Below are 112,966 nucleotides of genomic sequence, written 5' to 3' on the forward strand. Positions count from 1 at the left end.
GTGATCCGGGCGTCCAGGTCGACGGTCTCCTCGGTGACGTCCTGAGTGTTGATTTCCCGGCTCTGCTGCCGACCCAGCTTGGCGATCTCCTCGACCACCTCGGTGAACTTCGCCGCCGGTACGCGTAGCTCCAGTTCCGCCACCGCGTCGTCGTCGTCGGCACTGCGCCGCTCGTCGCCACCGACGAAGCCGCCGACCCGGGTGGCCACGGTGGTCGCCTCGCGGGCGGCCGAGTCCACATCGTCCACTTGCACCCGCATCGTTCCGGTGTAGATGATCGCCCGCTGGTCGACCCGCAGATCCGGCGCTCCGGCGCCGGCCCCCTCCGGCGCGCCCGCGGCGGCGTCCCGGCCCGCCTCGCCGCCGTTGGCGGCTGGCGCCTCGGCCGCCGTGCCCGCGCTGTCCTGCGCCCCGCTGTCGCCGGCACCGCACCCCGTCAGCGCCAGCGCCGCCGCGAGTGTCGTCGCCGCCAGCAGCGCACTGCGGCGTCGTCCCACCTGTCCGTCCATCCCCGCTCCCATCGTCGTCAACCGGTGTGGCGATAGCTCGGACGCGACGCGCACGCCGGCTGGTTCCGGCAGACTGCGCTGAGGACGTCACGATTCGATAATCGAGGAGTCACGATGCGGCTCACCAAGTACGCCCACTCCTGCCTTCGGGTGGAACACGACGGGGGAGTGCTGGTCGTCGACCCCGGGGTGTTCAGTGACGCCGCGTCGGCGCTGGACGGTGCTGACGCGGTGCTGATCACCCACAAGCACCCCGACCACCTCGACCTGGCGGCGATGCGGCGGCAGCTCGACCGGCGGTCGATCCCGATCCACGGGCCCGCCTCGCTCGCCGAGACTTTGGGCGACACGGCCGAGGTGTTGCACCCGGTCACGCCCGGTGAGTCGTTCACCGCCGCCGGTGTCGCCGTCCGGGCGTACGGGGGGCGACACGCAGTGATCCACCCCGACATCCCCGTGATCGACAATCTCGGTTACCTGATCAACGACGTGGTCTACCACCCGGGCGACTCGCTGGTGGTGCCCGACGAGACACCTGTCGACACGCTCTTCGCGCCGATCCACGCCCCTTGGTCGAAGTTCTCCGAGGTGCTCGACTTCATCCGCGCTGTCGCGCCCCGGCGGGCGTACGCCCTACACGACGCGTTGCTCAACGACAACGGGCTGGGCGTGCTGAACGGGCAGTACACAGCGCTGTCCGGCACCGAATACCAGCGGCTGGAGCCCGGTAGCCGGGTGGACGTCTGACCCGATGCCCGGCCTCTCCGCTGAGCTGGTGCAGCAGCTCTACCGCACCCCACCGGACCGGTTCGTGGCCGCCCGGGACGCCGCCGTGGCCGAGGCCCGCCAGGCCGGCGACCCGACCACCGCCCGGCAGCTGGCCCGGCTGCGTCGCCCGACGGTGGCCGCCTGGTTGGTGAACCTGCTCGCCATCCGACGCCCGGAGCTGGTCGCCGATCTGGTGCAGCTCGCCGACGCCCTGCGGGTAGCCCAGCGGGAGCTGCGCGGGCCCCGACTGCGGGAGCTGTCCGCGCAGCGCCGGGCGGTGGTCGGCGCCCTGGTCGCCGAGGTGCGCAAGCTCGCCGCGGCCGAGCCGGACGCGCCACCGGCGAGCCGGCTGCCACTGGCCGAGGTGGAGGCGACGCTGAACGCGGCGTTCTCCGACGCCGAGGTCGCCGAGCAGGTGCGGGCCGGCCGGTTGCTGCGGGCGGCCAGCTACGCCGGCTTCGGTGAGGTGCCCCGGCCGCAACTGCGGCTGGTCACCGGCGAGGACGAGGAGCACGAGGAGGAACGCCCGGCCCGCCGACCCGGCCCCCAACGGGGCCGTGCGGAGGCGGCACCCCGCACGGACCGGGCGTCCGAACGTGCCGAGCAGGCCGAACGGGCCGCACAGCGGGCGGCCCGAGCCGAGCGGGCCCGGCAGCGCCGCGCCCTGGACCGGGAGTTGGCAAAGGCCCAGACCGACCAGGAGCGGGCCGAGGCCGAGCTGGCCGAGGCGACCGGGCAGGAGCGCGACGGTGCGGCCGCACTCGATCGCCTTGAGGCCGAGCTGGCCGAGCTGGAGCGGCGGCGCGCGGTCGCCGAGCAGGACCTCAGCCGGGCCAAGCTCGCCCGGCGTGCCGCCGAGCGGGCGGTCACCGTGGCCCGGCGACGCGCGGGTGAGGTCGAGGCGGCGGTCGAGGCACTGGCGGCCGAAGAGGGGAATGCGGACGCGGGCGGTGGCGCGGCAGACTGACCATCGATGGACGACGACGAGTGTGCGGGCCGTACACGGCGAGTGGCCCCGGGTCGGGGCGTGGTCGTGGTCGCCGGGTCCGGTTGCCCGAGCGGGGCACCGCGGTGACTCCGGAGCAGGTCGCGGCCGCCAGTAAGCCCGTCGTGCTCGACCTGGGCGACGCCTTCAGCCGGGACCCGACCACGTTGCGCCGGGCCCGACTGCTCGGCATCTCCGGCTGGGCCTTCTACATCAGCGGCCGGGCCGGCGCGCTCGGCGACGTGCGGGCCGAGACGGCCGCCGCCGCCCTCGGGTTCATCGCCCCGGACGCGGTCGCCGACGGCTGGGACGCCGCCGCCCGGGTTGTTCGGCCGTTCGAGGTGGCCGCCGCGAGCCTCGCCGAATGCTGCCGGTGGGGGGCCCAGCAACTCGGCCCCCTGCCCGGCACCGAGCGCCTGTCGGCGCTCGTCGAGCGGGCCGTGGTGGCCGCGGAGACCAGTGCGATGCCGCTCTTCGCCGCGTGGCGGGCCATGCCGCTTCCGGATCTCTCTCCCGGGGCCCGCAGCGCCGCCGGGCTGCGGCTGCTCCGGGAACACTTCACCGGCGCCTACCTGCTGGCGGTACGCGCCGCCGGGATGACCCCGCTGGAGGCCGTGCTCGCCGGGCCGGAGGGCGAGGCCGGGGCGGTGGCCTGTGGCTGGCCGCCGCCGTACCCGCCGATCGGGCCGCTGGTGCGCCGCCGACTCTGGGCGGAGGCGGTGACCAACCGGCTGGCCGCGCCGGCGTTCACGGCCCTCGGCCCCGCCGACGGCGCGGAGTTGGTGGAGTTGCTGCACCGCACACGGGTCGACCTCGGCTGAGCCTCCCGCCGGCCGGAAAATGGGCGGCGCCGCAGCGGATCGGCTGCCAGGATGTCCTGCCGTGACCCTTCCCGCTGGTTGGACGACGCGCCGGCCCACCCTCGACGACGTGCCGGCGATCCTCGCGGTGGTGCACGCCGCCGACACCTTCACCATCGGCCATCCCGACTTCGACGCCGAGGATGTCGCCGCGTCACTGACCGCCCCCCACTTCGACCCGACCCGGGACTCCTGGCTGGCGGTCGACCCGGAGGGCGACGTGGTCGGCTGGGCGACGGTGGACAACCCCACCGGCGTCGGCCGGGAGTTCGTGGAGATCTACGTCGACCCGGTACGCGCCGCGACCGTTCGGGCGTCGCTGCTGACTCGACAACTGGACCGGGTCGCCGAGCGCGCCGCCGAGCGGGGGCTGCCATCGCTCACCGTCCGTTGCGCGGTCTTCGCGCCGGAACGCGACTGGGAACGAACCCTGCGCGAAGTCGGGTTCACCCTGGTCAAGAGGTACGTCCGGATGAGCGGGCCGCTGGACGACCTGCCCGACGAGCCGGCCGGTCCATCGGCAGTGACGGTGCGGCCGGTCCGCCCCGACGACGAGGCCGACCTGCGGGAGTTCCACCGGATCACCGATACCGCCTTCGCCGACACCGCCGATCACGAGCCGCTGTCGTACGAGCGGTGGCGGGCCCGGATCGGGGACCTGGCCGCCTGGGACGAGTGGTTCGTCGCCGAGGTGGACGGGGTGCCGGTCGGCGCGTTGCGGTCCTCGGACCAGGCGGTCGACCAGCAGTCGGGCTGGGTGAAGAGTTTGTCGGTGCTGTCCGCGTACCGTCGCAGGGGTGTGGGTGCGGCGCTGCTGCGCCGCGCCTTCGCCCGCTACGCCGAGAAGGGGCGGCGGTCCGCCGGTCTCGGCGTGGACCTCACCAACCCGACCGCCCCGCTGTCGCTGTACGAGTCGGTGGGCCTGCGGGAAACCCTGTGGGCCGACATGTACGAGCTTTCCGTCTCGGCCGCCGGTGTGTGATTGGCGACCCCGGCCCGGCCCGCCCGGCGTTCCGGTCGACAGCGGTAGCACACTGGAGGGGTGCGATACGCGCTGCTACGGCGAGGCGGTGCCGGTGGGGCGGGCCCGCAGCTCGGCGACGTAGTCGTCCGGGGCGCCCGCCTTCTCGGCGGCGTTCGCGATCTCCGACAGATACCAAGAGGTCGGCAGGCCACCCTCGTACCCGTTGAAGACGTAGATCCACGCGGTCACGTCGCCCTCGAGGGTGGAGACCCGCACGTGCAGCTTGCGGTACGTGCCGGCGGTCACCCCCTCGATCTCGTCGAGCTGCCCCGCGTCGTACGGGTGGATGTCGTAGAGCGCCACGAAGACCCGGTCACCGGGAGACTCGACCAGGGTGCTCACCGCACCCTCCCAGCCGATCACGTCCGCCCCGGCGAAGGTCAGCCGCCAGCCCTCCAGCCAGCCGGTGCCCACCATCGGCGAATGCGGACAATAGGCGCGCATCCGGGCGGGGTCGAGATTTGAGCCGTAGGCGGCGTGATGACGCACGGCGATGACGATAGCCCGGCCGACGGGTGGGGGAGAATACGACAGTGCGTGTCGAATGCGCTCGGGAGAAGAAAGTCACTGTGAGCATGGACGAAGGGCGAACGCTGTGAGCCGGATCGTGATCATCGGTGGGGGGCCGGCCGGGTACGAGGCGGCTCTGGTCGCCGCCCAGCTGGACGCCGATGTCACAGTGGTGGAGGCCGATGGCGCGGGCGGCGCCTGCGTGCTCTCCGACTGCGTACCGTCGAAGACCTTCATCGCCAGCTCGCAGGTGGTCACCGGCTACCGCGACACCGAGGAGTTCGGGGTGCACTCGGACGGCCTGGAGGCGGTCACCGTCGACGCCCGGGCGGTGCACGGGCGGGTCAAGCGGCTGGCCCTGGCGCAGTCTGCGGACATCCACGCCAAGCTGCTGAAGGCGGGGGTCACCTTCGTGGCCGGCACCGCCCGGCTCGGCGAGGACTCCCTCGGGCACACCCACCGGGTCGTCGTCACTCCCTCCGACGGTGGCGAGGAGTACTCGATCGACGCGTCCACCGTGCTGGTGGCCACCGGCTCGACGCCCCGCCAGCTGCCCACCGCCGTACCGGACGGTGAGCGCATCCTGACCTGGCGACAGGTGTACGACCTGCCGGAGCTGCCCGAGCACCTGATCGTTGTCGGGTCCGGCGTCACCGGCGCGGAGTTCGCCAGCGCGTACCTGGCGATGGGGGTCGAGGTGACCCTGGTCTCCAGCCGGGACCGGGTGATGCCGCACGAGGACGCCGACGCCGCCTCCGCCATCGAGCGGGTGTTCCGCAACCGGGGCATGGAGATCCTCAACAACTCCCGGGCCGACGCGGTCCGGCGTACCGCCGACGGCGTCGAGGTGGAGCTCTCCGACGGTCGTAAGGTGACCGGCTCGCATGCGCTGATCACCGTCGGTTCGATCCCCAACACGGCCAACCTGGGCCTGACCGAGTACGGGGTGGAGCTGGGCCGAGGCGGCTACCTGACAGTCGACCGGGCTTCCCGGACCAACGTGCCCGGCATCTACGCCGCCGGCGACTGCACGGGCGTGCTGCTGCTGGCCAGCGTCGCCGCCATGCAGGGCCGGATCGCCATGTGGCACGCGCTCGGCGAGGCGGTCCGCCCGCTGCGGCTGCGTACCGTCGCGGCGAACGTCTTCACCGACCCGGAGCTGGCCACCGTGGGTGTCTCGCAGGACGAGGTGGACGCGGGCAAGGTGCCGGCCCGGCAGGTGATGCTGCCGCTGTCCGGCAACGCGCGGGCCAAGATGGACGACCTCTCCGACGGTTTCGTGAAGCTGTTCTGCCGTCCCGCGAGCGGTCAGGTGATCGGCGGTGTCGTGGTCGCTCCAAAGGCCAGTGAGCTGATCCTGCCCATCACCATGGCGGTGGAGAACAACCTCACCGTCAACGAGCTGGCCCAGACCATCACCATCTACCCGTCGCTGTCCGGCTCCATCACCGAGGCTGCCCGCCAGCTCATGCTGCACGAGCTGGAGTGACCGGTCTTCTCGTCGATCAAGGAGTTGTGGTGGCCGGTTCAGGCCGCAATGCCGCTTTGGTGAGGCGCCACAACTCCTTGATCGACCGCTCGGCGGGTCTGGAGCACCGCGACCGTGGTCAGAACCCCGACCTCGGTGAGGATCAGGAGGCGTTCGGCCAGGCCGATGAGCATCCGGTCGCCGGGGTAGGCGGACCAGATCATCGCCGCCGCCAGGGCCAGGCTCAGCAGGACCAGGGTGCGTAGCGTCCGGGCGGCGGGCGTCAGGTCAGGTCGGCGGGCGAGCAGCCAACCGGCCGCCGGCAACGCCAGGAAGGCGATCACCGACGCGTACCGGTGCAGGTAGGCGGCGGTGGTCATGGCGGTGCCCGGCTCGTTCGTCGGCACCACGGCGGCCAGCAGCAGCCCACCCACCCATGCGCCGAGCAGTAGCTCGGCCGTTCGTCCGGAGCGCGGCCGGGGTGGGCCGGCGCGGCGCAGTCCGTAGAGCAACGCCACTGTGGCGAGCGCGAGCACCACCATGGCGATGTCGATGACGCCGCCCCGGTCGGAGACCGCGAAGTCGCTGATGGTCAACGCCCACGGGTTGAGGTCGTCGTTGACTTCGAGGTGGCCGATAACGGTGAGCAGCGCCGCCAGGGCGATCCCGCCCAGGGCCAGCAGGCCGGTACTCCGGGTAACAGGCATGCCTCAGCCTGTCGCCGCGGGCACCCCAGCCGAATCCGGGACAGCCACCGAAATCAACCCCCGGGACCACCCCTAGAGGCCTTCCGGCAACCCCGAGATCGTGCGTTCTCGGTCGTTCGAATGTGCGGCATGCCCCAATTGCCGGGACAGTAAGTGCAAGCTCGCGAAGGCCGGGGGCGACACTCAGTCGATGGGGACGTCGACCGCGGCGGCGGCGGTGGCGGCGGTGGCGGTGGCGGCGGCGCGGGCGTGGCGGGCGCTGACCACTGTCATCGCCCATCCGGCCGCGGCGAATCCGGCCGCCGCGGCGGTGGCGATGATGGCCAGCCGCCAGGCCGACTCGGTCAGTGCGGTGCCGCCCAGGTGCCCGACCAGCGCGCCGTAGGTGGCCCAGCCCAGCGCGGCGACGGCCTCGTAGAGCACGAACAGGCGGTACGGGTAGCGGCTACGCCCGGCCGAGAAGCAGGCCGCCATCCGGCCGCCGGGCACGAACCGGCAGAGCAGGATGACCAGCGGCCCGGGTTGTCGCAGCCCCTGGGTGACCCGGCTGGCCACCCGGCGGGCGCGGCTCAGCTCGGCGTGCCGGGGTGGCCGCCGGTCCGGTGCGCTGCGCCCCAGCAGGTAGCAGGCCAGGTCGCCGGCGAATACGCCGAGCGCGCCGACGGCGATGGTGACCGGCAGGCTGAGCCCGCCGTAGACGGTGAGCGCACCACTGGTGATCATGACGATCTGGGTGGGGATCACCGGCACGAAGGCGTCCGCGATCAGCAGCGCGAGCAGCACCAGGTACGCCCACGTCGGCGACGCGACGTCAGTCAGAAGTTCGGGCACGCCTGCCACCTCGCCGGATGCGGCCGATTGGGTGTCTTGAGCCTGACGTCGTGTCCGGCGTCACGGTGGACGGCCCCGGCCCGTCGTGACCGTCGACACGACTGGGCCACCCAGCTACAACGAGGCCGATCGCTGCCGGGTGACGGGTTCGGAGGCCGTTCCACCCGTCCGAGGCGGGCGGCAGAACGGCGCTCGTCGGCGTACCGTTGTCGGCGCGGCCATGCCCGTCGGGTCCCCCGTTCCTGACGATTCGGCCGCCAGGGCCGCCGGCGGGTCCCGCGCCGGCGGCCCACCTATCCGCCGCAAATCCGGGTGCATTCCCGAACGTCGCGCGGCTACGGTCGCCGTATGCGCAGCGCGGTAGTGATGACCACGACGCCGGGTGTCCCCGGCGAGCCGCTCTGACGTAACCGTCGTCGACCAGGCCCCGGGGCGATCCGCCCCCGAGGGCAGCGCGCCGTTCGGAGCTCAGGTCGCCTCCGGGTCGTACCCGATCCAGGAGCCCGACATGATCGACCACCGTAGGCTCGGCCGCGAGCTGGACCTCTTCGTCTCCGACCCGCTGGCCGGCGCCGGCCTGCCGATCTGGCTGCCGGCCGGCGCCACCGCCCGGCACGCCGTCGAGGAGTACGTCCGGGAGTTGGAGCGCCGCTCCGGCCACCAGCACGTCTACTCGCCGCCGCTGGGCAAGCGGGAACTCTTCGAACTCTCCGGCCATCTCGGCTACTTCGCCGACGACATGTTTCCGCCGATGCGGCTGAGCGCCGACGACGAGTTCGTGCTCCGGCCGGCGCTCTGCCCGCACCACGCGTTGGTCTTCCGGGCGCGGGGCCGTTCCTACCGGGAGCTGCCGTTGCGGATAGCGGAGCTGGGCGGGATGTACCGCTCGGAGCGCTCCGGCGTGCTCGGCGGGCTGTCCCGGGTACGCGCCATCTCGCTCAACGACGCGCACACCTTCTGCGCCCCCGAGCAGGTCGGCGCGGAGGTCGTCGAGATCCTCGGGCTGATCCGTGCCGCTCACGCCGCGCTCGGTGTCCGGCCGGCCGGGTTCCGGCTGTCGCTGCGCGGACCGGGCGAGAAGTACGTCGGCGACGACGCCCAGTGGGCCCGCGCCGAGGAGTTGCTCCGGGAGGCGCTGGCCGGGGTGGAGTACGTCGAGGCACCGGGGGAGGCCGCCTTCTACGGCCCGAAGATCGACATTCAGATCGTCGACGCCGCCGGCCGGGAGTCGACCATTTCCACCATCCAGCTGGACTTCGACAAGCCGGAACGGTTCGACCTGTCGTACACCGACTCGGACGGCAGCCGGCGTCGGCCCGTCATGGTGCACCGCAGCCTGGTGGGCAGCATGGAGCGGCTGTTCGCGTACCTCATCGAGGTGCACGAGGGCGCGTTCCCGGCCTGGTACGCGCCGGTCCAGTTGGTGTTGCTGCCGGTCGACGACGGCCAGGCCGACGCGGCGGCCGACCTGGCCCGACGGGCGGGCGACACCGGCCTGCGGGTCGAGGTCGACGCCTCCGGCTCGCTGGGCGCCCGGGTCCGGGACGCGGCCCGCCGCCGCGTCCCGTACCTCGGGGTGCTGGGTGCCCGGGAGGTGGCCGACGGGCACCTGGCGCTGCGCCTGCGCGGCGGCCGTGCCCTGGCCCCGATGCCCGCCGACGCCGCGCTCGCCCTGATCGACGGGCAGGTCGCCGCCCGCGCGACCGACCTGCTGCCGCCGGACTGACACGCCCACCGATCGTCTCGCGCGCACGGCCGCCCGACCTCAGACCGACGCCGGTTGGGCGGCCGGTTCCTCGTCGACCACCGCGCCGGTGAACTGTGAGCGGTAGAGCCGGTGGTACGCGCCCTGGGCGGCGAGCAACTGCTCGTGGGTGCCCTGCTCGACGATCCGACCGTTCTCCATCATCAGGATCAGGTCGGCGTCGCGGATGGTGGAGAGCCGGTGCGCGATCACGAAGCTGGTCCGGTCCGAGCGTAGCGCGGCCATCGCCCGTTGCAGCAACACCTCGGTGCGGGTGTCCACCGAGCTGGTGGCCTCGTCGAGGATCAGCAGTGACGGCTCGGCGAGGAACGCCCGCGCGATGGTGATGAGCTGCTTCTCGCCGGCGCTGACGTTGCTGCCCTCCTCGTCGATGACGGTGTCGTAGCCGTCGGGCAGGCTGCGCACGAACCGGTCCACGAAGGTGGCCCGGGCGGCGGTGAGGATCTCCTCCTCGGTCGCGTCCGGCCGCCCGTAGGCGATGTTGTCCCGGATGGTGCCGCCGAACAGCCAGGTGTCCTGGAGCACCATCCCGATCCGGCCCCGCAGGTCGTCGCGGCGCATCGTCGTGATGTCCACCCCGTCGAGGGTGATCCGGCCGGCGTCCAGCTCGTAGAACCGCATCACCAGGTTGACCAGCGTGGTCTTGCCGGCGCCGGTCGGGCCGACGATGGCCACCGTGTGCCCCGGTTCGGCCACCAGCGACAGGTCGTCGATCAGCGGCTTGTCCGGCTCGTAGCGGAACGAGACGTGCTCGAACTCGACCCGACCGTGCGGGTCGGTCACCCTGGCCGGCTCGACCGGGTCGGGGGTCTGCTCGTCCGCGTCGAGCACCGCGAAGACCCGCTCGGCCGACGCCACCCCGGACTGGAGCAGGTTGGCCATCGAGGCGAGTTGGGTGAGCGGCTGGGTGAACTGGCGGGAGTACTGGATGAACGCCTGCACGTCGCCGAGGCTCATCGTGCCGGAGGCGACCCGCAGCCCGCCGACCACGGCGATCGCTACGTAGCTCAGGTTTCCGATGAACATCATCGACGGCATGATGATCCCGGAGATGAACTGTGCCCCGAAGCTGGCCCGGAACAGCTCCTCGTTCTTCGCGTGGAACGCGGCCTCGACCTCACGCTGCCGGCCGAAGACCTTCACCAGCTCATGACCGGTGTACGCCTCCTCGATCTGGCCGTTCAGCTCGCCGGTGTGCGTCCACTGGGCGATGAACTGCTTCTGCGAGCGCTTGGCGATGCGCTGGGTGACCAGCACCGATAACGGCACCGCGACCAGCGCCACCAGGGCCAGCACCGGCGAGATCCAGAACATCACTGCCAGCACGCCGACGACGGTCAGCAGCGAGGTGAGCAGCTGGCTGAGGGTCTGCTGGAGGCTGGTGGAGATGTTGTCGATGTCGTTGGTGACCCGGCTGAGCAACTCACCGCGCGGTTGCCGGTCGAAGTAGGGCAGCGGCAGCCGGTTGAGCTTCTCCTCCACCTCGGCGCGCAGCCGCAGCACGGTGCGCTGGACCACCCCGTTGAGCAGCCAACCCTGCCACCAGGACAGCAGGCTCGCCGCCAGGTAGAGCCCGAGCGCCAGCAGCAGCACCCGACGTAGGGCGCTGAAGTCGATGCCCACCCCGGGCACCACATCCATGCGGGCCAGCATGTCGGCGAAGCTGTCGTTGCCGCTGGCCCGGGCCGCCGCGACGGCCTGCTCGGCGGTGGTGCCGGCGGGCAGTTGCCGACCGATCACCCCGGTGAAGATCAGGTCGGTGGCGTGGCCGAGGATCTTCGGCCCGGCCACGCTGAACCCGACGCTCACCAGGGCCAATGTGATGATCGCGGCCAGGTGCAGTCGGTGCGAGCGCAGCCGGCCGAGCAACCGTCGGGCCGACGGCCCGAAGTTCATCGACTTCTCGGCGGGCATCCCGGCGCTCATCCATCCCGGGCCACCGCGCTGACCGCCGGGCGGCAGCCGCTTCGGCGTCGCCGCGCCACCGCCGGTCTGCTGCGCGGTCTCATCCGGCGTCCGTCCGTCGCCGGCCGGCTTCTGACTGGGTACGGCCGCGGTGCGCGGCTCGTCACGCTCGCTCATGCCGCCACCTCCGTGGTCTGCTGCGAGGCCACGATCTCGGCGTACGTCGGGCAGGTTTCCAACAACTCCGCATGTCGTCCCACTCCGACGACGCCTCCGTTTTCCAGGACGATGATCTGATCGGCGTCGATGATCGTGGAGACCCGCTGGGCCACGATGACCACCGCCGCCTGCGCGGTGACCGGCCGCAGTGCCGCTCGCAGCCGCGCGTCGGTGCCCAGGTCGAGCGCGGAGAACGAGTCGTCGAAGAGGTAGATCTCCGGTTGCCGGACCAGAGCCCGGGCGATGGCCAGGCGTTGCCGCTGCCCACCGGAGACGGTGGTGCCGCCCTGCGCGACCGGGGCGTCCAGCCCGCCGGGCATCTGGGCCACGAAGTCCCGGGCCTGGGCGATCTCCAGCGCCGTCCACAGTTCCTCGTCGGTGGCGTCCGGGTTGCCGTAGCGCAGGTTGCTGGCGACCGTCCCGGTGAACAGGTACGGCCGCTGCGGCACCAGGCCGATGCGTCGCCACAGCTCGTCCGGCGCCAACTCCCGCACGTCCACCCCGTCGACCAGCACCGCGCCGGCGGTGACGTCGACCAGGCGGGGGATCAGCGACAGCAGCGTCGTCTTGCCCGCGCCGGTGCTGCCGATGATCGCCGTGGTGGTGCCCGGGGTCGCCCGGAAGGAGATGTCGCGCAGCACCGGCTCCACAGCGCCCGGGTACTGGAAGCGCACCCCGCGCAGCTCCAGCTCGGCTCGGGTGGGCAGCTCGGTGACCGGCGCGGCGGCCGGGACCACCGAGGAGTCGGTGTCCAGCACCTCGACGATCCGCTCGGCGCAGACTGCAGCCCTCGGCACCATCATCAGCATGAAGGTGGCCATCATGACCGCCATCAGGATCTGCATCAGGTACTGAAGGAACGCGGTGAGCGCGCCGATCTGGATCGCGCCGGCGTCCACCCGCTGCGCGCCGAACCAGAGCACCGCCACGCTGGAGACGTTCAGCACCAGCATGACCACCGGAAAGATCAACGCCAGCAACCGACCGGTACGCAGAGCGGTGGCGGTCAGGTCGGCGTTGGCGACGCCGAAGCGGTCCGTCTCGTACGGCTCGCGGACGAACGCGCGGACCACCCGGATGCCGGTGATCTGCTCCCGCAGCACCCGGTTGACGGTGTCGATGCGGGTCTGCATCAGCCGGAAGCCCGGCACCATCCGACGGATGATCGCGCCGAGGGCGATGGCCAGCACCGGCACGCTGACCAGCATCAGCCAGGAGAGCCCGACGTCCTCACGCAGCGCCATGAACACGCCGCCGACGCTCATGATCGGTGCGGCGACGAGCATCGTGCAGCTCATCAGCACGAGCATCTGCACCTGCTGCACGTCGTTGGTGTTGCGGGTGATCAGCGACGGCGCCCCGAACCGGGCCACCTCGCGGGCGGAGAAGCGGTTGACGTGCCCGAACAGTTCGGCGCGTACGTCGCGGCCGAAGCCCATCGCGACCCGGGCGCCCAGGTAGACGGCGGCGATCGAGCAGACGATCTGGATCAGGCTGACCAGCAGCATCCAGCCGCCGGTGCGCACGATGTAGTCGGTGTCGCCCCGGGCCACGCCCTGGTCGATGATGTCCGCGTTGAGGCTGGGCAGGTAGAGCGAGGCCATGGTGCCCACGAACTGGAGCAGCACGACCGCCAGCAACGGTCTCTGATAGGTGCGCAGTTGGCCGCGCAGGAGTCGGATCAGCACGCCGGGTCCTTCGTTTCGGTAGGGCGTCCGGTCATCCGCGGGTCGTCTCCGCTGCCGATGACCTCAAGCAGGAACTCCCGGATCACCTGGGCCTTCGCCGGGTCGGCGTCGACCGAGGTGAGGGGCCGTCCGGAGTGCATGAGCGCGCCGAGCGCGGCCACCCGTTCCCGCCCGGCGGGGGTGATGGCGAGTCGGATGCTGCGTCGGTCGTTGTCGTCGCGCTGCCGCTCGACCAGACCGTCGCGCTCGAGCGTGTCGACGATGCCGGTCAGCGTCGCCGGGCGGACGAACCCCTTCTCGGCGACCGCCCGGTGCGGCAACTCGCCGTGTCGGGCGAGCGTCATCAGGGTGATCATGCCGGCCTGGGTGAGGCCGTGCTCCTCGGCGAGGTAGCGGTTCCACCGCTGCCCGACCAGGTGCCCGGCCACCACCAGCAGCCGGCCGAGCGGCACGTCCTGGAGGGTCACGAGTTCCACGACAGGTAGGTTAGCTCCCTGATAGTCAGGGGCCAAACGAAATTGCCGCAGCGGTGGCCACGAACACGATCTGCAGGGCGGTGCGCTGCGCCAGCGGGGTGACCGGGCGACCGGCGAGGGTCAGATCGCGCCGACACGCGTCGATCATGGAGTTGTGGTGGGCAATTCGCCCATCGCTGCCCCTTTTGTGAGGCACCACAACTCCATGATCGACGCGGTGGAGGGCGCCTTACCAGCTGGTGGGGAGGGGCATTCCTTCGGTGAAGCCGGCGGCGCTCTGCACGCCGACGATGGCCCGCTCGTGGAACTGGGTCAGGTCCCGCGCACCGGCGTAGGTGAAGGCGCTGCGCACCCCGGCGATGATCTCGTCGATCAGGTCCTCGACACCGGGGCGGGCGGGGTCCAGGTGCATCCGGGCCGAGGAGATGCCCTCCTCGAACACCGCCTTGCGGGCCCGGTCGTACGGGCTGTCGTCGGCGGTTCGGGCGCTGACCGCCCGAGCCGAGGCCATTCCGAAGCTCTCCTTGTACCGCCGGCCGTCCGCGTCGGTGTAGAGGTCACCGGGGGACTCGTAGGTGCCGGCGAACCAGGAGCCGATCATCACGTTCGAGGCGCCGGCGGCGAGTGCGAGCGCCACGTCCCGGGGGTGCCGCACCCCGCCGTCGGCCCACACGTGCCGGCCCAGTTGGCGGGCGGCGGCCGCGCAGTCGAGCACGGCGGAGAACTGCGGTCGACCCACGCCGGTCATCATCCGGGTGGTGCACATCGCGCCGGGGCCGACGCCGACCTTGATGATGTCCGCTCCCGCCTCCACCAGGTCGCGTACGCCCTCGGCGGTGACCACGTTGCCGGCCGCAACCGGCACCCCCGGGTCGAGCTTCCGGACCGCCTGAAGTGCGGAGATCATCCGTGCCTGGTGGCCGTGCGCGGTGTCCACGACCAACGTGTCCACCCCCGCCTCCAGCAGCGCCGCGGCCTTGCCGGTCACGTCCCCGTTGATCCCGACGGCCGCCGCGATCCGCAGCCGGCCCCGGTCATCCACGGCCGGCGTGTAGAGGGTGGCGCGCAACGCGCCCTGTCGGGTCAGCACCCCGACCAGCCGACCCTCGGCGTCCACCACCGGGGCGAGTCGGCGGCGGCCCGCCGAGAGCAGGTCGAAGCCGGTACGCGGATCCGCGTCCGCCGGGACTGTGTGCAGCTCGGTGGACATCACGTGCCGCAACTGCGCGAAGCGGTCCACGCCCGTGGTGTCCGCCTCGGTGACCACACCCATCGGCCGGCCGGCGTCGTCGACCACGATCACCGCGCCGTGCGAGCGCTTGGGCAGCAGGTGGATGGCATCGCCCACGGTCTCGGTCGGGCCCAGCGTGATGGGCGTGTCGTAGACCAGGTGGCGCTGCTTGACCCAGGCGACGACATTCGCCACCACCTCGATCGGAATGTCCTGCGGAATCACCGTGATGGCACCCCGGCGGGCGACCGTCTCCGCCATCCGCCGTCCGGCGACAGCGGTCATGTTCGATACCACCAACGGAATGGTGGTGCCGGTGCCGTCGCCGGTGGAGAGGTCGACGTCGAGCCGGGAGGCCAGGTCGGAGCGGGCCGGGGCCATGAAGACGTCGGTATAGGTCAGGTCGTGCGCGGGAGCCGCGCCGTGAAGGAAACGCACCCGGCAATCATTCCCGCTCACGGCCAGTTCCACCGCCGGTGGTCGCGGAAAACACTCGCATCGTCGTTGGGCCTGGTCTCGGCAGCGGCGTCGGTGCTCGCCGTGGGAGCCGGTCAGCCCAGCAGGAGTGCCACGGCGAGCCCGGCCATCACGACGGCGATGACCGCGTCCAGCACCCGCCAGGCCATGGCGCGGGCGAGCAGCGGCGCGAGACGCTGTGCGCCGACGCCGAGCGCGGTGAACCAGACCACACTGGCCAGGACGGCGCCCGCGCCGAAGACCCACCGGTGCGGGTGTTGTTGGGCCACGCTGCCGAGGAGCAGGACGGTGTCCAGGTAGACGTGCGGGTTCAGGTAGGTGAAGGCGGCGCAGGCGAGCAGGGTCGTCCCCAACGTGGCCGGCGGACGCTCAGTGGGTAGCAGGGCGCCGGGACGTAGGGCGCGGCGGGCGGCGAGCCCCGCATAGCAGAGCAGGAAGGCCGCGCCGCCCCACCGGATCGCCATCAGTAGGCCCGGTCGGCCGGTCACCAACGAACCGACCCCGGCCACCCCCGCCATGATCAGCAGCGCGTCCGAGGCGGCGCAGGTCAGCACCACGGCTACGACGTGCTCGCGTCGCAGACCCTGACGCAGGACGAAGGCGTTCTGGGCGCCGATGGCGACGATGAGCGCGATGGAGATCGAGAAGCCGGCGACGGCGGAGGTGAGCACGGAGTCGACGCTAGGGCCGCCGACGGCCACCAGTCCAACTAAAGATTCTGACGCAACTTAAGCTCAGCTAATGAATGGTCTCGACTCGGCGCAGCTACGGACCCTCGCGGCGGTGGTGGCGGAGGGCAGCTTCGACGCGGCGGCCCGGCTGCTGCACGTCACGCCGTCGGCGGTGAGCCAACGCATCAAGGCGCTGGAGGAGACCGTCGGCCAGGTGCTGGTCCGCCGCGCCCGTCCGTGCGCGGCAACCGACGCCGGCCGCCCGCTGCTGCGCCTGGCCGGCCAGCTCGCGCTGCTCGAACGGGAGGCGCTGGCCGACGCCCGCGGCCCGCTGGCCGGCGGTGGCCGGATCCGGGTCGCCGTGGTGGTCAACGCGGACTCGCTGGCCACCTGGTTTCCCGCCGCGCTGGCCCGGTTGCCGCAGCGGGCCGGGCTCTCGTTCGACCTGCGGCAGGACGACCAGGACCACACCGCCGAGCTGCTTCGCGACGGTTCGGTGACGGCGGCGGTCACCGCCCAGCGGGAGGCCGTGCAGGGCTGCCGGGTGCTGCGGCTCGGGTCGATGCGCTACCGCGCGTTGGCCACAGCGGAATTCGCGGCGTCCCACTTCGCCGGCGGATTCACCGCCGCCGCGCTGGCGAGCGCCCCGCTGGTGGTCTTCGACCGGAAGGACCGGGTGCAACACCGGTTCATCCGGGCGGTGGCCGGTCGACCGCTCGACCCGCCGGTGCACTACATACCGTCGGTGCCGGCGATCAGCGAGGCGATCCGGCTCGGGTTGGGCTGGAGCATGGTGCCGGAACAGATCGCCCAGGCCGACCTGACCGCCGATCGCTGTGTCGACCTCGCGCCGGGCCGACACCTCGACGTCCCGCTGTACTGGCAGCACTGGCGGCTGGAGTCGGACGTGCTGAACGCCCTGACCGCCGCCGTCCGCGCGGTCGCCGCCGAAACCCTGCGCTGACCGCCCGCCGGGCGGCTCAGGCGATGGTGCAGATGGGGGCGCCGGCGGTGATCACGGCGCCGACCTCGGCGCTGAGACCGCTGACCGTACCCGCCTTGTGTGCGTGCAGCGGCTGCTCCATCTTCATCGCCTCCAGCACCACGACCAGGTCGCCCTCGGCCACTGTGTCGCCGTCCGCCACCGCGATCTTGACGATGGTGCCCTGCATCGGCGAGGTGAGAGCGTCGCCGCCGACCGGAGCGCCGGCCTTGGCACCGCCACCGCGCCGGCTCGCCTTGCGGGAGGCGGGTGCCGCGGTGGTCGTACTCCCGCCGAAGCCGGCGGGGAGGCTGACCTCGAGGCGCTTGCCGCCCACCTCGACCACGACGGTGTCGCGTTCGGCCGGCGCCTCGGCGGCGCCGGCGGCGGCGGTGAACGGCGGCACTGTGTTGTGGAACTCGGTCTCGATCCACCGCGTGTGCACTGTGAACGGCTCGGCGGTGAACGCCTCGTCCCGCACGACGAGCCGGTGGAACGGCAGCGCGGTGGCCATCCCGTCGAGGACCATCTCGTCCAGCGCGCGGCGGGCGCGCTCCAGCGCCTCGGTCCGCGTCTCACCCGTGATGATCACCTTGGCGAGCAGCGAGTCGAAGTTGCCGCCGATCACGTCGCCGGCCGAGATGCCGGTGTCGACCCGCACACCCGGCCCGCTGGGCAGGCGCAGCGCTGTGACAGTGCCGGGGGCGGGCAGGAAGTTGCGGCCCGGGTCCTCGCCGTTGATCCGGAACTCGATCGCGTGCCCGCGCGGCGTCGGGTCCTCGGTGATCCGCAGCTTCTCGCCGTCGGCGATCCGGAACTGCTCGCGGACCAGGTCGATGCCGGCGGTCTCCTCGGTGACCGGGTGCTCGACCTGGAGTCGGGTGTTGACCTCCAGGAAGGAGATGGTGCCGTCGACGCCGACCAGGTATTCCACGGTGCCGGCGCCGTGGTAGCCGGCTTCGCGGCAGATCGCCTTGGCGCTCTCGTGGATCTGCGCGCGCTGGGCATCGGTGAGGAACGGCGCGGGCGCCTCCTCGACGAGCTTCTGGTGACGTCGCTGCAACGAGCAGTCCCGGGTGCCCACCACGATGACGTTGCCGTGCTGGTCGGCGAGGACCTGCGCCTCGACGTGCCGGGGCTGGTCGAGGTACCGCTCGACGAAGCACTCGCCCCGACCGAACGCCGCGACCGCCTCCCGGGTGGCCGACTCGAACAGCTGGGGGATCTCCTCCATCGTGCGGGCGACCTTGAGGCCCCGCCCACCGCCACCGAAGGCGGCCTTGATGGCGACCGGCAGGCCGTGGTCGACGGCGAAGGCCATCACCTCGTCCGGGCTGGCCACCGGGTCCGGGGTGCCGGGGACCAGCGGTGCGCCGGCCCGCTGGGCGATGTGCCGGGCGGTGACCTTGTCGCCCAGGTCGCGGATCGCCTGCGGGGTGGGGCCGATCCAGGTCAGCCCGGCGTCGATGACGGCCTGGGCGAAGTCGGCGTTCTCACTGAGGAAGCCATAACCAGGGTGTACGGCGTCGGCGCCGGCGCGAGCGGCGACGTCGAGCAGCTTGTCGATGCGCAGGTAGGTCTCGGTAGCGCTGTCCCCGCCGAGGGCGTACGCCTCGTCCGCGAGGGTGGCGTGCAGGGCGTCGCGGTCGGAGTCCGCGTACACGGCGACGCTGCCCAGGCCAGCGTCGCGGCACGCGCGGATCACCCGGACGGCGATCTCGCCGCGGTTGGCGATGAGTACCTTGCGCACCTTCGTGGCTCCTCCCGGGCAGGTTACTGACGGGGAGTGTATCGGCCGCCCACTGCGGCCCTAACGATCGCTCAGTGTGGGATGCCGCACTGCACCCGCCACGGCTTAGTCAAACTTGGCTATTACGCTTATCGGGTGTCTTCGACTCGGATGATGATTCTCGGTCTGGTGCGGTGGATGCAGCCCGTGCACGGCTACGACGTGCGCCGCGAGCTGCTGAGCTGGAGCGCCGACAAGTGGGCGAACGTGCAGCCCGGATCGATCTATCACGCCCTGCGCAAGCTCACCGAGGAAGGGCTGCTTCGCGCCGTCGCGACCGAGCAGGTCGGCGCCCGTCCGGCGCGCACCACGTACGAGGTGACCGTCAAGGGGGAGGACGAGTTCGAGACGTTGCTGCGCAACCTGTGGTGGAACATCAGCGAGCCCGCCGACCCGTTCGCGGCGGCCTTCTCCTTCCTGCCGGCGATGCCCCGGGACGAGGCGGCCGCCGCCCTGCGCAACCGGGCCAACCTGCTGCGTGCCGGCGTCGAGTCGATGCGCGCCTCGCTCGATTCGGACTGGGTGCGCAACCGAAAGCCGGCGCACGTGGGCTGGATGCTCGAGCTGTGGTCGGCACGGGCTGAGGCGGAGATGAGCTGGTGCGAGCGCATCGCCGAGCGGATCGATTCCGGAGTGTCGTACCTGCCTGCTGAGCTGGATGAAGCGCAGGGTTGGTCGGGGTGGAGGGACGGCGCGGAGTCGCCCGGCACCAACGCGGAATAATCAACGTTGACTAAAAAAGCTATATCGCGTTAGCCTGCTGGCGGCACAGCGGGGGAGTGCGCCGTCCGGCGTCGTCCCACTCGACGGCCGGCCTGACCGGCCCGAACGACCAGGAGCAGAAATGATCGAGACCAGGGGGCTGCGGAAGTCGTTCCGCTCCCGCGCGGGTCGAGAGACGAAGACGGTGGACGCCGTGCGGGGCGTCGACCTTGACGTTGCCAAGGGCGAGATCTTCGGCTTTCTTGGCCCGAACGGCGCCGGCAAGACCACCACGCTGCGGATGCTCGCCACGCTGATCGAGCCGGACGGCGGCGAGGCCACCATCGCGGGCGCCGACCTGCGCAAGGACCCGGCCGAGGTGCGCCGCCGCATCGGGTACGTCCCGCAGGGCGGCAGCACCTGGGACGAGTCCACCGCCCGCGAGGAACTGGTGCTGCACGCCCGGATGTACGGCATCAGCAAGGCCGACGCGCAACGGCGCGCCGCCCGCGCCCTGGACGCCTTCCAGCTCACCGAGTACGCCGACCGCAAGTGCAAGACCTACTCCGGCGGCCAGCGTCGCCGGGTGGAGATCGCCCTCGGCATCATCCACGAGCCGAAAATCGTCTTCCTGGACGAGCCGACCACCGGCCTCGACCCGCAGAGCCGCGCCCACATGTGGGACGAGATCCGGCGGCTCCGCGCCGACGGGATGACCGTCTTCATCACCACGCACTACCTGGACGAGGCCGACGCGCTCTGCGACCGGATCGCGATCATGGACAACGGCGAGGTGGTGGCCGAGGGCACGCCAACCGAGCTCAAGCGGGAGATCTCCGGCGACGTGGTGCTGGTCGGCCTCGACCTGGCCGCCACCCCGCAGGCCGCCCAGACGCTCGACGGCGAGCCGTACGTCAACAAGCTGGAGACGGTCGACGAGGGCGGCCTGCGCCTCTACGTCGACGAGGGCGCCACCGCCATCCCGCAGGTGCTGCGCCGACTCGACCACGCCGGGCTGGAGCTGCGCTCGATCGAGCTGCACCGACCCAGCCTGGACGACGTCTTCCTCACCAAGACCGGCCGCTCGCTGCGCGAGTCCTGACCACCGGAGACGACTCTCATGAAATTCGCCCGTGACACGTGGCTGATCTTTCAGCGCCAGATCCAACTCCTGCTACGCAACCCGGTCTGGGTCTTCGTCGGCGTGTTCCAGCCGGTCATGTACCTGCTGCTCTTCGCCCCGCTGCTCAAGCCCGCACTGAACGCGCCCACCCAGGCGGCCGCCTACAAGATCTTCGTACCGGGTCTGCTGGTGCTGCTGGCCATCTTCGGTGGCCTGTTCCAGGGCTTCGGCCTGATCGCCGAGCTGCGAGCCGGCGTCATCGAACGCTCCCGGGTCACCCCGATCAGCCGGCTCGCCCTGCTGCTCGGGCGCTCGCTGCGCGACGTGGTCTCGCTTCTGGTGCAGGCAGTCATCATCACGCTCTTGGCGCTCATCTTCGACCTGCGCGTGTTCATCGGGGACCTGCTGCTGGCGTACCTGATGCTCGCCCTGATCGCCCTCATGACCTCGGCCGTCTCCTACGGAGTCGCCCTCAAGGTCAAGAGCGAGGACGCGCTGGCCCCGCTGATGAACACAGTGGCGCAGCCGGTGCTGCTGCTCTCCGGCATCCTGCTGCCGCTGACCTTCGCACCCGGCTGGTTGCAGGGCATCGCCAACTGGAACCCGTTCTCCTGGGCCGTCGACGGCACCCGGGCACTGTTCGCCGGTGACCTGGGCAGCGACAAGGTCTGGCAGGGCCTCAGCATCACCGCGGTCCTCGCCGCGCTGGGCGTCTACTGGGCCGCCCGCCAGTTCGCCCGCAGCGTCCGCTGACGCCGGCTTTAGCTGTTCCTTCATGGTGGGGTGTCCCCTGGTGGGGACACCCCACCATCAGTGTTCGGCGGTTGTCGACGGTCAGCGGTTGTCCACGGTCAGCGGACCCGGGCGAGGGTCAGGCCGTCCGCGATCGGCAGCATCACCGGGTCCACCCGTACGTCCGCGAGAACCTCGTCGTTGAACGCGGCGATTGCCCGGTCATTGGCGTCCTGCGGGGCGATGACCCGCCCACCACGCAAGACGTTGTCGACGGCGATCACCCCACCCGGACGCATCCGGGGCACCAGCTCCGCCCAGTAGATCGGGTAGCCGGTCTTGTCCGCGTCGATGAACGCGAAGTCCAGGTGCCGCTCGTGGGGCAACTCCCGTAGCCCGTCCGCGGCCGGGCCGATGCGCAGGTCGATCGAATCCTGGACTCCGGCCCGCGCCCAGTAGCGCCGGGCGATACCGGTGAACTCTTCCGAGATGTCGAAGCAGGTCAGTCGCCCACCCTCGGGCAACCCGCGGGCGATCGCCAGCGACGAGAGCCCGGTGAACGTGCCGACCTCGACGGCCTGCCGCACGCCGAGCAACCGGGTGAGGAACGTCAGGAACGCGGCCTGCTCCGGAGCCACCTGCATGGTGGCGTGCTCCGGCAGCACCGACCGGGTCTCCTCGGCGAGGTCACGGATGATCTCGTCCGGCGGGGAGCCGTGTGCGACCAGATAGGCGTGCAGCTCGTTGGTGAGCGGGATCGACTTGGTGGTCATGACCGGACGTTACCGAGCGGCTCGACAGTTTGGCCGCCCGGCGCGACAGTCGTCCACAGGTCGGTGATCCGCAGATCCAGCTCGGCGAGGAGCCGGCGCAGCAGCGGCATCGACAGTCCGACCACAGTCCCCGGGTCACCCTCGATCCGTTCCACGAACGGCCCACCCAGCCCGTCGATCGTGAACGCGCCGGCCACCGCAAGCGGCTCACCGGTGGCAACGTAAGCGGCGATCTCGTCGTCACTGATGTCAGCGAAGTGGACCGTGGTGGACGCGACCGCCTCCGCGCGCCGCCCTGCGGCAACGTCGACCAGGCAGTGCCCGCTGTGCAGGACGCCGCTGTGCCCCCGCATACGCAGCCACCGCCGGGTCGCGTCGGCCGCATCCGCCGGCTTGCCGAGAATTTCCCCGTCGAAGGCGAGCACCGAGTCACAGCCGATCACCAACGTCCGCTGATCGGCGGTCGGGTTGAGCCGGGTCAACACCGCCTGCGCCTTCAGGCGAGCCAACTCCAAACACAACTCCTCGGCCCGCTCGGTCACCACCAGGGACTCGTCCACCCCGCTGACCAGCACCTCCGGCTCGATACCAGCAGCCTGGAGCAACTTACGACGGGCAGGGCTCGCCGAAGCGAGCACGAGGCGGAGCGGCAAAGTCTCAGACACCACCCCGACGTTACCGCCCATCCCCCCACCAAGACCGACACCCCGCCCAGCACCCACCACCCGGCCGCCGGGTGTCCGGTGGCCCGGTGGTCGGCGGCTCGGTTCTCGGGCGGCCGGGCGGTCCGGGCGGCCTTGATCCACTCGACTTTCAGAAAAACGCGCTATCCCGTCGCCCCGGACACCGCGATTTCCTGAAAGTCGAGTGGATCACCGCTTAGTTGATCGTTCAGCGACTGATTCTGGGTGGTGGATCATCGCCGCGCCGGCGTCGCCGCGCTATCGCGGCCCAGCCAACCCCGGCAGCCACGAGCACCCCGAGAGTGGCCAGCCCACGCGCGGTCGCGCTATCGCTCTCGTCACCCGGCTGAGCGCCAGCCGTCGTGGTCGGGCCAGCACCGGCCGGAGCGCTCACCGATTCAAACCCGAGCGGCGGTACGTCTGCCGTCAGCGCCGCCACAAGATCGATCACTCCATAGCCGTACTCGTCGTCACGCCCAGGAGGGCCCTTGTCGACGGCGGTAGCCGTGAGTCGGTGCGCTACCTCTCGGGCCGGCAGGTATGGGTACTTGGACCTGATCAACGCAGCCGCGCCCGCAACGATCGCCGTCGCGCTCGATGTGCCAGTTCCCTTCGAGTATTTCCCGCCGTAGCTGGTGCTATAGATGTCAACCGCAGGAGCGACCACATCGATGTTCGGGCCGGTGACCGAGATGGCAGCATGTTGTCCAGCGCGATCGACACCCCCGACCGCGATGACACCCTCTTCGCTGGCCGGATACGCAGTTGGGCTGTGGGGTGAATTACCCACTGATGCCACAACTATGATGTTTGCTGCGAGGGCGCTTTTGATTGCCCGGACTAGGCGCGGTGTCGATGCGCCCCCGCTTGAGATGCTAATGATTTGAGCGCCGTTGGCTATCGCAAATTCGACGGCTGCAGCGAGGTCATCGGCTTCGCCGAAATTGTCCGCGCTAGCCGCCTTTATCGGGAGGATTTTAGACTTAGGTGCAATGCCGAGTGCGCCTGAGCTTATGCCCCTGCCGTGCGCCGCAATTAACCCTGCCATGCTCGTGCCGTGGCTGTTCGAGTCCTGCTGACCATCTCCCGTGCCACCCGCTACGGTGTCTGTGCCCTCGAGTAGATTCTCCCTAAGGTCCGGGTGAGGATCGACCCCGGTGTCCGGAACCGCGACAATTACTCCCTCACCCTGGCTGATCGTCTTTGCACGGGCGACGTTCAGGAAGCGAAGGTGCCACTGGTCGTCTCGAATGCGCTCGGCTTGGTCGGGCCCTACCGTGCCGTGTACCGGATGCGGGCGATCCTTCGTGGTCGTCCCGAGGCCCGCGATTGGCAGGACCATTGTGACCAGGATGGCTCGGGTAATGAGTAGCATTACCGCGAGAAGCCGATAGCCGGGCCTGGATCAATGGGTCCTTCGTCGTCGGGTGGCCGGACTACCGGAGTCACCCCCTTTTCGATCTCCCACGGGTTATCGGGGTCCCAGTGGCGTGAGCTGTTATCGGTCTGTCTGCATGCGCTCGGCCGCGCAGGGTTTGACTGCATATAACCGGGACTCGTTATGCCGGGGCCACCGCCGATCGGTGGGATGCTCTGTGCCGCTGAAAAGCTGCGACCCACGCCAGGTCGAGAACCAGCTCCTCCGCTAGGTCCTGTGCCCGCACCCCCACCCCCAATCACGCCGCCAATCGGGTTGACGCGGCGGGCCGAGTTCGGCGCTGACCCGGGCTGGCCCAAACCGATTGATGGTGGACCTCCGATGATGCCTCCCGGTGGCATGGCTTTATTGGAAACGGGAGGCGTCGATCGATGGCTAGGGCTTTCGGCCCCAGCCTGCGGCCTGCCAATTGACCCTGGTGGTACGTGGGGGGCCAACTCGCCAACGGGCCGCATTGAGATGCCGGGCGGCGGGCCTACGGGCGCGCCGGGGGACGCAGGCGGAGGGCTCGCCAACCCGGCTGGACTTGGGTTTGGCGTGCTTGGCGTTAAGGCCGTACCCACTCCACCCAGTACGGGCCCGACGCTCGGGGAAGTCAGGGCAGGGGCAGGTCCTGCAGGAGTTGTCTTCGGAGTTTGCGATGACGGGGCTGGTGCCATCGGCACTGCGACGACCGGGGGGATGATCGGAATCTGCGCGCTCGTGTCATAAACGTCAGGATCATTTGGCTGATGGCCGGGTCGACGTGGTGGCGGGGGTGGTTTTTGGAGAGTTGCTTGGGCTTGTTGGAGTTCGCCGCTCAGGTTGAACATCATGGATCGGGCCTGCACGTTGAGCCGTTCCAGATCCCCGTCAGCAACAGGCGGCGTGGCTGCCCGGTTGCCCATCACCGCTTTCGGGTCGGCGACCATCGACTCGTACGCCTGCTTCTGCTGGAACTTGGTCGCGTACTCCTCGTAGATCTTGCGGAGTGCGGCGCGGGTGGTGCCGATGGCCTGGGTTGCGGCGGACAGCGCGGTGTAGTTCGCGGCGGCGGCGTCGTGGGTGCGCTGCACCTTGTCGATGAGTTCGTCGAGTTCGGCGAGGTACGTGCGGGAGGCGGCGCTGGTTTCGGGGGGCCATGCCTCGGCGAGTCCGTGTCGGTACTGCTGGAGGCGGCCGAGGTGGATTTGCGCCAGGTCGCAGACCTTGCGCCAGCCGGCGACCTGTTTCCAGTGGTTGGCGGTGTCGTGGTCCTGCAGGCAGGCCCACATGCTGTTGACGTCCATGAGGTGCCAGTCGGTGAGGCCGGAGGTGCGGCCGGTGCCCCGTTCGATCATGGCAGCACCACCGGCCCTGCGGCGTCGGGGCTGGTCGGGTCGGTCAGGGTCGGCGTCGGGCCGCCGGGGAGGACGCTGGCCGGGTTGGCGAGGGCTCGCTGCACGTCGACCACGCGGGCGGCGGTGAAGGCGTCGCTGTCGGCGTAGTGGGTGGCGACCTGGTCGGCGGCGGCGGCCAGGTGGCCGGTGGCGCCTCGGACGGCGTACACCATGTCGGCGGTGGCCTGCTGCGTCTCGTGGTGCGCGTGCAGGAACGTGACCAGCTCGATGAAGGCGTCGCACGGGTTGGGCAGCTTCGCGGACATGTCTTCGGCGATGTACGACAGGTGCGGCGCGTAGTTGCTCTCGACTTCCGCGGCGAGCCGGTCGGCGAACTCTCTGAGCTGGCTGATGTCGGCTTCGATGCCGCCGTAACCGCGTAGCCAGGGTGCTGGCCGGTCCTCTTCGGGGATCATGGATCCTCCCTACCCGTAACGGCACCGTTTCCCTGAGTGAGGTTAACGGCTCAACGCCACCCTGACAGCCCCCACACGGCGGTTCTCGGGGTCAGCGGGGCAGGCCGCCGGCACGCCACCCACGGGAGTTGCCCGGTCGACCGCTGCGCGCCCAGGCGGACGCGGTCGCCTCCGCGGGGGCGGCGGTCGGACGGGACCGGATGATGATCGCCCCCACCAGAGCGGCCAACTCCTCGGCGGTGGGCACGCCGCGGACGACCCGGAACAGCGGCTCTTCGGCAGACATGCCGCCAGGGTACGCGGCGCGAAGTTACTCGAAGCGCACAGTGGCGTGCCGGCGGTGTGAGCGTCAGCGGGTCCGGGTACCGTCTCACCGATGTCGAACGCGCTTCCCCAACTCGTCGCTGACCGATACCGGCTTCTGTCGCCGCTCGGCCAGGGTGGCATGGGCCGGGTGTGGAAGGCGCGCGACGAGGTGCTGCATCGGGATGTCGCCATCAAGGAGTTGGTGCCGCCGCCCGGTCTCACCGATGAGGAACGCCGCGAGATGCGCGAGCGCTCGTTGCGGGAGGCGCGGGCCATCGCCCGGCTCAACCACGCCAACGTCGTCCGCATCTTCGACGTGCTGCGCACCGACGGCGATCCGTGGATCGTCATGGAGTACGTGGCGTCGAAGTCGTTGCAGGACACTCTCGCCGAGGACGGCCCCGTTTCGGTGGCCCAAACTGTGGAGATCGGCCTGGGCGTGCTGGGCGCGCTCAGCGCCGCGCACAAGGCGGGTGTCATGCACCGCGACGTGAAGCCCGGCAACGTGTTGCTCGGCGACGATGGCCGCGTGGTGCTGACCGATTTCGGTCTCGCCACGATCCCCGGCGACCCCAACGTGACCCGCACCGGCATGGTGCTCGGCTCGCCCGCGTACATCTCGCCGGAGCGGGCTCGGGACGGCTCGGCCGGGCCGGAGGCCGACCTGTGGTCGCTGGGCGCGACGCTCTACGCGGCGGTCGAGGGCAAGTCGCCGTACGCCCGGCCGTCGGCGATCGGCACCCTTGCCGCGCTGGCCACCGAGCCGATTCCGCCGCCGAAGAATGCCGGTCCGCTCAAGGCCGTGCTCAACGGGCTGCTGCGCAAGGACCCGAACGAGCGGATCACCGCCGAGGTGGCGGAGCGGTTGCTGCGCCGCGCCGGCGGCAAGCGGTCGCGCGGAATCTCGCTGCTTGATGGCGTACGCCGGCCTGGGCCGAACGGTCCGCGTGAGCCGCGCCTGCCGGTGGTGCCGGCACCGCGACCGGCCGAGAGTGCCGACCGGCCGGTGTCGCCGCCGCCGTCCGCCGCCGCGACCACCTCCGCCGCCACCTCTGCTGGCGCCGCGACCCCCGCCGCCGATGCCACACCGACGGCCGTCTTTTCCTCCGGTGCGGTCGCCGACCCGACAGCGGTCGTGCCAGCCGAGCCGACCGCAGCGGCGCCGGCCGAGCCGACCGCCCCGATCGACCGTCCGTCCGATGCCGACCCGTCCGAGGCCGAGCCGACCGCGAAGGTCACGGCCGCGCCCGACACGAGCGGCGACGGTACGACGAACGTCGACGACGAGCCGACTGTTGTCGATGGTCCGCCGGTGGCTCCGGAGCAGCGCAAGCCGACCACGCCGACGTCGCTCATGCCGCCGATGAGTCCGGCCGGTCGTGCGGCGGTGCCGCTCTCGGATGGCACGAAGCCGAACAACACCCGACGTAACCTGCTGATCGGGGCCGTGGTCGCCCTGCTGCTGATCGGCCTCGTGGTGGTCGTGCCGATGCTGACGAAGGACGACGACAAGACCCCGCAGGCCAACCCGACCGGTGCCGCCGCGACGTCGGTGCCCGCGCCGACCTCCGCTGCCGCGCCGCCGGCGCCCACCAGCGGTGCGCCCAGCCCGTCGGCCTCGGCCACCCCCTCGGTCGACCCGAACGCGCTGCCGGCGGGCTGGAAGCTGCACCGGGACCCGACCGGCTTCGCCCTGCCGATGCCCGACGGTTGGGTGCGTAGCCAGGTCAACGGCAACACGGTCGTCTTCAACCAGTCCGACGCGCCGGGGAAGCTGCTCGTGCAGTGGACCCCCACCCCGAAGAAAAATGCGGTCGCGGACTGGCGGGAGCAGGAGCCAAACCGCAAAAGGCTCGTCAAGGAATACAAGTACCTCAGCATCGAGGAATGCACCTTCTGGAAGGTCTGCGGCGACTGGGAGTGGCTGGAGACCCGTGACAACACCCGGATCCACGTCCGTAACCGGGGGTTCGTGACGGCCAAGGACCGGGGGTACGCCCTGCGGTGGGAGATCGCGGAGAAGGACTGGCAGGCCAACCTGCCGAACTTCGACCGGATCGCCAAGGGCTTCGTGCCCGACCGCAAGGACTGAAACTCATTCGCATGACCTGCCATCGTCGTGGGTAATTGACCTTCGACGACGGAAGGAGGCACGACATGGGTTACCGACGGAGGGACGCTCGGCCCCGGCTGGCACTGTGGATGCTCGTCGCGCTCGGCGATGCGATCCTGCTGCTGGTCAGCGCGGGGGTTTCGGTGCTCGTCGCACTGCTCGGCGTCGTGATCGTTGCTGGCTTTGGCGTGGCTGCCTGGCGGTTGACCCGCAGGGGCGCGCTGGCTCGTGAGGATGCTGTGGTGCCGGCCCTGAGCCGGCGGCGGGCTTGACCTGTGCCCGGTGGTGCGGCGGCAGCCGGACCGATTGTCGACAGTGATGGCGACCGTCGATCCCGCTGCCGCCAACGGCCCGGTCAGGTGTTGTTGGCCAACGCGATCAGGCGGCTCCGGTCGCCGTTCCAGTAGTTGCGGTCCACGTTGCCACTGATCCCGGAGACCGCGCCGGTGCTGGTGTACTGCCAGAAGCTCCACACCGACGCGCCGGCCGGCAGGGCCCCAGGCGTGCTCGACCAGCGGGCCAGCCAGAGCGGGTGGTTCGCCCAGGGGCCGGTCCAGCTGCCGGTGCACTGGTTCCACCAGCTCGTGGTGGTGTAGATGACCGCGTACCGGCCGGTGCGGGAGCGGTAGGTGTTCAGGAAGTCCTGCACCCAGTTGCGCATCCCGGTCGTGCTGAGCCCGTAGCAGTAGCCGCCGCTGTACGGGTTGCCCTCGATGTCCAGCGCGGCCGGCAGGGTACGGCTGTCCGCGGACCAGGCGCCGCCGTTGGAGGCCAGGTAGTTGGCCTGGGTCGAGCCGGCGGAGATGTTCGGGCGGGCGAAGTGGTACGCCCCGCGGATCACCCCGGCGTTGTACGAGTTGACGTAGTTGGCGTTGAAGTTCGGGTCCTTGTAGCTGGTGCCCTCGGTCGCCTTGATGAAGGCGAACTGGATGCCCGCGTTGCGGACGCTGGTCCAGTTGATGGTGCCCTGGTAGCGGGACACGTCGACACCGGGTGTGGTGGCGGCGGCCGCCGGTCCAGCGGTCGCGACCAGGGCCGCCGCCGCGGTGGCGAGGACGGTGAGGCCGGCCGCGAGCGCGCGGCGCAGCGATGATCGGGTACGGGCCATGAGTGCCTCCAAGGACGTCGCTCTATCGACATTCATCTTTGGAGGTAAGTGCCCTAGATCACAAGGGTGACCGGAAAAAAGCTTCATCGACGCGTCAAGCGGGACCGCTGGCCGAGGTCGGACGGATCAGCGCAGTGTGGCCGGGTCGAGCTGCCAGCGGAACGGCTCGACGACGCTCAGCGTCTCGCCGGGCTTGGCCACCTGATCCTCGACGTAGTGCTCACCGTCCAGCCGGAACAGCCGCAACGAGTGAGCGTCCCCATCCTGCTCGACCAGCAGGTACCAGGGGATTCGCGCAATGGCGTATAGCTGCATCTTGACCAGCCGGTCGGCAGCGGCGTTCCCGGGCGAGACGATCTCGCAGACGAGCACCACCTCGGCGGCCTCTACCGCCGTGCCCTCGTCGTCGGTGTCCGCGACGACCACATCGGGGATGACGATCCGATCCACCCCGAGCCGCACGTTGACCGCCTCGAAGACGAGGAGAGGTTGTGGTCGTACCGCTCGACGCAGGCTGTAGACGAGTTCCCACGACACCAACTGGTGCCGCTTGCTCGGGGCAGGGCTCACGATCAGGCTCCCGTCGAGCAGCTCGATCCGGTCCGGGGTTTCACCCAGGGCGAAGTAGTCGGCCTCGGTCCAGAGCCCGACGTGGTGTCCCAGGGGTTCCGCACTCATCCGCGCTCACCTCCCGCTTCACTCGCCACCCGATCAGTTTCACAGGATACGAGCCGGTGCCTCGGGAGCGACACGGAACGCCGCCGGTAGGCTCGCGCCCCATGATGTCGATCGACGGGCTGGGCGACCTGTGGGACACGTTGTTCGGCGCGCAGCCGGACCCGCCCGCGCTGCTGGTGCTGATCACCGGGGCCGTCGCGCTGGTGGTGGTCTCCACCCGGCTGCCGTGGCGGATCGCCCGTAACGCCATCACCATCGCGCACGAGGGTGGGCACGCCTTGGTCGCCCTGCTCACCGGCCGCAAGCTGCACGGCATCCGGTTGCACTCGGACACGTCCGGGCTGACGCTCTCCGCCGGCCGCCCCACCGGACCGGGCATGATCCTCACCCTGCTCGCCGGATATGTCGCACCGCCGTTGGTCGGGCTGGCCGGCGCCTGGCTGCTCGGTGGTAACCGGATCACCCTGCTGCTCTGGGTGGCAGTGGCGCTGCTGCTGGCCATGCTCGTCATGATCCGCAACGCCTTCGGCGTGGTGTCGTTGCTGATCACCGGGGCGCTGGTGTTCGCCGTCTCGTGGTACGCGACGCCGCAGGTCCAGGCCGCCTTCGCGTACGCCGGGGTGTGGTTTCTGCTGCTCGGTGGGGTGCGGCCGGTGGTCGAGCTGCAACGGTTGCGCTCGCGGGGCCGGATGCCCGCCTCCGACGCCGACCAACTCGCCGGGCTCACCCCGTTCCCGCCGCTGTTCTGGGTTGGCGTCTTCGCCCTCGTCAACCTGGCGGCGCTGATCGCCGGTGCGCTCCTGCTCGCCGGCCCGTTCCTCAGCGACGCCGGCCTGACGCTCTAACCCCGCCTCCGCCCGGTCGATCAAGGAGTTGTTGTGGGCCGCGAAAGCCGCAATACCCCCGCAGCCAGGCACCACAACTCCATGATCGGCGGCGGGAGAGGCGGCGGCGGGCAGAATGAGGCAATGCGATACGTGATCATCGGGGCGGGTGCGGTAGGCGGGACCATCGGCGTACGGCTGGCTGACGCCGACCGGGACGTGACACTGGTGGCCCGCGGTGCCCACCTGGACGCGATCCGCGCGCGGGGTCTGACCCTGCGGCAGCCCGACGGTGAGGTCACCGCCCGGCTCGCGGCGGTGGACCGGCCCACCGACCAGCCGCTGCCAGCGGACACCGTGCTGATCCTCACCGTGAAGTCGCAGGACACCGCCGGCGCGCTTGCCGCCTGGGTGGACGCGCCGGTGGTCGGCGGCGGCACGGCGGGCGAACGTCTGCCGCTGGTGACAGCGCAGAACGGGGTGGCCAACGAGCGGGCCGCGCTGCGGCTCTTCGCCGACGTGCACCCGGTCTGCGTCTGGCTGCCGGCCACCCACCTCGACCCGGGTGTGGTGGTCGCCAACGGGTACCCGCATCCCGGGATGCTCCACATCGGGCGGTACCCCGGGGGCGCCGACGACACCGACCGGGCTATCGCCGCCGACCTGACCGACGCCGGCTTCGTCGCCCCGGTCCGCACCGACGTGTTGCGCTGGAAGTACGGCAAGCTGCTCAGCAACCTCGGCAACGGCCTGCAGGCGCTGCTCGGCCGGGACATCCCGGACGCGCTGGTCGAGCGGGTACGCGCCGAGGGCATCGCCGCGCTCGCCGCCGCCGGCATCGGGCACACCTCACCGGACGAGGAAAAGGCCGAACGCGGTGACCTGGTCGGACAGCGCCCGGTCGACGGCGAGGCCCGCTCCGGCGGCTCCACCTGGCAGAGCCTGGCCCGGGGCACCGGCTCGACCGAGGTCGACCACCTCAACGGCGAGATCGCGCTGCTCGGCCGGTTGCACGGCGTACCGACACCGGTCAACGTCGCCGTGCAGCGGGCCGTACGCCGGGCGGTCCGGGAGCGAATCGGGGCCGGCGCGTTCCCGCTCACCGAGCTGGAAAAGATGATCGCCTGATCGGGGCAACCGACGACCCGGCCCGGTGCGTGTTCCCAGCGACCGACACGGGGAGGTAGCGGGTGCCGGACGTCGACGGGTTCGACGAGTTCTACCGGGGGAGTCGGCAACGACTCCTCGGGTTCGTCTACGCCCTCACCGGCGATCGGGGCGAGGCGCAGGACGCCGTGCAGGAGGCGTACATCCGGGCGTGGCAGCGCTGGTCGACGGTCAGCGGGTACGACGACCCGGAGGCGTGGCTGCGGGTGGTGGCCAGCCGGATCGCGGTCAGCCGGTGGCGCAGTCTGCGGAGCCGGGCCCGCGCGTACCTGCGGCACGGTGCTACCGAGACGGTTCCCGGGCCGGGCACCGACACCGTCGAGGTGGTCGCCGCGCTGCGTCGACTGCCCGAGGAGCAACGCGTCGCTATCGCCCTGTACTACCTGATGGGCATGCCGGTCGCCGACGTGGCGCGGGAGACCGCAGCCCCGGTGGGCACGGTCAAGGCTCGACTCTCCCGGGGGCGTGCCGCGCTCGCCGGTCTGCTCGCCGTCTCTGACCTGGAGGAGGCAACCGATGCGTGACGACCCGACGTTCGTCGAACAGATCCAGCGGGACCTGCGGGACGTGCGATGGCCGGAGCCGGGGGAGATCCGCGCCCGTGCCCGCCGTCGTAGCAGGCGTGCCGCGCTGGCGGCGACGGTCGTGCTGACGCTGGCCGGGGCAGCCACCGCCGTCGCCCTCGGCGGAGTCGGTCGAGGGGTGCCGTCGGTTCCGGCGGCCGCCTCGGTATCCCCCAGCGCCCCTGTCCGTGGCGAGATCGCCACGGAGTCCCTGGTGCAGGCGGCCGACCTGGCCCAGCCGGTGCGGGTGGAGCTCAGCCAGTCCGGGTTCGGGGAGCCCATCATCGTGCAGGCGATGTTGGGCTACTGCCGGAAGAGCCAGCGGCTCACCCCGGTCTGGTCGACGTCTCGCTGGTCGCGGTCACAGACCCTGCTGCGGGAAACCCCGGTGGCTGGCGTCGAGGCCGCCCCTGGTGACGTGCTGCTCAGCCAGGACCTGTACCGGTTGACGCCGGGGGAGGCCGACTCGTTCTTCGGCGGCCTCGACCAGTTGGTGGCGCCCTGCGCAGAGTGGCGCAGCGTCGGGGCGTACGAGTTGAGGGGAGTCACGGGCACCGGGACGGCGTTGCATCGCTGGGCGGTGGTCCAGCGGGGCTTCGCCGGTGACGAGGCCGCACTGCTGCGCCACACCGTCTCGCAGGCCGTGGACCAGAAGACCGGAGAACCCCTTGACGGCGTGGGTCAGCCGACCAGCACCGCCGTGGTCCGGGTTGGCGACCTGGTCACCGTGCTCAGTCTGGGACAGACCGGCACTGAGCCGGAGTTGCGCCGCCTGGCGGCTGTCGCCGCCCGACGAATGTGCGTCGCCGCCAACCCAGCCTGCTGACCCCGGCTCGGGGCCAGCAGGCAGCGGCGAGATCAGAGCGGGATGTTGCCGTGCTTCTTGGGCGGCAGGGTCTCCCGCTTGGTGCGCAGGACGCGCAGCGCCCGGACGATCTGGGTGCGCGTCTCGTGCGGCGGGATCACCGAGTCGATGTACCCGCGCTCGGCGGCTACGTACGGGTTGGCCAGGGTGTCCTCGTACTCGGCGATCTTCTCCGCCCGGACCGCCGCCGGGTCCTCGGCGCCGGCCAGCTCGGAGCGGTAGAGGATGTTCACAGCGCCCTGCGCGCCCATGACCGCGATCTGCGCGGTCGGCCAGGCGAAGTTCAGGTCCGCGCCGAGGTGCTTGGAGCCCATCACGTCGTACGCCCCGCCGTACGCCTTGCGGGTGATCACGGTGACCTTGGGGACGGTCGCCTCGGCGTACGCGTAGATGAGCTTGGCGCCCCGGCGGATGATGCCGTCCCACTCCTGACCGGTGCCGGGCAGGAAGCCGGGCACGTCCACGAAGGTCAGCACCGGGATGTTGAACGCGTCGCAGGTGCGAACGAACCGGGCGGCCTTCTCCGAGGCGGCGATGTCCAGGGTGCCCGCGAAGTGCATCGGCTGGTTGGCCACCACACCGACCGGTCGCCCCTCGACCCGGCCGTAGCCGACCACGATGTTCTGCGCGTAGAGCGGCTGGACCTCCAGGAACTCCCCGTCGTCGAGGACGTGTTCGAGGACGGTGTGCATGTCGTACGGCTGGTTGGCGGAGTCCGGGATCAGGGTGTCCAACTCCCGGTCCTCGTCGCTGATCGCCAGCTCGGCGGGGGCGTCGACGACGACCGGCTCGTCGAGGTTGTTCGACGGCAGGTACGACAGCAGCGCCTTGACGTAGTCGACAGCGTCCTCCTCGTCGCTGGCGAGGTAGTGCGCGTTGCCGCTGCGGGAGTTGTGCGTACGCGCGCCGCCCAGCTCCTCCATGCCGACGTCCTCGCCGGTCACCGTCTTGATCACGTCCGGGCCGGTGATGAACATGTGTGAGGTCTTGTCGACCATCACGGTGAAGTCGGTGACCGCCGGGGAGTAGACCGCGCCGCCGGCACAGGGCCCCATCACCAGTGAGATCTGCGGGATGACGCCGGAGGCCCGCACGTTGCGGAAGAAGATCTCGCCATAGAGGCCGAGCGAGACGACGCCCTCCTGGATGCGCGCGCCGCCGGAGTCGTTGATGCCGACCACCGGGCAGCCGATCTTCATGGCCAGGTCCATCACCTTGACGATCTTCTCGCCGAAGACCTCGCCGAGCGAGCCACCGAAGACCGTGAAGTCCTGCGCGAAGACGCACACCTGCCGGCCGTCCACCGTGCCGTAGCCGGTGACCACGCCGTCGCCGTACGGGCGGTTCCGCTCCAGCCCGAAGGCCGTGGACCGGTGTCGGGCCAGTTCGTCGAGTTCGACGAAGGAGCCCTCGTCGAGGAGCATCTCGATCCGCTCGCGGGCGGTCTTCTTGCCGCGCGCGTGCTGCTTCTCCACGGCGCGAGCCGACCCGGCGTGCACCGCCTCGTCGACCCGGCGCTCCAGGTCCGCCAGCTTGCCCGCGGTGCTGTGGATGTTGGTCCCGGTCTCGGTAGTCACCCAGGGAATATAACGATGGTTCAGGTGGGTGCCGCTGTGCAGTACGCCTCAGTGTCGGCCGGAGCACCGCCGTAGGCTGGCGGAATGTCGGGCTCCCCGTACACCGATCTGGACCGGCCGCCGCTGTCGGCGGCCCGGCTGCGCCGCGCGTTGATCGCGCCGAACGGGCCGTGGGCCCGGCTGGAGCTGCGTGCCGAGACCGGCTCCACAAACGCCGACGTGGCCGAGGCCGCCCGGGCCGACGAGCCCGAGGGTCTGGTGGTGGTCGCCGAGCGGCAGACCGCGGGGCGGGGCCGGCGCGGTCGGGTCTGGCAGTCGCCGGCGCGGGCCGGCATCGCGACGAGCGTGCTGCTGCGGCCCGGCGAGGCCGTGCCGGAGCGCGGCTGGCTGCCGGCGACACCCACGGGGTACGGGTGGCTGCCGTTGCTGGCCGGCGTGGCGCTGGTCGAGACGGTGGCCCGGCTGGCCGAGCTGGAGGCCACCCTCAAGTGGCCGAACGACCTGCTGATCGACGACGCGAAGTGCGCGGGCGTCCTGGCCGAGGCGGTGCCCGGACGCGCGCCGGACCAACCGCCGGCCATCGTGCTGGGCGTCGGGCTCAACGTGACGTTGCGCGCCGACGAGCTGCCGGTGAATCCGACCGGGCTGCCGGCCACCTCGCTCCAGTTGGCCGGCGCGGTGGCCACCGATCGGGATCCGCTGCTGCGGGCGCTGCTGCGGGCGGTCGCCGACTGGTACGACCGTTGGCGTTCGGCGGGCGGCGACGCGGTGGCCAGCGGCCTGCGCGACGCCTACCTGGCGGCCTGCGCGACGATCGGCCGTGAGGTACGCGTCCTGCTCCCCAACGGCGATTCCCTGACCGGCACCGCCACCGGTGTGGACCCGGACGGTCAACTGATGGTCACCACGTCCACCGGCGCCCGAACCCTGGCCGCCGGCGACGTCCTGCACCTCCGCTGAGGACAGGCAAGATCACGAAGAGCCGAGTGGGCCCGCGCGGCGGATGTTGTGGTGGGGCTTGGGGGGTTTACCGTCTGCGCGTCTAGAAAATCGCGTTGGAGGTTCCCGTGGCGTTTCCTGAAGACGTGCTCACCGAGGACGAGCACGTCGTGCTGCACCTGCACCCGCACTGGAAGGCGCTGATCCGGCCGATCGCGGTGCTGGTGCTGGCCATCGCCGCGGTGGTGGTCGGCGTGCTCCTGTTGCCCGAGAGCGGCGGCGGTTCGATCGCGCTGGCCGTGATCGGGGCGATCGCCCTGGTCGCGGTGCTCTGGCTCGGCCTGTGGCCGTTCCTGGTCTGGCGCACCACCCACTACCTGTTCACGAACGAGCGAGTCCTGCTCCAGCAGGGTGTGTTCTCCCGGGACCGGCGGGACCTCCCGCTCGCCCGGGTCAACGACCACTCGATGAACCAGCGTTTCGTCGAGCGCCTGCTCGGCTGCGGGACGCTCACCATCGAGTCGGCCGGTGAGCGCGGCCAGTCGGTGCTCGCCGACGTGCCGGACGTCGGCAAGGTGCAGACCACCTTGTACGAGTTGGTCGAGGCACAGCACGACAAGCACTCGCTGGGCGATGGCGAGATGCGCGACATGCTCGCCGACATGCAGGACGGCAAGCCGCTGCGCGACACCACTACCTGAACCGGACGGGTGGGGACCCGCCCCTGCCGCACTGTCGGGGGTGGGTCAGTCGGGTCGGTGGGCCTCGGGTGAGTCGCTGCTCTCCGTCGGGTCGCCGTCGGACGACCCGACGGTGGACGGGTCCGCTACGGTCGGGCCACTGTCGGGCTGGTCGACTGCGGGCTGGTCCGCGTCGGTCGGCGCGGCTTCGGAGGCTTCGGTTTCGGGGGCTTTGGCCTCGGCGGGGTCGGCCTCGACCGGTCGCACGGCGAACCAGCCACGGAAGCGGGTCCGCAGCACCTCCTGCTCGGGCCGGTCGTCCGGGCCGAGGCGCAGCATGGTGCCGGTGAGGCTCACGGTGCCGAGCCCGGGGCGGGCGGTCGACGGCCGGGCACCCATCACGTCGACCCGGACCGCGAGCCGGTCGCCGGCCCGCACGGGCGCGAGCCAGCGCAGCTCCTCCAGGCCGGGGGACGCGTCCGCGGCGGCCCGGGACAGCAGGTGGTCGACGTACGCGCGCATGAACAGGCTGACGGTGTAGAAGCCGCTGGCGATCAGACCGCCGTGTCGGCTCGCGGCGGCCAGGTCGGGGTCGACGTGGTACCACTGCGGGTCGAAGCGGCGGGCGAAGGCGACCATCTCGTCGGCGTCCACGGTGACCACGCCCAGGTCGACGGTGAGCCCCGGGACGAGATCCTCGAAGAACAGCTCGGCCGGTCGCCCCGTGCCGGAGCGGGCGTCGGGCGTCGTCACCGGCGGGGCGCGCGGCGGGTGCTGACGTGCAGCTCCGCGGCAAGTTCCGCGTCCAGGTCGACGGCGGGGCTGACGCTCAGCCGCGGGGGCCGACCCTGAGTGGGTGTGCCGTTTGGGGAGTCGAGGCGTTGTGCGGCCTCCGCCTCCTCCAGCTCGGACACGGATTCCGCCAACTCGGCGACCGGGTCCATCTCCGCCATCGTGTCCCACTCGTCGCGCGGAATGTCGTGCCAGGTGGACTCGGGCTTCGCGGCCTCGTCCTCGGCCGGTGCGACGGGTTGGAAGACGAAAGTGCGGTATGACCAGAACCGGAACAGGGTGGCCAGCATGACGCCGACGGTCTTGGCCAGATTCAGCGCCAGCAGGCCGTGTACGCCCAGGCCGTACTTGGCCGCCGCGACGGCGCCCAGTTCAATGAGCAGGCCAGCGCCGTTGAAAAGGAAGAAAAGGAGATATTCCCGGCGAAGCGCTGACTTCGGGCGATCGCGGTACGTCCAGTGCCGATTCATGAGGTACGACGTGATGGTGGCGACGATGGTCGCGATCACTGTCGCCTTCAACTGACCATTGACGAAAACGGTCAGTGCAAGGGCATTGAACACCGCGTAATTGATGACGGTGTTGATGCCGCCGACGATGCCGAACTTGAGCGCCTCGTGGATGAACTTCTGCCAGCGCTCAGGCAGCAGGCGGACAAGACGCATGCGAAACACCTTAGGGCAGTCGGTGCGGCCGGCGATCACCGGCCGAACGAGATGGGCGGCAGGTCACGCCCCGTGGTCACGGTCGGGATTCACCTGCGGAACGGTCGGGGTTCCCGCTTCGACGAAGACGAACCGCCGGTACGACCAGAATCGGAACAGCGTGGCGAACCCCGTGCCGACGATGTAGCTGGCGAGGTTGTCCGCCAGGCGCGTCTGGAACACCGCCGGCCAGATGGCGCCGAGCCCGTAGCGGCTGAGCGCGAGGCAGGCCACAGTGATGCCGAGACCGACAGCGTTGAAGAAGAAGAAGAGCGCGTACTCGCGGGCCGCGTTGTTGCGCTGGCGGTGCCGCCAGGTCCAGAACCGGTTGCCCACGAAGGCGACGGACGCGGCGATCACGGTGGAGATCGTCTTCGCCGTCAGCTCCTCGACGCCGTGCTTGCTCGTCATGTAGTTGAAGAGCGCGAAGTCGACGAGGAAGGCGAAGCCGCCCACAGTGGCGAACTTGCTCATCTCGCGGATGAGGTGACCGAAGCGGTCGAGAAGCATGCCGACGAGACCCCCGCGGGTCTGCCGGGGACCCGGTTGTTCCCCGGTCATCGTGGCGGCCACGGAGGGAGCCTACCGGCTGCCGGCCAGTCGGAGGGGTAGCAACGGCAAGCGGGCGTGGTCTCCCGGAGGGGCCCAGCACCGTGTGCGCGACCACTGCACGGAGCGTAGCCAATTGGGAGGACTGAGCCGCCACGGAACGGGAATCCCCGCACCGGTCGGCGGGGCACGTCCACGGCCCGACCGCAACAAGCGTCCGCCGGGGTGCACAACAAGATTTGCGTGAAACTGCGCGGGAAAGCGGGTATCAGCTCGTGATGCCGCAGCGAGGCCGTAGCTTGTGCAGTTCTTCACAACCTGTCCCACTGACTCGGAAGGCTGCCCGGTTTACGCTGAGGCCAATCCCAGGTTTCCACGAAGGCGACGCATCGCGCCGCCGAGTCTCGTGCATCCCATAGATCGGTCAGCGTCGACCACAAGGAGATGTGTCATGGTTGCTCCGGCTGTTGTGCGGGGTATTGATCAGGCCCCGACGTCCCATCCGAAACTGCTCGCCTGGGTCCGTGAGGTCGCGGAACTGACCACCCCCGACCGTGTCGTCTGGGTGGACGGGTCCGACGAGGAGTGGCGCCGCCTCACCGATGAGCTGGTCGAGGCCGGCACCCTGATCCGGCTCAACCCCGAGAAGAAGCCCAACTCTTTCTACGCCCGCACCGACCCGACGGATGTCGCCCGGGTCGAGGAGCGCACCTACATCTGTTCCGTCGACGAGGCGGACGCCGGCCCTACCAACAACTGGATGGCGCCGGCCGAGATGAAGCGGACGATGACGGATTTGTACCGGGGCTCCATGCGCGGTCGCACCATGTACGTCATCCCGTTCGTCATGGGCCCGGTCGAGGCCGAGTCCCCCATGTTCGGTGTCGAGATCACCGACAGCCCGTACGTGGTCGCCTCGATGCGCATCATGACGCGGATGGGCACCCGGGTCCTCGAGGCCCTGGGCAACGACGCGGACTTCGTGCACGCGCTGCACTCGATCGGCGCCCCGCTCGCCCCCGGCCAGCAGGATGTCGCCTGGCCCTGCAACGACACCAAGTACATCTCGCACTTCCCGGAGAGCCGGGAGATCTGGTCGTACGGCTCGGGTTACGGCGGCAACTCGCTGCTGGGCAAGAAGTGCTACTCGCTGCGGATCGCCAGCGTGATGGGCCGGGACGAGGGCTGGCTCGCCGAGCACATGCTGATCCTCAAGATCACCTCCCCGGAGGGTCGGGTCTACCACATCGCCGGCGCGTTCCCGTCCGCCTGCGGCAAGACCAACCTCGCCATGGTGGAGCCGACGATTCCGGGCTGGAAGGTCGAGACCATCGGCGACGACATCGCCTGGATGCGGTTCGGCCCGGACGGCCGCCTCTACGCGGTCAACCCCGAGTACGGCCTGTTCGGCGTCGCGCCCGGCACCGACTGGAAGACCAACGCCAACGCCATGCGCACCCTGGACCGGGGCAACTCCGTCTTCACCAACGTGGGCCTCACCGACGACGGCGACGTCTGGTGGGAGGGCATGGGTGAGCCGCCGGCGCACCTGATCGACTGGAAGGGCAACGACTGGACGCCGGAGAGCGACAGCCTGTCCTCGCACGCCAACAGCCGGTTCTGCACCCCGATCACCCAGTGCCCGATCCTCGCCGACGAGTACTTCGACCCGAACGGCGTGCCGATCGACGCGATCCTCTTCGGCGGCCGCCGCAAGGACACCGTCCCGCTGGTGACCGAGGCCCGCGACTGGGTGCACGGCGTCTACATGGGTGCCACTCTCTCCTCGGAGACCACCGCCGCCGCGTCCGGCGCCGTCGGCGTGGTCCGGCGGGACCCGATGGCGATGCTGCCGTTCATCGGCTACCACGCCGGCGACTACTTCCGGCACTGGATCGAGATGGGCAAGGGCGCCGACGGCGACGAGGCGAAGCTGCCGAAGATCTACTACGTCAACTGGTTCCGCAAGGACCCGGACGGCTCGTTCCTCTGGCCGGGCTTCGGGGAGAACTCCCGGGTGCTCAAGTGGGTCGTCGAGCGACTCGAGGGCACTGCCGACGCGGTGGAGACCCCGGTCGGCATGGTCCCCGCGCCGGACGCCCTGGACGTCGAGGGCCTGGACATGACCCCGGAGGATGTTCGGATCGCGCTGAAGGTCGACCCGGACGAGTGGCGTAACGAGCTGCCGATGATCACCGAGTGGTTCGAGAAGTTCGGTGACAAGCTGCCCGGCGTGCTCTGGGCCGAGCTGGACGCGCTGCGCGCCCGCCTCGACGCCGCGCAACCGCAGCGGTAGGTGTGAACGAGACCTTTCGCGGGCAACATCGGATTTCATGAGGACGGCCGCCGAGACCCAGGTCCGGCGGCCGTCCGCCGTCCGGGTGCTCACCACCTTGCTGGCGACGACGGCGGCGGCCACCGTCGTGGTCGAGCTGCTCAACTGGTGGTACGCCCCGGAGCAGGGTTTCGGGCTGGCCGTACGGACCGGGTGGGCCATGCTGCGCTCGTTCGGCTTCCTGCTGCTGATCGGGCACGTTCGACGGGGTCGTACGGTGGCCCGCCCGTTCGGGCTGATCCTCGCTGTCACCACGATCTTCGCGGTCGGCCGGCTCATCGTGCCCCGGCAGGGGGTGCCGCCACTGCCCGGCCTGATCGGCTTCGCCATTCTCACGGCGCTCTGCGTCGCGGTGGTGTGGTTGCTCTACCGCTCGTCGGCGTTGGCCGGGCACCTGGTCAGGCACCGTCCACGCCTCGTCATCGACTCCGACGGCATCTCCTGGCGGGAGACCCCTCCACGCCGACCCCAGGCCAGCGCCTGGTTGTTGACCAGCCGGGTGGCGGCCTTCACCTACAGCCCGTTGATGCTGGTGCCGGCCCTGGTGGCCGGGAGTTCCATCCTGGATGGTCGACTGACCGCGGTGCCGGCGGTGCTGTTCTGGTTCGGTGCCGGCATCACTGCCAGCTACGCGGTGCTGTTCTGCACCGCGTTCCTGATGCGAGGCAAGGACTGGGCGCGTGGCCTGCTGGTCGTCGTCACGGTCGCCGTACTCGCCATAGATCTGCCCCTGTGCTGGTGGCTGCTGGGCGTGGACGGCCTGATCCGCGACGGCGCCCCCCTGCTAGCGGCGGCCGGCCTGGCCCTCCACGGCCTACGCCGCGCCGCCCGCGCCGAAGACCCCACCCCAGCCTGACCCCCACCCCACCCCCACCCCACCCCACCCCCACCCGTGTCGATCATGGAGTTGTGGTGCCCGGCGCACTCCGGTTTGCCGCTTGCGCGACCCACCACAACTCCATGATCGACGGCGTGGGGCCGGACGGCGCGCTGTGCGGGAGCGGCCCGCGCGAGCCGGTAGGGGGCAGGATGGCGGGGTGGCGGGGTGGCGTCGGTCACAACGGTCGGCGTGGGCGGCGCAGGTGGATCGTCGGGGCGATGCAGGAGCAGTCGCGTCGGCCGGAGGGAGGCGCGCGGTGGGCGACGAGTTCGACGTGGTGGTGGTGGGGGCGGGGCCGGCCGGGGCGGCAGCCGCGTTGACGGCGCGCCGGGCCGGTGCCAGCGTGCTGCTGCTGGACCGGGCCGACTTTCCCCGGGACAAGGCATGTGGTGACGGGATCGCCGCGCACTCGGTGGACGTGCTCGCCGAGCTGGGGGTGACCGAGGCGGTGGCGGGTTACGCCCCGCTGCCGGCGTTACGCATGATCTCGCCGGGTGGCGGCGCGGTGGCCCGGGCGCTACCCCGACCCGCGTACACAGTGCCCCGGGAGGTCTTCGACGCGCGGCTGGTGGCGGCCGCGGTGGCCGCCGGCGCGCAACTGCGCCGGCACACAGTGCGCCAGGTCGAGCCGCGCGCCGATCGCGTGGTGCTCGACGGGCAGGTGTCCGGCCGGGTGGTGATCGGCGCGGACGGCGCCGGCTCGGTGGTGCGTCGGGCGCTCGGCCATCCGCAGAACCCCGACCGGCATCTCGCGCTGGCCATCCGGGGGTACGCCCCGGCTCTGCCCGGCCCGTCCGAGCAGCTCATCGTCACCTCGAAGGCGCGCTGGCCGGCATACGCCTGGTCGTTTCCGATCGGTGACGGACGGGCGAACGTCGGGTACGGGGAGGTCCTGCGCGGTGAGCCACTGAGCCGCGCGTACCTGCTGGACCGACTGGCCGCGCTGCTGCCCGGGACCGATCTGGCGACTGTGACCGCGTTGCGCGCGCATCACCTGCCGCTCTCTACCCACCGGCCGTCGCCGGGGCGAGGGCGCACCCTGCTGGCCGGGGACGCGCTGTCACTGATCAATCCGTTCACCGGGGAGGGGATCTTCTACGCGTTGCTCTCCGGCGCGCTCGCCGGGGCGGCGGCGGCCGGTTCGCCCGAGGGCGCGGCTGGCCGCTACGCCGACGGGTTGCGTCGCCGCCTCGGCACCCACCTGCGGCACAGTTCGGTCGCGGCCTGGCTGGCCCGGCGACGTCGGGTGGTGGACGCAGCGGTCCGGGCCGCCCGTCGGGACGACCGGGTCTTCTACGACGTGGTCGAGTTGGGACTGGGTGACGGACGCCTCACCGCTCGTACGCTCGCACTGATCGGCGCGGGTCTGGGCGGCGGGGATGGGGCTCCGAGGCAGTGAACTGGCTGAAGGGTCGCTACGCTGCTAGGTGATGACGCTGCGGAACCTTATCTACTCCGTGTACGAGCGCCGGCTCACGGCGAAGCTCGCGGGTAAGCCGGTGCCCCGGCATGTCGGGGTGATGTGCGACGGCAACCGCCGATGGGCGAGGGAGATGGGCTTCGTCGACCCGAACGACGGGCACCGGGTCGGCGCCGCGAAGATCAAGCATGTCCTCGGCTGGTGTGACCAGGCCGGCGTCGGGCACGTGACCCTCTACCTGCTGGCCACCGACAACCTGCGCCGTCCGGCCGCTGAGCTGGACCCGCTCCTCAAGATCATTGAGGATCTGGTGGTGGAGCTCTCCGAGGAGGGCAACCCCTGGCGGCTGCGCATCGTCGGGGCGCTCGACCTGCTGCCGGCGCAGACCGCGGCGGCGCTCAAGGGCGCCGAGGAGCGCACCCGCGAGCGCACCGGCGGCGCGGAGGTCAACATCGCAGTGGGCTACGGCGGTCGCCGGGAGATCACCGACGCGGTCCGTTCGCTGCTGCTGGAACACGCCGCCACCGGCGGCACGATCGAGGAGTTGGCCGAGGTGCTGGACGTGGAGCACATCGCCGAGCACCTCTACACCCGGGGCCAGCCCGACCCGGACCTGGTCATCCGCACCAGCGGCGAGCAGCGGCTGTCCGGTTTCATGCTCTGGCAGTCCGCGCACTCGGAGTTCTACTTCTGCGAGCTCAACTGGCCCGATTTCCGGCACATCGACTTTCTACGGGCCCTGCGCTCGTACGCCACCAGACAACGCCGTTACGGCGCCTGACCCGGCGGCGACGCCGTCGGTCGCCGCTCGGGCAGGTCAGGGCAGGTGGGTCAGTGCCCGGGTGAGGAAGTCGCCCAGGGCGGCCGGCGACTCGATGGTCAGGTCGGCAGCGTTGGCCACCTCGTGTCCGGTCTCCGGGTTGGCCACCGCCACGCAGACGCCGAGGAAATCCGGGTCGGCGGCGGCGCGAGCGCGCAGGGCGGCGAAGGCCTTGATGTCGGAGACGTCGTCGCCGAAGTACCAGGCGCCGGTGGCACCCCTGATCGCCTCGCCGATCACCATGCCCTTGTCCCGGTCGACCGGCGGCTTGAGCTCCAGCACCATCCGCCCGGCCTGCGAGCGCAACCCCAGACGGTCGGCCTGCGCCTGCCCCCACTGCTGCACTGTCGCGCCGAGTTGCGGGGCGGTACGCCAGTGCAGCGCGACCGAGAGCCGCTTGTACTCCACGAGCGTGCCGGGCGGCAGCTCCGCCCGAGCCAGGTCGGCCAGCTCCGCCATCGTCGGCACCCAGGGCAGCGCGGCCGGTTCGGTGACTGTCTCCCCACCGGAGTGGCTGTGCTCCAGCCCGTACAGGCCGTAGAGGTCCACGCCGGCGAGCCCGCCGAGCTGATCCCGAAGGAACTCGACGGGTCGGGCGGAGACGATCGCGACCCGCTGCACGACCGGGGCGAGCGCCTCGATCGCGGCCAGCGCCTTGGGCGCCGGGCGTACCGCGGTCGGATCGTCGTCGACGGGCGCGAGCGTGCCGTCGAAGTCGAAGAAGAGCACGGTCCCGGCCGCCCGGCTGGCGGTTATCCGCCAGGCCTGGTCGGCGTTCAACGGGGTTTTCGGCTGCTGATTGCCCAGATTCAACGGCGGCACGCGCGTCAGCGTACCCCGGCGATCCAGGCTCATTCCTGGCCGAGCGAACCCATTGAGCGGTACGCGATCAGCGTTCGGCGGCTCCTCGTCCGCGCCGGCCGAACGGCACCACTGCCGCCTCCTGGCCGTGGCTCAACAGGTAGCCCTCCACGAACCCGGTGTTGCGATCGCCGGTGTGGTTCTCAATTTCGTTGAGCCGGGCCACCAGGAACTCGGTGAGCGCGCTGATTCGGTTGTTCAGACGCTCGTGCAGCTCGGCGACGACGGCCAGGACGACCGCGGTGCCGGCGGTGATGAGCGCAAAGAGGTTGACGAGCAGCGGCAGCTGCCCGCCGTCGACCGCCAGGGTCACTGTGTTGCCGGTCGCCCACAGTGTCACCGACACCGTTGCGACCACGACTGCCAACCACTTCAGGGTCATGGACAGACCCCTCCTTCTGTCCCGCAGGGCTGGGTTCGGCCTTGTCCCGTCCCCCCGCCGATGACGAGCCCAAGCAGTACGAATAGGGACGCTAGCGTGCCCGTTCCAGCCCCGGAGGCAAACGAATGAACCTGACCAGGCGTTCTTTCGCTATCTGAGGAACTAGCCTGCCTGATTGCCCCTTTTTCGGACATCGACCGGCAACGTTGGGCGGTATGCGAGGTATCTAATGGTTTCCCGGATGTGGAACTTCTCCGCGTCCGACACCTGCGGATCGACCAGGCGGCGCAGCAACGCCTCCACGTCGGGGTCCATCGGAGGGGCCGCCTGGCCGGTGCGGGGGCCGGCCGCAGTGCGGTCCCAGCCCAGCGCCGCGAAGGCGGCGGCCGGGTTCAACCCCAGGCCCTCGCAGAAGGCGACCACCCGCTCGGCCTCCGGGTCGCTGGCCCAGTCGCCCCGGACCCAGCGGTTGATGGTCTGCCGGGAGACGCCGGTGCGCCGGGACACCTCGGTGCCGCTCCAGGCTCGGGTTGCCCGCGCCTCGTCCAGAGCCCGCCGGACGAAGGTGGCGAAGGCGATCTTCCGCGCATTGGCCGTCTCGGTCACTCCGTGACGGTACGGCCAGCCGGCCGCGAGTGCGTGCCCCGGCTCGCCACTGTCACGCAGACGTGACGAGGAGTTCGGATTTCCGGTAAACGAGTCAGTGCCACTGTTGAGGGGTGTCACGCGGGCAGAATAGATGAACGTAGTGGCAAACGTAAGCGGACGAAAAGCTGATACTGTCACGCCCATGGGACAATCTACGGTGTGTCACGTGCATGAGACGATTGGTGCTCACATGCGTCACGCCCCCGGTGCCAGGGGGTCGTGGTGACCGAGCTTGCCACCCGCGCCCAGGCCTTCGGGCTGATCGCCGAGGGGGTCGCCGCAGGGCTGACCGCCCCCTGGCGCCTCTACCTGGCCCGAGGCTGCCGCTACCTGTCGCTGAGCGTCGGTGATCGTGCCGAGTGGAACGCCTGGCGTACCCATCTCGGCTGCCCGGAGCTGAGCGTCCGGGTCTACGACGCCGGCGGCGAGATCCGCCGGTCCTCGGTGGCCGAAGTCGTGCTGGACGGCTGCCGGATCAGCGTCGAGCTGGTCGAGGAGGTCAGCACCGACGACCTGGACCGGCTGCTCGTCGCCGACCCCACCACGATCGAGCCGGAGGAGCGATGACCTGGCGTCCCGGCTGGGCCGGAGCTGCCCGATGAGCCCGTTTCTCGCGGTGTTCCTCGTCCTGGTGCTCGGTGCCACCAGTTACGCGGCCGGCCGGCTGCACGGGCAGCTCAGCTACCGCATCGGCTACCGCTTCGGTTACCGCCAGGGCTACTTCGACGGTGACCGGGGCGCCTGGAACCGGCGTCGTCGGGACGCCCAGGCGGCGATCGCCTCGGCCCTGTCGGTCTCGCCCGCGGGCGTGGTCCGCTCCGCCGGTGCCGTCGAACGCCCCGGCACCACGTACACCGGCTCGTCGTTCAGTGCGCCGGCCGCCCCGATCACCGGGCGGCACCCGACCGGCACGCTCGTCCGACGTACCGGTTGAGGTCGGTCGGCGGGGCCACCCCGCCGACCGGCGCCACGAACGCGGTGCGTCGTCCGCGGCGGACACGCACCGTCGGGGCCACGTCAGACCGGTGACGGTGGCCCCACCGGCCGGGATGCGCGCAGGGGGCATGCATCCCGGCCGGTTCCGCCGCGCCCGCGACAATGCCTTTCGGCTGGTGCGGGCGTCGACGGAGCGCTGTTCACGAGCGCGTCTTGGGAGATCCACGTTCGGCCTCTAGCCGGGAAGGTCCGGCGGGGCTAGCGTCTAGGCATGGCACGGGGTTCTCCCGAGCCAGCCGGTCCGCCCGGATCTGCGACCTCGCGCATGGGGTTCCGCATCCGACCCCGTGTCCCCGGGCACCGGAGGAGGCGGAACACGGGTGGCGGGTGCCCATCCGTCGGAGCAGGCCTGTGACGACTCGCCGTACCATCGCCGGTGCCGACCAGACCCCGGCCGCGACTGCCACGCCCCGCCGAGCCACCAGGAGCCGCCGTTCGGCAGCCGCCGCGCCGGCCGACCCCAAGGAGCCACGACCAGCCGGCCAGGCCTTTGTCCTGGACACGTCGGTGCTTCTCTCCGATCCGGCAGCGTTCCACCGGTTCGCGGAGCACGAGGTGGTGCTACCTCTGGTGGTCATCACCGAGCTGGAAGGCAAGCGGCACCATCCGGAGCTGGGCTGGTTCGCCCGGCAGTCGCTGCGGATGCTCGACGACCTGCGGGTTCGGCACGGCCGACTCGACCGCCCGGTGCCCGCCAACGACGTCGGCGGCACCCTGCGGGTGGAGCTCAACCACACCGACGACGGCGTCCTGCCGCCCGGGTTCCGCACCGAGAGCAATGACGCCCGGATCCTCTCCGTCGCGCTCAACCTCGCCGCCGAGGGGCGGGAGGTGACCCTGGTCAGCAAGGACATGCCGTTGCGGGTCAAGGCGGCCTCGGTGGGTCTGCGTGCCGACGAGTACCGCCACGGCCAGGCCAGCGACCCGACCTGGACCGGCATGTCGGAGATGGAGTTGAGCGAGGAGCAGATCGGCCAGCTGTACGCCGGCGAGACACTCGACGTCGACGAGGCGGCCGGGCTGCCCTGCCACACCGGTCTGGTGCTGCACTCGGTGCGTGGGTCCGCGCTCGGTCGGGTGCTGCCGGACAAGTCGGTGCGTCTGGTCCGGGGCGACCGGGAGGCGTTCGGGCTGCACGGCCGCTCGGCCGAGCAGCGGATCGCTCTCGACCTGCTGTTGGACGAGTCGATCGGGATCGTCTCGCTGGGTGGCCGGGCCGGCACCGGCAAGTCGGCGCTGGCGCTCTGCGCCGGGTTGGAGGCGGTGATGGAGCGCCGCCGGCACAAGAAGGTGATCGTGTTCCGCCCGCTGTACGCCGTCGGTGGCCAGGAGTTGGGCTACCTGCCGGGCTCGGAGTCGGAGAAGATGTCGCCGTGGGCCCAGGCGGTCTTCGACACGCTCGGCGCTGTGGTGCACGAGAACGTGCTGGAGGAGGTCACCTCGCGGGGCATCCTGGAGGTGCTGCCGCTGACCCACATCCGCGGGCGCAGCCTGCACGACGCCTACGTGATCGTGGACGAGGCCCAGTCGCTGGAGCGCGGGGTGCTGTTGACGGTGCTGTCCCGGATCGGGCAGGGCTCCCGGGTGGTGCTCACCCACGACGTGGCCCAGCGGGACAATCTGCGGGTCGGCCGGCACGACGGGGTGACGGCTGTCATCGAAGCGCTCAAGGGCCATCCGCTCTTCGCGCACGTCACCCTCAGCCGGTCGGAGCGGTCGCCGATCGCCGCTATGGTCACGGACCTCCTGGAGGACATCCCGATCTGACGGGGCTTATGCGGGTTTTTGTCCGCATTTTAGGTGTGGCGCAGATCACAAACTGCCTGGTTGGTTTCCCATCAGCCTCACTGTGCGCAATCGTGTCCCACGAGCGTCCATGCACCACCGGAATCGTTGGCGATCGTTCGTCCCGAGACGGACGGCATCGGCGAAGGTCGGTGCGTCGGCGCGACCGGCAACCGGTCGGGGCGCTCGTGGCACGGCTGACGGCCCACCTGTGGTCTGCGCCGCGCCGCGTCCTTGCTCCCGACGAAGGGACCACTTCGTGAGTCGGCTGTGGAGCCGGTTGGGCGCCCGTACGGCTGCTGTAGCGCTGCTCTCCGTGGGCGTTGCCGGTGGCTTCTACCTGGGCGAAGACCGGGAAACCCAGCAACAGGGTCTGACCGAGCAGGTCAGTCTCGAAGTCGACCGGGCCGACCTCGCGTACCAGCGCGAGCGGCAGGCCGCCCACCAGGTGCAGTTCTCCAAGCAGCGGGCCGTCGAGTACCAGGCCAAGCTGCGGGCCGCGCAGGCCGCCAAGGAAGCCGCCGAGCGGGCCCGCCGGGCCGAGGCCGCCGCGGCGTCCCGAAAGCGCGACCGTGCCGCCGCCAACGCGCCCGCCAAGCCGTACGACGGGCCGATCCCGGCGTCCTGCGCCGAGTACAGCGGCAACCGCAAGACCGGCTGCGCCCTGATGATCAGCGCGGGTTTCGGCATCGCCGAGTTCCCCTGCCTGGAGAAGCTCTGGACCAAGGAGAGCGGCTGGAACCACAAGGCCAGCAACTCCTCGTCCGGTGCGTACGGCATCCCGCAGTCTCTGCCGGGCAGCAAGATGGGCTCCGTCGCGTCGGACTGGCGGACCAACCCGGCCACGCAGATCAAGTGGGGGTTGGGCTACATCAAGGGCAGGTACAAGACGCCCTGCGGTGCCTGGACCTACTTCCAGAACAACGGGCACTACTGACGGCTCTCGAAGGCGGGGCGGGTGGCTCTCCACCCGCCCCGCCTTCGCGTACTTTGGACGGGACGTGAGTGGCGGTCGGCCGCTTTTGCTGATAGCAGTTGTGGAGTGACCCTGCACCCGTCAAGCGGCGACCCCTACCGGTTCGGCACCGAGGCGTTCTACGCCGCGCTCGGCCGGGCGTTCGTCGCCATGTGCGCGGTGGTGCCGTTCCTCTTCCTCATCGAGGCCGTCGACCAGGGGCTCGCGTTCGGCCTGGACGCCACCGCCGGCATCATCCCGCAGCGCATCGACGGGCTGGACGGGGTCTTCTTCTCCCCGTTCCTGCACCACGGCTTCGACCACCTCTACAGCAACAGCATCCCGCTGATCCTGCTGGGCACCTTCGTCCTCGCCGCCGGCGCCCGCCGGTTCCTCTGGTCGACCCTGGTCATCATCCTGGTCAGCGGGCTCGGCGTGTGGTTCACCGGCTCACCCAACTCGGTGGTCGTCGGCGCCAGCGGCGTCATCTTCGGCTACCTGGGCATCCTGCTCACCCGGGGCATCGTCGAGCGCAGCTGGTGGAACTTCGCGGTCTTCCTCCTGGTCGGTCTGCTCTACGGCTGGCAGTTGGTCGGCATCCTCCCCACCGACGAGCGGATCTCCTGGCAGGGGCACCTGTTCGGCCTGCTCGGCGGGGTGGTGGCGGCGATCCTGTTCCGTCGGCGGCGACCCGCTGTAGACGGCCCGGACTACTCGGGCTCCACGCTCAGCCTGCCCTGAGGCGATTCTCCGGCGCGCCTCTGGGACGTGCTTGCCCGACCGTCGCCGCCCGCTTACGGTCGAGATCAGCACGCGTTGATCCGTGAGCGGAAAGCGACGGTACGCCATGCGCGAGGTCGATGTCGCCGTGATCGGGGCCGGTCCGGCCGGTCTCTTCGCCGCGTACTACGCCGGGTTCCGGGGGCTGTCGGTGGCGGTGATCGACGCGTTGCCCGAGCCGGGCGGTCAGATCACCGCCATGTACCCGGAGAAGCTGATCCTCGACGTCGCTGGCTTCCCCGCGGTCAAGGGCCGCGACCTGGTCGCCAACCTGGTGGCCCAGGCCGCCCCGTTCGGCCCGCAGTACCTGCTCGGCACCCGGGCCGAGAAGCTCGCGTACGCCGACGGTCGTCCGGTGCTCGGCCTGGCCGGTGGCGAGCAGCTCGCGTGCGGCGCGATAGTGGTCACCGGCGGGCTCGGCAGCTTCAGCCCTCGGCCGTTGCCGTGCGCCGACGGCGCCCCCGGCTCGGGGATCGTCTACTTCGTGACCGAGCCGACCGAGCTGACCGATCGGGACGTGCTGATCGTCGGCGGCGGTGACTCCGCCTTCGACTGGGCGCTGGCGCTGCAACCACTGGCCCGGTCGGTGACCCTGGTGCACCGTCGGGAGAAGTTCCGGGCCCACGCCTCGACGGTCGCCCGGGTGCTCTCGCTGCCGGTGCGGGTGGTGGTCAACGCCGAGGTCACCAGGCTTATCGGGGACGGCGCGGTGACCGGTGCCGAGGTGACTGTGCGCGGCGGCGCGACCGAGACGTTGCCGGTGGACACCGTGGTGGCAGCCCTCGGCTTCACCGCCGACCTGGGCCCGCTCGCCGAGTGGGGGCTACGGCTGGACCGCCGGCACATCCTGGTCGACAGCGCTATGGCCACGAACCTGCCCCGGGTCTTCGCGGCGGGTGACATCACCGAATACCCGGGCAAGGTCCGGCTGATCGCCACCGGCTTCGGTGAGGCGGCGACGGCGGTCAACAACGCGGCCGTTGCCATCGACCCGAGCGCACACCTCTTCCCCGGGCACTCCTCCGACGCCGGCTGAGTGTCGGTATCGGACCCAGACCGACCTGAGTCCGGATCGAGACGGCTCGACCGGATCCTGAGGGGATGACGGGTTCCGAGACACAGCGGGACGGTGCACCCACCACGCTGTCCTGGCTCTGCCACCCCGCCACAGTGATCGCGCTGGTCCTGCTGCTGGTCAACGACCATGTGCTGAAGGCGACCTCTCCCGGCCTGGTGACCGGCAAGCTGAGCGACATCGCCGGCTTGGTGCTCGCCCCGCCGCTGGTCGCGGTGCTGCTGACTCTCCTGGTGCCACGGCTGCCGTCCCGGGCCGCCGCGGTGGCCGGCCTGGTCGCGGTGGGCGCCGGGTTCGCGGTCGTCAAATCCAGCGGGTACGCCGCCGAACTCGCCTCCTCCGCCTGGACCGTGCTGGCCGGGCCGTCGCTGGTCCGGGCCGACTGGACCGACCTGCTCACCCTGCCGGCGCTCGGCCTGGCCTGGTGGAGTTGGACGCGGTCACGTCGCCGCCCGGTGCGCCAACGGACCGCCCGGCTGGTCCGGCTGCTGGTGGTGCTGCCACCGGCGGTGTTGGCGGTGGCAGCGACCAGCGCGGTCTACTACCCGTACGCAGTGGCCACCGCGGTGGTCGACGGTCACCCGGCGATCTCGGTCGGCAGCGGCTACAGCACGTCGGACTGGCCTGCCAATCCGATGGACGGGCAGTGGGCAATCAGCGAGGACGGCGCGACCACCTGGCGGGCGGCCAGCGAGGAGGAGCAGCGGCGACTGTCCCGCCAGGAGCTCGGGCAGCAGCAGGCGTGCGCTTCGGATGAGCCCCGGCGGTGCTACCGGATTGTCACCGGGCACCTACGGGTCGAGGAGAGTGACGACGCCGGTGCGACCTGGCGGGTGGCCTGGGAGGTGCCCGACGGGCAGCGGGAGGAGTTGGCCCGCCGGTCGCCGAACCCGGGCGATGTCCAGCGACATTTCGCCTCCCGCGATCTGGTCGTCTATCCCCACGCCGGGGGTGGTCACGAGGTGCTCGTCGCCAACGGGCGGGACGGGTTTGTCCGCCGCCTGCCCGACGGTGGGTGGCAGCGTGACGGGTTCCTCTTCGAGGAGGGGCGGCTCGGCACGTCGTGGATGGAACCGCCCCAGCTGGGCGGTGGCGGACCCGGCGACCGCGAGATGGACCTGTTGCTCGCCGTCGCGCTGGCGCTGACTCTCGGCTGCGCGGTCGCCGCGTTGGCCGGTCATCTCGCGATCCGCCGTGGTGGGGGTCCGCGCTGGTGGGGGGTCGTCAGCACTGCGTCGATGCTGGTCGCGGGGATCGTGTTGGCCGCGGCCTGGGCGCGCGACGACGACACCCTGGCGTTCATGGCCGTGCCGTTCGTGCTGGCGGTGGGCGTCCTCACCGCGGTGGCCATGATCGTTCGAGCTTCCTACCAGGGCGCTCTGCGGCGCTGGATCGGGTGGGTGTTCGCCGGGATCCTGCTCACCGCGCTCCTGGCTGGGCTGCCGCTGGTCGGTTGGCTGTACGGCATCCCGTCGCGAACCCGGTTCGCGGTGGCGCTCGCCCTGCTGGCCACGGTGCCGGGAGTGCTGCTGGCCATCCGGATCGCACGGCTGGTGGACCCGGCCCGTGGGTTCGAGCAACGGTACCTGCCGCGCCCGCCCTATCCGCCGCACGTGCCTTATCCGCCTCCGCCCTACCCTGCGCACCCACCGACGGTGCCCGATCCGCCGTACCCGTCGCAAACGCCGCCGCAGTGAACCTCGGCGTGCGGGCGGTCAGCGGCGGGCGGGTGGCGCCAGCGCGGCGATCAGCACCGCCACCATGGTCAGCGCCGCCCCGAGCAGGGTGTTCACACCGGGGTGCGAGGCCGCCGTGGGAAGGACCAGGTCCAGCAGGACAGCGCCCACGATCTGCCCGGCGATGGTGGCCAGGCCGAGCAGCAGCACACCTGTGAAGCGCACGATCGCGGCGGCGATCGCGATGAACACGATGCCGATCGGGCCGCCCAGGTAGAACCACGGCTCGGTCGGCAGGTTGCCGCCGGGCCAGCCGCGTACGGCGATGTCGATCGCGAACGCGACGAGCAGTGTGACGGTGCCGACGGCGAAGTTGACGAGCGTGGCGGTCAACGCGCTGTCGGCCGCCGCCCGGACCCGGCCGTTGACGGCCTGCTGCCAGGCGATGCCCACCCCGGCGAGCAGCGGCAGCAGGGCCAGCGCCAGCGCTCCCGGGTCGCCGAGTCGGTCGCCGACCGCCAGGCCGACCGCCAGCACGGTGAGCACCGCGCCGGCCAGCCGCTGCCGGGTGACCGGCTGCCGGCCGGTCGGCCCGATCCCGGCCCGGTCCACGGCGAGGCTGCTGCCGGTCTGGCCGGCGACCACCGCCACTGTGAAGACCGCCACGCCCAACGTGCCGATGGTGAGCCCCTGGGTGGCCACCAGGAACGCCCCGCACATCCCACCGAGGCACTGCCACGGCCGTAGCGTGCCCGTGCGCAGGGCCTTCCGCGTCGCGACCAGCCCTCGCCGACCACCGGGGGTGGCGGGCACCAGCACCAGCAGCACCAGCAGGCCGATGCCGAACGAGACGACCGCGGCGGCGAAACCGTCGTCGAGGCGTACCCCCAGCTCGCCGTTGATGCGCGACTGCACCGCCACAGCGACCCCGGAGGCCGACGCCAGCGCGACGCCGGTGATCCGGCGGGCGGCCGACAGGGTCTGCGGGGTCGCCGTGTCGGCGGCTGTCACTCCTGCTCGGCCAGCGGACGACCATCGAAGTCGACCGCCGAGTAGAGCGCCAGCTTCTCCAGCCGGTGGTACGAGTCGATCACCCGGATGGTGCCGCTCTTCGAGCGCATCACGATCGACTGGGTGTACGCGCCGCCGGCCCGGTAACGCACTCCACGCAGCAGGTCGCCGGAGGTGACCCCGGTCGCCACGAAGAAGCAGTTGTCGCCGGTGACCAGATCATCGGTGCCCAGCACCCGGTCCAGGTCGTGCCCGGCGGCGATCGCCTTCTCCCGCTCCTGCTCGTCGCGCGGCCAGAGCTTGGCCTGCATCGCACCGCCCATGCACTTCAGCGCGCACGCGGAGATGATGCCCTCCGGGGTGCCGCCGATGCCCATCAGCACGTCCACGTCCGACTCGCCCCGGGCCGCCGCGATGGAGCCCGCGATGTCGCCGTCGGAGATGAACCGGATCCCCGCCCCGGTCCGGCGGATCTGCGTGACCAGGTCGTCGTGGCGGCTCCGGTCCAGCACGCAGACCGTCACCTCGGAGATGTCGGTGCCCTTGACCTTGGCGATCCGGCGCAGGTTCTCCGCCACACCGGCGTTGATGTCGATCACGTCGGCGTACGCCGGCCCGACGGCGAGCTTCTCCATGTAGAACACGGCGCTGGGGTCGAACATGGCACCCCGCTCGGAGACGGCGAGCACCGCCACCGCGTTCGGCATGCCCTTGCTCATCAGGGTGGTGCCGTCGACCGGGTCGACGGCGACGTCCACCTCCGGGCCAGTGCCGTCGCCGACCTGTTCGCCGTTGAAGAGCATCGGGGCGTTGTCCTTCTCGCCCTCGCCGATCACCACCACACCGCGCATCTGGATCGAGTTGATCAGCTTGCGCATCGCGTCGACAGCGGCCCCGTCCCCGCCCTCCTTGTCGCCCCGACCGACCCACCGGCCGGCGGCCATCGCCGCGGCCTCGGTGACCCGGACCAGGTCGAGGGCAAGGTTTCGGTCGAGATCCTGTGGGATCCGCGTCCTGGTGTTCGTCATGACGGCTACTCCTCCTCGCGACGGTGCGGGGACGACCGGCGGCGGGGAGGCCCCCACTGCCGGCTTTGTCGCTGATCCTCACACGATGGCCGACCGGGCGTCGGCGCGGGGCGGTGATGGCCCGGATACCGCCGGTCGGGCGGCTGCGAAGATAGCGGGGTGGAACCCGCACAGCCAGCCGACCGCGTACCCGCCGACCGCACGCCGCCCGACGGTCAGCCGCCGGCCGACGTCCCCGCCGGCCGCGGTGGTGAGCCCGCCGCGACCGATCCGACCCCACCGCCACCGGCGGCGTCCGGCAAGTCCGAGCGGTCGCCGAAGGACATGGCGATCTCACTGCTGGTGCTGCTCGTCCCGATCGCGCTGCTGCTGGCGTTCTACCGGGGATTCCTCGGCGGCGACCAGGCCACCACAGTCGATCCGGCGCCCGCCATCGAGCAGGCCCGCTCGGCGAACGTCTTTCCGGTGACCCAGCCGCAGGGGCTCGGCTCCGACTGGACGACGGTCAGCGCCCGCTACCAGACCGTCGAGGGCGGTGCGAACCTGCGACTCGGCTACCTCACCCCGGAGGGGCGGGGCGTCCAACTGTTGCAGAGCAGCGTCCCGGCGGACCGTCTGCTCCCCGCCGAGCTGACCAGTCAGAGCCAGCCGCAGGGCCCCACCGAGCTGGCCGGGCGCACCTGGCAGCTCTACACGGCCCGGGGAAACCAGCAGGCGCTGGTCCTGCTGGAACCGACCCGCACGGTGATCGTCGTGGGCGACGCCCGGGACAACGAACTCCGCGAACTGGCCGGCTCGCTGCGCTGACCGGACCCGGTGGTCGCTGACTCCGCTGAGACCGAATCTGGGCAACCGGGCCGAAGGGTGATTGTCCGACGCGTCGACAGGGAACAAGGAGGGGGTGATCCGGGCGCGCTGCTCGGCCCGGATCGCGCGACGCAGCCGACGGTGCTGCTGCGTCGCCCGGTTTCCGGCGCCGTCCAGGTCGTCGGGTGACCCCCTTGGGAGACACGTATGACTGTTCGACGACTTGGCGCCGGCCTGGTAGCCGCCGCTCTGATCACGCCCGCACTGGCCGCCTGCGCCAGCGGAACCGGCACCACCGGATCGACGCCGTCCCCGACGGTGAGCGCGTCCGGCACGGCGAGCCCGTCCGGAGCCCCGGTGGCGGGCGACGCCAAGCAGGCCCTGCTCGACTCCACCAAGGAGATCAGCAACGGGAACTTCCGGTTCACCCTGGCCGGCGCCGGCTCGACGGCGGAAGGGCTGGTGCACCAGCCGAGCCAGAGCGCGGCGATGAAGATCTCGATCGGTGGCCCCTCGTCCGACCTGGCGATGAAGCTCGACGTGGTCCACTACAAGCCGGACAGCTGGGTCAAGCTGGAGCTGGCCGGCCCCACCGCCGACAGCCTGCCCGCCATCAAGCAGCTCAACCTCGGCAAGTACCAGCACCTCGACCAGAACCGGATCAAGGGCAACCGCAACCTCGGCTTCGACTTCGAGAAGGTCGACCCGGCCGGTAGCGCGGTGCTCACCCAGGGCATCACCGAGGTCCGCAGCACCGGCACCGGCGCGTACGCCGGCACCATCGACGTCACCAAGGCCGCCGAGGCGGGCTCGCTGAACGCCGCCACGATCGCCGCGCTGGGCACCCAGGCGAAGACCGTCCCGTTCACCGCGAAGGTGGACCCGCAGGGCCGGCTCAGCGAGCTGGTGTTGCAGTTGCCGGCCGCCGGGCAGACCGCCGCCCAGGAGATCAAGATGACCTACTCCGACTACGGTGCCGCCACCGCAGCCCAGAAGCCGCCGGCGGCCCAGGTCGTCGAGGCGCCGGCCGAGCTGTACAGCCTGTTCAACTGACGTACCCGGGTGGGGCGGCTCCGGCCGCCCCACCGGCGGTCGGTCAGGAAGCGGGCTCCTGTCGGGCGGCGTCGATCCGCGCCCGCGCACCATCCAGCCAGCGTTGACAGATCACCGCCAGCGCCTCGCCGCGCTCCCAGAGTGCCAGCGACTCCTCCAGGGACGTGCCGCCGGCCTCCAGCCGCTCCACCACCGAGGCCAGCTCGGCGCGGGCCTGCTCGTAACTGAGCCGTTGGTCCGGCCCGGCCTTCGTGTCGTCAGTCATCGCGTTCATCTCAGCACATCACTCCCCACCGCGCCGCGTCGCCACTCAGCCATCGACAGTGGCGGCCAACTCGCCGTCGGCCAGTCGTACCCGCAGCGGGTCGCCCTTGCCGACCTCCCCCGCCGCGCGGACCACGTGGCCGTCCGCGCGCTGCACGATCGCGTACCCCCGGTCGAGGGTGGCGGCGGGGGAGAGGGCGCGCAGCCGCGCGAGAGTGTGCCGCAGGTCATCCTCGGCGGCGGCGAGCCGATGCTCCAGACAGCGGCCGGCCCGCTGACGCAACGCGGTCAGCTCGGTCGCCCGATGCTCCACCATCACCTGGGGCCGGGCCAGCACCGGCCGGGAACGCAGACCGTCGAGCCGGTGCGTCTCCCGGTCGACCAGGTTGCGCACCGCCCGTTCGAGACGGTGCCGGGCCTGCCCGATGAGGCGTACCTCCTCGGTGAGGTCGGGGACCACCCGCTTCGCCGCGTCGGTCGGGGTGGAGGCGCGAACGTCGGCGACGTAGTCGATCAGTGGCGCGTCCGTCTCGTGGCCGATCGCGCTGACCACCGGGGTACGACAGCCGAACACCGCCCGGCAGAGCGCCTCGTCGGAGAAGGGCAGCAGGTCCTCGATGCCGCCGCCGCCCCGGGCGATGATGATCACGTCGACGCTCGGGTCGGCGTCCAGCACCTTGAGCGCGTCGACGATCTGTGGCACCGCGGACGGGCCCTGCACTGCCACGTTGACAGTCCGGAACTCCACCGCCGGCCAGCGCCGACGGGCATTGGTCAGCACGTCCCGCTCCGCCGCCGACGCGCGACCGGTGATGAGCCCGATCCGGCCGGGCAGGAACGGCAGCCGACGCTTGCGGGCGCGGTCGAAGAGCCCTTCGGCGGCGAGCAGCTTCTTGAGCTTCTCCAGTCGGGCCAGCAGCTCCCCGAGCCCAACCTGGCGAATCTCGTCGGCCCGCAGGCTCAGCGTGCCTCGGGCGGCGTAGAACTCCGGCTTGGCGTGCAGCACCACACGGGCGCCCTCACGGAGCTCCGGCGCACCGGCGTCCAGGACGTCCCGGTTGGTGGTGACGGTCAGGCTCAGGTCGGCCGACGGGTCACGCAGGGTGAGGAAGACAGTGCTGGCTCCGGGGCGGCGGCTGATCTGCGCCACCTGCCCGTCCACCCACACCCAGCCCAGCTTGGCGATCCAGGCTCCCACCTTCTGGCTGACGACCCGTACCGGCCAAGGCTCCTCAGCGCTACTGGCCCCGCCGCCCCCGCCGCCCCCGCCGCTTCCCACCCGCCCACCCTCGCTCACCCGCCCACCCTACGGACCTCCCCGGTGATCAAGAGGTTTGCGTCGGCGCTGGGCGCGTTTCTGACGCAAACCTCTTGATCACCGGGGGTTGGGGGTGGGGTTGCGGCCCGGTGGCGGGTGGAGGGGTGGCACGTACGATGGGGTGGTGACTGAGGCTCAGGCGACTCACCGGACCGGCAAGCGCGTGCTCCTGGCCAAGCCCCGCGGCTACTGCGCGGGTGTCGACCGCGCGGTGCAGACCGTGGAGGAGGCGCTGAAGCTCTACGGCGCCCCGATCTACGTGCGCAAGCAGATCGTGCACAACAAGCACGTGGTGCAGACCCTGGAGGCCCAGGGCGCGATCTTCGTGGAAGAGAACGAGGAGGTGCCGGAGGGCGCCACCGTCATCTTCTCCGCGCACGGTGTGGCGCCGGAGGTCTACGAGCAGGCCAAGGCGCGTTCGCTGAAGGCGATCGACGCGACCTGTCCGCTGGTCACCAAGGTGCACCACGAGGCGCGGCGCTTCGCTGCCGAGGACTACGACATCCTGCTCATCGGCCACGAGGGGCACGAAGAGGTCATCGGCACCGCCGGTGAGGCCCCCGCGCACATCCAACTGGTGGACGGCCCGGACGGTGCCGACAAGATCACCGTACGTGATCCGGAGAAGGTGGTCTGGCTCTCCCAGACCACGCTCTCGGTCGACGAGACGCTGGAGACGGTGGCCCGGCTCAAGCAGCGGCTGCCGCTGTTGCAGTCCCCGCCCAGCGACGACATCTGCTACGCCACCTCCAACCGGCAGCACGTGGTCAAGGAGATCGCCGCCGACTGTGACGTGGTGATCGTGGTCGGCTCGACGAACTCCTCCAACTCGGTCCGCCTGGTCGAGGTCGCCCTGGACGCCGGCGCCCGCGCCGGTCACCTGGTCGACTTCGCGCACGAGATCGACGACGCCTGGCTGGAAGGGGCCACCACGGTCGGCCTGACCTCGGGCGCGAGCGTCCCGGACGACCTGGTCCAGGAGGTGCTGGTCCACCTCGCCGCCCGCGGCTTCGCCGACGTCGAGGAGATCACCACGGCCAACGAGCGGCTCACGTTCTCGCTTCCGCAGGAGCTGAGGCGGGACATGAAGGCCGCCGCAGCGCGCGGCTGAGGCGCGGGAACGAACCCGGGTCGGCGTACGTCAGATTCGGCATGAGGACTCTTCGGCTCGCCGTTCCCGCGCTGGCCGTCTGCGTGGCGCTGAGCGCCTGCGGCGGCCAGGGTGTCGGGGGCGGCACACCCACCCCGACACCGACGGGAGCGCAGCCGGTGACCAGCCAGCCCACGCCCGATCCGACCGCCTCGCCGACGACCGGCACCCCCTCCGCGCCGTCCGGGGTGAAGACTCCGAAGCCGGGCGGCCCGAGCACACCGCCGGGCGTCGGGGCCACCACCCTGAGCGGCACCCTCCAGGGCGGCGTGGAGCCCGGTTGCGTACTGCTCGACGGTTACCTGCTGCTCGGCGGCCCGCGTGACGTGCTGACGCCGGGCGCGCGGGTCGAGGTCACCGGTCGGGTGGAGCCCGGCATGATGACCACCTGCCAGCAGGGCACCCCGTTCGTCGTCACGGCCGCCCACCGGTCCTGACCACTCACGCCTGACACGCGGGAGCCCGCCCCCGAACGTGGGGACGGGCTCCTGCCGGTGTTACGAGCGGATCAGTTCACGGCACCGATGGTGACGTTGCCGCGACCCACGATCGCACCCTCGGTGGTGACGATCGCCAGTTCACCGGAGAGCTGACGCCCGTCGGCCGGAACGGCCACCGCGGTCACCGTGCCGGTGATGGTGGCCGACTCGCCGTGCATCAGCGGCACCGCGACGGCCGGAGCAGTGATCGTGCCCAGCGACGCGGACGCGAACGCGTCGTAGTAGTCGTAGGCGGTGCTGGTCCCCGGCCCGTCGACCCCGTACGGCTCCACCACGACGCGGTAGGTGCCGGCGGGCGGGTTGGTCAGCGTGACCGCCTCCTCCGAGTCACCGTCCGCGGCCCGACCGACCTCGGTGGTGCCCCGGTAGACGAACAGGTCCAAGTCGGCGCCCGCGTTGGCGGGGTTGCCGATCCGGGCGGTGAACGTCGACGTGCCCGCCGGGATCTCGACGGTCCACTCCTGGTTGGGGCCGCCCTCGGTGATGGTCGGACGCTCGGTACGCACACCGGTCAGCGCGCCACTGCGGCCGCTGACCGAGACCGGGCCGAAGGCGTTTGTGACGTTCCAGCTCACCGGGGTCGGCTCGCCGGCCTCGACACTGGGCAGCTCGACCAGCGCCGGCTCGACGGTCAGACCCTGCACCCGCGCCTGGAGCTTGAACGGGTTGTTCAGCGCCGGCGACGTCCGCCGCGACTCCACCTCGATCTCCCAGACCCCGGGAAGCGGGTTCTGGTAGTCACGCTCCTGCGGCTTGCAGACGTTGACGTCGGAGAAGTTGGTGTAGCAGACGGTGCTGGTGGTGGCCTCCACCGGCACACCCAACGGGTTGATCGCGATGAACCGGGTCTGCGAACCGGTGGCGATCCCGGAGAGGTTCACCTGGAGTGCCTTGGCGCCCTCCGGCACCGTGACGAAGTACGACGTGAAGCCGTTCCGGTCGACCGAGCCCTCGTTGGCGTACGAGAAGTTGGGCTTCTTCACGTCGTTCGAGGCCACCACCACTGTGGACACCTCGAAGTCGACCACGTTGGTGGCCGGATCGTCGATCCGCACGATCGCGCCGTGTGCGCCCTCGGTGGCCGGCTTGGCGGTGACGCTGATGGTGACGGCCTTGTTGAGCGGCAACGCGACGGTCTTCGGCGCCTTGAAGGTGCCGTCGTTGCCCTGGAGCGTGACGTCGTGCTTGATGGTGCCGGCCGGGCCGCTGGTGCGGGTCAGCTTGACCGGGTAGGTCTTGCTCTGGCCGACCTTGTGGCCGCCCTCGGCCGAGGTGCAGCGGTTGTAGACACCGGTGCCCCGACCCGGGTTCGGCACGAACTTCACACCGTTCCAGATGGTCAGCTGCTCCGCGAGGGGGCTGCAGACCGGCGCGTCGGAGACGTACGACCGGGTTTCGACGCCCTGGCGCAGCAGCTGCCAGGCGCCCGGAACGTTGACCATGCCGTAGCCCTGCGCGTACGTCGGCACGTCCGCGATCGGCTTGGCGGAGCTGAACAGCGCCCGCCGCAACGCGGCCGGGCTGACGCCCCGGTCGGTGGCCTTGGCGGCCGACAGCAGCAACGCGCCCGCGCCGGCGGTCTGCGGAGACGCCATCGAGGTGCCGTTCAGCATCGCGTAGCCCGGGGGCAGCGCGTATCCGGCCTCGGGGACCGGGGCGCCGAGCTGCCAGGTCGGTGCGGTGGAGATGGCCGAGCCGGGGGCGGCGATGTTCGGCTTGAAGCCGCCGTCCTCGCGCGGGCCGCGGGAGGAGAAGTTGAACAGGGCGTTCTTCTTCTTGACGACCGAGCCGTAGTTGGACAGCCAGGTGTCCTTGCTGATGTTGGCGGCAACGCTGATCACGTTGCTGGCGACGGACGGGTCGCCGACGGTGTTGAGACCCGGGCCGGAGTTGCCGGCCGAGATGACCAACTGCACGCCGTACGTCTCGATCAGTTCGTTGTAGAGGTTCGTCCGTGCGTTGTTGCCGTCGTTCAGGCCCGGAAGGCCACCGATCGACATGTTGACGATGTCGACGCCACGGTTGGCCACCAGGTCGATCATGCCGGTGGTGAGGGCCGCGGCGGTGCAGCCGCCGCCCCAGGAGCAGGCGCGGGCGGAGACCAGTTTGGCGCCGGGCGCGGCACCGTCGAAGGCCCCGTTGCCGAGCATGTCGTTGGCGGCGGTGATGCCGGCGACGTGGGTGCCGTGGGTGCTCTCGACGATGCCGATGTTGACGTAGTCGTAGGTGCCCGGCAGCCCGATCGGCGTGGTGTTCACGTTCTTGCGGAACTCGACGACGAAGGGCTGCCGCTCGGCGACCGGCGTGGCCGGGTTGTCGGTGCCGAAGTAGCCGATGTCGTACTTCTCCTTGTACGGCCGCAGGACCGGGTCGTCGGTGAAGTTGAGGTTCTGGTTGGCGTCCACCCGGATGTTGTTGGTGGCCGGGTCGAAGAGCACACCCCAGGTGTCGGTCGTGTCGCCGTCGCGGTTGACGTCACCCCGGGCGTCGCTCGCGGTGGTGACCGACTCGCTGAACAGGTTGAACCGGTACGTGCCGGCCGGTGCCGTCCAGGTGCCGCCGGCGATGGTGAACGACGGGCCGGCGACCTCGGCCTGCATCCGCCGCCACGTGCCGTCCTCGAGCGGGTCGGTCGCGGTGACCCAGTCGACGATCTTGCGCTCGCCGGTGGTGGTCTGCTGCAACGCCGGGTGGGCCAGGTCCACACCGGAGTCCATGATGCCGATCGTGACGCCCCGGCCGTCCCACGCGGGGTGGGCCGCGGTGAACGCCACCGCTCCGGTCTCGTTCGTCGGCATGTAGGGGTTGTCGGCCGGGGTGGTCTCGCCCGGCGCCGCGACGGCGGCCTGCCGCGCGCCGGCGGTGCCGGCGGGGGTGCGTTCCGGGGCCGGGTCCGGCAGTTGGATGACCTCGTCCAGGTCGACAGCCGAGACGCCGGGCAGGCGTGCCGCCTTGAGGACCCGGTCGGTCGGGACCTTGGCCAGCACGAAACCGACCCGGTCCTGCCGCTGGCTGACGGTGCCGCCGAGTTTGGTGAGGCTGTCGGCGACGTCCCCTGCCTCGCCCTTCTCGGTGGCGACGATCAACGTGACGGTCGGTGCCTTCTTGGCGCGGGCTTCGCTGAGCAGTTTGGCGTCGTGGGCGCCCAGCGTCTCGGCGGCGGTGGCCGGGGAAGCGTCCGGTGTGGTGGCGGGAGCGGCGGCCGCGGTGGCGGCACCTCCCGTTGTCGTCATGGCGCTCGCCGCCAGGACCGACGCGAAGAGCGCGGCTGAGGTGCGCCGGCTCAGGTTTCGGAGTCTGCTCACGTTCTCTTTACCTCCAGAGAACAGGGCCCTTCAGAGAAGGGCGCTCGGGTGAGCAGAATCTTTCGGGGTTTCGACGAGCACTGTCACTAGTGGCCAGTTCGTTGTGACCACTTCGTGACATGCAGGCATACGCACTGTCACATAGATGGCTGGCGGGCCGAGACCTCGTCGGCCGGGTCGGCCAGCTCGGGCGCCTGCGGCTGCCGGGGCGTCAACTCGACCTGGGCCGGCGTGGCCAACTCGTCGTCCGAGACGCCCATCTCGGCGAGCTTGCGAGCGCTGACCAACACCCGGGCCTCCAGTGAGCCGACCGCCCGGTTGTAGGCGGTCACCGCACCGGCCAGCGAGGACCCGAGCTTGCCCACGTGGTCGCCCAGTGTGGACAGCCGGCCGTACAGCTCACGGGCGAGGGTGTGCACGGCGAGCGCGTTGCGGGCCAGTGCCTCCTGCCGCCAGGAGTAGGCGACAGTGCGGAGCAGGGCGACCAGCGTGGCCGGCGTGGCGAGCACCACGTTGCGGGTGAAGGCGTGCTCCAGCAGCGTCGGGTCTCGCTGGAGCGCGACGTCGAGGAACGGGTCGGCGGGGACGAACAGCACCACGAACTCGGGTGAGTTGTCGAACGCCGACCAGTACGACTTGGCGGCCAGGGCGTCGACGTGCCCGCGCAGATGCCGCGCGTGCGCGTCGAGGTGGGTGTCCCGGCCGCGCTCGTCGCGGGCCTCCATGGCTGTCAGGTACGCGTCGAACGGGGCCTTGGCGTCCACCACCACCGAGCGACCACCGTGCAGACGGACCACGAGGTCCGGTCGGACGACCTGCTGGTCGGTGGCGGCGGTGACCTGCTCGGAGAAGTCGCAGTGCTCCAGCATGCCGGCAGCCTCGACGATCCGGCGCAGCTGGTGCTCGCCCCAGCGGCCCCGCACCTGCGGTGCGCGCAGCGCCGCCACCAACTGCTTGGTCTCGGTGCGCAGCTCACCGGAGACCGCGTTCATCGAGCGGACCTGCTCACGCAGTTCGGCGTACGCGTCGACGCGGTCGTGCTCCAGCTCGGCGACCCGCTGCTCGTAGCGGCGCAGGGTGTCGTGCAGCGGCGCGACCGCCCGGGCCACCGCCTCCTGGGACTGCGCGGTGGCCTCGTAGCTCAACGCCCGCATGGACTGCTCCAGCCGACCCTCACCCTCCCGGGTGGCGGCCAGGGTGGCATCCAGGCGGGCGATGTCGACCGCCGACCGGGACCGGGCCGCGAGCCAGCCCACCGCCCCGCCGGCGCCGAGGCACACGATCACCAGGAGCAGTGTCGAGACGTCCATCACCGGAGCTTGCCAGACGGATACGACGTGCGAGCCGGGGGTACGTTCGATGACATGGAACTTGTGCTCTGCCTCGCCGTTGTGCTGGTCGGCGCGCTGGGCGCCGCCGCGCTCATCCGCGCTCAGGCCGGTGCCCGTCGGCGCACCGAGCTCGGCGACGCCCGCGCGGAGGCGCAGCGGTGGTACGAGCGCCTCGGCGGCCAGTTGATGAACCTGCAAGGCGAGGAACCAGCGGTACGCCAGGCGCTGGCCGACGCCGGTGAGCGGTACAACGCGGCGGGCTCCCAGCTGGAGCAGGCGTCCACGCCGCACCAGTTCGGGCTGGCCCGGGAGACCGCGCTGGAGGGTCTGGCGTACATCCGGGCGGCCCGCACGGCGCTGGGCATCGATCCGGGTCCCGAGGTGCCGACCCTGGCCGCCGCCCGCGGCGCGGGGCAGCTCACCAAGGAGCGTGAGGTCGATGTGCAGGGGCAGACCTTCCGGGCCGGGCCGCAACCCGGCCGGGAAACGCCCTACTACTACCCCGGTGGGCGGTATCAGGGTCGACCGGTGCCCGCCGGCTGGTATTCGACGCCCTGGTGGAAGACGGCGCTGGGTGCCGGCGCCGGTGTGCTCGGCGGCATCCTGATCGCCGACGCGCTCTTCTCGCCCGCCTTCGCCGACCCGGGGTACGGCTACGACGCCGGCTACCAGGAGGGCTTCGGTGACGGTGTCGACCAGGGCGGCGACGGCGGTGACCAGGGCGGCGGCGACCAGGGCGGGGACGTCGGCGGCGGCGACTACGCCGGTGGGGACTTCGGCGGCGGCGACTTCGGTGGTGGCGGCTTCGGCGGTGGCGACTTCGGGGGCGGCGACTTCGGCGGCGGCGACTTCTGACAGCCGTTCCGACCCACTACGAAACGGGCCCCGGTCGCAGCGACCGGGGCCCGTTTCCGTACCTGTTGATCAGCCGGTGTTGCGCATCCCGGCGGCGATGCCGTTCACAGTGGTGAGCAGCGCGCGTTCCAGGGCGGTGCCGTCGCTCGGCGCGCGTCGGCCGCCCGGGGCGGTGGCGATCGCCCGCCCGGCGGCGCCCGACTCCCGGTACTGCCGCAGCAGCGCCACCTGGAGATGGTGCAGCGGCTCCAGGTAGGTGTCGCGGACGGCCAGGGTGCGCTGGAGCACCGGCGAGTTCTCCAGCAGGGCCGGTGACGCGGTCACCGCCAGCACCTCCCGCTTGGTCAGCTCGTACTCCTGCTCGATCTGCTCGAAGATCGGGTGCAGCTTCTTCGGCACCAGCGTCTCGACGTACCGGCGGGCGATGCTCAGGTCGGTCTTGGTCAGCATCATCTCGACGTTCGACAGGAACGTGCGGAAGAAGTGCCAGTTGCGGTGCATCTCGGCCAGCACGTCCGCCAGCCCCGCCTCGCGGGCGGCGGCCAGCCCGGAGCCGACGCCGAACCAGCCCGGCACGATCTGCCGGGTCTGCGTCCAGCCGAACACCCACGGGATGGCCCGCAGCCCGGACAGCCCGGCACCGGTGTTCGGGCGCTTCGCCGGCCGGGAGCCGATGTTCAGCGCGCCGAGCAGCTCGGTGGGGGTGGACGCCCAGAAGTACGCGGGCAGGTCCGGGTCCTCGACGAGCGACCGGTAGGACCGGAACGCCGACTCGGAGACCACGTCCATCGTCGCGTCCCAGCGCTCCAACATCTCGGCCGGCTGCCGGGGTGCTGTGTGCAGCAGGGTCGCCTGGAGCACCGCGGCGAGGGTCAGCTCCAGGTTCTCCCGGGCCAGCGAGGGCAGGGTGTACTTGTCGGAGATCACCTCACCCTGCTCGGTCACCTTGATCGCGCCGTCCATGGTGCCGTACGGCTGCGCCAGGATCGCCTCGTGCGTCGGCCCGCCGCCGCGCCCGACCGTGCCGCCCCGGCCATGGAAGAGCCGCAGGTGCACACCGTGCCGGGCGGCCACGTCGCGCAGCGCGCGCTGCGCCCGGTGGATCGACCACTGGCTGGTGGTGATCCCCGCTTCCTTGTTCGAGTCGGAGTAGCCGAGCATGACCTCCTGCACGTCACCCCGGGCCGTCACCAGCGCCCGGTACGCGGGCAGCGACAGCAGCTCGTCGAGGAGTTCGCCGCCGGAGTTCAGCTCGGCCGGGGTCTCCAGGAGCGGCACGAACCCGACCCGGGCCCGCCCGCTGTGCACGTCCACCAGGCCGGCCTCGCGGGCCAGCACCACGGCGGCCAGCACGTCGTCGACACCCAGGGTCATCGAGATGATGTACGACTCAATCACCTCGGAGCCGAACCGGTCCTGTGCCTCCCGGATGGTGCTGAACACGTCGAACGTCTTGCGGGCCGGCTCGGACAGCGACGTGTCCACCGTCGACAGCGGACGGCGGCCGGTCAGCTCGTCGGCGAGCAGCTTGGTGCGTTCCAGCCGGGTCAGCGCCGGGTAGTCGGAGACTTCGCCGACCGCCTCGTAGAGCTGCGCGAGCACCGCGTGGTGCGCCTCGGCGTGCTCCCGGACGTCCATGGTGGCCAGGTGCAGGCCGAACGCGGAGACCGTGCGGATGGTGGAGGCCAGCCGGCCGACCGCGGTGAGCTGCCCGGAGTTGCGGGCCAGCGAGGCGCGCAGCAGGTCCAGGTCGGCGATCAGCTCGGCGGAGCCCCGGTAGTCCCGGCCCGGTACGTGCGCGGTGCCCTGACGCAACCGCAGCCGGGTGTTGGCGAGCTTCGCCTTCACGCAGCGCGCCTTGAGCCGGTACGGCTCCTCCGCGTTGACCCGGCGGAAGCGCTGCGCCACCTCGGGCAGCGCGTCCAGGTCGGCGGCGAGGCTGGCGGAGAGGTCCAGGGACACCCCGCGCAGTCGGCGGGACACCGAGACCTCGTTGATCAGGTGGTCCATCGCCTTCTCGGTGGCCGCGATGCCGTGCTCGTGCTGGATGGTCAGCACCTCGCGGGTGACCGCCGGGGTGACGAACGGGTTGCCGTCGCGGTCGCCGCCGATCCAGGTGCCGAAGCTCAGTGGCCGGGCCGTCGGTGAGGTTTCCACGCCGAGCGTGCGCAACGTGTCGGCGAGGTCGTCGAGCACCTGCGGTGCGGCCTCGGCGTACAGGTCGCGCAGGTAGTAGATCGCGTTGCGGGCCTCGTCGGTCGGGTCCGGCCGGTCGAGCCGCAGCTCGTCGGTCTGCCACATCAGGTCCAGCAACTCGGCCAGCCGGCGGTTGGCCGGGCCCTCGTCGCTGGCGCCGTAGAGGATGGCGTTGGCGGTCTCGGTGTCCAACTCGTCGGCGATCGCGCGCAGCTTGGACAGGATCGAGCGACGGGCCGCCTCGGTCGGGTGGGCGGTGAAGACCGGTCGCACCGCCAGCCGGCGAGCCGCGTTGGCGATCTCCTCGGCCGGCACCCCGCGCTCGGCGATCATCTTGGCGGCCTGGTCCAGCCAGCCGCCCTGCACCGCGCGGCGGCGGCGCAGATCCCGCGCCCGGTGCACCTGCTCGGTGATGTTTGCCAGGTGGAAGTAGGTGGAGAAGGCACGGGCCAGCTTGGTGCCGGTGGTGACGTCGAGCCCGCCGAGGCGCTGGGCGGCCGCTGGGGCGTCGGAGCGGACCTGGGCGCGGATCTCCTCGACGAGGTCGAGCAGCGGGCGACCCTCCTGGCGGGCCAGGGTCTGGCCGAGCAGGGTGCCGAGTCGGCGAATGTCGGCGCGCAGTGCGGCGTCGGGGCCGTCATGGTCGTGCTGGTCGGTCACGATGCGCTCCCTTACGTGGATACGAAGGACAGCGCTGTCCGACTTACTGGATGGTATCCGCGCGCAGGGGATGTCTGGAGGGCCCCCTGGTGATCCACTGCCTTCGGGAGGGTGTTTTCCGGGGTGATCTCAACCACCGTCGCGGTCCGGCGAAGGGCCGGAGCGGGTCGTCCCGGGGCCGGAGGGTGCGGCCCGGCGACCCCGGACCAGGCTCGCGCTGATCAACCCGAGCCCTCCGAGCACGGTCCAGATCCCGAGGGCGGCAGCCGGCCAGCCGGCCGACCGCCAGTCGAAGTACACAGCGGCCTTGGTCAGGTCGTTGGCGAGCCCGGGGATGTTCCAGCGGTGCATGCCGCGCAGCACCCCCGGCAGGAACTCGGGCGCGTAGATGCCGCCGGAGCCCGGGTTGCCGAGCACCACCAGCAGCAGGATGACCAGCGCGGTGCCCGCGACACCGAGCCAGCCCTGGACGGCGCTGGCGAACATGGCGGCGGCGAAGACGGCCAGCGCGCCGATGGCGGCGATCGTCGGTACGTGGTGGTGCCAGATGTCCAGGACGGGTCCGACCACCACCGCGCCGGCGATGCCGAGCAGCACGCTGTAGACCGCCAGGGCGGCGATGCGCAGTCCGGCCCGTCGCGCCGTACGGGGGGTGGTGCCGGCGGATATCCCGAGCACTGTCGAGGCGAGGTAGCCGCCGAGCACGTACCCGACGTTCAGGTAGAAGGGCACCACCCCGCGCGGGTCGGACGGGGTGACCGGCACCTTGTCGACGATCTGGAGCGGAGTGCCGGTGCGGGTGGTGGCGGTGCCGAGGACCTCCTTGATCGCGCTGGTGGCGGAGGGGCCGGAGGCGCTCGCCACGGTCAGGAGGAGGCCGTTGTCCGGTCCGGTGCTGAGGACGGCGTACACAGCGCGGCTGAGCAGTCCGTGCTCGGCGGCGGCCGGGTCGTCGTACCCGACGGGTTTGAGGATTGTGGTCTGGCCGCGCACGGCGTCGAGCGTCGCCTGGGCGCGTTGGTCGCCGGAGACGACGCCGATCGGCAGGTCGCGGGGTGTGGGCTGGTGCAACGCGCCGACGTAGGCCGCGATGAACGCCGTGGCCAGCACGAGGGTGCCGAGGAGCAGTCCGATGCTGCGTGGCGCCCAGTCGCGAACTGTGCCATGCGATTCTTTGTCCACGTTGCTAGCCTATGGTCCGTTTTGTGGACAGCCGTGCGGAACCAGTCGGCCGGGCGGCTGGCGGGGAACGCCACGGAGGCCGGCCGTGCGTCGACGGCGTCGCGGATGACGTCAGGCGTCGACGACGGCGAAGGCGCGAACCGGAAAGGTGCCCATGCCGGCCACCATCGGCGGGGCCGCGGTGAACCGGAACCCGCTCGGCGGCAACGCGTCCAGGCCGGTCAGGTGCTCGACGATCGGGATGCCGGCGGCGAGCAGCGTGCTGTGCGCGGGGCGTACTCCGGCGGCCGTCGGGCTCATGTCGTCGATGTTGATCGAGTCGATGCCGATCAGGGCCGCCCCCGCGTCGACCAGCGCCTGGGCGGCGTCCCCGGTCAGGTACGGCGCTTCCGGCGCGCCGTACCGCTCGGTGCCGAAGTGCGCATCCCACCCGGTGTGCAGCAACACCGCCCGGCCGTCCACCTCGTACGGGGCCAGCATCAGCCGGTCCACGGCGCGGATGCCGGCCGGCACCCGGACCACCACCCCCGGTAGGTCGGCGAGGCGGTCCAGCGACACCCCGGTCAAATCGTCCAGGCCGGCCCAGCGGTGGGCGGGCGTGTCCAGGTACGTGCCGGTGTTGGCGATCATGTCGATTCGGGCCACGTGGAACTCGGTGCCCGGGGCGTACCGCTCGCGGGATGCCGCGAAGGTCAGCCAGTCGGTGATCCGAGGCCCCGGCCAACCCGGCAGGGTGGTCATGCCGTCACTGATCACGTGGCTCAGCTCGACCAGCCGACGATCGGCGCCCGAGCCGTCGACAGCGACACCCCGGCCGCCCTTGTGCGGCTCCTCGATGATCGTTCTGGCGCTGATCTGTACGTCGGCGACCATCAGCAGCCCGAGGTGCCGGACGAACAACGCCGCCAGGTCGTCGTCGGTGATCTCCCGACCGGGAATGTCCAGCCGGAACCCCTCGGTACGCAGCCCGCCGCCGTTGGCGAAGCTCACCTCCGCGTCGAACTGTGCCCGCCACTGCTCACCCATACCGAAACCCGACCACGCCTGCCGGCGGCGGTCAAGATCCCCTGACAGCGGCCGGGCTCGATCCCAAGATCTTCAGGGATGCGGGGTGACGCGCGCGGCGCGGACCTGGGCGGAAGGGGGTGGCTGTCGGTCGACGGGGCTAGGCTTGTTGTCGTGCACCCCCCGTCCGGCTGGACGAGGGGCCGCCGTCGTGTGCGTCGACTCCCCGAAAGGTTTCCCTTGCTCACCGGTCTGTTCACCGCCGCACTGGCCGACCCCGGGCTGACCCGGGCGCGTGACCTGGCGCGCTCCGGTGCCGCCCAGGTCGACGGCCTCGACATCACCGCTCCGGCGGCGCTGCGCCCCTTCGCCGTCGCGGCGGTCGCCGCGGACAACGACGGCGCCGGGCGACCGGTGCTGGCGGTGACCGCCACCACCCGGGAGGCCGACGACCTGGCCGCCGCGCTGGGCGGGTTGCTGCCGGCCGAGCAGGTGGTTGTCTTCCCCTCCTGGGAGACGCTGCCGCACGAGCGACTGTCCCCCCGCTCCGACACTGTCGGCCGGCGGCTGGCCGTGCTGCGCCGGCTGGCCCACCCGGAGGCGTCCGACGCGCACGGCGGCACCGGGCCACTGCGTGTGGTGGTGGCCCCGGTCCGTTCGCTGCTCCAGCCGCAGCTCAAGGGGCTCGGTGACCTGGAGCCGGTGCAGCTCGCCGCCGGCGAGGAGGCGGACCTGGAAGAGGTCGCCCGCCGGCTGATCGACATGGCGTACGCCCGGGTCGACCTGGTCACCAAGCGCGGCGAGTTCGCGGTACGAGGCGGCATCCTGGACGTCTTCCCGCCCACCGACGAGCATCCGTCCCGGGTCGAGTTCTGGGGCGACGAGGTGGAGGAGATCCGCACCTTCGCCGTCGCCGACCAGCGCACCATCGAGCAGGTTCCGCTGCTCTGGGCGCCGCCCTGTCGGGAACTGCTGCTCACCCCGGCGGTCCGCGACCGGGCCGCCGCGCTCGCCGAGCAGCACCCCGAGTTGGCCGAGATCCTCGACAAGCTGGCCGAGGGCATCCCGGTGGAGGGGATGGAGTCGCTGGCCCCGGTGCTGGTCGGCCCCGACTCGCTGGAGCTGCTGCTGGACGCCATGCCGGCCGGCACCCACGTCCTGCTCTGCGACCCGGAGCGGATCCGCACCCGGGCGCACGACCTGGTGCGTACCTCTGAGGAGTTCTTGCAGGCCAGCTGGGCCGCCGCCGCGGTCGGCGGCCAGGCACCGGTCGACGTCGGCGCCGCCGCCTTCCGCACCCTCGGTGAGGTACGCGCCGCCGCGGGCAAGCTCGGCCAGCCGTGGTGGACGCTGTCCCCGTTCGGCCTCGTCGAGGGGGAGACCGCCGAGACGCGGCAGCCCTGGGAGGACGCGCCGGAGCAGGCCGCCGTCACCCCGGACGACGCCATCGCTGTCACCCTGTCCGCCCAACCGGCGCCGCTCTATCACGGCGAGACCTCGCGGGTGGTCGAGGACCTCAAGCGCTGGGCTGGCGAGGGTTGGTCGATCGCGCTGGTCTTCGAGGGGCACGGCCCTGCCCAGCGGGCTGTGGAGGTGCTGCGCGACGCCGGCCTGGGTGCCCGGTTGACCGAGGAGGTGCCGACCGCGCCCGTCCCCGGCGAGCTGGTGGTCACCTGTGGCGCGCTGGGCAGCGGGTTCGTCGACGAGGCGTCCCGCTTCGTGCTGCTCACCGGCAATGACGTGACCGGCGGTCGGGGCACCTCGACGCGGGACATGCGCAAGATGCCGAGCCGTCGGCGCAACACCATCGACCCGCTGGAGTTGAAGACCGGCGACCACGTGGTGCACGAGCAGCACGGCATCGGCCGCTACGTCGAGCTGGTGCAGCGCACCGTCAACGGCGCCAGCCGGGAATACCTCGTCATCGAGTACGCGGCCAGCAAGCGGGGCCAGCCCGGCGACCGGTTGTTCGTTCCGACCGACCAGCTCGACCAGCTCTCCCGCTACGTGGGCGGCGAGCAGCCGACCCTGCACAAGATGGGCGGCTCGGACTGGCAGAAGTCCAAGGCCCGGGCCCGCAAGGCGGTCCGGGAGATCGCCGCACAGCTCATCCAGCTCTACGCCGCCCGAAAGGCGTCCAAGGGCCACTCGTTCGGCCCGGACACGCCGTGGCAGCGGGAGCTGGAGGACGCCTTCCCCTGGCAGGAGACGCCGGACCAGCTCGCCGCTATCGACGAGGTCAAGCGGGACATGGAGCAGACCGTCCCGATGGACCGGCTGATCTGCGGTGATGTCGGCTATGGCAAGACCGAGATCGCGGTTCGGGCGGCGTTCAAGGCGGTGCAGGACGGTAAGCAGGTGGCGGTGCTGGTGCCGACCACCCTGCTGGTGCAGCAGCACTACAACACGTTCGCCGAGCGGATGAGCCAGTTCCCGGTCGAGATCCGGCAGCTGTCTCGGTTCCAGACGCCGAAGGAGACCGAGCGGACGCTGGAAATGGTCGCCGACGGCACCGTCGACATCGTCATCGGCACGCACCGGCTGTTGCAGACGGCGACCCGCTTCAAGCAGCTGGGTCTGGTGATCGTCGACGAGGAGCAGCGCTTCGGTGTCGAGCACAAGGAGCACCTGAAGACGCTGCGCGCGTCGGTCGACGTGCTCAGCATGTCGGCCACCCCGATCCCGCGCACCCTGGAGATGGCGATCACCGGCATCCGGGAGATGTCCACCATCGCCACCCCGCCGGAGGAGCGGCACCCGGTGCTCACCTTCGTCGGCGCGCAGGACGACCGGCAGGTGGCCGCGTCCATCCACCGTGAGCTGCTCCGCGACGGGCAGGTCTTCTACCTGCACAACCGGGTCGAGTCGATCGACCGGGCGGCACGGCGGCTGCGAGAGTTGGTGCCCGAGGCGCGGGTGGCGGTGGCGCACGGCCAGATGGGCGAGGACGCCCTGGAGAAGGTCATGGTCGGCTTCTGGGAGAAGGAGTTCGACGTCCTGGTCTGCACCACGATCGTCGAGTCGGGCATCGACATCCCGAACGCCAACACGCTGATCGTGGAGCGGGCCGACCTGCTCGGCCTGTCCCAGCTGCACCAGATCCGGGGCCGGGTCGGCCGGGGCCGGGAGCGGGCGTACGCCTACTTCCTGTACCCGCCGGAGAAGCCGCTCACCGAGCACGCCCACGAGCGGTTGGCGACCATCGCCCAGCACACCGAGTTGGGCGCCGGCATGTACGTGGCGATGAAGGACCTGGAGATTCGGGGCGCCGGCAACCTGCTCGGCGGCGAGCAGTCCGGGCACATCGAGGGCGTCGGCTTCGACCTGTACGTGCGCATGGTCGGCGAGGCGGTTTCCGCGTTCAAGGGTGAGCGGCCCGAGGAGGAGGCCGACGTCAAGATCGACCTGCCGGTCGACGCGCACCTGCCACACGACTATGTGAGCGTGGAGCGGCTGCGCCTGGAGATGTACCGCAAGCTGGCCGAGGCGCGCGACGAGGAGCGGCTGGGCGAGGTGATCGCCGAAATGACCGACCGGTACGGCGAGCCGCCGGCCCCGGTGCAGAACCTGGTGGAGGTGGCCCGGTTCCGTCTGCTGGCCCGCCGCTACGGCCTGTCCGACGTGTCCATGCAGGGCAAGCACGTACGGTTCGGCCCGCTGCCCCTACCGGATTCGAAGCAGTTGCGGCTCAAGCGCTACCACCCGGATGCCGTCTACAAGCAGGCCACCGACCAGGTCAGCGTGCCCCGACCGGCCACCCGCCGGATCGGTGGCGAGCCGCTGCGTGACCAGGCGCTGCTCCAGTGGTGCGCGCAACTGCTCTCCGATGTGCTCGGTGCCCCCGCCCCACTTGCCGTCGCGGCGGGCGCGAACGCCTAGCCTGCGGTGTGCTCTGGACCAGGGGCGGTCGCGCGTCGACGCCGCCCCTGGTCGGGGGATCGGCGAAGGTGGGGGGCGTCACAACCCCGGGTGACGGCGTGAGAGAGTGACGGCTATGCGTGCTCGCCGTCTTGCCGCCGTCGCCACTGTGGCGCTCGGCCTCGTCGCCCTCTCCGGTTGCCGTGCTGAGCCTGGTATCGCCGCTTACGTCGGTGACCAGCGCATCACCGACGTTCAGGTCACCGCCGCGATGAAGGACCTGCGGACGAAGAACCCGGCGCCGGAGTCCGCCGCCGCCAGCGGGCAGCCCGCGGCGCCGCAGCCGACCCTGCCCAAGGTGGCGGACGTGGTTCGGGCCATGGTGCTGACCAAGGTGTGCGAGAAGCTCTCCGCCGAGAAGAACTACCAGCCGCGCGGCCAGGTGACGGCCGAGCAGGCCGCCCAGCAGCTCGACCTCGACCCGGAGACCGGGCACGTGCGGGAGGTGGCGAAGTTCTTCACCTGCCTGTCCGGGTTGCCGGCCGAGCCGGTTGAGCCGACCAAGGAGGAGCTCGCCGACGTGATCGCCGCCGGGCGTGCGGCCGGCAAGATCCCGGCCGAGGTGACCGACGAGGCCGCTGTCCAGCAGCTCGACGGCGAGCAGCTGCGCGGCGCGCTGGCGACCAAGAGGATCCTGGCCGAGGCGGTCGGTCGTTATGACGTCACAGTCAGCCCTCGGTACCGTCCGCTTGAGTTCCCGCTGCTCAGCTTCAGCGATGACGTGCCTGCGGTGAGCGTGCCGTTGGGTGAGCCGGGCTCCGACGCGGTCACCGACATTTCCACCCCGGAGGGGCCGACCGCGACGCCGGAGGCCGAGGGCACGGCCAGCTGAGCATGACCGCACGGATCGTCCTCCTGGTCACCTCACCCCGGTTGCCCGCCGGTCTGTTGACCTCCGCGGCCTGGGATGTCGTACGCCAGCACCCGGTGTTCACCGGCGCGGCCAGCGAGTTGACCACGGCCATCCGTCAAGCGGGCGCCGAGGTCACAGTGGTGGACGGCCCGGCGACGCAGCCGTTGCTGGACGCGGTGGCGACGCACGGCACCGTGGTGTGGCTGGCCGGTCCGGCGGGTGACGAGGCGCTGGCTCGGGAGTTGGGTCTGCGGCTGGCCCGGCAGCCGGGGTTGGCCGAGATGGAGTTGATGTACGGCTCGTGGGATCCGCCGGGTGCCCGGCTGCTCGACGCGGTGGCAGTGCTGGATCGACTGGCCTCTCCGGGTGGCGATCCGTGGAAGCGGGCGCAGACGCACCGCAGCCTCGCCGGTTACCTGCTGGAGGAGAGCTACGAGGCGTACGACGCCATCAGCGCCGACGACACCGACGCGCTGCGCGAGGAGTTGGGCGACGTGTTGTTGCAGGTGGTGCTGCACGCGCGGCTCGCCGAGGAGTTGCCCGAGGATGAGCGGTGGACCATCGACGACGTGGCTGGTGGCCTGGTCGACAAGATGATCCGGCGTAATCCGCACGTCTTCGCCGGCGCCGAGGCGGGCACCCTGGAGGAGATCACCGAGAACTGGGAGCGGATCAAGCGCGCGGAGAAGGCGCGGCACTCGGCGTTGGACGGTGTGGCCCTGAGCCAGCCCGCGCTGGCCCTGGCAACGCAGATCCTGGACCGCGCCGCCCGCAGAGGCATCGACGTCCCGCTCCCACCGGCCGACACCCAGGCGGATGCCGAGGCAAGGCTGGGCGCCGACCTGCTGGCAACGGTCGCGGCAGCCCGCGAGGCGGGCATAGACCCCGAAGCAGCCCTCCGCCGCATCACCCTGGCCCACGCCGAAGCCATCCGCAACGCCGAACCCCCACCCACCAGCCCGTGTTGATCATGAAGTTATTGCCCCGACACGCCGAGGTGGATGGCAACAACTTCATGATCGACGGAGTGGGCGGAACCGGCGGCGGGGCGCACGGCGGTCGGTAGGGTGGGGCGGTGGAAGCGTTTGAGGTGCTGGCTGAGCGGGTTGTCGAGGCTTTACTGGAGTCACGGCCGGGGGTTGCCACCGCCGCCGGGGACCACCGGTTCGACGACCGGCTGCCGGACCTGTCCGCCGACGGGTTGACCGCCGATCGGGCGATGCTCTCCGACGCGGCCAACGCACTGTCCGAACTGGACCCGGACTCGCTCGACGTCGACGAGCAGGTCGACCATGCGCTGCTCGCCTCATTCGTGGATCGGGAGCTGTTTGAGCTGACCGAGATCCGGTCGCACGAGTGGGATCCGCTGCGCCACAACCCCGGCCCGCTGCTGCACCCGCTGCTGGCCCGTCCGTACGCCCCCGCGGAAGTGCGGCTGACCCAACTCGCCGGCCGGCTCGCCGCCGTACCGGACGCCCTCGCCACCGCCCGTGCGACGCTGCGGGACATGCCGCGAATTCACGCGGAGACGGCGGTCGGGCAGTTCACCGGCACCGCCGCGCTGATCCGCGACGAGCTGCCACCGTTGCTCGCCCAGGCGCCGGGCCACCTCGACCGGGTCGAGCCGGCGGCCACCGCCGCGATCGCCGCGCTGGAGGAGTTCGTCGCCTGGCTGCGCACCGGCCTGGCCGCCGATGCCGGCCCCGGCCGTGACCCGAGACTGGGCCGGCGCCGCTGGGAGGCCCGGCTCTGGCACACCCTCGACACCGAGTTGGGCGCCGCCGAGATCCAGCGTCGCGCCTGGGCCAACCTGGATCGGGTCACAGCGGAAATCCGCGAGGCGGCCGTCGAGCTGGTCGGTGGTCCGGCCGACGACGCGACAGTACGTCGGGCGCTGGACCTGCTCGCCGCCGAGCACCCGAACGACGCGACGATCGTCGAGCTGGCCGGGGTGACACTGGACGAGGCGACCGACTTCGTCCGCGCACACGACCTGGTCACTCTGGTCGACGACCGGTGCGTGATCCAGGAGATGCCGGAGTTCGCCAGGGGGGTCGCTGTGGCGTACTGCGACGCGCCCGGCCCGCTGGAGACCGCCGCCCTGCCGACCTTCTACTGCATCGCGCCCACCCCGTCGGACTGGTCGGCGCAGCGGGTCGAGTCGTTCTACCGGGAATACAACGACCACATGATCCGCAACCTCACGGTGCACGAGGCGATGCCCGGGCACTTCCTCCAGCTCGCCCACGCCCGCCGCTACGTCGGTGGGACGCGGGTCCGCGCGCTGGCCGAGTCCGGCCCGTTCATCGAGGGCTGGGCGGTCTACGCGGAGGAGGTGATGACGGGGCTCGGCTTCGGCGGTCTGCCGGTGCGGTTGCAGCAGCTCAAGATGCAACTGCGGATGACCATCAACGCGCTGCTCGACCAGTTGGTGCACGCCGAGGACCTGCCCGAGGCCGAGGCGATGGCGTTGATGACCGGGCGGGGCTTCCAGGAGGACGGCGAGGCGGCCGGCAAATGGCGGCGCGCGCAACTCACCTCCACCCAGCTCTCCACCTACTTCGTCGGATACAGCGAGGTGGCCGAGATCGCCGCCGCCCGCCCGGACGGGGTGTCGGTCCGCGACTGGCACGACGCGATGCTCGCCCACGACTGCCCGCCCCCGCGCCACCTGCGCACCCTGCTCGGTCTCTGAGGAGAAACGCCGGCCGCGCGGGTTCAGCGCCGCCCGGCGCTCACCGTCGCGTCGATGAGCCAGCGTGAGATGGAGTACGCGGGCGGCAGTTGCGCCGGTAGCGCATCGAGGCCGAACCACTGAGCCCTGGTCAGCTCCCGCCCGTCGACCACCGGTTCGGCCTGCGGGTCGACGGCACGGGCGGTGAAGCCGGCCACCAGCGCCCACAGCCCGGTCGGACCGGTGGCGTGCCGGACCAGCAGCAGCTCGTCAGCGTGCCCGGGCGGGCCGGGCCGTGCGATCGCCACCAGCACGGCGGCGGAGAGCTGCATCGGCACGTACAGGCCGCAGTCGGGGCACTGGCGGGCGGTCTCGCCGGGCCGGTCGGTCAGCTCCGCTCGGCAGGCGCCCGCCGGGCGGCGCTTCGGACGCGGACCTGCCGGGCGGCGCGGCCGGCGGGTCGGTCACGAGCCGCCGGGGCGGCGGTCGACGACGGCGGCGCCGGCGGGCGGTCCGAACGCGCCCTCGTCGACGGTCGCGGAGTAGTTGCTCAGTGCCAGCTCCATCGGCTTGCCGTCGACCGGCCCGGTGAAGCTGCCGAGCACGCCCTCGGTGGTCACGCAGGCGGTGAAGTCGCCGGACGACGAGCTCTGCACCGCGACGCAGGCGGCGTGGTGCCCCGCGACCGTGGTGTCACTCTGCTTGATGACCGCCTGTGGGTCGAGCGCGGCGGCGGTGAGCAGCCCGACCACCACCGGCGGCGTGACGAGGCCCTGCTGGTTGGCCTCGCCGAACAGCGTCACCGTGGGCTTGCTGCCCGGGGTGGGCGGGGTGATCAGCGTGCACTGCGGGCGGGCGCCGGTCGTCGTGCACCGGGTGATGGCCTCCGGGGTGACGGTGAGTTGCCCGCCCGGATAGGTGTACGTGGATCGCGCCGGGTCCTGCGCCTGCACGATCGCGGCGCGCTGGCCGCCGGGCAACTGGTAGTCGGCCGAGTAGGTCAACTCCAGTGCCCGATCGAGCCGGGCGGCGAGGTCGTTGACGAGTTCCGAGCGGCCCATGGCGACTCCGGCGTCCTCGAATGTCTGACAGCCGGTGACCGTGAGCGACGCGATGACCGACACGGCGAGCATGCGGAGGGTGGTCGAGGCGGCGGGCATGGCGACCAGCCTGGTGGATCTGGTCCGTGCAGCGCAAACCCGTTGCCGGTTGACGCCCGGAAATCCGGGAATGTCCGTCAGTGCGGGGTGACCCGGGTGCGCGGGCGACGCCGTGCCCGTTCGCGTCGCCCGATACGCTGCGTTCAACACCTGCCTCAGCCGCACCGTCGCGGCCCACCCACGGACGTGATCACAACAACGAGGAGCGACTTAGTGGCAACCATCGAGGGAATCGTCGCCAGGGAGATTCTCGACTCGCGGGGCAACCCGACGGTCGAGGTCGAGGTCGGTCTGGACGACGGCACGGTAGCCCGCGCCGCCGTGCCGTCCGGCGCCTCCACCGGCGCCTTCGAGGCGATCGAGCTGCGCGACGGTGACGCCGACCGCTACCAGGGCAAGGGCGTGGAGAAGGCGGTCTCCAACGTCGAAGACAAGATCGTCGACCAGATCATCGGGTACGAGGCCAGCGAGCAGCGGCTGATCGACCAGAAGATGCTCGACATCGACGGCACGGAGAGCAAGTCGGAGCTGGGCGCGAACGCCATCCTCGGGGTCTCCCTGGCCGTGGCGAAGGCCGCTGCCGGCAGCGCCGAGCTGAGCCTCTTCCGCTACCTGGGCGGTCCGAACGCGCACCTCCTGCCCGTGCCGATGATGAACATCCTCAACGGTGGCGCGCACGCCGACTCGAACGTCGACATCCAGGAGTTCATGATCGCGCCGATCGGCGCGCCCACCTTCCGTGAGGCGCTGCGCTCGGGCGCGGAGGTCTACCACGCGCTGAAGTCGGTGCTGAAGAAGAAGGGCCTCTCCACCGGGCTCGGCGACGAGGGTGGCTTCGCGCCGAACCTGCCGACGAACGCGGCGGCCCTGGACCTGATCGCCGAGGCTGTCGAGAAGGCCGGTTACCGGCTCGGCAGCGACATCGTGTTCGCGCTCGACGTGGCCGCCACGGAGTTCTTCGACAACGGCACCTACACGTTCGAGGGCGCCGCGAAGTCCGCCGAGGACATGAGCACCTACTACACGAAGCTGGCCGACGAGTACCCGATCGTGTCGATCGAGGACCCGCTGGCCGAGGACGACTGGAGCGGCTGGCAGACGCTGACCGCCTCGATCGGCGACCGGGTGCAGATCGTCGGTGACGACCTGTTCGTGACCAACCCGCAGCGCATCGCCCGCGGCATCGCGGAAAAGTCGGCGAACGCGGTTCTCGTCAAGGTCAACCAGATCGGCTCGCTGACCGAGACCCTGGACGCGGTGGACCTGGCCCACCGGGCCGGCTTCAAGTGCATGATGAGCCACCGCTCCGGCGAGACCGAGGACACCACCATCGCCGACCTGGCGGTTGCCACCGGCTGCGGCCAGATCAAGACCGGCGCCCCGGCCCGTTCGGACCGTGTCGCCAAGTACAACCAGCTGCTCCGGATCGAGGAGGAGCTGGCCGACGCGGCGCGCTACGCCGGCGCTGGCGCGTTCCCGCGCTACCGTTCGGCCTGAGACGCACGAAGCCTCGGGGGAGGGGTGTGACGATGCAGCAGCGCCGCACACCGGGTGGTCAGCGTCCCGCCCGCCGGCCGGGTCAGTCCGGTCGGCCGGGCGGCGGGCGCGCCACGCGGGGATCGGTCCGGGAGGCCGGCGTACGCGCCGAGCCGCGCGCCGCCGGTCGCGCGCCGGGTGCTGCCCGGGGCGCCGAAGGCGTGCGCTCCGCGAATCGTCCCGCCGCCGCTCGGCGTACCGCCGCCGCTGGTGCAGTGAAGCGGCTCGCCGCACCCAACCCCCGTCGCTTCACCGGTCGGGCCACAGTGCTGTTCGCGGTCCTGATCGCGCTCGCTCTGGCCTACACCTACCCGGTCCGGGTCTACCTGGACCAGCAGGCCGACATCGAGCGGATGGAGGCGGCCCAGGCGGTGCAGGAGCGGGAGATCGCCAAGCTCGCCGCCGAGGCCGCCAACTGGAAAGACCCCGAGTACATCAAGACGCAGGCCCGGGAGCGTTTCTTCATGGGCCGGCCCGGGGAGAAGATGATGGTGGTGCTGCACGACCCGGAGGGCGCCGCCCGGGACGCCGGGAAGTCGGCCGGTTCGGCCCCGCCGGCCGGGCCTGTGACCTGGTACGACACGCTCTGGTCGAGCGTGCGGGCTGCCGACAGTCAGCAGCCGGGCCAGTGATCCACCGACCAGCACACCAGGAGAGATGGGCACCGTGACTGTCGTACCACCGTCGGAGCCGGCGGCGGATTCCGTTCCCCTGCCGCAGCGCGAGCCTGCCACCGAGGCCGACCTGGCCGCGGTGGCCGCGCAGCTCGGCCGGACGCCCCGGGGCACCCGCGCGGTGGCCCATCGGTGCCCGTGTGGCCTTCCCGACGTGGTGGAGACGACCCCCCGCCTCGCCGACGGCACCCCGTTTCCGACGCTCTACTACCTGACCTGCCCCCGGGCCACCGCGGCGTGCAGCCGACTGGAGTCGGCGGGGCTGATGAAGGAAATGGCGGACCGGCTGACGACGGACCCGGAGTTGGCCGCCCACTACCGTGCCGCGCACGAGGACTACCTCACCCGCCGGGAGGCGATCGGTGAGGTTCCGGAAATCGCCGGCATCTCGGCCGGCGGGATGCCGGGCCGTGTGAAGTGTCTGCATGTGCACCTGGGCCACGCGCTGGGCGCGGGCCCCGGGGTGAACCCGTTCGGCGACGAGACGTTGGAGCTGGTCGAGCGCTGGTGGGCGGCGGGGCCGTGCGTGGACGTGCCGGCGGGCGAATGAGCGCGCACATCGGGTCCTCGGCACCCGAGAGTCAGATCCTCGTGCGGCGGGCCCGCACCGGGGACGTGTGGAGCATCCGGCGACTCGTCGACACCTACACCGATGACCGGCGGCTGCTGAGCAAGGCCACCGTCACCCTCTTCGAGGACGTGCAGGAGTTCCGGGTCGCGGTCCGGGCCGAGGACGACGTCGTGGTGGGCTGCGGAGCACTGCACGTCATGTGGGAGGACCTGGCCGAGATCCGCACGGTGGCGGTGGACCCGTCCTGCCAGGGCCAGCGCATCGGTCACCGGCTGGTCGGTGAGCTGATCGACGCGGCCCGGGAGTTGGGCGTGGCGCGGATCTTCGTACTCACCTTCGAGACCCGGTTCTTCGGCTCGTTCGGTTTCCGCGAGATCGACGGCGCTCCGGTGCCGCAGCCGGTCTACGAGCAGCTGCTGCGCTCGTACGACGAGGGTGTCGCGCAGTTCCTGGACCTGGAGCGGGTCAAGCCGAACACGCTGGGCAACACCCGGATGCTGCTGCGCCTGTAATCAGGCCTTGCGGGGGTGAGCGGTGAAGAACTCCCACATCAGGTCGGTGGCGGACAGCCCCGCGGAGGACGCGGCGAGTTGGCCCGTCGTCGCTCCCGGCCAGCTGTGGCCCATGCCGGCGATCGTGTAGACGCTGACCTCGCTGCCGTCCGCGCAGCCCGCCACCGTGTGCGTCACACCCGGCACCCCGGACGCCTTCGGGCTCGGCCGGCAGTTGAGCCGCTGCTGCCAGGTCCGCATTCCGTCCTGGAAGGTCGAGGCGTACCGGTCCTGGCCGCCGATGAAGGTGATCACGGAGACCGGGCTCTTCGGCACGTAACTGTCGGCCGTGGTCAACTTTCCGCTGTAACCACCGCTGACCACCCCGATCGCGGCGAACGTGCCAGTGCTCTCCACCGCAGCTCGGAAGCTCATGTCGCCGCCATTCGAGATGCCGGTGAGGAACACCCGGTTCGGGTCGGCGTGCCAGGTCTGCACCAGATGGTCGGTGAGGGCGTTGAGGAAGCCGACGTCGTCCGCGCTGCCGCAGCAGATCAGCGCGTTGAAACCGCCGCCCTGCCCATCGGGGTAGGCGACCAGCGCGTTGTCCTTGTCGGCCTTGGCGTCCAGGCCCGCCAACTCCCACATCGAGGAACCGGTGCCGGGATAGAAGTGCAGCGCGATGACCAGCGCGGAGGGTCTGGCCGGGTCATACCCGGGCGGCGCGTGCAGCAGGTAGGTGCGGTCGAGCCCGTTGTGCTTCAGAGTGAGCTGGTGGTCGCCGGCCGCCGGTCGTTCGCTCGACGCGGACGGTGTGGCTGGCGGGGCCGACGAGGGTTGCCCCCGCTCACCACAAGCTGCGGCCACGACGATGAGGCAGAGCCCCGTCAACACTGCCAACGTTCGCCGCACGCCGGTCACCCCCCGTCGACCCCGACGTCCACACTGGAGATCAATCAGGTGTGGATCAACCCTTTCGGTCCTGGCCGAAGGCAGGCAGGCTGTTGCCATGCTTCGCCTCCAGCTCGGGTCGGCCGACCTGTGCCGGGTGCGGTTCGCCGATCGGCTCCATCCGGTCGGGATCGCGCTGCTGGCCGGTCAGTGGCTGCGCGATCCCACTGTCGCGGCGATGGCGCCGACATTGGCCGAGCGGGCGGCGGCGGCCGAGGGCACGGCTGCCGCCCAGGCTGCCACCGCGGTCCTGCGGCACCTGCTGCCCGACCGGGGGCGCCTGCCGGACTTCGTCACGCCCTTCGACGGCCTGGAGTCGGTGCAGGCCGGTCTGGAGGCGATTCGGGCCACCCCGGCGCGGCGGGTCCGCGCCGAGGTCACCCTGGCGTACGCGGACACGTCGGCCAGCCCGCTGCGGCGGCGGTTCGCGGCGGCCGATCCGGAGGTGCTGGACCTGTTCGGCGGCGCCGTGCGGACCTGGTTCGACGCGGTGCTCGAACCGCACTGGGTCGAGCTGGTGTCCGCGTACCGTCAGCAGGTGACGGCTGCCAGCCAGCGGCTGGCGCAGCATGGCCTGGCCAGCCTCTTCGCCGGTCTGCATCCGGGAATCCGGTGGCGGGAGCCGGTGCTGGAGATACGGACGTGGTGGGACGGCGATCTTCCCGGCACCGGCCACGGGCTCATCCTGCTGCCCTCCCCGTTGGCCGGGCCGCGGCCCCGGGTGCTGGTCGAGCCGGGTTACCCGATCCTGCTCGTCTACCCGGTGGTGATGCCCGCGGGGAGGCCTCCCGCTGACGACGATGCCCTCGGTCGGCTGCTCGGCGTCACCCGGGCGCTGGTGCTGCGCCGACTGGCGGCCGACGGTGGGTTGACCACCACAGTGTTGTCCCGGGCGGTCGGGATCAGTCTCTCCTCGGCCTCGGAGCACGCCCGCGCACTGCGGACCGCCGGTCTGGTGACGAGCGACCGGGAGGGCGGCGCGGTCCGACATCACCTGACCGGCCTCGGGGCGGGGTTGTTGCGGGGCTCGTCGGGCGACCCGGGCGAGTCGTGGCCCACTGCCAACCAAGCCGCCGGGTGGCCGCCCGTCCTGCCGTAAGGTTGCTGCCGTGACGACGCGTGTGGCGGCCATCGACTGCGGGACCAACTCGATCCGACTGCTGGTCGCGGACCTGCCCGACGCCTCGGCCGGGCCGCAGGCGCCGCTGGTCGACCTGACCCGGCGGATGGAGATCGTCCGGTTGGGGCAGGGCGTGGACCGCACCGGCCAACTGGCGCCGGAGGCGATCGAGCGGACCCGGGTGGCGTTGGCGTCGTACGCCGCCGACATCGAGAAGCTGGGTGCGCAGCGGGTGCGGATGTGTGCCACCTCGGCCTCCCGCGACGCCGCCAACGCCGCCGACTTCACCGAGATGGTGCAGGCCACCCTCGGTGTCGCGCCCGAGGTGGTCAGCGGCGACGAAGAGGCCCGGCTGTCGTTCACCGGCGCGGTGCGCGGGCTGCCCGCCGACGCGAAGGAGCCGTTCCTGGTCGTCGACATCGGTGGTGGTTCCACCGAGTTCGTGGTCGGTGACCGGGCCGCCGGGGTGCGGTCGGCGATCTCGGTGGACATCGGCTGCGTCCGGATGACCGAGCGGCACCTGCCCGGCGACCCGCCGACGCCCGAGCAGGTCGCGGCGGCGCAGGCCGACATCGCGGTGGCGGTGGACCGGGCGCTCGCCGTGGTGCCCGGTCGCGAGGCGGCCACCCTGGTCGGCCTCGCCGGGTCGGTCACCACAGTGGTCGCCCTGGCGCAGGGCCTGCGGGAGTACGACCCGGAGCGCATCCACCACGCCCGGGTGTCCTACGACGAGGTCGCCCGGGTGACCGCGGAGCTGCTGGGTCAGACCCGTGCGCAGCGGCTGGCGAACCCGGTGATGCACCCGGGCCGGGCCGACGTGATCGGCGCGGGCGCGCTGGTGCTTCGCGTGATCATGGAGCGGGCCGGGATGCCGTCGGTGGTCGCCTCGGAGCACGACATCCTCGACGGCATCGCCTGGAGCCTCCAGCCAGCCAGCGAGCGCTAGCGGGCTTGATCAACTCGCCTTCATTGAAACCGCGCTGTCCGGGTGCCTCGGATGCCCCGACTTACTGAAAACCGAGTCGATCACCGCCCCGCGCGCTGGGACCCTCGCGCCCCGCGCGCGAGCCCGGCCCGGCGTGTTGCGGCTGATTCGTTGACGCTACTTCGCATTACGCAGTAGTGTGCAATGCGTGGACACCACACAGTTGCTGAAGGGCGTGCTCGATCTGGCCGTCCTGGCCGTGCTCCGAGAGGAGGACGGTTACGGATACGACATCCTGCGCCGGCTGCGCGAGGCCGGCCTGGAGGAGGTCGGTGACGCCTCGGTCTACGGGACCCTGCGCCGCCTCTTCGCCGCCGGCCTGCTCACCACCTACGTCGTGCCGAGCGAATCCGGGCCGCACCGCAAGTACTACTCACTCAATGCCGCGGGGCGGGACCAGCTGACCCGCTCCGGCAAGCTCTGGCGCTCGTTCGCCACCACAATGGACAGTCTGCTCGACGATCGGGGGATGGCGGCATGACCGTCGCGGAGCAGGAGATCACCGACTATGTGGCGCGGGTCCGGGCCGCTCTGGCCGACCTACCGCCCGGGCAACGCGACGAGCTGACGGAGGATCTCGCCGACCACCTCACCGAGGTCGCCGCCGAGTCCGAGGGCACCCTTGTCGAGCGGTTGGGCGAGCCCGAGACGTACGCCGCCGAGCTGCGCGCCGCAGCCGGCGCCGCGCCGGGCAGCGGGCGCAACCTCGACCAGCGGGTGGCGAGCGCGATGGCCCGGGTTCGCGGCCGGCTGCGCACCATGGACACCCGTCTCGGCCCACCCCTGGGGTACGAGACGGCCAGCGACTTCCTCCGACTGTTGCGCCCGGCCTGGTGGGTGCTGCGCGGTTATCTGGCGGCGATGCTGGTCACGGTGGTCACCACCGGTGGCGAGTTCGGGCTACTACCGAGGTTCGGCGGTGAGCTGCTCGCCGGCCTGATCATGCTGATCGGCTTCGTGCTCGGCTCCATCTGGATCGGTCGCCGTTCGGCCCAGCTGACCCGCTGGCCGCGCTCGGTGGTGCAGGTCGCCAGCGTGGTGCTGGTGGTCTTCGCGTTCGCCGCGCTGATGCAGGCCGAGGATCGGATGCGTTACGGCGACTACGGCTACGACCAGACCTCGGTCGACAGCCCGTACGACGGGGTCCGGGACGTCTTCGTCTACGACAGCGAGGGGCGCCTGGTGGAGAACGCCCGGCTCTTCGACCAGAACGGCAACCCGATCCGGCTCGGCTACCCGGACTGCCTGGACGGCGCCTATGTGAAGCAGACGCTGCGGGCGTACCCGTACTGCCCGGACCAGGCGCCCTTCGTGCCCCGCGCACCGGGCGCGCCCCTCCCACCTGTGTCGCCGACCAGCGAGCCGGACCCGAGCGGCACGCCGGACCCGGCCAGCACGCCGGACCCGAGCGGCACACCCGGGGAGACCGGTACCCCGCTGCCGACCGGTACGGCCACCGGCCTGCCGCCGAGCGCAACGCCAACCGCCACCCCGACGCGCTGAACCACAGTGTGTGAACTGGATCATGCAGTTGAAGCTGGGAAATAGCTGAACGGACGAGGCGAGCGGGACGGCACCGTAAATCAATGATCGTTACGGTGTCGTCTGCTCATCAACCCCTCGGAAGGAACCCCAGTGCCAGAGCAGGTCGCACCGCCCCCCGCGCCCGACGCCGCAACCCCTGAGCCGGCCGTCGAGACGCCGCAAGCGGCCGAGCCGCAGCCTGCCGCGCAGCAGCAGTCGGCCGAGCAGCAGCCTGCCGCCGAGCAGCAGCAGCCTGCCGGGCAGCAGTCGGCCGAGCCCCAGCCGGCCGAGCCGAAGGCGGAGAAGTCCGGTGCGAAGAAGGCCCTCGCCATCGTCGGGGCGATCCTCGTCGTCGTCGTCATCGCCGGCCTGAAGTTCGGCGTCGTCTCGGCTATCGGCAACTACTTCAACAAGGACGAGACCGCGGCCGCCAAGACCGGCGACTGCATCGCCGAGCTGCCCGAGGTCACCGGCACCGAGCAGGAGGAGGTCGACGGCGCCAAGGTCGTCGAGTGCACCTCCACCGACGCGGCGTACAACGTGGTCGGTCGGTTGGACGGCCAGAGCGAGGCTCAGGCCAAGGCCGACACCACCTGCACCCAGTTCTTCAAGGAGAGCGAGGAGGGGTACGTCTTCTCCAGCATCGAGCCGGGCAAGACGGGCTACGTGCTCTGCCTGACCAAGAAGGTCTGACCGCAGCGACAGCGCGGTATCGACGGCGGCGGGAACAGACCCCGCCGCCGTCGGCGTACCCGGAGTCACCGGGGGGCGAACAGGAGGTGAATGCCACTGTTCCGGCGTCTTCCCGACGGCCGCGTGGCGTGGCAGGCTACCGGCACGTAGGACCACTGGGCGACCAGCCAACGATGACTGACCGCTAGGAGGACGGCCCATGGGCGAAATGGTGAGCTACCGCAGCAACGGGGGCACGAGCGAGGGGTATCTCGCGATACCCGCCAGCGGCACGGCCAGCCCCGCCGTCATCGTCATTCAGGAATGGTGGGGCCTGGTCCCGCACATCCGGTCGGTGGCGGACCGGTTCGCCGAGGCCGGTTTCGTCGCCCTCGCCCCGGACTTCTACCACGGTGAGACGACCAGCGAGCCGGACGAGGCGCAGCGGCTCCTGCTGGCGATGCGGATGGACGAGGCGGCGAAGGACATCGCCGGCGCGGCCGACTATCTCGCCGGGCGACCCGAGGTCACCGGTAAGGTCGGTGCCGTGGGCTTCTGCGCCGGCGGCAGCCTGGCCCTCTGGTCGGCCACCATCTCCGAGCGGATCGTCGCGACCGCCGGTTTCTATCCCGTGCTGCCCTGGGAGTCGATGCGCCCCGACTGGGCCGACTACGCCGGCAAGGCAGCGGTCATCCACTGCTCCGAAGAGGACGGCACCTCGGCCAACGAGGGCGTACAGACCGCGCGTCGGGCCATCGAGGAGGCCGGCGGCGACTGCCACCTCTACGACTACCCGGGCACCTCGCACGCCTTCTTCAACGACGACCGGCCGGAGGCGTTCGACCAGCGCGCCGCCGCCAGCGCCTGGGCCCGCACCCTGGAACTCTTCCGGGCCAAGCTTGGCTGAGACGCGTACCCCCGCACAGGTGGTCGCCCGCGCAGCGCGGGCGACCGACCTGGCCGACCTCGACGCGGCGGTGAGCGACTGTTTCGCCTGCCCACGGCTGGTCCAATGGCGGGAGGAGGTCGCCCGCACCCGCCGCGCCGCCTTCCGCGACCAGGAGTACTGGGGGCGGCCGGTGCCGGGCCTCGGCACCGGTGACGCCCGGATCGCCATCCTCGGGCTGGCACCCGCCGCTCACGGTGGCAACCGCACCGGCCGGATCTTCACCGGTGACCGGTCGGGTGACGTGCTGTTCGCCGCGCTGCACCGGGCCGGGTTGGCCAACCAGCCGACCAGCGTCGCCGCCGACGACGGGCTCACACTGCGCGACCTGCGGATCTTCTCGGCCGTCCGGTGTGCGCCTCCGGACAACAAGCCGACGCCACTGGAACGGGACACCTGTGCACCCTGGCTGCACCGCGAGGTCACACTGATCCGGCCCACGCTGCGGGTCGTGGTCGCGCTGGGCGCGTTCGCCTGGGCCGCGTGGTGGCCGGTGCTCCGAGCGGTGTACGGGCAGCGCCCGCCCAGCCCGCGACCGGCGTTCGGTCATGGGGCACACTGGTCCGGCACGAACGCTCCGGACTTGCTGGGCTGCTACCACGTCAGTCAGCAGAACACCTTCACCGGGCGGTTGACACCAGAGATGTTGGACGACGTCTTCGGCCAGGCTAAACAGCTGGCCGGAGTGGACTGAGACGACGCGTGGGGTGGTGGCGATGACAGACGGAACGCGCCCGCCCACACCGGTACCGTCCGCCGAGCCGGGTGTGCTGCGGCCGGTGCTCGGCCTGTTCCGCCGGTGGTGGCCGGTCGGCGCGGTCGCCGCCCTGCTCGCCGGTGCCGCGCTGGCGTCCGCGCACTCGTCGATCGGGGCCAGCCGGATTCCGCCGGCCGCGGACAACGTGCCCTGGGTTCCCGAGTACCCGACCGTCGAGCCATCGCCGTCAATCCCGATCGAGCCACGCGACGCCGGCGAGGCCACCCAGGCGCACATCCCGCAGTGGGTCGGCACTGTGGCGGTGGTCCTGCTCGGGCTGGCCATCCTCGCCGCGCTCGGCTACCTCTGCTGGGTCCTGATCCGGGGCGCGCTGCGTCGCACCACCCGGGCACTACCCGCGCAGCGGGCCCGCCGTACCGCCGAGGGCACCGCCCGCGAGGTGGTCGCCGCCCTCGACGCCGGCCTGGTGGAGCTCGACGACCGGGACACCGACCCCCGGGTGGCGGTGATCGCCTGCTGGGTACGCCTGGAGGAGACCGCCGCCGCGGCCGGTGTGCCGAAGCTCGCCGGAGACACCCCCACCGACCTGGTCAGCCGACTGTTGCAGGGTGACCCCGAGGCGGGCGTGCCGGCCATCGCCAGCACCGACGTGCTGGCCGAGTTCGCGCACGTCTACCGGGAGGCCCGGTACGCCACCCACCCGGTCGGCGAACGCACCCGGGACCAGGCCCGCGCCGCGCTCGGCCGGCTGCGCGGCGAGCTCACAGCGGTGGTGACCTCATGAGCAGCACCAGCATCGACGATCTGCTCGCGTTCGAGGAGGAGGCGGCGCCGGTCGGTCCGCAGGCGCGCGACTCCCGATGGCGTCCGGTGCTGCGCTCGCTCGCGTGGGCCGCCGCGCTGGTCGCGGTCCTGCTGGTCGGCCTCCGCGCGGTGGGCCTCCAGGTCTCGCTGCCCGTACTGATCGCCGGGGTGCTCGCCGTGCTGGCGGTCCGTCGGGTCACCGCCCTGCTCGCGCCGCCGCCCCCGCCGCACGGCGGTGGTCGGGTCGGCACGGGCGAGGAGGACGGCAGCTACAACTGGGGTGCCCGGGACGCGCTGCGCAGCGCGATCAACCGGTGGGAATGGCCCCTGGACTGGTCCTCGACCCGACCCGAACGATTCACCGGGACGGTGCTGCCCCGGATCGGTGAACTGGCCGACGAGCGGATGCGGCTGAAACACGGCGTCACCCGTGAGTCGGATCCCGCCCGCGCTCGCGTCCTGCTGGGTGACCGCCTGTGGACGTTCCTGGAGACCCCGCCTCGCCGCACCCCGTCGCCGCGCGACCTCGCGGTGATCGTCGCCGAACTGGAGAGCATCTGATGAACGACGTGGACCGGAGCATTGCCCCCGCCGAGGTTGGGCACCTGGCCCGGGCGGTCCTGGACGCGGTCGGCACCGTCGTGGTCGGCAAGCGGGACTCGTTGGAACTGGTCCTCGCCGGCATCCTCGCGGGCGGGCACGTGCTCCTGGAGGACCTGCCGGGGCTCGGTAAGACGCTCACCGCCCGCTCGTTCGCCCAGGCCCTCGGGTTGGACTTCCGTCGGTTGCAGTTCACCCCCGACCTGCTGCCCGCCGACGTCACCGGCTCCTTCCTGTACGACCAGCGCAACGGTGACTTCACCTTCCGGGCCGGCCCGGTCTTCACCAACCTGCTCCTCGCCGACGAGATCAACCGGACGCCGCCGAAGACCCAGTCCGCGCTGCTGGAGGCCATGCAGGAGAAGCAGGTGTCGGTCGAGGGTGTGACCTACAAGCTCGACGAGCCGTTCCACGTGCTGGCCACCGCCAACCCCATCGAGTACGAGGGCACCTACCCGCTGCCCGAGGCGCAGCTGGACCGGTTCCTGCTGCGGGTCTCGTTCGGCTACCCGCAGCACGAAGAGGAGTGGGAGGTGCTGCGCCGTCGGATGAGCCGTCGCCGAGAGGAGGCGGACATCAAGGCGGTGGTCGACGCGGCGACGCTGCGGGCCATGCAGGCCGCCCTGGAGGACGTGGTGGTGGAGGACTCCATCGGCCGCTACATCGTGTCGCTCACCTCGGCCACCCGGGAGCACCCGTCGGTGCTGGTCGGCGCCTCACCTCGCGGTTCGTTGGCGCTGTTGCTGCTGGCCCGGGTCCGCGCGGTGTTCGGCGGACGGGACTACGTGGTGCCGGAGGACGTCAAGTCGGTGGCGGCGCCCGCCCTGGCCCACCGGATCACCCTGCGTCCGGAGATGTGGTTGCGCCGGGTCGACCCGGCGTTCGTGGTGGGCGAGGTGCTGGAGGCGACTCCCGCCCCGGCCAGTGGCGCGCTGCCCAGCTACGCCGCCGGCGGGCCCCGGCACTGATGACCGGACCGACAGTGCCGACGGCCACCGGAGCGGAACCGGCTGCCGGCTGGGCGCCCACCCCGGCGCTCGGCCGCGCGGTGCTGCTCGCCGGCCTGCTGCTGGTGGCCGGCGTGCTGCTGGGTCGGGTGGACCTGATCGTGCTCGCCGCCCCGTTCGCGTTGGGCACCGCGTACGCGCTGCGCCGGCGGCCCACGGCGCTGCCACAAGTGTGGATCACCCAGGATGACGGCGGGCCGCTGGTCGAGGGCGGTGACGTGGCGGCGGCGGTGAGCGTCGGTAACCCGGACACTGTCGACTACGACCTGGTGGTGATGCGGTCCCGGGTGTCGCCGTGGCTGCGGATCGACCGGGCCGGCTTCGCAGGCGACGAGGTCGTCGACGCCGGGAAGCCGAGCGCCGTCCCGGCGACCGGTGCGCCGGCGCAGGGCAACGGCGGGCGCCGTTCCGTCGCGGACCGGCCGTTCGTGACCTCGGTGCCGATCGGCGCCGCTGTGGACCTGGAGTTGGCCGGCAAGGCCCTGCGCTGGGGCCGGCACCCGATCGGCCCCGCCGGTGCCCGGGTCGCTACGGCCGGCGGTCTGCTGGTCTCCCGCGCGGTGATCACCGAGCCGGTCCGGGTGCGGGTGTACCCGCGTACCGAGCCGTTCGAGGCGGTCGAGGCGATGCCCCGCGCGGCCGGCCTGGTCGGGGCGCACCACTCTCGCCGACCCGGTGAGGGCGGCGAGTTGGCCGGCGTACGCGTCTTCGCCCCGGGGGACCGGCTGCGCCGGATCGACTGGCGGGTCTCGTTGCGGGCAAGGCAGCTGCACGTGGCCGCCACCCTCTCCGACCGGGACGCGGAGGTGGTGGTGCTGCTCGACGTGCTCGCCGAGGCGGGCCGCTCCGGCGGGGTGGACGGTGCCGCCTCGGTGCTGGACACCACCGTCCGGGCCACCGCCGCGATCGCTGAGCACTACCTGCACCGAGGTGATCGGGTCTCGCTGCTGGAGTACGGGCCGGCCGCCCGCCGGCTCCGGCCGGCCGCCGGGCGACGGCAGTACCTGACCGTCCTGGAGTGGTTGCTCGACGTCCGGGTCCACGCGTCCGCGCACGAGCCGTACGACCAGGTCTTCGGCCCGCAGTTGCTCTCCTCGGACGCGTTGGTGGTGGTGCTCACCCCGCTGTTGGACGAACGGTCGGCGCAGATGCTCGCCCGGCTGGCCCGCGGCGGGCGGTTCGTGGTGGCGGTCGACACGTTGCCGACCGACCTGGCGTCGCCGAAGGACCAGGGTTGGGCCGAGGTGGCGTACCGACTGTGGCGCCTGGATCGGGAGATCATGATCGGGCAGCTCCGGGAGCACGGCGTACCTGTGGTGCGCTGGGCCGGCGCCGGCAGCCTGGACCAGGTGTTGCGGGACGTGGCCCGGTTGGCGACGGCCCCAAGGGTGGGTGGCCGGTGAGCGCGAGGAGTGAGCTTGCGAGCCCCGCAGTCGCGAACGAAAGGCGGGTGCGGTGAGCGCTTTCGTGGAGCGGGTTCGGGCGGCGCAGTACGCGGTCACGCGCATCAGTGCGGCCCCGCTGCTGGTTCGGGCGGGGATCTTCGTCATCGTGTTTGCCGGGTTCGCCCTGGCGTTCCCCGCGGAGGTGCTTTCCGGCCGGCCGATCCTCTTCCTGGCGGTGGCCGCCCTGTTGCCCGCGATCGGGCCGCGCAAGGTCTGGGCAACCTTCACGGCGTTGGTAACTGTCGGCGGCTGGCTGCTCGCCACCGACGGGTACGGCCGTCCGGTCGCCCTTTGGCGGCTGCTCGCCGTCGCGGCCCTGCTCTACCTGGGGCACACCCTCTGCGCGCTGGCCGCGTTGTTGCCCTACGACGCGATGGTGGACCCCGAGTTGATCACCCGTTGGTTGATGCGGTCGGCCGCCGTGCTGTTGGGTGCCGCCGTGCTCGGCGTGCTGTTGTTGCAGGCGGCGGGGACGGGTGGGGGTGCCGGATACCAGTGGGTGACGGTGCTGGGGCTGCTGGTGGCGGTGGGGTTGTCAGCGTTGCTGGGCTGGCTGCTGCGACGCCGGTGACCACTGCGAAGTGAGGGTTACGCAGGTCACATGGGTTGTGCTCCGTCACAGATGGGGGGCGCGAGCGGGATTACCTGAGCCGGCCGGGGAATGATAGACAACGTGAATCCGAAGCGGATCCTTGTGGTTGGTGCCGGGCACGTCGGTCTGTACGCGGCCCTGCGCCTGTCGAAGAAGCTCAGCTCCCGTGAGGCTGAGGTCATGGTGGTTGACCCCCAACCCCACATGACCTATCAGCCGTTCCTGCCTGAGGCGGCGGCGGGCAACATCTCCCCGCGGCACTCAGTGGTGCCGCTGCGGCGGGAGTTGCGCCGGTGCAAAATGGTGGCCGGCACGGTCACGCGGATCGAGCACGACCGCAAGGTGGCCACTGTGCAGCCGATCAGCGGCCCGGCCCGGGAGATCACCTACGACCACGTGATCGTGGCCCCGGGTTCGGTCTCCCGCACCCTGCCGATTCCGGGCCTGCACGAGCAGGGCATCGGGTTCAAGACCATCGGCGAGGCGATCTACCTGCGCAACCACGTGCTGGATCGGCTCGACGTGGCGGCTGCCACGCCGGATCCGGACGTCCGCCGTTCGGCGCTGACCTTCACCTTCGTCGGCGGTGGGTACGCCGGCATCGAGGCGCTCGCCGAGATGGAGGACATGGCTCGCGACGCCCTGCGTTACTACCCGGAGCTCAAGCAGGACGAGGTCCGCTGGGTGCTGGTCGAGGCCACCCAGCGGGTGCTGCCCGAGGTCGACCGGGACATGGGTGCCTACACCGTGCAGCAGCTGCTGAAGCGGAACATGGACATCCGGCTGGACACCCGCCTGGAGTCCTGCGTCGACGGGGTGGTCAAGCTCTCCGATGGTGACAGCTTCCGCTCCGACACGATCGTCTGGACGGCCGGTGTGAAGCCGTCGCCGATGCTGGACTCGACGGACTTCCCGCGTGACGACCGTCGCCGGATCACCTGCCTGCCCACGCTTCAGGTGGTCGACGGTGACCAGGTGCTCGAGGGTGCCTGGAGCGCCGGCGACTGCGCCGCCGTACCGGACCTGACCAAGGAGCCGGGCAACTTCTGCTCGCCGAGCGCTCAGCACGCGGTGCGCCAGGCCGCCCGGATGGCCGACAACATCACGGCCGTGATCCGGGGTCGCGAGCCGGTGAACTACAAGCACAAGCACGTCGGCAGCGTGGCGAGCCTCGGCCTGCACAAGGGCGTGGCCCAGGTGTACGGGATCAAGATGACCGGTTGGCCGGCCTGGGTGATGCACCGGACGTACCACATGAGCCGGATCCCGTCGTTCAACCGGAAGGTCCGCGTGGTGGTGGACTGGTCCCTGGCGTTCTTCCTCAAGCGTGAGGTGGTCGCCCTGGGCCAGCTGCACGACCCGCGCGAGGAGTTCGTCGAGGCCTCCCAGCCGGTAGGCGCGCCCCGCGTCTGACCAGAACCGACGCTGACCCCGTCGATCTTGCACTTCCGGATGTCGTAATGCGTCTTCTGGTGCGTCTTGTTCGGACGCAAAGTGCAAGATCGGCGGGGTCTTCGTTGGTCTAGACCCGCCACGTCCAGGCGTCGGCGATGCGGGTGGGTGGGCCGTAGAGCTGCTCCAGGGTTGCGCGCAGGCTTTCCGCGTGGGGGGCGTCGTCGGTAAGCGCCACGCAGGAGGCGCCCCAGAAGTCGGCGTCGCGGACGGCTTGGCGGCGCTGCTCGTCGCCGATGGCCGGTTGGTCGCCGCGCCGGGCGACGTCGGCCAGTAGCGCTGAGGTGGGCTGCTTGAAGGTGCCCATCGCCGCCGTGCCGCCCCTTCCGTACGGGCCGATGAAGAAGCCTTCCGGCAGCCCGAAACCGGCGTCGGCGGCGGTCGCCCAGCGCATCGGCCAGGGATCCTTCGGGGTGGGCAGCGGCACCGGGACCAGCACTCCGCCCGGCGGTACGCACTGCCGCCAGTGGCCACCGGTGATGAATTCCGGCACGGCAGGTCGTCCGGCGGTCGGCAGCGGCGTCGGGAAGATCGGCAGCAGCGCCACGCCGACGGCCAGGGGCACCAGCCGCCGTGCGTGACCTGAGCTGCGCACTGCCCGGTCGACAGCGAGCACCAGCAGCGTCGCGACGATCGGCAGCAACGCCAGCGCGAACCGCATCGGCAACGCCCCGTCCACCACCGGCAGCCCTCCGATCAGGGCGTACGGACCGGGGATCGCCGTCCTGGTGCCGCCGAGCACCACCTCCGGGCCGAGCGAGAGCGCCCCCATCACCAGGCCCGCCACGACGCAGGCGAAAACCAGCCGGCGTCGCCCGGCCCAGATCGCGCAGACCGCGGCGACCAGCAGCAGTGGCCAGCCGAGGAAGGTGTTGTACTCGGCGGGGCCGGTGGTCAGCCGGGCGGATTCGTCGCTGCCGGCCACCGACAGTGGGGAGAGCGTCCACCAACTGCTCAGGTCGGCGGAGAAGTAGGCCGGGGTGAACATCCCGTCGGCGACTCCCTGTGGCCCGGCGAACTGGAACCACAGCGGATAGCCGAGCACCAGCAGGGCGAGCCCGGCGGCGATCGCCAACCCGCCGGCGAACCCGGGGAGTGCCCGGCGGGCGAGGTCCCGGTCCGCCACGGCGTAGCTGATAGCCATCACCAGCAGCGTGATCGCGGCGAGGAAGAGCACCTCCTCGCCGATGAAGACCTGCGCGGTGACCGCGCCGGCCAGCCCCGCCGCGGAGGTGAAGAGCCGACGGCGGTTCGGGCCGGTGGCTCGGGTACGGCCGGCCTCGTCGGGGGTGCCGGGCCCCGGGTCGGCCGCCCGCAGCAGCCGGACCACCAGCCAGACGATCACCGGCACCAGCCACTGGGCGGTCATGTGCAGGTGGCTGTTGGTCTGCGAGACCATGCCGGGTCCGAATCCGCACAGCCCTCCGCCGAGTGCGGCGGCCACCCGGCGGACGCGCAGCGTCCGGTGGAAGAGCAGGTACCAGGCGAGTGCGGTGCCGGCGAGGTTGGCGGCGGCGAGCAGCGCGAAGGTGACCGGGGCGCCCAGCAGCAGGGTGACCGGCGCGAAGAGGACGCCGAGGGCGATCACCGTGGTGTTGGCCATCAGGTTGACGCCGTCGGGGGCGTTGAGCCGGTCGGTGAGCAGGTCGAAGTCGCCGAGCAGCGCGCGGGCGTCCACCGCCAGGAACCACTCGTAGAGGGCCTGGTCCTCCGGGTTGAGCGCCAGGATGCGGCCGCCCGGGTCGGGCCACAGCCCGTGGGTGAGCCAGCCGGCCAGCACCGCGAAGAGCAGAGCGGCCAGCAGGTCCGCACGGTGGCGGCGGACGGCGGCCAGCAGCCGGGTGGCCCGGGGTCGGCGGTTGACCTGATCGGCGAGGCGGAATGCCTGCTCAGGGGCGGCGTCGGGGGCCGTGGGGGCTGCGCTGCTCACGGCATCGACCCTAATGTGGCCAGGCCGGCGGGGTACGCCGGGTCACCGTAGACCGGCTACGGTGACACTGCACCAGGCGTGTCGGCGCGCCGGTGCCACTCGCCCGGGTGGTGGAAAGGCAGACACGGCCGCCTTAAAAGCGGCTGCCGAAAGGCGTGCGGGTTCGACCCCCGCCCCGGGCACCGGTCGACTCACACATTCTCATTCGTGATCTCCAGGACTTGGCTCTGCCGTTTACTCTTGGAGGGCACGTTCACGTGCAAACGACCCCCTGAGGGAGGCCAGACAGTGAAGACCTCGAACCCGGTGCTCGCCCGGCTCGGCCAAGCGGCCGAGCGGGAGCGCTCCGCCGGGTACGCCCCGGCCGGGCCGTACGGACAGCCCGGCATTCCCCAGCAGTACCCGTCCCAGGCCGACTACCCGGCCGCGCCGCCGACCGTGGCGCCGATGACCGTCGACGACGTGGTCGTCAAGACTGTCGCTCTGCTCGGCATCCTTGGCATCACCGCCGCGGCCGCCTGGGTGCTCGTGCCCGACGCGCTGGTCGGTACCGCCTGGATCGGCGCGGCGGTGGTCGGCCTGGTCCTCGGCTTGATCATCTCGTTCTCCCGGATGGCCAACCCGGCGCTCGTGATCGCGTACGCGGTCGTCGAGGGTGTTTTCGTCGGCATGGTCAGCAAGGCGTTCGAGACGGCCTACGACGGCATCGTGCTCCAGGCCGCCGCGGCCAGCTTCGGCATCTTCTTCCTGATGGCGATGCTCTACCGGGCGAAGGTCATCCGGGCCACCCCGGCTTTCGTCAAGGGCATGATCGCCGTGATGGTCGGCCTCTTCGCCGTCATGATGATCAACCTGGTGCTGGCGCTGTTCGGCGTCAACACCGGCCTGCGCGACGGCAGCCCGCTCGCCATCGGCTTCAGCCTGGTCTGCATCGTGGTGGCCTCGCTGAGCTTCGTGCTCAGCTTCAAGGAGATCGAGGACGGCGTCCGGATGGGCCTGCCCCAGCGCTACTCCTGGGTGGCCGCGTTCGGCATCCTGGTCAGCCTGGTCTGGCTCTACATCGAGATCCTGCGCCTGCTGAGCTACTTCCAGGGCGACGACTGACCTCGTCCGCACTGCCGACCGGCGCCCGTCCCCACTCCGGTGGGGGCGGGCGCCGTCGTCCGCGCCGTTTGCCCGCCGCCGCCGGTCCGCCCGAGGCAGAGTGACTTCGGGAGGTACGCGGGCGAAGGAGGCGGCGGTGCGCAGCAACAACCCGGTGCTCAACCGGCTGGACGAGACCGGCCGGGTGGAGGCCCGGGTGCTCGGCGCCCGTGACGTCGAGCCGATGACCGTCGACGACGTGGTGGTCCGTACCGTCGGGTTGCTGCTGGTGACCGGCGCGGCCGCGGCGGTGTCCTGGGCGGTGATCCCCGACGCGGTGTGGCTGGGCGCCGCGCTGGCCGGCAGCGCGCTCGCCTCGATCGCGCTGGTCCTGGTCATCTCGTTGCGGGGGATCACCAATCCGGTGCCGATCGTCGGATACGCCATCCTCCAAGGGCTGCTGCTGGGGGTGGCGAGCCGCACCTTCGAGCAGGTCTATCCGGGCATCGTGGTGCAGGCGGTGGCCGGCACCTTCGGCGTCTTCCTCGGCATGGCGGCGCTCTACCGGGCCCGGGTGATCCGGGCGACGCCTCGGCTGGCCCGCCTGGTGATCGGCACCCTGCTCGGCATCGCCGTGCTCAGCGTCGTCAACCTGGTGTCGTACCTGATCACCGGGCGATCGGGCCTGGCGGTCTACAGCGTCAGCGGGGATGTCGGCTGGCTGCCGTACGCCTTCTCGGTGGTGGCCATCATCGCCGGGGCGTTCAGCTTCATCCTCGACTTCGATCTCGTCGAGCGCTCGGTGCGCGACGGACGAGCCCGTCGGTACGCGTGGTTGAGCGCGTTCGGCCTGCTCACCGGGTTGGTCTTCCTCTACTGGCAGCTGCTGCGGCTGCTCAGTTACCTGCGCCGCTGACCGGCCCGACCCGGCGCGGTCGGTGTCGGCCGTAGACTCGGCGGCGATGAGCGCAGCGGAGTTGGACAAGGCCGTGCAGTTGCTGGTCCGTCAGATCGCGCACTGGCAGCAGCCCCGGTGGGCGGCGGCCGCGACCGCCGGCAACGTGTCCCGCGCCGACCTGGTGCACCGTCTGGTGCAGGAGATCGCCAACCTGGCCGCCGACGCCGAGGGGGAGCCCCGTCGGGTGGTGCCCCGGCTCGACAACGACCTGGCCCTGCCCGACCAGTTGCGGGTTGTCGCGGCGGACCTGCTGGCCGCCGACCCGGGGGACGAGGCGCTGACCCGGGCCGCCGCCGAGGTGACGGCGACCCGCAGCGCGCTCTGAGGGCAGCTCGGCTCAGCTGAGCCGTTCCAGCACCATGGCCATGCCCTGGCCACCGCCCACGCACATGGTCTCCAGACCGATGGTCTTGTCGTGCCACTCCAGCGCGTTGAGCAGGGTGCCGGTGATCCGGGCGCCGGTCATGCCGAAGGGGTGACCGACCGCGATGGCCCCGCCCATCACGTTCAGCTTCTCCTCCGGGATGCCCAACTGGCGGTAGGAGGGGATGACCTGCGCGGCGAACGCCTCGTTGATCTCGACGAGGTCGACGTCGTCGATGGTCATGCCGGCCCGGCGCAGCGCCTGCCGGGACGCCTCGACCGGCCCGAGACCCATGATCTCCGGCGACAGGGCTGTCACACCGGTCGAGACGATCCGGGCCAGCGGGGTGAGCCCGAGCTCCTCGGCCCGCTGGGCGCTCATCACCACCACGGCGGCCGCGCCGTCGTTGAGCGGGCAGCAGTTGCCGGCGGTGATCCGACCGTCCGGGCGGAACACCGGCTTCAGGCCGGAGACCGCGTCGAGGGTGACGCCGGCCCGGGGCCCGTCGTCGGTGCTCACCACGGTGCCGTCCGGCGTGGTGACCGGGGTGATCTCCCGGGCCCAGAAACCGTCGGCGATGGCCTTCTCGGCGAGGTTCTGGCTGCGTACGCCGAACTCGTCCATGTCGGCGCGGGTGACGTCGTGCACCTGGGCCAGGTTCTCCGCGGTCTGCCCCATGGTCAGGTAGATGTCGGGCAGCTCGCCGGCCTCACGCGGGTCGGTCCACACCTCGGCGCCGCCCTGCGCGCGGCGCTTCGAGCGCTCGCCGGCCGACCCGAAGCGGGGGTTCTCCCAGCCGCCACCGACCACTGCCTGCGCCTCGGGCGGCAGCCCGTCGGAGCTGCCCCGGGCGTAGCGGGAGACCATCTCCACCCCGGCGGAGACGAACACGTCGCCCTCGCCGGCCCGGATCGCGTGCATCGCCATCCGGGTGGTCTGCAACGAGGAGGCGCAGTAGCGGGTCAGCGTGGCGCCGGGGACAGTGTCCAGACCGAGGAGGGTGGACACCACCCGGGCCATGTTGAAGCCCTGCTCGCCGCCGGGCAGGCCGCACCCGAGGTAGAGGTCGTCGATAGTGGTCGGATCGAGAGCGGGGATCTTGTCCAGCGCGGCCTGGACGATGGTCGCGGCGAGGTCGTCGGAACGGACGTCGCGCAGGGACCCCTTGTGCGCCCGGCCGATGGGGGAGCGGGCGGTGGCGACGATGACGGCGTCGCGGGACGACTCAATCGGCATGGACCAACGTTAACCCGCCGGTAACATGGCGCGGAAGAAGCGGGCGCGGCGGGAAATGTCACCCTGGCCGGGGACGATCTAGCGCCGGGTCGTGGCCGCCGCCGCGGCGACGATGGCGGGCAGCAGCGCGTGTGCCCACACCCGGTAGCCGTCGGCGGAGGGGTGGAAGCCGTCCTGGCAGAGCGTCCCGGCGTCGGCCCGGAACACCGGCCCGGTCTCGGTGGCCAGGTCGACCACCGAGCCGCCCGCCTCCAGCGCAGCCGTGGTCTGCGCGCGGGCCACCCGGCGCCCGGACCAGCCGACCACCTGGCGCAGCGGAGGCGCGATCGCACGCACCGCGCCGAGGTCGGGGCAGGTGCCCACCACCACCTCGACGCGCGCCTCCCGCAGCCGGTGCACCGCAGCGCCGAGATAGGCCGCCGCGTCGGAGGGTCGACGCAACCCGGTGGCGTCGTTCGCGCCGATCAGGATCAACGCCACGTCGGGCCGCTCACCGAGCAGGGCCCGGGCCACCTGGGTGGCGAGGTCCGTCGAGCGGGACCCGGAGACACCGACGCTGGACAGGTGCACCCGGCGGCCGGTCGGGCCCTCGGCGAGCAGGTTGGCCAACTGCCCTCCGATGGTGTCTTCAAGACGGTCGACACCGACGCCCAGTGCCGACGAGTCGCCCAGCAGCACCAGTCGCAGCGGGGAAGCGCCCGCCCGGCCGATCGTGGCGCGCAGGGCCAGGCCCAGCTCCGGTTGGGCGTAGCGCCGGTGTCGGGCCACGAACGCCTCACCAGCGAGGACGGCGGCGCCCCCGACGGTGCCGGCGAACAGCGAGATCGCCGCCGCCCGACCCAGTCGGCCGGCGAGGCCGACGGTCACACTCCGCGCGCTGCGCTCGTTCATGCCAGTCCCTCCACTGTCGAGGTGTCCGAGGCGGACCCGTGCTGCGGCACCGCGCCGACACCGAAGAACGCCCGTCGGCGCAGCTGCGCCCACCGGCCGGCCGGCCCTCGGTCGCGGCCCCGGACCTGGACGCCGCTGACCTCCGTGCCGGCGTGTCGAGCCGCCTCCTGCGCTGCCTCCGGCAGCGACCGTACGCCGTCGCCGCGCGTCGGTGTGGCCCGTCGTTCCGGGGTCGCGCCGAGGGCGGAGAGCATCGTCGGTAGGAGCGCGGCAGCGGCCATCGCGTACCCCTCGGCGGAGGGATGGAACCGGTCCCAGGCGAACATCCGGGTCGGCTCGGCCACGAACCGTGGGCCGAGCAGGTCACCGAGGGAAACAGTCCAGCCGCCCGCCTCGACCACGGCCACCGTCTGGGCGGCCGCGAGCTGGCGGCTCCAACGGTGCGCCAGCCAGCGCAGAGGTGGCTGGATCGGGCGGATCGCGCCCAGGTCGGGGCAGGTGCCGACGACCACCTCGCACCCCGCGTCGCGCAGGGTGTGCACCGCCTCTACCAGGTAGCGCACCGCCAGGCCGCGCGGCGTGCGGTTGGTAATGTCGTTGCCGCCGATGAGGATCACCGCGATGTCGGGTCGGCACTCCAGCGCCGCCTCCACCTGGTGGCGCAGCGCGACCGAGATGGCGCCGACCACAGCGAAACGGTGCAACTGCACCGGCCGGTGCAGTCGACGGGACAGGCCGGTGGCGAGCAGCGCCCCGGGCGTCTCCCGACGGCGGTGCACCCCGTAGCCGGCCGCCGACGAGTCACCGAGCACGACCATTGTGAGCGCCGGACCGGGGAACTTCCCGCCGTACATCCCGTCGCAGCGGGGCGGCGGCGCCTCGGCCATCGGGATGGTCCGTCGAGCCTGGCGGGCCTGGCCGACCAGCACCCCGCCGGTCGCCACCGCGGCGGCCGCAGTGGCGCCGGTGCCGATGGCGGCCAGCCGGACGAACCGCCGGGCCTGCCGCCAGCGCTCACCACCGGGTACGACGGAACCTGCCACCCCCATACCGCGACATTATCGCGCTGGCCCGACACACCGCTGTCGTCGTGACGGCACGCGGGTGCCTGGAAACCGACGCGACGGGGTACCTGGGTTCCAGAGGCCGGCCGACTTGCGCCGACCCGCCACGCTGATCCGGCGGAGAGGAGCGCGACGATGAGTAAGACACTGAAGCGCAGCGCGGCGTTCACGGCCCTGGCGCGGGCCCTGGCGGCCGGGGCGCGCAACGGGCCGTCGATCGGCACGCGGTTGGCCGCGCTGCCCCGGATGATCCGAGCAACCACCAAGGGGGAGTACGACGGTGGCCTTCGCCTGGCCCTGATGACCGCGGCGACGGCGTACATCGTCTCGCCGATCGACCTGCTCCCGGAGATCCCGCTGGCGATCTTCGGGCTGGCCGACGACGCGGTCATGGTCACCTGGTTGGCCGGCAGCGTGCTCGCCGAGACCGACCGGTTCCTGGAGTGGGAGGCCCGCCGCAGCTCGGTCATCCCCGGAGGGCTGGTGCCCTGACGACACGTACGCTGGGCGGTGAGCAAACGTCTTCCCGGCCGCCCACCGCCGGCGCCGCAACGAAGGGCACACAGTGCAGTACTACGACAACGTCGTCGACATGATCGGCAACACCCCGCTGGTGCGTCTGCGTAACGTCACCGAGGGCATCCAGGCCACAGTGCTGGCCAAGGTGGAGTACGTCAACCCGGGCGGCTCGGTGAAGGACCGGATCGCGCTGCGGATGGTGGAGGACGCCGAGGCCGCCGGCCTGCTCAAGCCCGGCGGCACCATCGTCGAGCCGACCAGCGGCAACACCGGCGTCGGGTTGGCCCTGGTTGCCCAGCTCAAGGGCTACAAGTGCGTCTTCGTCTGCCCCGACAAGGTCAGCCAGGACAAGCAGGACGTGCTCCGGGCGTACGGTGCCGAGGTGGTGGTCTGCCCGACCGCCGTCGCGCCGGAGGACCCGCGCTCGTACTACAACGTCTCCGACCGGCTGACCCGGGAGATCCCCGGCGCCTGGAAGCCCAACCAGTACAGCAACCCGGCCAACCCGCGCTCGCACTACGAGACGACCGGCCCGGAGCTGTGGAAGCAGACCGACGGCGAGCTCACCCACTTCGTGACCGGTGTCGGCACCGGCGGCACCATCTCCGGCATCGGCCGGTACCTCAAGGAGGCGTCCGAGGGCCGCGTGCGGATCGTCGGGGCCGACCCGGAGGGCTCGGTCTACTCCGGCGGCACCGGCCGGCCGTACCTGGTGGAGGGCGTCGGCGAGGACTTCTGGCCGGAGACGTACGACCGGGATGTCGCCGACGAGATCGTGGAGGTCTCCGACAAGGCGTCCTTCGAGATGACCCGGCGACTGGCCCGCGAGGAGGGGCTGCTGGTCGGCGGTTCCTGCGGCATGGCGGTGGTCGCCGCCCTGGAGGTCGCCCGCCGGGCCGGCCCGGACGACGTGGTGGTGGTGCTGCTGCCCGACGGCGGCCGAGGCTACCTCTCCAAGATCTTCAACGACTCGTGGATGGCTCGGTACGGCTTCCTCGACAACTCCGGTGCCGAGCCGACGGTGGCCGACGCACTGGCCAGCAAGCCGGGCGGGCTGCCCGAGCTGGTGCACGTGCACCCGACCGAGACCGTCCGCGACGCGATCGACTACATGCGCGAGTACGGCGTCTCGCAGCTTCCGGTGCTCAAGGCCGAGCCGCCCGTGGTGACCGGTGAGGTCGCCGGCTCGATCGCCGAGCGGGACCTGCTCGACGCGTTGTTCACCGGCCAGGCCCACCTGCACGACACGATCGAGCGGCACATGGGCGACCCGCTGCCGATGATCGGTGGTGGCCAGCCGGTGAGCGAGGCGGTGGGCCTGCTGGAGAAGTCCGACGCCGCCCTGGTCCTGGTCGACGGCAAGCCCAAGGGCGTACTAACCCGCCAAGACCTCCTGTCCCACCTAGGCGCCCACTAGCCCCCACCCCACCCCACCCCACTCACCCCACCCCACCCCACCTCACCCCGGCTCACGTCGATCATGGAGTTGTGGTGGTGCGCAAAGCAGGCAGCCGTGCCCAAAGCCCCCACCACAAGTCCTTGATCGACCGGGTCAGGGGCGGGGCGGGGCGGGGACGGCGGGACGGGGGCGGGACGGGGTTAGAAAACGCGGGCGTAGCGGAGCTGTCGGGTCGGGGCCGACCCGATTGCCTCATCTCGTTCGTCGCCCGTGGGGGTCCAGCCGCCGCGCTCGTAGAAAGAGCGGGCGTGGGCGTTGTCTCGCAGTACCCAGAGCACGGCACGCCGCCAGCCCTGCGCCCGCATGGCGTCCAGCGCGTCCACCATCAGGGTTCGGCCGACGCCGCGGCCCTGCTCGGCCGGGTCGAGGTGGATCGCGTTGAGCAGCCCGGTGGCGGGGTCGTCCTCGTCGTCCGGGCCCAGGTGGCTGAACCCGACCAGCGCCCCAGCCCGCTCGGCCACTGTCATCCGGTGGGTGTCCCGCTCCCAGATCCACCGCTCGACCCAGTACCGCCCCATGGCCTCCGGTGTCGGGTCGGCCAGCGCCTCGGCCGGCAGGAAGGCGGAGTACGCGGCGACCCGGGAGCGCTGGTGCAGGGCACCCACCGCCATCAGGTCGCCTTCGGTCGCGGGGCGGAGCGTGACGGTCACCCGGCCGAGGCTACCCGGCGGGGCGGAAGCTGCACCGTGGTCAGATCATCGGCGATGATCAGATCGCCGTCGAAGTGCGCGCGCGCCTCGTCGTGGAACCGTCGCGGGTCGGGGTAGCGCTGGGAGAAATGGGTGAGCACGAGTCGGCGTACCCCGGATTCGGTCGCCACCCGGGCGGCCTGCGCCGCGGTCAGGTGGCCGACCTCGGCGGCGAGCGCGGCCTCCGACTCCAGGAACGTCGACTCGATGACCAGCAGGTCGGCGTGCTCGGCGAGGGCGTACACGCCGTCGCAGAGGCCGGTGTCCATCACGAACGCGAACCGCTGACCCGGCCGGGGCACGCTCACCTCGGCCCTGGTGACGCGGCGTCCGTCGAGGTCCAGGTGCCCGACGCGGATCAGCTCGCCGACTGCCGGCCCGGCGATGCCGTACGCGGCCAGCTTCTCCGGCAGCATCCGGTGCCCGTCCGGCTCGACCAGCCGGTAGCCGTACGTCTCGATGGGGTGGCGGAGCCGGCGTGCCTCCAGCGTGCCGCAGCGCAGGGCGATCTGCTGCCCGTCGGCCTCGATGGGCTCGACCCGCAGTTCGGCGGTCTCGTGGAACGAGGTGGCGTACCGCAGCCGGGCGAAGTATTCGGCGCCGCCGGCGGGGAAGTGCACGGCGACCGGGTGGGCCACCCGGTCCAGGGAGAGTCGCTGGATGGTGCCGGGCAGGCCCAGGCAGTGGTCGCCGTGGAAGTGGGTGACGCAGATCCGGGTCAGGTCGGTGGCGGTGACAGTGGTGTGCAGGAGCTGACGCTGGCTGCCCTCACCCGGGTCGAAGAGGATCACCTCGTCGTCCCAGCGCAGCACGTACCCGTTGTGGTTGCGCTGACGGGTCGGCGCCTGGCTGGCCGTCCCCAGCACCACCAGCTCGCGCATGGACATCGCCACTCCCGCGGATAAGGAGCGACCCCCGGGGCGCTCCGCGCATGTGCGCGGGCCGGCTGGACTTGGCCGGCACCCCGGGGGTCGGGTGGCTGTCGTGGATTCGCCGCACCGCTGCCACACGGTCTCGACGATGGTGCTTTTGCCCGCCTCGCGGCAGGCCGATCACTGTCGAGGACAGCGGCTAGCTGACAGCCACCTCACGAGTCCGATTGCTATACAAGTCTGGACCACCTCCTTTCACGTGTACGGCCACGTTATCGAGTTCTCGTCGGGCTCGGCAACGGATTTCGATCACAGGGCCGGACGGGAATGCCCGGCCACCTCCTGGGTGGCCGGGCATCACACGTGTGCGGGTGGCGGTTGTCAGCCGCCGACTCGGGCCACCCCGACCGGGCAGCTCAGTCCGTTCGGGCCGTGGTTGCAGTACCCGTTCGGGTTCTTGGTCGGCGCCAGGTACTGCTGGTGGTAGTCCTCGGCGAAGTAGTAGCTGCCGAGCGGGGCGATCTCGGTGGTGATCTCACCCTTGCCGGCCCGCGTCACGATCGGCTGGAACGCGTCCCGGGACGAATCCGCGATGGTCCGCTGCTCGTCGGTGGTCGTGTAGATCGCCGAGCGGTACTGGGTGCCCACGTCGTTGCCCTGGCGCATGCCCTGGGTCGGGTCGTGGTTCTCCCAGAAGACCTTCAGCAGGTCCTCATAGTTGATCTTGCTGGGGTCGTACACCACCTGGACGACCTCGGCGTGCCCGGTCCGGCCGGAGCACGTCTCCTCGTACGTCGGGTTCTTGGTGATGCCACCCGCGTAGCCGGCGGAGGTGGTGTAGACGCCGGGCAGCGTCCAGAACAGCCGCTCGGCACCCCAGAAACAGCCCATGCCGAAGACCGCGACCTGAAGGCCCTCAGGAAACGGGCCCTTCAACGGGGTGCCCAGCACCTCGTGGCGGTCGGCGACCGGCATGGCGATCGGGCGGCCCGGCAGGGCCTGGTCGGGCGAGACCATATCGGCGTTCATACGGCGCAAAAACACGGTGGGGATCTCCTCTCGTACCTCTCCCAGCGTGTAACACCGGAGGGTTCACCTTCCTTACCCGCGTGACAGTGAGTCAGGCCCCACCGGGGAGCGCCGTCGCGATCCGGTCCGCGTACGTCTGGGCCTCGGTGTCCTCCCCGTACCGGGTGCGCGGCCAGAAGAAGCCGCGCAACCCGTCGCCCTTGGTACGCGGGACCACGTGGGTGTGCAGGTGGGGCACCGATTGGGACACCTTGTTGTTCATCGCCACGAACGTCCCACCGGCGCCGAGAGCGGTCTCCACCGCCACCGCCATCCGCTGAACCATGGTGAAGTAGCCGGGCAGCAGGTCGGCCGGCAACTCCGCCAGGGTGACCAGGTGCACCCGGGGCACCACCAGCACATGCCCTTTGAACACCGGACGGGTGTCCAGGAACGCCACCCCGTCCGGGGTGTCGGCCACCCGGAACGCCGGCACCTCGCCCGCCACGATCCCGCAGAACACGCAACCGCTCATCGGGCCAGGCTATGCCGGCGGCCCCGGACGGTACGGCTCCCGCCCGGGAGCACGGGTTCCGTTCCAGCCCTCGGGACGGGGCACTAGCCTCACCAGAATGAGTCACGGCTTCGAGACGCTCGCCATCCACGCCGGTCAGGACCCCGAGGCCCGCACCGGCGCGGTGATCCCACCGATCTACCAGACCAGCACGTACGCCCAGGACGCCGTCGGTGCACCTCGCCTCGGCTACGAGTACAGCCGCTCCGGCAACCCGACCCGTGACGCGCTCCAGGAGTGCCTGGCAGCGCTGGAGGGCGGGCCGGTGGGGCTCGCCTTCGCCAGCGGCCTGGCGGCCGAGGACACCCTGCTGCGGGCCGTGTGCCAGCCCGGCGACCACGTGGTGATCCCGGACGACGCGTACGGCGGCACGTACCGGCTCTTCGCCCGGGTCGCCCAGCGCTGGGGCCTGGAGTTCAGCCCCGCCAAGGTCTCCGACCCGGCCTCGATCCGGGCGGCCGTGCAGCCCGGCCGCACGAAGATCGTCTGGGTGGAGACGCCGACCAACCCGCTGCTCGGCATCGCCGACATCGCCGCCCTGGCCGCCGTGGCACACGACGCGGGCGCCCTGCTGGTGGTGGACAACACCTTCGCCTCGCCGTACCTCCAGCAGCCGATCGCCTTCGGCGCGGACGTGGTGGTGCACTCCACCACCAAGTACATCGGCGGGCACTCCGACGTGGTCGGTGGCGCGCTCGTCGTCGCCGACGCCGGGCTCGGCGAGGAGTTGCGCTACCACCAGAACGCGATGGGCGCGATCAACGGCCCGTTCGACGCCTGGCTCACCCTGCGCGGCATCAAGACCCTCGGGGTACGCATGGACCGGCACTGCGACAACGCCGAGCGGCTCGCCGCGTACCTCGACGGGCACGCCAAGGTCGCCCAGGTGATCTATCCGGGGCTGCCTTCGCACCCCGGTCACGAGGTGGCCGCCAAGCAGATGCGCCGGTTCGGCGGCATGATCTCGTTCCGTGCCGCCGGTGGTGAGGACCACGCCGTGGACATCTGCAACCGGGCCAAGCTCTTCGTGCTCGCCGAGTCGCTGGGCGGTGTGGAATCCCTGATCGAGCACCCGGGTCGGATGACACACGCAAGTGCTGCCGGCTCGCCGCTTGAAGTTCCCGGCGATCTCGTGCGACTGTCTGTCGGCATCGAGACGGTCGACGACCTACTCGCCGATCTGGAGCAGGCGCTGGGCTGACCGCTGGGGGAGGATGGCCGTGCAGGACATCATGGCGACCTGGGTCGGAGCGACCGCCAAGCAGATCGCCCGGGGCGTACGCCGAGGTGACGTTTCGGCGACCCAGGTCGTCGCCGACCACCTCGAGTACATCTCCCGAGCCGACCGTGAGCTGGCCGCGTTCCGCGCCGTTCGCGGCGGTGAGGCGATCACCGAGGCGGAGAAGGTCGACGAGCAGGAGGACCTGGCCAACTTGCCGCTGGCCGGGGTTCCGGTGGCGGTCAAGGAGAACACCCCGGTCGCCGGCCTGCCCACCTGGAACGGGTCGGCCGCCGCCCGCACCGACGTGGCGGAGGCCGACCACGAGGTGGTGCGTCGGTTACGTGGCGCCGGGGCGGTGATCCTCGGCGTGACCCGGATGCCGGAGCTGGGGCTGTGGGCACTGACCGACGACGACAGCGCGGTGACCCGTAACCCGTGGGACAGCACGCGTACCCCCGGTGGGTCCTCGGGTGGTGCCGCCGCGGCGGTCGCCGCCGGGCTGGTGCCGATCGCGCACGCCAACGACGGTCTCGGCTCGATCCGGATTCCCGCTGCCTGCTGCGGACTCGTCGGGCTCAAGCCCGGTCGGGGCGTGGTCCCCTGCCAACTCGGGGCGGACGACTGGTTCGGCCTCACCGAGCACGGCATGTTGACCAGCACTGTCGCCGACGCGGCGGTCGGCTTCTCGGTGCTCGCCGGCCGGCGTCCCGAGAAGCTGGTCCCCCCGCAGCGGCTGCGGGTGGGTGTCTCGCTGCGCTCCCCGGTGCGCGGTGTCGCACCGGACGCCCCCAACCGGGACGCGGTCGCCGCCGCCGGTCGGCTCCTCGCCACTGCCGGGCACGACACGGTGCCGGCCGATCCGGTCTACCCGACCGCGCTCGGCCTCCAGGGCATCGCCACCTGGTTCGCCGCAGCCGCCGCCGACGTCCGGGCCTCCGGTATGGACCGGCGTGGGCTGCAACGGCGTACCCGGCGGCACGTCGCGTTGGGCGAGTGGGCGCAGCGTCGCGGCTACGTGCGGGAGGCGGACCGGGCCGCCTGGCGGCAACGGTCGGTCGACTTCTTCACCGACCACGCGGTCGACCTGCTGCTCACCCCGGCGCTGGCCAGCGCGCCACCGGAGGCGGCTCGCTGGTCGGAGCGCTCCTGGCGGGCGAACATGACAGCCAACATCCGGTACGCCCCGTACGCCGCGCCCTGGAACATCGCCGGCCTGCCGGCGGTCGTCGTGCCGGTCGGTCGCCGCCCGGACGGCCTGCCGGTCGCCGTGCAACTGGTCGGTCCGCCCGGCTCGGAACTGCTGCTGCTCGGTGTGGCCGGTCAGTTCGAGATGGCCGCCCCGTGGACGCGCCACGCCCCCGGCTATCCCCGCGTCGGCACAGGGTCACCGGCCACCGCATGATCGTCTAGGGTGTGCGCGCATCGTCGCGCGGACCCGGGGAACACCTATGCGCTGCCAGACCTGCGGGGACGCCACGTCCCCCGAGCACCACGAATGCCAGCGTTGCCACACACCGCTCGGCCAGCCCGCCGTCACGCCGGGGCTGCCGACCTATCGGGTCCGCGGGATCGGTCTGGCCGTCCGCATCGCGGTCGGCGCGACCGCCGTGCTCTACCTGGCAGTGGCGCTCTCGCCGCTGGTGGGAATGGCCCTGGCTCGGCAGGCCCGCGTCGACAACGAGCATGAGCTGCTGCTCGCTGCGGTGATCGTGCAGGTGGTGCTGTCGCTGCCCATGGTGGTCGCGTACCTCACCGCCGCCGTACTAACGATCATTTGGACCTGGCGGGCGCGGAAGAACATCGAGGCGTTCCCGGGTGCCCTGCCGACGCTCGGTACGGGTTGGGCGATCGCCGGTTGGCTGGTGCCCTTCGCCAATCTCGTGGTGCCGGCCCGGGTTGTCGCCAACGTGGCCCGCGACAGCCTCTGGCGGCGGTTCACCCCGACCCTGGTGGCCGTCTGGTGGAGTGCCTGGCTGGTCTTCAGCGTCGGCGAGCGGGTGGTCAGTCGCCTCGACACCCGGGCGTACGACAGTCTGCCGGAGACACCATTGACCGACGGCGACTACCAGGCGTACAGCGACTACTACCGCGACTCTCTTCTGCGCAACACAGTGCCCGCGGTGGCCTGCGTGATCGCCGCGGTGGCGCTGTACCTGCTGATCCAGCGGATCTCCGCGGCTCAGGAAGGCCGCATCGCCCGCGCGCTGCCAGCCTGGCCGACCGCCGCGGTCTGGCCGGCTCCCCCCGTCTGGCCGGCTGGGCCGGTTCCGGGTGGGGATCCCGTCGGCGGTGCCGGGCCGTTGGCCTCCGGGCCGGGCGGGGAGGCGTCGGTCGCTGCGGGTCTGCCGCTGCCGGCGGTTCCCGCGCCGGCCGTGACCCCGCCGGCACACCAGTCGAGGCCGGTGTCGCCGCCGAGTGCTCCGGAGTCGGGTGGCACGATCGGGGCATGACGGAACTGGTCGGTCTCGACGACGTGCGGGCCGCACGGGAGTTGCTCGCTGGCGTCATCCGCACCACCCCGTTGGAGCCCTCCCGGCCGCTCAGCGCGGCACTGGGCGGGCCGACGTGGCTCAAGTGCGAGAACGTGCAGCGCGCCGGCTCGTACAAGGTGCGGGGCGCGTACGTGCGGATCTCCCGGTTGTCGGCGGCGGAGCGGGAGCGCGGCGTGGTCGCGGCGAGCGCGGGTAACCACGCGCAGGGCGTGGCTCTCGCCGCCGGCCTGGTCGGCACGCACGCCACAGTCTTCATGCCGGTCAACGCGCCGCTGCCGAAGGTGGCGGCCACGAAGGGGTACGGCGCGCAGGTCGAGCTGGCCGGGAACACCGTGGACGAGTCGCTGGTCGCCGCGCACACGTACGCCGAGCTCACCGGGGCGGTGCTGATCCACCCGTTCGACCACCCCGATGTGATCGCCGGGCAGGGCACTGTGGCGCTGGAGATCCTCGAACAGTGCCCGGACGTGAAGACGATCATCACCGGGGTGGGTGGGGGCGGTCTGATCTCGGGCATGGCGGTGGCCGTGAAGGCATTGCGGCCGGACGTCCGGATCATCGGCGTGCAGGCGGCCGGGGCGGCGGCGTTCCCGCCCTCACTGGTGGCCGGGGAACCGGTACGGCTGCCCATCTTCTCCACCATCGCCGACGGCATCGCTGTCGGCCGGCCGGGAGAGAT

The 112,966-nt window shown here is 71.3% G+C and carries 108 protein-coding genes, 1 tRNA gene and 2 pseudogenes (2 of these 111 running past the window's edge); 65 read left to right on the plus strand and 46 right to left on the minus strand.

Annotated elements, in window-relative coordinates:
• Nucleotides 1–530 carry the 5' portion of a DUF4349 domain-containing protein gene (locus ACLJOK_RS20020; RefSeq protein ID WP_410820253.1) on the minus strand. It extends 436 nt beyond the left edge of the window, so the window shows 530 of its 966 coding nt (coding positions 1–530); the start codon lies at nt 528–530; its stop codon lies beyond the left edge, outside the window.
• 93 nt (nt 531–623) lie between these two features.
• Between ACLJOK_RS20020 and ACLJOK_RS20025 the strand changes: the two genes are divergently transcribed.
• From ACLJOK_RS20025 to ACLJOK_RS20040, 4 genes are all read left to right on the plus strand, one after another.
• Nucleotides 624–1,256, plus strand: coding sequence for an MBL fold metallo-hydrolase (locus ACLJOK_RS20025; protein ID WP_410820254.1), 633 nt, complete (start codon nt 624–626; stop codon nt 1,254–1,256).
• 4 nt (nt 1,257–1,260) lie between these two features.
• Nucleotides 1,261–2,244: a hypothetical protein gene (locus tag ACLJOK_RS20030; protein ID WP_410820255.1), complete on the plus strand. Its 984-nt coding sequence runs from the start codon at nt 1,261–1,263 to the stop codon at nt 2,242–2,244.
• A gap of 104 nt (nt 2,245–2,348) precedes the next feature.
• A complete protein-coding gene (locus ACLJOK_RS20035; protein WP_410820256.1) occupies nt 2,349–3,083 on the plus strand; it encodes an SCO6745 family protein in 735 nt (244 codons plus the stop codon).
• Between the two features lie 61 nt (nt 3,084–3,144).
• Nucleotides 3,145–4,104 carry a GNAT family N-acetyltransferase gene (locus ACLJOK_RS20040; protein WP_410820257.1) on the plus strand — a complete coding sequence of 320 codons (960 nt, stop codon included), beginning with the start codon at nt 3,145–3,147 and terminating at the stop codon, nt 4,102–4,104.
• A 75-nt stretch (nt 4,105–4,179) separates the two neighbouring features.
• On the opposite strand, the gene ACLJOK_RS20045 is transcribed toward ACLJOK_RS20040, so the two are convergent.
• Complete coding sequence (locus ACLJOK_RS20045) at nt 4,180–4,635, minus strand: gamma-glutamylcyclotransferase (protein WP_410820258.1); 456 nt, start codon at nt 4,633–4,635, stop codon at nt 4,180–4,182.
• A gap of 106 nt (nt 4,636–4,741) precedes the next feature.
• On the opposite strand from ACLJOK_RS20045, the gene ACLJOK_RS20050 reads away from it, so the two are divergent.
• The gene (locus ACLJOK_RS20050; RefSeq protein WP_410820259.1) at nt 4,742–6,145 is read left to right on the plus strand and encodes an NAD(P)H-quinone dehydrogenase; all 1,404 of its coding nucleotides are present in this window, start codon (nt 4,742–4,744) and stop codon (nt 6,143–6,145) included.
• Nucleotides 6,146–6,183: 38 nt separating this feature from the next.
• On the opposite strand, the gene ACLJOK_RS20055 is transcribed toward ACLJOK_RS20050, so the two are convergent.
• Both ACLJOK_RS20055 and ACLJOK_RS20060 read right to left on the minus strand, forming a co-directional pair.
• Nucleotides 6,184–6,831, minus strand: coding sequence for a DUF998 domain-containing protein (locus ACLJOK_RS20055; protein WP_410820260.1), 648 nt, complete (start codon nt 6,829–6,831; stop codon nt 6,184–6,186).
• A 183-nt stretch (nt 6,832–7,014) separates the two neighbouring features.
• Nucleotides 7,015–7,662, minus strand: coding sequence for a DedA family protein (locus ACLJOK_RS20060; RefSeq protein ID WP_410820261.1), 648 nt, complete (start codon nt 7,660–7,662; stop codon nt 7,015–7,017).
• 508 nt (nt 7,663–8,170) lie between these two features.
• Here ACLJOK_RS20060 and thrS point away from each other — a divergent pair.
• Nucleotides 8,171–9,388: a threonine--tRNA ligase gene (gene thrS / locus ACLJOK_RS20065; RefSeq protein WP_410820262.1), complete on the plus strand. Its 1,218-nt coding sequence runs from the start codon at nt 8,171–8,173 to the stop codon at nt 9,386–9,388.
• Between the two features lie 39 nt (nt 9,389–9,427).
• Here thrS and ACLJOK_RS20070 read toward each other — a convergent pair whose 3' ends face one another.
• The 6 genes and pseudogenes from ACLJOK_RS20070 to ACLJOK_RS20095 all read right to left on the minus strand — a co-directional run bounded on the left by ACLJOK_RS20070 (nt 9,428) and on the right by ACLJOK_RS20095 (nt 16,094).
• Complete coding sequence (locus tag ACLJOK_RS20070) at nt 9,428–11,509, minus strand: ABC transporter ATP-binding protein (RefSeq protein WP_410820263.1); 2,082 nt, start codon at nt 11,507–11,509, stop codon at nt 9,428–9,430.
• Nucleotides 11,506–13,239, minus strand: a complete 1,734-nt coding sequence (locus ACLJOK_RS20075) for an ABC transporter ATP-binding protein (RefSeq protein WP_410820264.1) — start codon at nt 13,237–13,239, stop codon at nt 11,506–11,508. Before ACLJOK_RS20075 ends, ACLJOK_RS20070 begins: the two co-directional genes overlap by 4 nt.
• Entirely contained in the window at nt 13,233–13,715 is a 483-nt protein-coding gene (locus ACLJOK_RS20080; protein ID WP_091394443.1) for a MarR family winged helix-turn-helix transcriptional regulator, read from the minus strand. The genes ACLJOK_RS20075 and ACLJOK_RS20080 overlap by 7 nt, the downstream gene beginning before the upstream one ends.
• Before the next feature lie 25 nt (nt 13,716–13,740).
• A pseudogene (locus tag ACLJOK_RS20085) lies at nt 13,741–13,848 on the minus strand (DoxX family protein); the annotation flags it as partial.
• Nucleotides 13,849–13,944: 96 nt separating this feature from the next.
• Nucleotides 13,945–15,384: a GuaB1 family IMP dehydrogenase-related protein gene (locus tag ACLJOK_RS20090; protein ID WP_410820265.1), complete on the minus strand. Its 1,440-nt coding sequence runs from the start codon at nt 15,382–15,384 to the stop codon at nt 13,945–13,947.
• Between the two features lie 113 nt (nt 15,385–15,497).
• Nucleotides 15,498–16,094 carry a LysE/ArgO family amino acid transporter gene (locus tag ACLJOK_RS20095; protein ID WP_410820266.1) on the minus strand — a complete coding sequence of 199 codons (597 nt, stop codon included), beginning with the start codon at nt 16,092–16,094 and terminating at the stop codon, nt 15,498–15,500.
• A 70-nt stretch (nt 16,095–16,164) separates the two neighbouring features.
• On the opposite strand from ACLJOK_RS20095, the gene ACLJOK_RS20100 reads away from it, so the two are divergent.
• On the plus strand, nt 16,165–17,058 hold the full coding sequence (locus ACLJOK_RS20100; protein ID WP_410820267.1) for a LysR family transcriptional regulator ArgP: 894 nt from the start codon (nt 16,165–16,167) through the stop codon (nt 17,056–17,058).
• A 16-nt stretch (nt 17,059–17,074) separates the two neighbouring features.
• Here the strand turns inward: ACLJOK_RS20100 and ACLJOK_RS20105 are convergent, their stop codons facing one another.
• Nucleotides 17,075–18,826, minus strand: coding sequence for an acetyl/propionyl/methylcrotonyl-CoA carboxylase subunit alpha (locus ACLJOK_RS20105; protein ID WP_410820268.1), 1,752 nt, complete (start codon nt 18,824–18,826; stop codon nt 17,075–17,077).
• Between the two features lie 150 nt (nt 18,827–18,976).
• On the opposite strand from ACLJOK_RS20105, the gene ACLJOK_RS20110 reads away from it, so the two are divergent.
• The 3 genes from ACLJOK_RS20110 (at nt 18,977) to ACLJOK_RS20120 (ending at nt 21,443) form a co-directional block, all read left to right on the plus strand.
• Nucleotides 18,977–19,588, plus strand: a complete 612-nt coding sequence (locus ACLJOK_RS20110) for a PadR family transcriptional regulator (protein ID WP_410821544.1) — start codon at nt 18,977–18,979, stop codon at nt 19,586–19,588.
• A 121-nt stretch (nt 19,589–19,709) separates the two neighbouring features.
• Nucleotides 19,710–20,669 carry an ATP-binding cassette domain-containing protein gene (locus ACLJOK_RS20115; RefSeq protein WP_112601935.1) on the plus strand — a complete coding sequence of 320 codons (960 nt, stop codon included), beginning with the start codon at nt 19,710–19,712 and terminating at the stop codon, nt 20,667–20,669.
• Nucleotides 20,670–20,687: 18 nt separating this feature from the next.
• Nucleotides 20,688–21,443: an ABC transporter permease gene (locus tag ACLJOK_RS20120; protein WP_124823257.1), complete on the plus strand. Its 756-nt coding sequence runs from the start codon at nt 20,688–20,690 to the stop codon at nt 21,441–21,443.
• 98 nt (nt 21,444–21,541) lie between these two features.
• Here ACLJOK_RS20120 and ACLJOK_RS20125 read toward each other — a convergent pair whose 3' ends face one another.
• From ACLJOK_RS20125 to ACLJOK_RS20150, 6 genes are all read right to left on the minus strand, one after another.
• The gene (locus ACLJOK_RS20125) at nt 21,542–22,195 is read right to left on the minus strand and encodes an O-methyltransferase (RefSeq protein ID WP_410820269.1); all 654 of its coding nucleotides are present in this window, start codon (nt 22,193–22,195) and stop codon (nt 21,542–21,544) included.
• Nucleotides 22,192–22,860 carry a Maf family protein gene (locus ACLJOK_RS20130; RefSeq protein WP_410820270.1) on the minus strand — a complete coding sequence of 223 codons (669 nt, stop codon included), beginning with the start codon at nt 22,858–22,860 and terminating at the stop codon, nt 22,192–22,194. The genes ACLJOK_RS20125 and ACLJOK_RS20130 overlap by 4 nt, the downstream gene beginning before the upstream one ends.
• Nucleotides 22,861–23,086: 226 nt before the next feature.
• Nucleotides 23,087–24,220: a S8 family serine peptidase gene (locus tag ACLJOK_RS20135; RefSeq protein WP_410820271.1), complete on the minus strand. Its 1,134-nt coding sequence runs from the start codon at nt 24,218–24,220 to the stop codon at nt 23,087–23,089.
• A gap of 32 nt (nt 24,221–24,252) precedes the next feature.
• Entirely contained in the window at nt 24,253–25,635 is a 1,383-nt protein-coding gene (locus tag ACLJOK_RS20140; protein ID WP_410820272.1) for a hypothetical protein, read from the minus strand.
• A complete protein-coding gene (locus ACLJOK_RS20145) occupies nt 25,632–26,090 on the minus strand; it encodes a hypothetical protein (protein ID WP_091394404.1) in 459 nt (152 codons plus the stop codon). Before ACLJOK_RS20145 ends, ACLJOK_RS20140 begins: the two co-directional genes overlap by 4 nt.
• Before the next feature lie 91 nt (nt 26,091–26,181).
• A complete protein-coding gene (locus ACLJOK_RS20150) occupies nt 26,182–26,376 on the minus strand; it encodes an acyl-CoA carboxylase subunit epsilon (RefSeq protein ID WP_410820273.1) in 195 nt (64 codons plus the stop codon).
• Nucleotides 26,377–26,466: 90 nt separating this feature from the next.
• Between ACLJOK_RS20150 and ACLJOK_RS20155 the strand changes: the two genes are divergently transcribed.
• Both ACLJOK_RS20155 and ACLJOK_RS20160 read left to right on the plus strand, forming a co-directional pair.
• Nucleotides 26,467–28,488: a protein kinase domain-containing protein gene (locus ACLJOK_RS20155; RefSeq protein ID WP_410820274.1), complete on the plus strand. Its 2,022-nt coding sequence runs from the start codon at nt 26,467–26,469 to the stop codon at nt 28,486–28,488.
• A 65-nt stretch (nt 28,489–28,553) separates the two neighbouring features.
• On the plus strand, nt 28,554–28,781 hold the full coding sequence (locus ACLJOK_RS20160) for a hypothetical protein (protein WP_387380307.1): 228 nt from the start codon (nt 28,554–28,556) through the stop codon (nt 28,779–28,781).
• 83 nt (nt 28,782–28,864) lie between these two features.
• On the opposite strand, the gene ACLJOK_RS20165 is transcribed toward ACLJOK_RS20160, so the two are convergent.
• Together ACLJOK_RS20165 and ACLJOK_RS20170 are read right to left on the minus strand one after the other, a co-directional pair.
• Nucleotides 28,865–29,617: a GH25 family lysozyme gene (locus ACLJOK_RS20165; protein ID WP_406059614.1), complete on the minus strand. Its 753-nt coding sequence runs from the start codon at nt 29,615–29,617 to the stop codon at nt 28,865–28,867.
• Nucleotides 29,618–29,743: 126 nt separating this feature from the next.
• Nucleotides 29,744–30,295 (minus strand): Uma2 family endonuclease, encoded by a 552-nt coding sequence (locus tag ACLJOK_RS20170; RefSeq protein WP_410820275.1) that lies wholly within the window; start codon nt 30,293–30,295, stop codon nt 29,744–29,746.
• Between the two features lie 101 nt (nt 30,296–30,396).
• On the opposite strand from ACLJOK_RS20170, the gene ACLJOK_RS20175 reads away from it, so the two are divergent.
• The 4 genes from ACLJOK_RS20175 to ACLJOK_RS20190 all read left to right on the plus strand — a co-directional run bounded on the left by ACLJOK_RS20175 (nt 30,397) and on the right by ACLJOK_RS20190 (nt 33,675).
• Complete coding sequence (locus tag ACLJOK_RS20175) at nt 30,397–31,140, plus strand: M50 family metallopeptidase (protein ID WP_410820276.1); 744 nt, start codon at nt 30,397–30,399, stop codon at nt 31,138–31,140.
• A 123-nt stretch (nt 31,141–31,263) separates the two neighbouring features.
• Nucleotides 31,264–32,247: a ketopantoate reductase family protein gene (locus ACLJOK_RS20180; RefSeq protein ID WP_410820277.1), complete on the plus strand. Its 984-nt coding sequence runs from the start codon at nt 31,264–31,266 to the stop codon at nt 32,245–32,247.
• 62 nt (nt 32,248–32,309) lie between these two features.
• On the plus strand, nt 32,310–32,810 hold the full coding sequence (locus ACLJOK_RS20185; RefSeq protein ID WP_410820278.1) for a SigE family RNA polymerase sigma factor: 501 nt from the start codon (nt 32,310–32,312) through the stop codon (nt 32,808–32,810).
• Nucleotides 32,803–33,675 carry a hypothetical protein gene (locus tag ACLJOK_RS20190; protein ID WP_410820279.1) on the plus strand — a complete coding sequence of 291 codons (873 nt, stop codon included), beginning with the start codon at nt 32,803–32,805 and terminating at the stop codon, nt 33,673–33,675. The genes ACLJOK_RS20185 and ACLJOK_RS20190 overlap by 8 nt, the downstream gene beginning before the upstream one ends.
• A 32-nt stretch (nt 33,676–33,707) precedes the next feature.
• Here ACLJOK_RS20190 and ACLJOK_RS20195 read toward each other — a convergent pair whose 3' ends face one another.
• On the minus strand, nt 33,708–35,291 hold the full coding sequence (locus ACLJOK_RS20195; RefSeq protein WP_410820280.1) for an acyl-CoA carboxylase subunit beta: 1,584 nt from the start codon (nt 35,289–35,291) through the stop codon (nt 33,708–33,710).
• An 84-nt stretch (nt 35,292–35,375) separates the two neighbouring features.
• Here ACLJOK_RS20195 and ACLJOK_RS20200 point away from each other — a divergent pair, with 84 nt between their 5' ends.
• Both ACLJOK_RS20200 and ACLJOK_RS20205 read left to right on the plus strand, forming a co-directional pair.
• Nucleotides 35,376–36,251 carry a biotin--[acetyl-CoA-carboxylase] ligase gene (locus tag ACLJOK_RS20200; protein ID WP_410820281.1) on the plus strand — a complete coding sequence of 292 codons (876 nt, stop codon included), beginning with the start codon at nt 35,376–35,378 and terminating at the stop codon, nt 36,249–36,251.
• A 107-nt stretch (nt 36,252–36,358) separates the two neighbouring features.
• On the plus strand, nt 36,359–36,931 hold the full coding sequence (locus ACLJOK_RS20205) for a PH domain-containing protein (RefSeq protein ID WP_210784420.1): 573 nt from the start codon (nt 36,359–36,361) through the stop codon (nt 36,929–36,931).
• 45 nt (nt 36,932–36,976) lie between these two features.
• On the opposite strand, the gene ACLJOK_RS20210 is transcribed toward ACLJOK_RS20205, so the two are convergent.
• The 3 genes from ACLJOK_RS20210 to ACLJOK_RS20220 all read right to left on the minus strand — a co-directional run bounded on the left by ACLJOK_RS20210 (nt 36,977) and on the right by ACLJOK_RS20220 (nt 38,967).
• Complete coding sequence (locus ACLJOK_RS20210) at nt 36,977–37,663, minus strand: MaoC/PaaZ C-terminal domain-containing protein (RefSeq protein ID WP_410820282.1); 687 nt, start codon at nt 37,661–37,663, stop codon at nt 36,977–36,979.
• Nucleotides 37,660–38,367 (minus strand): GtrA family protein, encoded by a 708-nt coding sequence (locus ACLJOK_RS20215; protein ID WP_410821545.1) that lies wholly within the window; start codon nt 38,365–38,367, stop codon nt 37,660–37,662. Before ACLJOK_RS20215 ends, ACLJOK_RS20210 begins: the two co-directional genes overlap by 4 nt.
• A gap of 63 nt (nt 38,368–38,430) precedes the next feature.
• Entirely contained in the window at nt 38,431–38,967 is a 537-nt protein-coding gene (locus ACLJOK_RS20220) for a GtrA family protein (protein ID WP_410821546.1), read from the minus strand.
• Nucleotides 38,968–39,406: 439 nt separating this feature from the next.
• Here ACLJOK_RS20220 and ACLJOK_RS20225 point away from each other — a divergent pair, with 439 nt between their 5' ends.
• The 4 genes from ACLJOK_RS20225 to ACLJOK_RS20240 all read left to right on the plus strand — a co-directional run bounded on the left by ACLJOK_RS20225 (nt 39,407) and on the right by ACLJOK_RS20240 (nt 44,371).
• Nucleotides 39,407–41,251 (plus strand): phosphoenolpyruvate carboxykinase (GTP), encoded by a 1,845-nt coding sequence (locus ACLJOK_RS20225; protein ID WP_410820283.1) that lies wholly within the window; start codon nt 39,407–39,409, stop codon nt 41,249–41,251.
• A gap of 37 nt (nt 41,252–41,288) precedes the next feature.
• A complete protein-coding gene (locus tag ACLJOK_RS20230; RefSeq protein ID WP_410820284.1) occupies nt 41,289–42,146 on the plus strand; it encodes a hypothetical protein in 858 nt (285 codons plus the stop codon).
• 226 nt (nt 42,147–42,372) lie between these two features.
• Nucleotides 42,373–43,569, plus strand: coding sequence for a geranylgeranyl reductase family protein (locus tag ACLJOK_RS20235; RefSeq protein ID WP_410820285.1), 1,197 nt, complete (start codon nt 42,373–42,375; stop codon nt 43,567–43,569).
• Nucleotides 43,570–43,600: 31 nt separating this feature from the next.
• Entirely contained in the window at nt 43,601–44,371 is a 771-nt protein-coding gene (locus ACLJOK_RS20240) for an isoprenyl transferase (protein WP_091394347.1), read from the plus strand.
• A gap of 36 nt (nt 44,372–44,407) precedes the next feature.
• On the opposite strand, the gene otsB is transcribed toward ACLJOK_RS20240, so the two are convergent.
• The 3 genes from otsB to ACLJOK_RS20255 form a co-directional block, all read right to left on the minus strand.
• Complete coding sequence (gene otsB, locus ACLJOK_RS20245; protein WP_410820286.1) at nt 44,408–45,232, minus strand: trehalose-phosphatase; 825 nt, start codon at nt 45,230–45,232, stop codon at nt 44,408–44,410.
• A gap of 67 nt (nt 45,233–45,299) precedes the next feature.
• Nucleotides 45,300–45,653: a hypothetical protein gene (locus ACLJOK_RS20250; protein WP_091394345.1), complete on the minus strand. Its 354-nt coding sequence runs from the start codon at nt 45,651–45,653 to the stop codon at nt 45,300–45,302.
• 162 nt (nt 45,654–45,815) lie between these two features.
• Nucleotides 45,816–46,259, minus strand: a complete 444-nt coding sequence (locus tag ACLJOK_RS20255) for an XRE family transcriptional regulator (RefSeq protein ID WP_030486711.1) — start codon at nt 46,257–46,259, stop codon at nt 45,816–45,818.
• A gap of 264 nt (nt 46,260–46,523) precedes the next feature.
• On the opposite strand from ACLJOK_RS20255, the gene ACLJOK_RS20260 reads away from it, so the two are divergent.
• From ACLJOK_RS20260 to ACLJOK_RS20290, 7 genes are all read left to right on the plus strand, one after another.
• Nucleotides 46,524–46,868 carry a hypothetical protein gene (locus tag ACLJOK_RS20260; RefSeq protein ID WP_030328857.1) on the plus strand — a complete coding sequence of 115 codons (345 nt, stop codon included), beginning with the start codon at nt 46,524–46,526 and terminating at the stop codon, nt 46,866–46,868.
• A 31-nt stretch (nt 46,869–46,899) separates the two neighbouring features.
• Complete coding sequence (locus tag ACLJOK_RS20265; protein WP_091394339.1) at nt 46,900–47,235, plus strand: hypothetical protein; 336 nt, start codon at nt 46,900–46,902, stop codon at nt 47,233–47,235.
• Between the two features lie 413 nt (nt 47,236–47,648).
• Entirely contained in the window at nt 47,649–49,064 is a 1,416-nt protein-coding gene (locus ACLJOK_RS20270; protein WP_410820287.1) for a PhoH family protein, read from the plus strand.
• 277 nt (nt 49,065–49,341) lie between these two features.
• Nucleotides 49,342–50,019, plus strand: a complete 678-nt coding sequence (locus ACLJOK_RS20275) for a lytic transglycosylase domain-containing protein (protein ID WP_410820288.1) — start codon at nt 49,342–49,344, stop codon at nt 50,017–50,019.
• A gap of 105 nt (nt 50,020–50,124) precedes the next feature.
• Nucleotides 50,125–50,778: a rhomboid family intramembrane serine protease gene (locus ACLJOK_RS20280; protein ID WP_238679720.1), complete on the plus strand. Its 654-nt coding sequence runs from the start codon at nt 50,125–50,127 to the stop codon at nt 50,776–50,778.
• Between the two features lie 106 nt (nt 50,779–50,884).
• Nucleotides 50,885–51,853, plus strand: a complete 969-nt coding sequence (locus ACLJOK_RS20285; protein ID WP_410821547.1) for an NAD(P)/FAD-dependent oxidoreductase — start codon at nt 50,885–50,887, stop codon at nt 51,851–51,853.
• A gap of 65 nt (nt 51,854–51,918) precedes the next feature.
• Entirely contained in the window at nt 51,919–53,589 is a 1,671-nt protein-coding gene (locus ACLJOK_RS20290) for a hypothetical protein (RefSeq protein ID WP_410820289.1), read from the plus strand.
• A gap of 18 nt (nt 53,590–53,607) precedes the next feature.
• Here the strand turns inward: ACLJOK_RS20290 and ACLJOK_RS20295 are convergent, their stop codons facing one another.
• Nucleotides 53,608–54,579, minus strand: coding sequence for a DMT family transporter (locus ACLJOK_RS20295; protein ID WP_410820290.1), 972 nt, complete (start codon nt 54,577–54,579; stop codon nt 53,608–53,610).
• Nucleotides 54,576–55,607, minus strand: a complete 1,032-nt coding sequence (gene glpX / locus ACLJOK_RS20300; protein WP_410820291.1) for a class II fructose-bisphosphatase — start codon at nt 55,605–55,607, stop codon at nt 54,576–54,578. Before glpX ends, ACLJOK_RS20295 begins: the two co-directional genes overlap by 4 nt.
• Nucleotides 55,608–55,766: 159 nt before the next feature.
• Between glpX and ACLJOK_RS20305 the strand changes: the two genes are divergently transcribed.
• A complete protein-coding gene (locus ACLJOK_RS20305; RefSeq protein ID WP_410820292.1) occupies nt 55,767–56,414 on the plus strand; it encodes a DUF4245 domain-containing protein in 648 nt (215 codons plus the stop codon).
• 207 nt (nt 56,415–56,621) lie between these two features.
• Nucleotides 56,622–57,467 carry a hypothetical protein gene (locus tag ACLJOK_RS20310; protein ID WP_410820293.1) on the plus strand — a complete coding sequence of 282 codons (846 nt, stop codon included), beginning with the start codon at nt 56,622–56,624 and terminating at the stop codon, nt 57,465–57,467.
• 43 nt (nt 57,468–57,510) lie between these two features.
• Here ACLJOK_RS20310 and ACLJOK_RS20315 read toward each other — a convergent pair whose 3' ends face one another.
• Together ACLJOK_RS20315 and xseA are read right to left on the minus strand one after the other, a co-directional pair.
• Nucleotides 57,511–57,732, minus strand: coding sequence for an exodeoxyribonuclease VII small subunit (locus tag ACLJOK_RS20315; protein WP_354941157.1), 222 nt, complete (start codon nt 57,730–57,732; stop codon nt 57,511–57,513).
• Between the two features lie 45 nt (nt 57,733–57,777).
• Nucleotides 57,778–59,028, minus strand: coding sequence for an exodeoxyribonuclease VII large subunit (xseA, locus tag ACLJOK_RS20320; protein WP_410820294.1), 1,251 nt, complete (start codon nt 59,026–59,028; stop codon nt 57,778–57,780).
• Between the two features lie 145 nt (nt 59,029–59,173).
• Between xseA and ACLJOK_RS20325 the strand changes: the two genes are divergently transcribed.
• Together ACLJOK_RS20325 and ACLJOK_RS20330 are read left to right on the plus strand one after the other, a co-directional pair.
• The gene (locus ACLJOK_RS20325) at nt 59,174–60,160 is read left to right on the plus strand and encodes a 4-hydroxy-3-methylbut-2-enyl diphosphate reductase (protein WP_238679730.1); all 987 of its coding nucleotides are present in this window, start codon (nt 59,174–59,176) and stop codon (nt 60,158–60,160) included.
• A gap of 41 nt (nt 60,161–60,201) precedes the next feature.
• Entirely contained in the window at nt 60,202–60,636 is a 435-nt protein-coding gene (locus ACLJOK_RS20330; protein WP_410820295.1) for a hypothetical protein, read from the plus strand.
• Nucleotides 60,637–60,707: 71 nt separating this feature from the next.
• On the opposite strand, the gene ACLJOK_RS20335 is transcribed toward ACLJOK_RS20330, so the two are convergent.
• Nucleotides 60,708–64,004, minus strand: a complete 3,297-nt coding sequence (locus ACLJOK_RS20335) for a S8 family serine peptidase (RefSeq protein ID WP_410820296.1) — start codon at nt 64,002–64,004, stop codon at nt 60,708–60,710.
• 137 nt (nt 64,005–64,141) lie between these two features.
• Nucleotides 64,142–65,314: a DNA recombination protein RmuC gene (locus ACLJOK_RS20340; RefSeq protein WP_410820297.1), complete on the minus strand. Its 1,173-nt coding sequence runs from the start codon at nt 65,312–65,314 to the stop codon at nt 64,142–64,144.
• A 54-nt stretch (nt 65,315–65,368) separates the two neighbouring features.
• Here ACLJOK_RS20340 and ACLJOK_RS20345 point away from each other — a divergent pair, with 54 nt between their 5' ends.
• Nucleotides 65,369–66,190, plus strand: coding sequence for a hypothetical protein (locus ACLJOK_RS20345; RefSeq protein WP_410820298.1), 822 nt, complete (start codon nt 65,369–65,371; stop codon nt 66,188–66,190).
• A gap of 69 nt (nt 66,191–66,259) precedes the next feature.
• Here the strand turns inward: ACLJOK_RS20345 and ppc are convergent, their stop codons facing one another.
• The 3 genes from ppc to ACLJOK_RS20360 all read right to left on the minus strand — a co-directional run bounded on the left by ppc (nt 66,260) and on the right by ACLJOK_RS20360 (nt 71,254).
• On the minus strand, nt 66,260–69,046 hold the full coding sequence (gene ppc, locus ACLJOK_RS20350; protein ID WP_410820299.1) for a phosphoenolpyruvate carboxylase: 2,787 nt from the start codon (nt 69,044–69,046) through the stop codon (nt 66,260–66,262).
• A 129-nt stretch (nt 69,047–69,175) separates the two neighbouring features.
• Nucleotides 69,176–70,228 (minus strand): hypothetical protein, encoded by a 1,053-nt coding sequence (locus tag ACLJOK_RS20355; RefSeq protein ID WP_410820300.1) that lies wholly within the window; start codon nt 70,226–70,228, stop codon nt 69,176–69,178.
• A 111-nt stretch (nt 70,229–70,339) separates the two neighbouring features.
• Nucleotides 70,340–71,254 carry a cyclase family protein gene (locus ACLJOK_RS20360; protein WP_410820301.1) on the minus strand — a complete coding sequence of 305 codons (915 nt, stop codon included), beginning with the start codon at nt 71,252–71,254 and terminating at the stop codon, nt 70,340–70,342.
• Nucleotides 71,255–71,473: 219 nt separating this feature from the next.
• On the opposite strand from ACLJOK_RS20360, the gene mfd reads away from it, so the two are divergent.
• The 4 genes from mfd (at nt 71,474) to ACLJOK_RS20380 (ending at nt 78,699) form a co-directional block, all read left to right on the plus strand.
• A complete protein-coding gene (gene mfd / locus ACLJOK_RS20365) occupies nt 71,474–75,112 on the plus strand; it encodes a transcription-repair coupling factor (RefSeq protein ID WP_410820302.1) in 3,639 nt (1,212 codons plus the stop codon).
• Between the two features lie 115 nt (nt 75,113–75,227).
• Entirely contained in the window at nt 75,228–75,983 is a 756-nt protein-coding gene (locus ACLJOK_RS20370) for a hypothetical protein (RefSeq protein WP_410820303.1), read from the plus strand.
• Nucleotides 75,984–75,985: 2 nt separating this feature from the next.
• Nucleotides 75,986–76,972, plus strand: a complete 987-nt coding sequence (locus ACLJOK_RS20375; protein WP_410820304.1) for a nucleoside triphosphate pyrophosphohydrolase — start codon at nt 75,986–75,988, stop codon at nt 76,970–76,972.
• Between the two features lie 107 nt (nt 76,973–77,079).
• Nucleotides 77,080–78,699: a DUF885 domain-containing protein gene (locus ACLJOK_RS20380; protein WP_410820305.1), complete on the plus strand. Its 1,620-nt coding sequence runs from the start codon at nt 77,080–77,082 to the stop codon at nt 78,697–78,699.
• A gap of 23 nt (nt 78,700–78,722) precedes the next feature.
• Here the strand turns inward: ACLJOK_RS20380 and ACLJOK_RS20385 are convergent, their stop codons facing one another.
• Nucleotides 78,723–79,010, minus strand: a complete 288-nt coding sequence (locus ACLJOK_RS20385; protein WP_410820306.1) for a hypothetical protein — start codon at nt 79,008–79,010, stop codon at nt 78,723–78,725.
• 132 nt (nt 79,011–79,142) lie between these two features.
• Nucleotides 79,143–79,838, minus strand: a complete 696-nt coding sequence (locus tag ACLJOK_RS20390) for a hypothetical protein (RefSeq protein WP_410820307.1) — start codon at nt 79,836–79,838, stop codon at nt 79,143–79,145.
• A 213-nt stretch (nt 79,839–80,051) separates the two neighbouring features.
• On the opposite strand from ACLJOK_RS20390, the gene eno reads away from it, so the two are divergent.
• The 4 genes from eno to ACLJOK_RS20410 are packed head-to-tail and all read left to right on the plus strand — an operon-like array spanning nt 80,052 to nt 83,131.
• Nucleotides 80,052–81,335 (plus strand): phosphopyruvate hydratase, encoded by a 1,284-nt coding sequence (gene eno / locus ACLJOK_RS20395; RefSeq protein WP_238679742.1) that lies wholly within the window; start codon nt 80,052–80,054, stop codon nt 81,333–81,335.
• A 32-nt stretch (nt 81,336–81,367) separates the two neighbouring features.
• Nucleotides 81,368–82,006: an FtsB family cell division protein gene (locus ACLJOK_RS20400; RefSeq protein ID WP_238679743.1), complete on the plus strand. Its 639-nt coding sequence runs from the start codon at nt 81,368–81,370 to the stop codon at nt 82,004–82,006.
• 34 nt (nt 82,007–82,040) lie between these two features.
• Nucleotides 82,041–82,598, plus strand: coding sequence for a DUF501 domain-containing protein (locus tag ACLJOK_RS20405; protein ID WP_410820308.1), 558 nt, complete (start codon nt 82,041–82,043; stop codon nt 82,596–82,598).
• Nucleotides 82,595–83,131 carry an amino-acid N-acetyltransferase gene (locus ACLJOK_RS20410; RefSeq protein ID WP_410820309.1) on the plus strand — a complete coding sequence of 179 codons (537 nt, stop codon included), beginning with the start codon at nt 82,595–82,597 and terminating at the stop codon, nt 83,129–83,131. Before ACLJOK_RS20405 ends, ACLJOK_RS20410 begins: the two co-directional genes overlap by 4 nt.
• Here ACLJOK_RS20410 and ACLJOK_RS20415 read toward each other — a convergent pair whose 3' ends face one another.
• Nucleotides 83,132–84,022, minus strand: coding sequence for an alpha/beta hydrolase family esterase (locus ACLJOK_RS20415; protein WP_410820310.1), 891 nt, complete (start codon nt 84,020–84,022; stop codon nt 83,132–83,134).
• Nucleotides 84,023–84,119: 97 nt separating this feature from the next.
• Between ACLJOK_RS20415 and ACLJOK_RS20420 the strand changes: the two genes are divergently transcribed.
• The 13 genes from ACLJOK_RS20420 (at nt 84,120) to ACLJOK_RS20480 (ending at nt 95,887) form a co-directional block, all read left to right on the plus strand.
• Nucleotides 84,120–85,160 (plus strand): ArsR/SmtB family transcription factor, encoded by a 1,041-nt coding sequence (locus ACLJOK_RS20420; RefSeq protein ID WP_410820311.1) that lies wholly within the window; start codon nt 84,120–84,122, stop codon nt 85,158–85,160.
• 22 nt (nt 85,161–85,182) lie between these two features.
• Nucleotides 85,183–86,127: an exopolyphosphatase gene (locus tag ACLJOK_RS20425; RefSeq protein WP_410821548.1), complete on the plus strand. Its 945-nt coding sequence runs from the start codon at nt 85,183–85,185 to the stop codon at nt 86,125–86,127.
• Nucleotides 86,128–86,314: 187 nt separating this feature from the next.
• Complete coding sequence (locus ACLJOK_RS20430; RefSeq protein ID WP_074316865.1) at nt 86,315–86,647, plus strand: PadR family transcriptional regulator; 333 nt, start codon at nt 86,315–86,317, stop codon at nt 86,645–86,647.
• Nucleotides 86,644–87,669: an HAAS signaling domain-containing protein gene (locus ACLJOK_RS20435; protein ID WP_410820312.1), complete on the plus strand. Its 1,026-nt coding sequence runs from the start codon at nt 86,644–86,646 to the stop codon at nt 87,667–87,669. The genes ACLJOK_RS20430 and ACLJOK_RS20435 overlap by 4 nt, the downstream gene beginning before the upstream one ends.
• Nucleotides 87,670–87,801: 132 nt before the next feature.
• On the plus strand, nt 87,802–88,383 hold the full coding sequence (locus ACLJOK_RS20440) for a hypothetical protein (RefSeq protein ID WP_410820313.1): 582 nt from the start codon (nt 87,802–87,804) through the stop codon (nt 88,381–88,383).
• Between the two features lie 199 nt (nt 88,384–88,582).
• Nucleotides 88,583–89,269, plus strand: coding sequence for a dienelactone hydrolase family protein (locus ACLJOK_RS20445; RefSeq protein ID WP_112621668.1), 687 nt, complete (start codon nt 88,583–88,585; stop codon nt 89,267–89,269).
• Between the two features lie 19 nt (nt 89,270–89,288).
• A complete protein-coding gene (locus tag ACLJOK_RS20450; protein ID WP_410820314.1) occupies nt 89,289–90,002 on the plus strand; it encodes a uracil-DNA glycosylase in 714 nt (237 codons plus the stop codon).
• Nucleotides 90,003–90,024: 22 nt separating this feature from the next.
• Complete coding sequence (locus tag ACLJOK_RS20455) at nt 90,025–90,810, plus strand: DUF4129 domain-containing protein (RefSeq protein ID WP_410820315.1); 786 nt, start codon at nt 90,025–90,027, stop codon at nt 90,808–90,810.
• Nucleotides 90,807–91,391, plus strand: coding sequence for a hypothetical protein (locus ACLJOK_RS20460; RefSeq protein WP_410820316.1), 585 nt, complete (start codon nt 90,807–90,809; stop codon nt 91,389–91,391). The genes ACLJOK_RS20455 and ACLJOK_RS20460 overlap by 4 nt, the downstream gene beginning before the upstream one ends.
• Nucleotides 91,391–92,398, plus strand: a complete 1,008-nt coding sequence (locus tag ACLJOK_RS20465; RefSeq protein ID WP_410820317.1) for an AAA family ATPase — start codon at nt 91,391–91,393, stop codon at nt 92,396–92,398. Before ACLJOK_RS20460 ends, ACLJOK_RS20465 begins: the two co-directional genes overlap by 1 nt.
• Nucleotides 92,398–93,840 (plus strand): DUF58 domain-containing protein, encoded by a 1,443-nt coding sequence (locus ACLJOK_RS20470; RefSeq protein WP_410820318.1) that lies wholly within the window; start codon nt 92,398–92,400, stop codon nt 93,838–93,840. The genes ACLJOK_RS20465 and ACLJOK_RS20470 overlap by 1 nt, the downstream gene beginning before the upstream one ends.
• 52 nt (nt 93,841–93,892) lie before the next feature.
• Entirely contained in the window at nt 93,893–94,453 is a 561-nt protein-coding gene (locus ACLJOK_RS20475; protein WP_410820319.1) for a hypothetical protein, read from the plus strand.
• Nucleotides 94,454–94,555: 102 nt separating this feature from the next.
• Complete coding sequence (locus tag ACLJOK_RS20480; RefSeq protein ID WP_354941224.1) at nt 94,556–95,887, plus strand: NAD(P)/FAD-dependent oxidoreductase; 1,332 nt, start codon at nt 94,556–94,558, stop codon at nt 95,885–95,887.
• Between the two features lie 109 nt (nt 95,888–95,996).
• Here the strand turns inward: ACLJOK_RS20480 and ACLJOK_RS20485 are convergent, their stop codons facing one another.
• Nucleotides 95,997–97,856 carry a hypothetical protein gene (locus ACLJOK_RS20485; protein ID WP_410820320.1) on the minus strand — a complete coding sequence of 620 codons (1,860 nt, stop codon included), beginning with the start codon at nt 97,854–97,856 and terminating at the stop codon, nt 95,997–95,999.
• 101 nt (nt 97,857–97,957) lie between these two features.
• Here ACLJOK_RS20485 and ACLJOK_RS20490 point away from each other — a divergent pair.
• The 4 genes from ACLJOK_RS20490 (at nt 97,958) to ACLJOK_RS20505 (ending at nt 100,222) form a co-directional block, all read left to right on the plus strand.
• Nucleotides 97,958–98,038, plus strand: a tRNA-Leu gene (locus ACLJOK_RS20490).
• A 106-nt stretch (nt 98,039–98,144) separates the two neighbouring features.
• Nucleotides 98,145–98,960 carry a Bax inhibitor-1/YccA family protein gene (locus tag ACLJOK_RS20495; RefSeq protein ID WP_238679755.1) on the plus strand — a complete coding sequence of 272 codons (816 nt, stop codon included), beginning with the start codon at nt 98,145–98,147 and terminating at the stop codon, nt 98,958–98,960.
• 136 nt (nt 98,961–99,096) lie between these two features.
• Entirely contained in the window at nt 99,097–99,855 is a 759-nt protein-coding gene (locus ACLJOK_RS20500; protein ID WP_410820321.1) for a Bax inhibitor-1/YccA family protein, read from the plus strand.
• Between the two features lie 46 nt (nt 99,856–99,901).
• Nucleotides 99,902–100,222 (plus strand): hypothetical protein, encoded by a 321-nt coding sequence (locus ACLJOK_RS20505; RefSeq protein ID WP_410820322.1) that lies wholly within the window; start codon nt 99,902–99,904, stop codon nt 100,220–100,222.
• 12 nt (nt 100,223–100,234) lie between these two features.
• Here ACLJOK_RS20505 and ACLJOK_RS20510 read toward each other — a convergent pair whose 3' ends face one another.
• The 3 genes and pseudogenes from ACLJOK_RS20510 to ACLJOK_RS20520 all read right to left on the minus strand — a co-directional run.
• Nucleotides 100,235–101,497, minus strand: a complete 1,263-nt coding sequence (locus ACLJOK_RS20510) for an acetyl-CoA C-acetyltransferase (RefSeq protein ID WP_354941232.1) — start codon at nt 101,495–101,497, stop codon at nt 100,235–100,237.
• Between the two features lie 78 nt (nt 101,498–101,575).
• Nucleotides 101,576–102,388, minus strand: a complete 813-nt coding sequence (locus ACLJOK_RS20515) for an SGNH/GDSL hydrolase family protein (RefSeq protein WP_410821549.1) — start codon at nt 102,386–102,388, stop codon at nt 101,576–101,578.
• Nucleotides 102,374–103,437, minus strand: a pseudogene (locus ACLJOK_RS20520) (SGNH/GDSL hydrolase family protein); the annotation flags it as partial. The pseudogene ACLJOK_RS20520 and the gene ACLJOK_RS20515, both read right to left, overlap by 15 nt.
• Before the next feature lie 150 nt (nt 103,438–103,587).
• On the opposite strand from ACLJOK_RS20520, the gene ACLJOK_RS20525 reads away from it, so the two are divergent.
• Together ACLJOK_RS20525 and ACLJOK_RS20530 are read left to right on the plus strand one after the other, a co-directional pair.
• The gene (locus ACLJOK_RS20525; protein ID WP_410820323.1) at nt 103,588–103,944 is read left to right on the plus strand and encodes a YkvA family protein; all 357 of its coding nucleotides are present in this window, start codon (nt 103,588–103,590) and stop codon (nt 103,942–103,944) included.
• A 73-nt stretch (nt 103,945–104,017) separates the two neighbouring features.
• Complete coding sequence (locus ACLJOK_RS20530; protein ID WP_410820324.1) at nt 104,018–105,388, plus strand: cystathionine beta-synthase; 1,371 nt, start codon at nt 104,018–104,020, stop codon at nt 105,386–105,388.
• Nucleotides 105,389–105,570: 182 nt separating this feature from the next.
• On the opposite strand, the gene ACLJOK_RS20535 is transcribed toward ACLJOK_RS20530, so the two are convergent.
• From ACLJOK_RS20535 to ACLJOK_RS20550, 4 genes are all read right to left on the minus strand, one after another.
• The gene (locus ACLJOK_RS20535; RefSeq protein WP_410820325.1) at nt 105,571–106,080 is read right to left on the minus strand and encodes a GNAT family N-acetyltransferase; all 510 of its coding nucleotides are present in this window, start codon (nt 106,078–106,080) and stop codon (nt 105,571–105,573) included.
• Complete coding sequence (locus ACLJOK_RS20540) at nt 106,077–107,006, minus strand: ribonuclease Z (protein WP_410820326.1); 930 nt, start codon at nt 107,004–107,006, stop codon at nt 106,077–106,079. Before ACLJOK_RS20540 ends, ACLJOK_RS20535 begins: the two co-directional genes overlap by 4 nt.
• 366 nt (nt 107,007–107,372) lie before the next feature.
• Entirely contained in the window at nt 107,373–108,035 is a 663-nt protein-coding gene (gene msrA / locus ACLJOK_RS20545) for a peptide-methionine (S)-S-oxide reductase MsrA (protein WP_410820327.1), read from the minus strand.
• Between the two features lie 76 nt (nt 108,036–108,111).
• Entirely contained in the window at nt 108,112–108,534 is a 423-nt protein-coding gene (locus tag ACLJOK_RS20550) for an HIT family protein (protein WP_410820328.1), read from the minus strand.
• Between the two features lie 97 nt (nt 108,535–108,631).
• Here ACLJOK_RS20550 and ACLJOK_RS20555 point away from each other — a divergent pair, with 97 nt between their 5' ends.
• The 4 genes in view from ACLJOK_RS20555 to ilvA are tightly spaced (at most 46 nt apart) and all read left to right on the plus strand, a layout consistent with a single transcriptional unit that may run on beyond the window.
• On the plus strand, nt 108,632–109,774 hold the full coding sequence (locus ACLJOK_RS20555; RefSeq protein ID WP_238679765.1) for a cystathionine gamma-synthase: 1,143 nt from the start codon (nt 108,632–108,634) through the stop codon (nt 109,772–109,774).
• A 13-nt stretch (nt 109,775–109,787) separates the two neighbouring features.
• Nucleotides 109,788–111,197, plus strand: coding sequence for an amidase (locus ACLJOK_RS20560; RefSeq protein WP_410820329.1), 1,410 nt, complete (start codon nt 109,788–109,790; stop codon nt 111,195–111,197).
• Between the two features lie 46 nt (nt 111,198–111,243).
• Nucleotides 111,244–112,245: a DUF4328 domain-containing protein gene (locus ACLJOK_RS20565; protein ID WP_410820330.1), complete on the plus strand. Its 1,002-nt coding sequence runs from the start codon at nt 111,244–111,246 to the stop codon at nt 112,243–112,245.
• Nucleotides 112,242–112,966: the 5' portion of a threonine ammonia-lyase gene (gene ilvA, locus ACLJOK_RS20570; protein WP_410820331.1), read on the plus strand. 496 nt of this gene lie beyond the right edge of the window; the window shows 725 of its 1,221 coding nt (coding positions 1–725); the start codon lies at nt 112,242–112,244; its stop codon lies off the right edge, out of view. Before ACLJOK_RS20565 ends, ilvA begins: the two co-directional genes overlap by 4 nt.

The organism is Micromonospora sp. 050-3, from assembly GCF_046549335.1.
GTDB classification, from domain to species: Bacteria; Actinomycetota; Actinomycetes; order Mycobacteriales; family Micromonosporaceae; genus Micromonospora; species Micromonospora trifolii.

Excerpts from the sequence above, each read along its gene's own strand:
- ACLJOK_RS20025 (WP_410820254.1), top strand. The coding sequence starts at position 624 with ATGCGGCTCACCAAGTACGCCCACTCCTGCCTTCGGGTGGAACACGAC.
- ACLJOK_RS20030 (WP_410820255.1), top strand. The coding sequence starts at position 1,261 with ATGCCCGGCCTCTCCGCTGAGCTGGTGCAGCAGCTCTACCGCACCCCA.
- ACLJOK_RS20055 (WP_410820260.1), bottom strand. The coding sequence starts at position 6,831 with ATGCCTGTTACCCGGAGTACCGGCCTGCTGGCCCTGGGCGGGATCGCC.
- thrS (WP_410820262.1), top strand. The coding sequence starts at position 8,171 with ATGATCGACCACCGTAGGCTCGGCCGCGAGCTGGACCTCTTCGTCTCC.
- ACLJOK_RS20070 (WP_410820263.1), bottom strand. The coding sequence starts at position 11,509 with ATGAGCGAGCGTGACGAGCCGCGCACCGCGGCCGTACCCAGTCAGAAG.
- ACLJOK_RS20100 (WP_410820267.1), top strand. The coding sequence starts at position 16,165 with ATGAATGGTCTCGACTCGGCGCAGCTACGGACCCTCGCGGCGGTGGTG.
- ACLJOK_RS20110 (WP_410821544.1), top strand. The coding sequence starts at position 18,977 with ATGATGATTCTCGGTCTGGTGCGGTGGATGCAGCCCGTGCACGGCTAC.
- ACLJOK_RS20115 (WP_112601935.1), top strand. The coding sequence starts at position 19,710 with ATGATCGAGACCAGGGGGCTGCGGAAGTCGTTCCGCTCCCGCGCGGGT.
- ACLJOK_RS20120 (WP_124823257.1), top strand. The coding sequence starts at position 20,688 with ATGAAATTCGCCCGTGACACGTGGCTGATCTTTCAGCGCCAGATCCAA.
- ACLJOK_RS20125 (WP_410820269.1), bottom strand. The coding sequence starts at position 22,195 with ATGACCACCAAGTCGATCCCGCTCACCAACGAGCTGCACGCCTATCTG.
- ACLJOK_RS20135 (WP_410820271.1), bottom strand. The coding sequence starts at position 24,220 with ATGGTCCTGCCAATCGCGGGCCTCGGGACGACCACGAAGGATCGCCCG.
- ACLJOK_RS20140 (WP_410820272.1), bottom strand. The coding sequence starts at position 25,635 with ATGATCGAACGGGGCACCGGCCGCACCTCCGGCCTCACCGACTGGCAC.
- ACLJOK_RS20145 (WP_091394404.1), bottom strand. The coding sequence starts at position 26,090 with ATGATCCCCGAAGAGGACCGGCCAGCACCCTGGCTACGCGGTTACGGC.
- ACLJOK_RS20150 (WP_410820273.1), bottom strand. The coding sequence starts at position 26,376 with ATGTCTGCCGAAGAGCCGCTGTTCCGGGTCGTCCGCGGCGTGCCCACC.
- ACLJOK_RS20155 (WP_410820274.1), top strand. The coding sequence starts at position 26,467 with ATGTCGAACGCGCTTCCCCAACTCGTCGCTGACCGATACCGGCTTCTG.
- ACLJOK_RS20160 (WP_387380307.1), top strand. The coding sequence starts at position 28,554 with ATGGGTTACCGACGGAGGGACGCTCGGCCCCGGCTGGCACTGTGGATG.
- ACLJOK_RS20165 (WP_406059614.1), bottom strand. The coding sequence starts at position 29,617 with ATGGCCCGTACCCGATCATCGCTGCGCCGCGCGCTCGCGGCCGGCCTC.
- ACLJOK_RS20170 (WP_410820275.1), bottom strand. The coding sequence starts at position 30,295 with ATGAGTGCGGAACCCCTGGGACACCACGTCGGGCTCTGGACCGAGGCC.
- ACLJOK_RS20175 (WP_410820276.1), top strand. The coding sequence starts at position 30,397 with ATGATGTCGATCGACGGGCTGGGCGACCTGTGGGACACGTTGTTCGGC.
- ACLJOK_RS20180 (WP_410820277.1), top strand. The coding sequence starts at position 31,264 with ATGCGATACGTGATCATCGGGGCGGGTGCGGTAGGCGGGACCATCGGC.
- ACLJOK_RS20190 (WP_410820279.1), top strand. The coding sequence starts at position 32,803 with ATGCGTGACGACCCGACGTTCGTCGAACAGATCCAGCGGGACCTGCGG.
- ACLJOK_RS20200 (WP_410820281.1), top strand. The coding sequence starts at position 35,376 with ATGTCGGGCTCCCCGTACACCGATCTGGACCGGCCGCCGCTGTCGGCG.
- ACLJOK_RS20215 (WP_410821545.1), bottom strand. The coding sequence starts at position 38,367 with ATGCGTCTTGTCCGCCTGCTGCCTGAGCGCTGGCAGAAGTTCATCCAC.
- ACLJOK_RS20220 (WP_410821546.1), bottom strand. The coding sequence starts at position 38,967 with ATGACCGGGGAACAACCGGGTCCCCGGCAGACCCGCGGGGGTCTCGTC.
- ACLJOK_RS20225 (WP_410820283.1), top strand. The coding sequence starts at position 39,407 with ATGGTTGCTCCGGCTGTTGTGCGGGGTATTGATCAGGCCCCGACGTCC.
- ACLJOK_RS20230 (WP_410820284.1), top strand. The coding sequence starts at position 41,289 with ATGAGGACGGCCGCCGAGACCCAGGTCCGGCGGCCGTCCGCCGTCCGG.
- ACLJOK_RS20240 (WP_091394347.1), top strand. The coding sequence starts at position 43,601 with ATGACGCTGCGGAACCTTATCTACTCCGTGTACGAGCGCCGGCTCACG.
- ACLJOK_RS20250 (WP_091394345.1), bottom strand. The coding sequence starts at position 45,653 with ATGACCCTGAAGTGGTTGGCAGTCGTGGTCGCAACGGTGTCGGTGACA.
- ACLJOK_RS20265 (WP_091394339.1), top strand. The coding sequence starts at position 46,900 with ATGAGCCCGTTTCTCGCGGTGTTCCTCGTCCTGGTGCTCGGTGCCACC.
- ACLJOK_RS20285 (WP_410821547.1), top strand. The coding sequence starts at position 50,885 with ATGCGCGAGGTCGATGTCGCCGTGATCGGGGCCGGTCCGGCCGGTCTC.
- ACLJOK_RS20290 (WP_410820289.1), top strand. The coding sequence starts at position 51,919 with ATGACGGGTTCCGAGACACAGCGGGACGGTGCACCCACCACGCTGTCC.
- glpX (WP_410820291.1), bottom strand. The coding sequence starts at position 55,607 with ATGACGAACACCAGGACGCGGATCCCACAGGATCTCGACCGAAACCTT.
- ACLJOK_RS20310 (WP_410820293.1), top strand. The coding sequence starts at position 56,622 with ATGACTGTTCGACGACTTGGCGCCGGCCTGGTAGCCGCCGCTCTGATC.
- ACLJOK_RS20315 (WP_354941157.1), bottom strand. The coding sequence starts at position 57,732 with ATGACTGACGACACGAAGGCCGGGCCGGACCAACGGCTCAGTTACGAG.
- ACLJOK_RS20330 (WP_410820295.1), top strand. The coding sequence starts at position 60,202 with ATGAGGACTCTTCGGCTCGCCGTTCCCGCGCTGGCCGTCTGCGTGGCG.
- ACLJOK_RS20340 (WP_410820297.1), bottom strand. The coding sequence starts at position 65,314 with ATGGACGTCTCGACACTGCTCCTGGTGATCGTGTGCCTCGGCGCCGGC.
- ACLJOK_RS20345 (WP_410820298.1), top strand. The coding sequence starts at position 65,369 with ATGGAACTTGTGCTCTGCCTCGCCGTTGTGCTGGTCGGCGCGCTGGGC.
- ACLJOK_RS20360 (WP_410820301.1), bottom strand. The coding sequence starts at position 71,254 with ATGGGTGAGCAGTGGCGGGCACAGTTCGACGCGGAGGTGAGCTTCGCC.
- ACLJOK_RS20370 (WP_410820303.1), top strand. The coding sequence starts at position 75,228 with ATGCGTGCTCGCCGTCTTGCCGCCGTCGCCACTGTGGCGCTCGGCCTC.
- ACLJOK_RS20375 (WP_410820304.1), top strand. The coding sequence starts at position 75,986 with ATGACCGCACGGATCGTCCTCCTGGTCACCTCACCCCGGTTGCCCGCC.
- ACLJOK_RS20385 (WP_410820306.1), bottom strand. The coding sequence starts at position 79,010 with ATGCAGCTCTCCGCCGCCGTGCTGGTGGCGATCGCACGGCCCGGCCCG.
- ACLJOK_RS20390 (WP_410820307.1), bottom strand. The coding sequence starts at position 79,838 with ATGCCCGCCGCCTCGACCACCCTCCGCATGCTCGCCGTGTCGGTCATC.
- ACLJOK_RS20400 (WP_238679743.1), top strand. The coding sequence starts at position 81,368 with ATGCAGCAGCGCCGCACACCGGGTGGTCAGCGTCCCGCCCGCCGGCCG.
- ACLJOK_RS20410 (WP_410820309.1), top strand. The coding sequence starts at position 82,595 with ATGAGCGCGCACATCGGGTCCTCGGCACCCGAGAGTCAGATCCTCGTG.
- ACLJOK_RS20420 (WP_410820311.1), top strand. The coding sequence starts at position 84,120 with ATGCTTCGCCTCCAGCTCGGGTCGGCCGACCTGTGCCGGGTGCGGTTC.
- ACLJOK_RS20435 (WP_410820312.1), top strand. The coding sequence starts at position 86,644 with ATGACCGTCGCGGAGCAGGAGATCACCGACTATGTGGCGCGGGTCCGG.
- ACLJOK_RS20445 (WP_112621668.1), top strand. The coding sequence starts at position 88,583 with ATGGGCGAAATGGTGAGCTACCGCAGCAACGGGGGCACGAGCGAGGGG.
- ACLJOK_RS20455 (WP_410820315.1), top strand. The coding sequence starts at position 90,025 with ATGACAGACGGAACGCGCCCGCCCACACCGGTACCGTCCGCCGAGCCG.
- ACLJOK_RS20460 (WP_410820316.1), top strand. The coding sequence starts at position 90,807 with ATGAGCAGCACCAGCATCGACGATCTGCTCGCGTTCGAGGAGGAGGCG.
- ACLJOK_RS20465 (WP_410820317.1), top strand. The coding sequence starts at position 91,391 with ATGAACGACGTGGACCGGAGCATTGCCCCCGCCGAGGTTGGGCACCTG.
- ACLJOK_RS20470 (WP_410820318.1), top strand. The coding sequence starts at position 92,398 with ATGACCGGACCGACAGTGCCGACGGCCACCGGAGCGGAACCGGCTGCC.
- ACLJOK_RS20505 (WP_410820322.1), top strand. The coding sequence starts at position 99,902 with ATGAGCGCAGCGGAGTTGGACAAGGCCGTGCAGTTGCTGGTCCGTCAG.
- ACLJOK_RS20510 (WP_354941232.1), bottom strand. The coding sequence starts at position 101,497 with ATGCCGATTGAGTCGTCCCGCGACGCCGTCATCGTCGCCACCGCCCGC.
- ACLJOK_RS20515 (WP_410821549.1), bottom strand. The coding sequence starts at position 102,388 with ATGAACGAGCGCAGCGCGCGGAGTGTGACCGTCGGCCTCGCCGGCCGA.
- ACLJOK_RS20525 (WP_410820323.1), top strand. The coding sequence starts at position 103,588 with ATGAGTAAGACACTGAAGCGCAGCGCGGCGTTCACGGCCCTGGCGCGG.
- ACLJOK_RS20540 (WP_410820326.1), bottom strand. The coding sequence starts at position 107,006 with ATGTCCATGCGCGAGCTGGTGGTGCTGGGGACGGCCAGCCAGGCGCCG.
- ACLJOK_RS20550 (WP_410820328.1), bottom strand. The coding sequence starts at position 108,534 with ATGAGCGGTTGCGTGTTCTGCGGGATCGTGGCGGGCGAGGTGCCGGCG.
- ACLJOK_RS20555 (WP_238679765.1), top strand. The coding sequence starts at position 108,632 with ATGAGTCACGGCTTCGAGACGCTCGCCATCCACGCCGGTCAGGACCCC.
- ACLJOK_RS20560 (WP_410820329.1), top strand. The coding sequence starts at position 109,788 with ATGGCCGTGCAGGACATCATGGCGACCTGGGTCGGAGCGACCGCCAAG.
- ACLJOK_RS20565 (WP_410820330.1), top strand. The coding sequence starts at position 111,244 with ATGCGCTGCCAGACCTGCGGGGACGCCACGTCCCCCGAGCACCACGAA.